General features: G+C 68.9%; 93 protein-coding genes and 1 pseudogene (1 of these 94 running past the window's edge). 39 read left to right on the plus strand and 55 right to left on the minus strand.

Going from position 1 to position 104,166, the window contains the following annotated elements; genetic code table 11:
- Positions 1 to 150, minus strand: partial view of a UDP-N-acetylglucosamine 1-carboxyvinyltransferase gene (murA, locus tag AB0F43_RS29070; protein ID WP_360483675.1) — the beginning only. 1,137 nt of this gene lie to the left of the window's left edge; 150 of the gene's 1,287 nt are visible here — the first part of the coding sequence; the start codon lies at positions 148 to 150; its stop codon lies off the left edge, out of view.
- 50 nt (positions 151 to 200) lie between these two features.
- Between murA and AB0F43_RS29075 the strand changes: the two genes are divergently transcribed.
- On the plus strand, positions 201 to 785 hold the full coding sequence (locus AB0F43_RS29075) for a cob(I)yrinic acid a,c-diamide adenosyltransferase (protein WP_360483678.1): 585 nt from the start codon (positions 201 to 203) through the stop codon (positions 783 to 785).
- 85 nt (positions 786 to 870) lie between these two features.
- Here AB0F43_RS29075 and sppA read toward each other — a convergent pair whose 3' ends face one another.
- Positions 871 to 2,523 carry a signal peptide peptidase SppA gene (gene sppA / locus AB0F43_RS29080; RefSeq protein ID WP_360483681.1) on the minus strand — a complete coding sequence of 551 codons (1,653 nt, stop codon included), beginning with the start codon at positions 2,521 to 2,523 and terminating at the stop codon, positions 871 to 873.
- A gap of 207 nt (positions 2,524 to 2,730) precedes the next feature.
- Between sppA and AB0F43_RS29085 the strand changes: the two genes are divergently transcribed.
- Positions 2,731 to 5,865 carry a BTAD domain-containing putative transcriptional regulator gene (locus AB0F43_RS29085; protein WP_360483684.1) on the plus strand — a complete coding sequence of 1,045 codons (3,135 nt, stop codon included), beginning with the start codon at positions 2,731 to 2,733 and terminating at the stop codon, positions 5,863 to 5,865.
- Here the strand turns inward: AB0F43_RS29085 and AB0F43_RS29090 are convergent.
- The 6 genes from AB0F43_RS29090 to AB0F43_RS29115 all read right to left on the minus strand — a co-directional run bounded on the left by AB0F43_RS29090 (position 5,835) and on the right by AB0F43_RS29115 (position 10,430).
- Positions 5,835 to 6,362 (minus strand): hypothetical protein, encoded by a 528-nt coding sequence (locus tag AB0F43_RS29090; protein ID WP_360483687.1) that lies wholly within the window; start codon positions 6,360 to 6,362, stop codon positions 5,835 to 5,837. The two genes, AB0F43_RS29085 and AB0F43_RS29090, sit on opposite strands and share 31 nt — an antisense overlap.
- Positions 6,363 to 6,421: 59 nt before the next feature.
- A complete protein-coding gene (locus AB0F43_RS29095) occupies positions 6,422 to 7,171 on the minus strand; it encodes an ABC transporter permease (RefSeq protein WP_360483690.1) in 750 nt (249 codons plus the stop codon).
- Positions 7,168 to 8,109, minus strand: a complete 942-nt coding sequence (locus AB0F43_RS29100) for an ATP-binding cassette domain-containing protein (RefSeq protein WP_360483692.1) — start codon at positions 8,107 to 8,109, stop codon at positions 7,168 to 7,170. Before AB0F43_RS29100 ends, AB0F43_RS29095 begins: the two co-directional genes overlap by 4 nt.
- Before the next feature lie 101 nt (positions 8,110 to 8,210).
- On the minus strand, positions 8,211 to 9,347 hold the full coding sequence (locus tag AB0F43_RS29105; protein ID WP_360483695.1) for a CU044_5270 family protein: 1,137 nt from the start codon (positions 9,345 to 9,347) through the stop codon (positions 8,211 to 8,213).
- On the minus strand, positions 9,344 to 9,976 hold the full coding sequence (locus AB0F43_RS29110; RefSeq protein WP_360483698.1) for an RNA polymerase sigma factor: 633 nt from the start codon (positions 9,974 to 9,976) through the stop codon (positions 9,344 to 9,346). Before AB0F43_RS29110 ends, AB0F43_RS29105 begins: the two co-directional genes overlap by 4 nt.
- Positions 9,977 to 10,100: 124 nt before the next feature.
- On the minus strand, positions 10,101 to 10,430 hold the full coding sequence (locus AB0F43_RS29115) for a hypothetical protein (protein WP_360483701.1): 330 nt from the start codon (positions 10,428 to 10,430) through the stop codon (positions 10,101 to 10,103).
- 135 nt (positions 10,431 to 10,565) lie between these two features.
- Here AB0F43_RS29115 and AB0F43_RS29120 point away from each other — a divergent pair, with 135 nt between their 5' ends.
- The 3 genes from AB0F43_RS29120 to AB0F43_RS29130 all read left to right on the plus strand — a co-directional run bounded on the left by AB0F43_RS29120 (position 10,566) and on the right by AB0F43_RS29130 (position 13,852).
- On the plus strand, positions 10,566 to 10,907 hold the full coding sequence (locus AB0F43_RS29120; RefSeq protein WP_360483704.1) for an STAS domain-containing protein: 342 nt from the start codon (positions 10,566 to 10,568) through the stop codon (positions 10,905 to 10,907).
- Positions 10,908 to 10,982: 75 nt separating this feature from the next.
- A complete protein-coding gene (locus AB0F43_RS29125) occupies positions 10,983 to 12,962 on the plus strand; it encodes a protein meaA (protein ID WP_360483707.1) in 1,980 nt (659 codons plus the stop codon).
- Positions 12,963 to 13,021: 59 nt separating this feature from the next.
- Positions 13,022 to 13,852, plus strand: a complete 831-nt coding sequence (locus AB0F43_RS29130) for an aldo/keto reductase (protein WP_360483710.1) — start codon at positions 13,022 to 13,024, stop codon at positions 13,850 to 13,852.
- Positions 13,853 to 13,864: 12 nt separating this feature from the next.
- On the opposite strand, the gene AB0F43_RS29135 is transcribed toward AB0F43_RS29130, so the two are convergent.
- The 5 genes from AB0F43_RS29135 to AB0F43_RS29155 form a co-directional block, all read right to left on the minus strand.
- Positions 13,865 to 14,353: a pyridoxamine 5'-phosphate oxidase family protein gene (locus tag AB0F43_RS29135; protein ID WP_360483713.1), complete on the minus strand. Its 489-nt coding sequence runs from the start codon at positions 14,351 to 14,353 to the stop codon at positions 13,865 to 13,867.
- Positions 14,354 to 14,543: 190 nt separating this feature from the next.
- Complete coding sequence (locus AB0F43_RS29140; RefSeq protein WP_360483716.1) at positions 14,544 to 15,269, minus strand: isocitrate lyase/phosphoenolpyruvate mutase family protein; 726 nt, start codon at positions 15,267 to 15,269, stop codon at positions 14,544 to 14,546.
- 7 nt (positions 15,270 to 15,276) lie between these two features.
- Positions 15,277 to 15,741: a carboxymuconolactone decarboxylase family protein gene (locus AB0F43_RS29145; RefSeq protein WP_360483719.1), complete on the minus strand. Its 465-nt coding sequence runs from the start codon at positions 15,739 to 15,741 to the stop codon at positions 15,277 to 15,279.
- Positions 15,742 to 15,836: 95 nt separating this feature from the next.
- Positions 15,837 to 16,298 carry a DUF5994 family protein gene (locus AB0F43_RS29150; protein WP_360483722.1) on the minus strand — a complete coding sequence of 154 codons (462 nt, stop codon included), beginning with the start codon at positions 16,296 to 16,298 and terminating at the stop codon, positions 15,837 to 15,839.
- Positions 16,299 to 16,634: 336 nt separating this feature from the next.
- Positions 16,635 to 17,717, minus strand: a complete 1,083-nt coding sequence (locus tag AB0F43_RS29155; protein ID WP_360483725.1) for an acyl-CoA desaturase — start codon at positions 17,715 to 17,717, stop codon at positions 16,635 to 16,637.
- Positions 17,718 to 17,985: 268 nt separating this feature from the next.
- On the opposite strand from AB0F43_RS29155, the gene AB0F43_RS29160 reads away from it, so the two are divergent.
- Together AB0F43_RS29160 and AB0F43_RS29165 are read left to right on the plus strand one after the other, a co-directional pair.
- Entirely contained in the window at positions 17,986 to 18,597 is a 612-nt protein-coding gene (locus AB0F43_RS29160; RefSeq protein WP_360483728.1) for a hypothetical protein, read from the plus strand.
- 371 nt (positions 18,598 to 18,968) lie between these two features.
- A complete protein-coding gene (locus tag AB0F43_RS29165; RefSeq protein WP_360483731.1) occupies positions 18,969 to 20,363 on the plus strand; it encodes a PLP-dependent aminotransferase family protein in 1,395 nt (464 codons plus the stop codon).
- On the opposite strand, the gene mmuM is transcribed toward AB0F43_RS29165, so the two are convergent.
- The 6 genes from mmuM to AB0F43_RS29195 all read right to left on the minus strand — a co-directional run bounded on the left by mmuM (position 20,352) and on the right by AB0F43_RS29195 (position 26,503).
- Positions 20,352 to 21,227 carry a homocysteine S-methyltransferase gene (mmuM, locus tag AB0F43_RS29170; RefSeq protein WP_360483734.1) on the minus strand — a complete coding sequence of 292 codons (876 nt, stop codon included), beginning with the start codon at positions 21,225 to 21,227 and terminating at the stop codon, positions 20,352 to 20,354. The two genes, AB0F43_RS29165 and mmuM, sit on opposite strands and share 12 nt — an antisense overlap.
- Positions 21,217 to 22,143 carry an FAD-dependent oxidoreductase gene (locus AB0F43_RS29175; RefSeq protein WP_360483737.1) on the minus strand — a complete coding sequence of 309 codons (927 nt, stop codon included), beginning with the start codon at positions 22,141 to 22,143 and terminating at the stop codon, positions 21,217 to 21,219. The genes mmuM and AB0F43_RS29175 overlap by 11 nt, the downstream gene beginning before the upstream one ends.
- A gap of 42 nt (positions 22,144 to 22,185) precedes the next feature.
- Positions 22,186 to 23,268, minus strand: a complete 1,083-nt coding sequence (locus AB0F43_RS29180) for an esterase-like activity of phytase family protein (protein ID WP_360483740.1) — start codon at positions 23,266 to 23,268, stop codon at positions 22,186 to 22,188.
- A 71-nt stretch (positions 23,269 to 23,339) separates the two neighbouring features.
- Complete coding sequence (locus tag AB0F43_RS29185) at positions 23,340 to 24,662, minus strand: enolase C-terminal domain-like protein (protein ID WP_360483743.1); 1,323 nt, start codon at positions 24,660 to 24,662, stop codon at positions 23,340 to 23,342.
- Positions 24,659 to 25,573, minus strand: coding sequence for a 5-dehydro-4-deoxyglucarate dehydratase (gene kdgD, locus AB0F43_RS29190; protein ID WP_360483746.1), 915 nt, complete (start codon positions 25,571 to 25,573; stop codon positions 24,659 to 24,661). The genes AB0F43_RS29185 and kdgD overlap by 4 nt, the downstream gene beginning before the upstream one ends.
- A gap of 51 nt (positions 25,574 to 25,624) precedes the next feature.
- Positions 25,625 to 26,503: a LysR family transcriptional regulator gene (locus AB0F43_RS29195; RefSeq protein ID WP_360483749.1), complete on the minus strand. Its 879-nt coding sequence runs from the start codon at positions 26,501 to 26,503 to the stop codon at positions 25,625 to 25,627.
- A 116-nt stretch (positions 26,504 to 26,619) separates the two neighbouring features.
- On the opposite strand from AB0F43_RS29195, the gene AB0F43_RS29200 reads away from it, so the two are divergent.
- Genes AB0F43_RS29200 through AB0F43_RS29215 form a run of 4 tightly spaced genes read left to right on the plus strand, consistent with a single transcriptional unit; the run spans position 26,620 to position 30,874 of the window.
- On the plus strand, positions 26,620 to 27,630 hold the full coding sequence (locus AB0F43_RS29200) for a tripartite tricarboxylate transporter substrate binding protein (RefSeq protein ID WP_360483752.1): 1,011 nt from the start codon (positions 26,620 to 26,622) through the stop codon (positions 27,628 to 27,630).
- Entirely contained in the window at positions 27,631 to 28,128 is a 498-nt protein-coding gene (locus AB0F43_RS29205; RefSeq protein ID WP_360483755.1) for a tripartite tricarboxylate transporter TctB family protein, read from the plus strand.
- The gene (locus AB0F43_RS29210; RefSeq protein WP_360483758.1) at positions 28,128 to 29,630 is read left to right on the plus strand and encodes a tripartite tricarboxylate transporter permease; all 1,503 of its coding nucleotides are present in this window, start codon (positions 28,128 to 28,130) and stop codon (positions 29,628 to 29,630) included. Before AB0F43_RS29205 ends, AB0F43_RS29210 begins: the two co-directional genes overlap by 1 nt.
- Entirely contained in the window at positions 29,627 to 30,874 is a 1,248-nt protein-coding gene (locus AB0F43_RS29215) for a glucarate dehydratase family protein (protein WP_360483761.1), read from the plus strand. Before AB0F43_RS29210 ends, AB0F43_RS29215 begins: the two co-directional genes overlap by 4 nt.
- Here the strand turns inward: AB0F43_RS29215 and AB0F43_RS29220 are convergent.
- Both AB0F43_RS29220 and AB0F43_RS29225 read right to left on the minus strand, forming a co-directional pair.
- The gene (locus tag AB0F43_RS29220) at positions 30,849 to 31,604 is read right to left on the minus strand and encodes a FadR/GntR family transcriptional regulator (RefSeq protein ID WP_360483764.1); all 756 of its coding nucleotides are present in this window, start codon (positions 31,602 to 31,604) and stop codon (positions 30,849 to 30,851) included. The two genes, AB0F43_RS29215 and AB0F43_RS29220, sit on opposite strands and share 26 nt — an antisense overlap.
- The gene (locus AB0F43_RS29225) at positions 31,568 to 32,695 is read right to left on the minus strand and encodes a mandelate racemase/muconate lactonizing enzyme family protein (RefSeq protein WP_360483767.1); all 1,128 of its coding nucleotides are present in this window, start codon (positions 32,693 to 32,695) and stop codon (positions 31,568 to 31,570) included. The genes AB0F43_RS29220 and AB0F43_RS29225 overlap by 37 nt, the downstream gene beginning before the upstream one ends.
- A gap of 202 nt (positions 32,696 to 32,897) precedes the next feature.
- Between AB0F43_RS29225 and glsA the strand changes: the two genes are divergently transcribed.
- A complete protein-coding gene (glsA, locus tag AB0F43_RS29230; protein ID WP_360483770.1) occupies positions 32,898 to 34,301 on the plus strand; it encodes a glutaminase A in 1,404 nt (467 codons plus the stop codon).
- Positions 34,302 to 34,366: 65 nt separating this feature from the next.
- Here the strand turns inward: glsA and glmS are convergent, their stop codons facing one another.
- The 3 genes from glmS to nucS all read right to left on the minus strand — a co-directional run bounded on the left by glmS (position 34,367) and on the right by nucS (position 37,439).
- Complete coding sequence (glmS, locus tag AB0F43_RS29235) at positions 34,367 to 36,187, minus strand: glutamine--fructose-6-phosphate transaminase (isomerizing) (protein WP_360483773.1); 1,821 nt, start codon at positions 36,185 to 36,187, stop codon at positions 34,367 to 34,369.
- A gap of 68 nt (positions 36,188 to 36,255) precedes the next feature.
- Positions 36,256 to 36,534 (minus strand): hypothetical protein, encoded by a 279-nt coding sequence (locus AB0F43_RS29240; RefSeq protein ID WP_132315215.1) that lies wholly within the window; start codon positions 36,532 to 36,534, stop codon positions 36,256 to 36,258.
- A 245-nt stretch (positions 36,535 to 36,779) separates the two neighbouring features.
- Positions 36,780 to 37,439: an endonuclease NucS gene (gene nucS / locus AB0F43_RS29245; protein ID WP_360483776.1), complete on the minus strand. Its 660-nt coding sequence runs from the start codon at positions 37,437 to 37,439 to the stop codon at positions 36,780 to 36,782.
- 72 nt (positions 37,440 to 37,511) lie between these two features.
- On the opposite strand from nucS, the gene AB0F43_RS29250 reads away from it, so the two are divergent.
- The 3 genes from AB0F43_RS29250 (at position 37,512) to AB0F43_RS29260 (ending at position 40,573) form a co-directional block, all read left to right on the plus strand.
- Positions 37,512 to 37,835, plus strand: coding sequence for a hypothetical protein (locus AB0F43_RS29250; protein WP_360483779.1), 324 nt, complete (start codon positions 37,512 to 37,514; stop codon positions 37,833 to 37,835).
- On the plus strand, positions 37,832 to 38,713 hold the full coding sequence (locus AB0F43_RS29255; RefSeq protein ID WP_360483782.1) for a class I SAM-dependent methyltransferase: 882 nt from the start codon (positions 37,832 to 37,834) through the stop codon (positions 38,711 to 38,713). The genes AB0F43_RS29250 and AB0F43_RS29255 overlap by 4 nt, the downstream gene beginning before the upstream one ends.
- 84 nt (positions 38,714 to 38,797) lie before the next feature.
- Entirely contained in the window at positions 38,798 to 40,573 is a 1,776-nt protein-coding gene (locus AB0F43_RS29260) for a 3-hydroxybutyryl-CoA dehydrogenase (protein WP_360483784.1), read from the plus strand.
- Positions 40,574 to 40,614: 41 nt separating this feature from the next.
- Here the strand turns inward: AB0F43_RS29260 and AB0F43_RS29265 are convergent, their stop codons facing one another.
- On the minus strand, positions 40,615 to 42,117 hold the full coding sequence (locus AB0F43_RS29265; protein WP_360483787.1) for an Nramp family divalent metal transporter: 1,503 nt from the start codon (positions 42,115 to 42,117) through the stop codon (positions 40,615 to 40,617).
- A gap of 102 nt (positions 42,118 to 42,219) precedes the next feature.
- On the opposite strand from AB0F43_RS29265, the gene AB0F43_RS29270 reads away from it, so the two are divergent.
- Positions 42,220 to 43,215, plus strand: a complete 996-nt coding sequence (locus AB0F43_RS29270) for a hypothetical protein (RefSeq protein WP_360483790.1) — start codon at positions 42,220 to 42,222, stop codon at positions 43,213 to 43,215.
- Here the strand turns inward: AB0F43_RS29270 and AB0F43_RS29275 are convergent.
- The 4 genes from AB0F43_RS29275 to AB0F43_RS29290 all read right to left on the minus strand — a co-directional run bounded on the left by AB0F43_RS29275 (position 43,212) and on the right by AB0F43_RS29290 (position 46,900).
- Complete coding sequence (locus tag AB0F43_RS29275; RefSeq protein WP_360483793.1) at positions 43,212 to 43,979, minus strand: alpha/beta fold hydrolase; 768 nt, start codon at positions 43,977 to 43,979, stop codon at positions 43,212 to 43,214. The two genes, AB0F43_RS29270 and AB0F43_RS29275, sit on opposite strands and share 4 nt — an antisense overlap.
- 15 nt (positions 43,980 to 43,994) lie before the next feature.
- On the minus strand, positions 43,995 to 44,288 hold the full coding sequence (locus tag AB0F43_RS29280) for a hypothetical protein (protein WP_360483796.1): 294 nt from the start codon (positions 44,286 to 44,288) through the stop codon (positions 43,995 to 43,997).
- Between the two features lie 66 nt (positions 44,289 to 44,354).
- Positions 44,355 to 45,746 carry a M28 family metallopeptidase gene (locus AB0F43_RS29285; protein WP_360483799.1) on the minus strand — a complete coding sequence of 464 codons (1,392 nt, stop codon included), beginning with the start codon at positions 45,744 to 45,746 and terminating at the stop codon, positions 44,355 to 44,357.
- Between the two features lie 122 nt (positions 45,747 to 45,868).
- Positions 45,869 to 46,900, minus strand: a complete 1,032-nt coding sequence (locus AB0F43_RS29290; RefSeq protein ID WP_360483802.1) for an acyl-CoA desaturase — start codon at positions 46,898 to 46,900, stop codon at positions 45,869 to 45,871.
- Between the two features lie 188 nt (positions 46,901 to 47,088).
- Here AB0F43_RS29290 and AB0F43_RS29295 point away from each other — a divergent pair, with 188 nt between their 5' ends.
- The 5 genes from AB0F43_RS29295 to AB0F43_RS29315 all read left to right on the plus strand — a co-directional run bounded on the left by AB0F43_RS29295 (position 47,089) and on the right by AB0F43_RS29315 (position 51,465).
- Entirely contained in the window at positions 47,089 to 48,381 is a 1,293-nt protein-coding gene (locus tag AB0F43_RS29295) for a sensor histidine kinase (protein ID WP_360483805.1), read from the plus strand.
- A complete protein-coding gene (locus AB0F43_RS29300) occupies positions 48,333 to 48,980 on the plus strand; it encodes a response regulator transcription factor (RefSeq protein ID WP_360483808.1) in 648 nt (215 codons plus the stop codon). Before AB0F43_RS29295 ends, AB0F43_RS29300 begins: the two co-directional genes overlap by 49 nt.
- A gap of 34 nt (positions 48,981 to 49,014) precedes the next feature.
- Positions 49,015 to 49,494, plus strand: coding sequence for a VOC family protein (locus AB0F43_RS29305; protein WP_360483811.1), 480 nt, complete (start codon positions 49,015 to 49,017; stop codon positions 49,492 to 49,494).
- 296 nt (positions 49,495 to 49,790) lie between these two features.
- The gene (locus tag AB0F43_RS29310) at positions 49,791 to 50,756 is read left to right on the plus strand and encodes a GNAT family N-acetyltransferase (protein ID WP_360483814.1); all 966 of its coding nucleotides are present in this window, start codon (positions 49,791 to 49,793) and stop codon (positions 50,754 to 50,756) included.
- Position 50,757: 1 nt separating this feature from the next.
- Entirely contained in the window at positions 50,758 to 51,465 is a 708-nt protein-coding gene (locus tag AB0F43_RS29315; protein WP_360483817.1) for a PIG-L family deacetylase, read from the plus strand.
- 136 nt (positions 51,466 to 51,601) lie between these two features.
- Here the strand turns inward: AB0F43_RS29315 and AB0F43_RS29320 are convergent, their stop codons facing one another.
- From AB0F43_RS29320 to mce, 8 genes are all read right to left on the minus strand, one after another.
- Entirely contained in the window at positions 51,602 to 52,084 is a 483-nt protein-coding gene (locus AB0F43_RS29320; protein ID WP_360483820.1) for a hypothetical protein, read from the minus strand.
- A 38-nt stretch (positions 52,085 to 52,122) separates the two neighbouring features.
- A complete protein-coding gene (locus tag AB0F43_RS29325; RefSeq protein WP_360483823.1) occupies positions 52,123 to 52,665 on the minus strand; it encodes a helix-turn-helix transcriptional regulator in 543 nt (180 codons plus the stop codon).
- Between the two features lie 686 nt (positions 52,666 to 53,351).
- The gene (locus AB0F43_RS29330) at positions 53,352 to 54,956 is read right to left on the minus strand and encodes a DUF222 domain-containing protein (RefSeq protein ID WP_360483826.1); all 1,605 of its coding nucleotides are present in this window, start codon (positions 54,954 to 54,956) and stop codon (positions 53,352 to 53,354) included.
- Positions 54,957 to 55,863: 907 nt separating this feature from the next.
- Complete coding sequence (locus AB0F43_RS29335) at positions 55,864 to 57,222, minus strand: AI-2E family transporter (protein WP_360483829.1); 1,359 nt, start codon at positions 57,220 to 57,222, stop codon at positions 55,864 to 55,866.
- Positions 57,219 to 58,904: a transposase gene (locus AB0F43_RS29340; RefSeq protein WP_360483832.1), complete on the minus strand. Its 1,686-nt coding sequence runs from the start codon at positions 58,902 to 58,904 to the stop codon at positions 57,219 to 57,221. The genes AB0F43_RS29335 and AB0F43_RS29340 overlap by 4 nt, the downstream gene beginning before the upstream one ends.
- A gap of 104 nt (positions 58,905 to 59,008) precedes the next feature.
- Positions 59,009 to 60,340 (minus strand): crotonyl-CoA carboxylase/reductase, encoded by a 1,332-nt coding sequence (ccrA, locus tag AB0F43_RS29345; protein WP_360483835.1) that lies wholly within the window; start codon positions 60,338 to 60,340, stop codon positions 59,009 to 59,011.
- Between the two features lie 137 nt (positions 60,341 to 60,477).
- Positions 60,478 to 61,380, minus strand: coding sequence for a sensor histidine kinase (locus AB0F43_RS29350; protein WP_360483838.1), 903 nt, complete (start codon positions 61,378 to 61,380; stop codon positions 60,478 to 60,480).
- Positions 61,381 to 61,474: 94 nt separating this feature from the next.
- A complete protein-coding gene (mce, locus tag AB0F43_RS29355; RefSeq protein WP_360483841.1) occupies positions 61,475 to 61,906 on the minus strand; it encodes a methylmalonyl-CoA epimerase in 432 nt (143 codons plus the stop codon).
- Positions 61,907 to 61,971: 65 nt separating this feature from the next.
- On the opposite strand from mce, the gene AB0F43_RS29360 reads away from it, so the two are divergent.
- The 5 genes from AB0F43_RS29360 to AB0F43_RS29380 all read left to right on the plus strand — a co-directional run bounded on the left by AB0F43_RS29360 (position 61,972) and on the right by AB0F43_RS29380 (position 66,775).
- Complete coding sequence (locus tag AB0F43_RS29360) at positions 61,972 to 63,276, plus strand: AMP-binding protein (protein WP_360483844.1); 1,305 nt, start codon at positions 61,972 to 61,974, stop codon at positions 63,274 to 63,276.
- Between the two features lie 42 nt (positions 63,277 to 63,318).
- Positions 63,319 to 64,533 carry an acetyl-CoA C-acetyltransferase gene (locus AB0F43_RS29365; RefSeq protein WP_360483847.1) on the plus strand — a complete coding sequence of 405 codons (1,215 nt, stop codon included), beginning with the start codon at positions 63,319 to 63,321 and terminating at the stop codon, positions 64,531 to 64,533.
- 21 nt (positions 64,534 to 64,554) lie between these two features.
- Positions 64,555 to 65,511: a methylmalonyl Co-A mutase-associated GTPase MeaB gene (meaB, locus tag AB0F43_RS29370; RefSeq protein WP_360483850.1), complete on the plus strand. Its 957-nt coding sequence runs from the start codon at positions 64,555 to 64,557 to the stop codon at positions 65,509 to 65,511.
- A gap of 283 nt (positions 65,512 to 65,794) precedes the next feature.
- Positions 65,795 to 65,953 (plus strand): hypothetical protein, encoded by a 159-nt coding sequence (locus AB0F43_RS29375; RefSeq protein ID WP_165949072.1) that lies wholly within the window; start codon positions 65,795 to 65,797, stop codon positions 65,951 to 65,953.
- Positions 65,954 to 66,058: 105 nt separating this feature from the next.
- Complete coding sequence (locus AB0F43_RS29380; RefSeq protein ID WP_360483853.1) at positions 66,059 to 66,775, plus strand: PH domain-containing protein; 717 nt, start codon at positions 66,059 to 66,061, stop codon at positions 66,773 to 66,775.
- Here AB0F43_RS29380 and AB0F43_RS29385 read toward each other — a convergent pair.
- From AB0F43_RS29385 to AB0F43_RS29400, 4 genes are all read right to left on the minus strand, one after another.
- A complete protein-coding gene (locus tag AB0F43_RS29385; protein ID WP_360483856.1) occupies positions 66,772 to 68,007 on the minus strand; it encodes a sigma-70 family RNA polymerase sigma factor in 1,236 nt (411 codons plus the stop codon). The genes AB0F43_RS29380 and AB0F43_RS29385 overlap by 4 nt on opposite strands.
- Positions 68,008 to 68,010: 3 nt before the next feature.
- On the minus strand, positions 68,011 to 68,358 hold the full coding sequence (locus tag AB0F43_RS29390) for a YciI family protein (protein ID WP_360483859.1): 348 nt from the start codon (positions 68,356 to 68,358) through the stop codon (positions 68,011 to 68,013).
- Between the two features lie 75 nt (positions 68,359 to 68,433).
- Positions 68,434 to 69,168, minus strand: coding sequence for a maleylpyruvate isomerase family mycothiol-dependent enzyme (locus AB0F43_RS29395; RefSeq protein ID WP_360483862.1), 735 nt, complete (start codon positions 69,166 to 69,168; stop codon positions 68,434 to 68,436).
- 61 nt (positions 69,169 to 69,229) lie between these two features.
- Entirely contained in the window at positions 69,230 to 69,676 is a 447-nt protein-coding gene (locus AB0F43_RS29400; protein WP_360483865.1) for a DUF4231 domain-containing protein, read from the minus strand.
- A 41-nt stretch (positions 69,677 to 69,717) separates the two neighbouring features.
- Between AB0F43_RS29400 and AB0F43_RS29405 the strand changes: the two genes are divergently transcribed.
- The 4 genes from AB0F43_RS29405 to AB0F43_RS29420 all read left to right on the plus strand — a co-directional run bounded on the left by AB0F43_RS29405 (position 69,718) and on the right by AB0F43_RS29420 (position 74,771).
- Positions 69,718 to 70,221, plus strand: coding sequence for a MarR family transcriptional regulator (locus AB0F43_RS29405; protein ID WP_360483868.1), 504 nt, complete (start codon positions 69,718 to 69,720; stop codon positions 70,219 to 70,221).
- A 159-nt stretch (positions 70,222 to 70,380) separates the two neighbouring features.
- Positions 70,381 to 72,054 carry a methylmalonyl-CoA mutase family protein gene (locus AB0F43_RS29410; protein WP_360483871.1) on the plus strand — a complete coding sequence of 558 codons (1,674 nt, stop codon included), beginning with the start codon at positions 70,381 to 70,383 and terminating at the stop codon, positions 72,052 to 72,054.
- On the plus strand, positions 71,975 to 73,798 hold the full coding sequence (locus AB0F43_RS29415; RefSeq protein WP_360483874.1) for an NAD-binding protein: 1,824 nt from the start codon (positions 71,975 to 71,977) through the stop codon (positions 73,796 to 73,798). The genes AB0F43_RS29410 and AB0F43_RS29415 overlap by 80 nt, the downstream gene beginning before the upstream one ends.
- A gap of 25 nt (positions 73,799 to 73,823) precedes the next feature.
- On the plus strand, positions 73,824 to 74,771 hold the full coding sequence (locus AB0F43_RS29420; RefSeq protein ID WP_360483877.1) for a tetratricopeptide repeat protein: 948 nt from the start codon (positions 73,824 to 73,826) through the stop codon (positions 74,769 to 74,771).
- Here the strand turns inward: AB0F43_RS29420 and AB0F43_RS29425 are convergent.
- Entirely contained in the window at positions 74,734 to 75,951 is a 1,218-nt protein-coding gene (locus AB0F43_RS29425) for a citrate/2-methylcitrate synthase (RefSeq protein WP_360483880.1), read from the minus strand. The two genes, AB0F43_RS29420 and AB0F43_RS29425, sit on opposite strands and share 38 nt — an antisense overlap.
- Positions 75,952 to 76,035: 84 nt before the next feature.
- Here AB0F43_RS29425 and AB0F43_RS29430 point away from each other — a divergent pair, with 84 nt between their 5' ends.
- Positions 76,036 to 77,175: a citrate/2-methylcitrate synthase gene (locus AB0F43_RS29430; protein ID WP_360483883.1), complete on the plus strand. Its 1,140-nt coding sequence runs from the start codon at positions 76,036 to 76,038 to the stop codon at positions 77,173 to 77,175.
- A 41-nt stretch (positions 77,176 to 77,216) separates the two neighbouring features.
- Here the strand turns inward: AB0F43_RS29430 and AB0F43_RS29435 are convergent, their stop codons facing one another.
- Positions 77,217 to 78,659 (minus strand): NAD(P)/FAD-dependent oxidoreductase, encoded by a 1,443-nt coding sequence (locus AB0F43_RS29435; RefSeq protein WP_360483886.1) that lies wholly within the window; start codon positions 78,657 to 78,659, stop codon positions 77,217 to 77,219.
- Between the two features lie 216 nt (positions 78,660 to 78,875).
- On the opposite strand from AB0F43_RS29435, the gene AB0F43_RS29440 reads away from it, so the two are divergent.
- From AB0F43_RS29440 to AB0F43_RS29455, 4 genes are all read left to right on the plus strand, one after another.
- A complete protein-coding gene (locus tag AB0F43_RS29440; RefSeq protein WP_360483889.1) occupies positions 78,876 to 79,247 on the plus strand; it encodes a YciI family protein in 372 nt (123 codons plus the stop codon).
- A gap of 84 nt (positions 79,248 to 79,331) precedes the next feature.
- Positions 79,332 to 80,531, plus strand: a complete 1,200-nt coding sequence (locus AB0F43_RS29445; protein ID WP_360483892.1) for a sigma-70 family RNA polymerase sigma factor — start codon at positions 79,332 to 79,334, stop codon at positions 80,529 to 80,531.
- Between the two features lie 40 nt (positions 80,532 to 80,571).
- Positions 80,572 to 80,955, plus strand: a complete 384-nt coding sequence (locus tag AB0F43_RS29450; protein ID WP_360483895.1) for a DUF4870 domain-containing protein — start codon at positions 80,572 to 80,574, stop codon at positions 80,953 to 80,955.
- A 41-nt stretch (positions 80,956 to 80,996) separates the two neighbouring features.
- A complete protein-coding gene (locus tag AB0F43_RS29455) occupies positions 80,997 to 81,827 on the plus strand; it encodes a phosphotransferase (protein WP_360483897.1) in 831 nt (276 codons plus the stop codon).
- Here AB0F43_RS29455 and AB0F43_RS29460 read toward each other — a convergent pair.
- From AB0F43_RS29460 to AB0F43_RS29495, 8 genes and pseudogenes are all read right to left on the minus strand, one after another.
- Positions 81,820 to 82,710 (minus strand): GNAT family N-acetyltransferase, encoded by an 891-nt coding sequence (locus AB0F43_RS29460; protein WP_360483900.1) that lies wholly within the window; start codon positions 82,708 to 82,710, stop codon positions 81,820 to 81,822. The two genes, AB0F43_RS29455 and AB0F43_RS29460, sit on opposite strands and share 8 nt — an antisense overlap.
- 10 nt (positions 82,711 to 82,720) lie before the next feature.
- The gene (glgB, locus tag AB0F43_RS29465) at positions 82,721 to 84,961 is read right to left on the minus strand and encodes a 1,4-alpha-glucan branching protein GlgB (RefSeq protein ID WP_360483903.1); all 2,241 of its coding nucleotides are present in this window, start codon (positions 84,959 to 84,961) and stop codon (positions 82,721 to 82,723) included.
- Positions 84,962 to 85,082: 121 nt separating this feature from the next.
- The gene (locus AB0F43_RS29470; RefSeq protein ID WP_360483906.1) at positions 85,083 to 86,495 is read right to left on the minus strand and encodes an aminoglycoside phosphotransferase; all 1,413 of its coding nucleotides are present in this window, start codon (positions 86,493 to 86,495) and stop codon (positions 85,083 to 85,085) included.
- The gene (gene treS / locus AB0F43_RS29475) at positions 86,496 to 88,196 is read right to left on the minus strand and encodes a maltose alpha-D-glucosyltransferase (RefSeq protein ID WP_360483949.1); all 1,701 of its coding nucleotides are present in this window, start codon (positions 88,194 to 88,196) and stop codon (positions 86,496 to 86,498) included.
- A 314-nt stretch (positions 88,197 to 88,510) separates the two neighbouring features.
- Complete coding sequence (locus tag AB0F43_RS29480) at positions 88,511 to 88,900, minus strand: type II toxin-antitoxin system HicA family toxin (protein WP_360483908.1); 390 nt, start codon at positions 88,898 to 88,900, stop codon at positions 88,511 to 88,513.
- Entirely contained in the window at positions 88,900 to 89,109 is a 210-nt protein-coding gene (locus AB0F43_RS29485; protein ID WP_360483911.1) for a hypothetical protein, read from the minus strand. The genes AB0F43_RS29480 and AB0F43_RS29485 overlap by 1 nt, the downstream gene beginning before the upstream one ends.
- A 25-nt stretch (positions 89,110 to 89,134) precedes the next feature.
- Positions 89,135 to 89,314: pseudogene (gene rplD / locus AB0F43_RS29490) on the minus strand (50S ribosomal protein L4); the annotation flags it as partial.
- Between the two features lie 490 nt (positions 89,315 to 89,804).
- Positions 89,805 to 90,893, minus strand: coding sequence for an OmpA family protein (locus AB0F43_RS29495; protein WP_360483914.1), 1,089 nt, complete (start codon positions 90,891 to 90,893; stop codon positions 89,805 to 89,807).
- Between the two features lie 261 nt (positions 90,894 to 91,154).
- Between AB0F43_RS29495 and AB0F43_RS29500 the strand changes: the two genes are divergently transcribed.
- Positions 91,155 to 91,721, plus strand: a complete 567-nt coding sequence (locus AB0F43_RS29500; protein ID WP_360483917.1) for a winged helix-turn-helix domain-containing protein — start codon at positions 91,155 to 91,157, stop codon at positions 91,719 to 91,721.
- Positions 91,722 to 91,786: 65 nt separating this feature from the next.
- Here the strand turns inward: AB0F43_RS29500 and AB0F43_RS29505 are convergent, their stop codons facing one another.
- Positions 91,787 to 96,145, minus strand: coding sequence for a S8 family serine peptidase (locus tag AB0F43_RS29505; protein ID WP_360483920.1), 4,359 nt, complete (start codon positions 96,143 to 96,145; stop codon positions 91,787 to 91,789).
- Between the two features lie 358 nt (positions 96,146 to 96,503).
- On the opposite strand from AB0F43_RS29505, the gene AB0F43_RS29510 reads away from it, so the two are divergent.
- Both AB0F43_RS29510 and AB0F43_RS29515 read left to right on the plus strand, forming a co-directional pair.
- A complete protein-coding gene (locus AB0F43_RS29510; RefSeq protein WP_360483923.1) occupies positions 96,504 to 97,118 on the plus strand; it encodes a winged helix-turn-helix domain-containing protein in 615 nt (204 codons plus the stop codon).
- 11 nt (positions 97,119 to 97,129) lie between these two features.
- On the plus strand, positions 97,130 to 98,287 hold the full coding sequence (locus tag AB0F43_RS29515) for a threonine synthase (protein ID WP_360483925.1): 1,158 nt from the start codon (positions 97,130 to 97,132) through the stop codon (positions 98,285 to 98,287).
- On the opposite strand, the gene AB0F43_RS29520 is transcribed toward AB0F43_RS29515, so the two are convergent.
- Positions 98,259 to 98,669, minus strand: coding sequence for a hypothetical protein (locus tag AB0F43_RS29520; protein ID WP_360483927.1), 411 nt, complete (start codon positions 98,667 to 98,669; stop codon positions 98,259 to 98,261). The genes AB0F43_RS29515 and AB0F43_RS29520 overlap by 29 nt on opposite strands.
- Positions 98,670 to 98,703: 34 nt before the next feature.
- Positions 98,704 to 100,692, minus strand: coding sequence for an alpha-1,4-glucan--maltose-1-phosphate maltosyltransferase (locus AB0F43_RS29525; RefSeq protein WP_360483930.1), 1,989 nt, complete (start codon positions 100,690 to 100,692; stop codon positions 98,704 to 98,706).
- 241 nt (positions 100,693 to 100,933) lie between these two features.
- On the opposite strand from AB0F43_RS29525, the gene glgP reads away from it, so the two are divergent.
- Complete coding sequence (glgP, locus tag AB0F43_RS29530; RefSeq protein WP_360483933.1) at positions 100,934 to 103,531, plus strand: alpha-glucan family phosphorylase; 2,598 nt, start codon at positions 100,934 to 100,936, stop codon at positions 103,529 to 103,531.
- A 45-nt stretch (positions 103,532 to 103,576) separates the two neighbouring features.
- On the opposite strand, the gene AB0F43_RS29535 is transcribed toward glgP, so the two are convergent.
- Positions 103,577 to 103,795: a hypothetical protein gene (locus tag AB0F43_RS29535; protein ID WP_360483936.1), complete on the minus strand. Its 219-nt coding sequence runs from the start codon at positions 103,793 to 103,795 to the stop codon at positions 103,577 to 103,579.
- Positions 103,796 to 104,166: the final 371 nt, after the last annotated feature.

Raw genomic sequence — 104,166 nt, forward strand, 5'->3', positions numbered from 1 at the left:
GACGTCGAGGATGCTCGGTACCTGCCGCAGCAGCGTCGTACCTTCCGCCAGCAGCGCCGCCGCCATCAGCTTGAGCACGCTGTTCTTCGCACCCGCAACTTCCACGACTCCCTCGAGCCGTGCCTCACCCGCGATCCGAAACCGTTCCACCCGCCGACTGTAGCGTTTAACGCTCCTCGGCTTTGCGTAGAGTCCTTGCCATGGCTGTGAACTTGACGCGGATCTACACACGGACCGGTGACGCCGGCGAGACCCGCCTGGGCGACAACTCGACGACTTCGAAGACCGATCCGCGGCTGGCGGCGTACGGCGAGGTGGACGAGGCGAACTCCGCGATCGGAGTGGCCATCGCCGCCGGGCACCTGAACAGCACGCTGGTCGTGCTGCTGACCAGGATCCAGAACGATCTGTTCGACGTCGGCGCCGACCTGTGCAACCCGATCACGCCGAATCCGGAGTACCCGCCGCTGCGGATCACCCAGGACTACATCGACCGGCTCGAGGGCTGGTGCGACGACTACAACAGCCGGCTGACCAAACTCCGCTCGTTCATCCTGCCCGGCGGCACCGAGGGCGCCGCCTACCTCAATGTCGCCCGCACCGTCGTCCGCCGGGCCGAACGCGCCGGCTGGGCCGCTGTCGAGGCTCACGGCCCGTCGGTCAACCTGCTCGCCATCACCTACCTCAACCGCCTGTCCGACCTGCTGTTCATCCTCGGCCGCGTCGCCAACCTCTCCTCCGGCGGCGACGTCCTCTGGGTCCCAGGCGGCGAACGCACACCGTGACCGCCCGGTGGCTCCGGCCGGATTCCGCCGAGTACGAGGCGGTTCGCCGGCCGGCCATGCCCCGGTACGGCGACATCCGCCCTGGTCAGACCAGCTGCCAGTTGAGCGGCATCCGCAACAACCCCTCCGGCGGCAGGCCCAGAGCGCTGTAGAGGCCGGTGGTCAGGCCGTCGAGCGTCAAGGCTTGCGCCCGGACAGCCAGGTCGTCGGTCGTCGTCGGTGCGCGCAGCTGGTCCAGCAGGTTGCGGTGGGGGACGGTGGCCAGGGCGATGTTGTCGCGGTCCAGACCAGCCCGGTTGCAGGCGATCGTCAGCGCGTGCTGGAAGCCGCCCAGCTCGTCCACCAGCTTGCGGGCGTGTGCGTCAGCACCCGTCCAGACCCGGCCGCGGGCGAGACTCTCCAGCTGCCCCTCGGGCAGGCCACGGTCCTGGGCCGCCTTGGCCACGAAGTCCTTGTAGATGCGGTCGAGGGTCTCCTCCAGCCGCGCCCACTGCTCGTCGGTGAACTCCTCCTGCGGGGAGTACATCCGCGCGTTCTCGCCCTCCGACACGGCCTGCTGCGAGATCCCGATCCGGCCGAGTGCGTCCCGTACGACGCCCTTGCCGGACAGTACGCCGATCGACCCGGTGATGGTCCCGGGTTGCGCGACGATCACATCGGCCGGCATGGCGACGAAGTACCCGCCGGACGCCGCCACACTGCCCATCGACACGACCACCGGACGCCCGGTGGACCGCACACGCAGGACCTCGTTCCGGATCGCGTCCGAGGCGACGTACGAGCCGCCCGGGCTGTCCACCCGCAGTACGACAGCCTTCACCTTGTCGTCGTCGGCCACAGCACGCAGCGCAGCGCCGACTGTGTCAGAGCCCGAGCCGGAACCACCGAGCGGGCTGCTGGAGTTGCGGCCCACGTTGATCGCGCCGGAAACCCGGACGACGGCCACCACTGGCTTCTGTGGCCACGGCAGCTGTTTGCGCAGGTCCTGCAGCGTCCGCGGTCCACGGCGGATGTACCGCTCGGCCAGGAGCCGTGTCGGCTCGCCGAGCGCCTTGCGCAGCTCGTCGTACACGTCGGAGCGGTAGCCGAGCCGGTCGACCAGCCCTACTTCGAGTCCGGTCTTCGCGGGCAGCGGTGCGCTGTCCACGAGCTCTCGCACTCGCGCGGTATCCAGCCGGCGTCGTACGGCGATGCCCTCGACGATCTGCTCGTACGCCGACTCGGCCAGCCGCGAGGCCATCTCCCGGGCCGGCCCGGTCATCTCCTTCTCGGTGAAGGTGTCCGCCGCGGTCTTGTACTCGCGGCGCTTGCCGAACTGCGGGATCACGCCGGCCTTGTCGAGCGCGCCGCGGACGAAGACGGCCTGGACCGAGATACCGGTGATCGCGAGCTCGCCGGACGGCTGCACCCAGATCTCGTCGAACGCGGTGGCAAGGTAGTACGGCACGGTCCCGTGACCGGTCTCGCCGAACGACTCGGTCCAGGCGACCGCGGTCTTGCCCGACGTACGGAAGTCCGCGACGGCCTCCCGCAGGTCCTGCACCTGGGCCAGCGACAACCGCTGACCGCCCAGGTGGGCGACCAGGCCGACGACACTGTCGTCGCGCGCGCCCTTCCGCAGGGCCGCCACCAGCTCGCGCAGCGTCGGCACGTGCCGCGCCCGGAACGCCGCCACCGGTGAAGCGGGCGGTGTCTCGAGGACACCGCGGGTCAGATCCAGCTCGAGCAGAATCCCCATACAACGACCCTAGACGCCACGAACAAGAAAACGCCCCCGCCCGGCAGAGCCGAGCGGCGACTGGTGGCGGTGATGTCCCACCCGCCGGGACCGCACTTGCCGGGGCATTGCGCCAAGCACACACAGTGACGAGGTGATGCCAATTGGTACAAACGGAGGCGCTGTCAGGCCGACTTCGGCGGCCCGTCGCCGTGGGAGAATCTGCCGGTGCAGATCGGGATGCTCGGATCATTCGAAGTTCGCACGGACGACGGCATCCTGGCCGACGTGCCGGGCGCCCGGTTGCGCGCGTTGCTGGTCGCTCTGGCCCTTGAACCAGGCCGCGTCGTGTCGAAGGCGACGCTGATCGACTGGATCTGGGGTGAGAACCCGCCCGCCGACGCGACGAATGCCCTCCAGCGCCTGGCCTCGCGACTGCGGAAGGCGCTGCCCGGAGGTGTGGTCGAAGGACAGACGGGCGGCTACCGGTTGACGGTGGAGCCGGATGCTGTCGACGCCCTGCGGTTCGAGCGCCTCGTCGGTCAGGCCCGTGATGAGGAGGATTCACGACGGGTACGGCTGCTGCGCGATGCCCTCGCCCTGTGGCGGGGTGCGGCGCTGCAGGATGTCGGTTTGGAGGACAGCGCGGCGTTCGACGCGGCGGTGACCCGGCTCGAGCGGCTGCATCTGGCGGCGATGGAGGATCGGTTCGATGCGGAGGTCAGGCTCGGCCACGGTGCGGAGCTGGTCGCGGAGCTGACCGACGCGGTGACCGCGCACCCGCTGCGGGAGCGGCTGGTCGCAGCGCAGATGCGGGCCCTGGTGGCAGCCGGCCGCGATTCCGAGGCGCTGCTCACCTACGAACGTACGAGGGAGGCCCTGGCCGAGGCGCTGGGCGTCGACCCCTCGCCGGAGTTGTCGGCCCTGCATGTCGCGCTGCTACGGGGGGAGCTGGGACGGCGGGACGAGAACCGGAAGACCAACGTGCGGGCCGAGCTCACGAGCTTCGTCGGGAGGGACGCCGATGTGGCCGTGGTCCGCGAACTCGTCGCGGAGCATCGGCTGACCACGTTGATCGGGCCGGGCGGCTCAGGCAAGACCAGACTGGCCACCGAAACCGCGCGCACGATGATCGGCGACCTGCCGGACGGAGCCTGGTTGGTGGAGCTCGCCCCCACTGGCCCTGACGGGGATGTCGCCAAGGCGACGCTCACCGGGCTCGGCCTCCGGGACGCTCTGCTCGGCTCCGCACCGGACGCGGACCCGACGGACGGGCTCATTGCCGCGATCCGTGAGCGGGAGGCGCTGCTGATCCTGGACAACTGTGAGCACGTGATCGAGGAGGCGGCGAAGTTCGCCGATCGAGTGCTCGGGGAGTGCCGGCGGCTGCGGATCCTGGCGACGAGCAGGGAACCGCTCGGCATCACCGGTGAGGCGCTGTGGCTGGTCGACCCGCTGGCCTTGCCGGCTGACGCCGGGGCCGGTGAGATCGAATCCTCGCCGGCCGTCCGGTTGCTGCGGGACCGGGCGGGCGCAGTGCGCAAGGATCTCGGGGTCGACGACCACACCTTGTCGACGATGGCGCGCATCTGCCGGGCGCTGGACGGGATGCCGCTGGCGATCGAACTCGCCGCGGCCAGGTTGCGCACCATGTCCATCGATCAGCTCGCCAACCGGCTCGATGACCGGTTCCGCCTCCTGACCAGCGGCAGCCGCACCGCGCTGCCGCGGCACAAGACGCTGCGCGCGGTGGTCGATTGGAGCTGGGAGCTGCTCACCGATGCCGAGCGGATGGTTCTGCGCCGGCTCTCGGTGTTCTCGGGCGGGGCGAGCCTGGAGGCGGCGGAGCGGGTCTGTGTCGGTGATGCGGTCGAGGAGGACGACGTACTGGAGTTGCTCACCTCGCTGGCCGAGAAGTCGCTGCTGGTCACCGAGGGGGGCAGCGTCCCGCGCTATCGGATGCTCACCACGATCAGGGAGTACGCCGCGGATCGGCTCGCCGAAGCGGGCGAGTCGGACCTCGCTCGCCAGGCGCATCTCCACTACTTCACCGAGCTCGCCGAGACCGCGGAGCCACATCTGCGCCGCGCCGAGCAACTGGAATGGCTCGCCACGCTGGAGGCCGACCACCACAACATCGACGCCGCGATGCGAGGAGCGATCGCGGCCGGTGACGCACAGGCGGCGATGCGGCTCGCGGCCGCCGCCGGTTGGTACTGGTGGCTCGGCGGGCGCCGGGCCGAGGGCCTGGAGCTGCTGATCGCTGCCGCCGACCTCCCCGGCGAGGTGACCGATGACGTCCGGGCCATGACGTACGGGCTGGTGGTGCTCTACGTGACCTCGGGGCGGGGTGACGAACAACTCGGCGCGGAGTGGATCCACAAGGCGTATCGGTTCAGCCAGCAAAGTCAGCACGACAACCCGCTGCTGGAATTCGTGGTCCCGCTGGAACGCCTTCTGCAGGCACCCGAGGAGGCAGTGACCGCGTTCGAGTCGTTGCTGGACAGCGTCGACCCCTGGGTACGCGCCATGGCGCGGTGGCAGGCCGGCAAGCTGCGAACCATCTTCGGCCAGGGCGGCCGGGAGGTGGAGGCGGATCTGGAGTTGGCGCTCGCGGAGTTCCGGACACTCGGCGAACGGTTCGGGATTTTCCTGGCCCTGTCCGAGTTGGCGGGCCAACTTGCCCAACGAGGCGAACTCGGCGGTGCCTGCGAGTACTACGAACAGGCGATCACAGTCCTCACCGAGCTCGGCGCCGTCGAGGATGTCATCGAAGTGCGGACCCAGCAGGCCCTGCTGTATTGGCTCAACGGCGATCGCGATGCCAGCGCTGCCGCCATCGCTGACGCCGAGCGGAGCGCCGACGGTGTCACCTGGCCGTACGCTCTGGTCGACCTGGCGCTCGCCAAGGCGGAGCTTGCTCGCTTGGGCGGTGATCCCGAGGAGGCCCGCCGTCAACTCGGCCTCGCGACCACGCTGCTGGGCGATGCCGCGGAGTACGCGCACATCCGGGCAGAGATCCATGACCTGCTCGGCTACCTGGCCGACGATCCCCGGGAGTCCCGTACCCATCGCGTGGCTGCCTGGCAGGCGGTGTCCAAGGCCGGAACCGCAACCATGATCGCCCGAGTGCTCGTTGGGGTCGCGGACCTGGCCGTTCGCCTCGACCAGTACGAAGAGGCAGCGCGGCTGCTCGCGGCCAGAGACGGCGTACTCGGCCGGCCGGATCGCTCGCACCCGGATGCGGGCAGGATCGAGCAGGACGTGCGACGTCACCTCGGCGAGGAACGCTTCGCCGAGGTGACGCAGGAGGGTAGGCAATCGGACTGGTCTCAGCTGGTCGAGGTCACCCTCGCTTCCTGACGGTCAGCCTGCTGCGGCCGGCCCAGGTGCCCACCGACCTGGCCGATCGAGACCTGGCCGCGCGCGCCGTCGATGTCGGCGCGCCCGGCGAGGTGGCCGATCGCGACCTGGCCAGCCGAGATGTTCGCCTGCAGGGCGTCGATGCGATCCAGCGCGACCCGGCCCGAGGCCAGGTGCAGCTCACACTCGCCGAGGGAACCGTCAGTGCGAACCTCCGAGTGCGCCAGGTACGCGACCAGGCTGGAGCCGGTGGGCAGGTCGATCGTGATGGCGACCGACCCGTTCTTGCCGCCGGGGACAGTCGTCTTGACGGAGAGTTGACCCCCGGCGAAACCGACCTTGGTCTTGTCCGCCACCCTGACGTCCGACCGGCCCGCCGCGTTGACGGGTTCGACCAGCACCACGGTGTCGGTCCGCTCGCTCGCGATGACCCGCACCCGGGCACCGGCGACCTGCACGGTGGCGGCGATGGGCCCTGGCGTGACGAATGTAGGCATCACAACTCTCCTCGTACGTCGTCGTTGGATCGGCTGGTGGGCTCAACCCTCGTGGTAGGTCAGGCTCGCTTCTTGAAGGTGGACGACGCCCACAGGTAGCCGACCAGGGCGATCCCGATGCACCAGGCGAGCGCGGCGATCAGGTCGCCGGTGTGCGGTGAGCCGTTGAGGAACCCGCGGACGGTTTCGATGATCGGCGTGAAGGGCTGGTACTCCGCGAACTGCCGCAGGCCCGGCCCCATCGTCTCGGCCGGCACGATCGCGCTGCTGAAGAACGGCAGCATGACCAGCGGCACGGCGGCCATACCCGCCGTCTCCGGAGACTTCGCCGCCAGTCCCAAAGCGACCGTGAGCCAGCCGGCGGCGAACCCGAGCAGTACGACGATGCCGGCCACGCCGAGCCAGTCGAGGAGACTCGCCGACGGGCTGAATCCGAGCAGGAAGGCCACTCCGACCAGGGCCGCGATGGCGATCAGGTTGGTCAGCACACTGGCGACGACGTGACCGGTCAGCACCGCACCACGGGAGACGTCCATGACCTTGAACCGGTTGATGATGCCCTTCGTCATGTCGGCGTTCACCGACGTGGCGGTGCCGCCCAGCCCGTAACAGATGGCCAGCAGGATCAGTCCCGGCGTCGCGTAGTCGATGTAGTCGACGCCGACGTCGAAAGCGTCGCCGAACATGTACACGAACATCAGCATGATGATGATCGGCATCAGGACCGCGTTGAACACCGAGGTGGGATTCCGGGCGATGTGCTTGAAGTCGCGCCGCAACATGACGAGCGAGTCCGATGTGGTGCTCATTTCGCGACAACCTCCGTGGTGTGGCCCGTCAGGGCGAGGAAAACGTCATCGAGGTCCGGGGTGTGGACGGAGAACTCCTCGGCACTGATGGAGTACTCGTCGAGCCGGTCCAGCAGCGCCCGCAGCGATTTCGTCCCGGCGTCGCTGGGCACTCGCAGGGCCAGTGCCTCGTCGTCCCGGGTGGAGTCGGGGAACAGCCGCGCGGCCGCGTCGAGTTCGGCGACGGTGGTGAACCGGAGCCGGACGTGAGTTCCGGGGAGCCGGCGCTTGAGCTCGTCGGGACTTCCCTGGGCGACCAGGCGGCCTTGATCGAGTACGGCGATCCGGTCGGCGAGCTGATCGGCTTCCTCGAGGTACTGGGTGGTGAGGAAGATCGTCACCCCGTCGGCCACCAGCTCACCGATGATCGACCACATCGTGCGACGGCTGCGCGGGTCCAGTCCGGTCGTCGGCTCGTCCAGGAAGATGATCCGCGGGTTGCCGACGAGCGTCATCGCCAGGTCCAGCTTCCGGCGCATACCCCCGGAATAGGTCGAGGCGGGCTTCTGCGCCGACTCCACCAGGTCGAACCGTTCGAGCAGCTCGGTGACGATCCGCCGGCCGTTGCCGGAGGCCGCCCGATTCAGGTCGACCATCAGCTGCAGGTTCTCCTGCCCGGTCAGCAGCTCGTCCACCGCCGCGAACTGACCGGTGACCCCGATCGCCGCGCGGACCGCCTTGGCTTCGGTCTCCGCATCATGGCCGGCCACGCGGACCGTGCCGCTATCGGCCTTGATCAACGTGGTCAACACATTGACCGTCGTCGTCTTGCCCGCCCCGTTCGGGCCGAGCAGCGAGAAGACCGTGCCCGCGGCAACATCGAGGTCGATGCCGTCGAGAACGACCTTGTCCTTGTACGCCTTCCGCAGCCCTGAGGCCGCGATCGCTGAGCTAGTCATGTGAAGACCATCGGCGCCTGCCCCGCCACCCCCCTGACACGGCCCTGACACCACAGCTGACATGACCTGACCGGCGGCTCGCCGAGCCTCGGCCGATGGGATCAGCGGATGACCGGTGACGGCGGACTGGGGTTCTCGTCGGTCCAGCCGGACTCGAGGACGACGATGGTGCCGGGCTTCCCACCGCCGTACGACGAGCTCAGCAGGCGGCCAGTCGCCGGGTCGATGATGTAGCGGGCGCCGCTGCGGAACAGGAACGTCTTGTCGCCGCTCGGCATCTTCGGGTCCACGTCGATGGTGATCTCGGTGCCGACGCGGCCGATCGGGTCCTCGACGCCGGTGCGGATCTCGGTGCCGGGCAGGGCAGCGAGGACTCGGAGCGCCGCGCCGCGAAGCTTCGGTGGTGACGGCATCTCGAACAGCAGCCGGCCGGCCGCGGCGAAGACGACGTAGTTCCGCAGGTCCGCGGTCGCCCCGGGAGCGGCGCCGCGAGCGAGGACGGCGCGCAGCTTGACGGGGTCGGTCGGGAGGGCGGCGATCTGCTGCGCGGTCAGCGGCTTGTCGCCGGTCAGGTAGTAGCCGGGCGGGGCCTTGTCGAAGGCCATCTTGTCCACCACCGGCTCGCTCGGAGCGATGGTGATCGGGTCTTCCTCGTAGCCCAGCTGCCACGATCGTGGTGAGCCCTGCGCTCGCCACTTGGCAGTGTCGGTAGGCGTGGCGGGGCGGTAACCGAGGTTCACCCAGCCGAACCACGACTTGACCCACGGCTTCATCGGCATCCAGCTCTCGCTGATCGACCGCCGCTCCAGCGTGTACTTCGGGCTCCCCACCCGCGTCATCGCGCTCAGCTGCAAACTCCGCACCCGGAAGAACTTCCCCGAGACCTTCTCATCGGTCTCCTGCTGCACAGCCGCCGCAATCAACGCCTGGCTCGCGGTCGCGAGCCTCGGCGCGCCAGGTGTGATCGTCGCGGGTGCCGCCTCAGGTCCGGAGCCGTCGGTTCCGCGGAGGAGTGGCACGCTCAGCGCGACAACCGTCACGGCAGCGGTGGCCGCGGTCAGCGCGACACCGATGCGGCCCGACCGGGCGGCACTCCACCATCGTTCCCGCCAACTGGCGCCGTTGTCCGCCTCGTGGATCAACGCCTGCAGTTGCCGCCGCGCGGCGGCAGTCGCCTCGGTGGACGGCTCCCCCTGCTCGGGGAACGCCTTGCGAATCGCGTCCAGTTCGTTCGTCACTCCTCACCTCCGAGCGGCCCGAGCGACCCGAGGGAGTCCCGGAGGACGCGGCGGGCTCTGGACAGGCGGGAGCAGACCGTGCCGTACGCGATGCCGAGGGCTGCCGCGACTTCGTCGTACGTGAGTTGGCCGAGGGCGACCAGGAGCAACACCTCGCGGTCCTTGGCTGAGACCTTGGCGAGGGCGGCGGCGAGTTCGCGGCCGGTGCCTTGGGCGGTGACCTGGGCGGCGATCCGGTCCTCGTGTCCACCGGACTCCGTCGGCGGCGGGAGTTTCGCGATCGCCCGCCAGGCGCGCACCTCGTCGCGGCGGTGCCGGCGGATCAGGTTCGTCGCGATGCCGTACAGCCACGCGCGCACGACCCCGTTCCGCCGGTCGAACCGGTCCCGCTGCCGGAACGCGATCAGGAACGTCTCCGCCGCCAGGTCGTCCGCGATGTCGGTCCCGAGCCGCCGGGCGACGTACGCGTGCACCTGCGCGAAGTACCGGTCGAAGATCAGCGTGAACCGGTCCGGCTCCCGCACCGACGCCTCCAGCACCCGGCCGTCCTCGTCGGCCTCCGCGGGTACGGCGGCAGCCGGCAGCCGGCCGGGGAAGGCAAGGGTCGCCAAGGCCAGGTCGGACGTCATCGAACTCCTCACGTCTGGTGTGCCGGTCGGCTCACCTTCTTCTTGTCCGATGTCGCCCCACCCCTTCTCGCGCGTCGATCCACTGGGTGATGGACGCGCGAGAACGCGCTGCGGAGGACAGGAGTCAGGAAGCGTCGAGGAGTCCGCGGGCCGCGGCCTCGTCCTGCGGCCAGACGTACACCGTCCAGCCGTCCTTGGTCCGGGCCGCGGTCGCCTTGATACCGAAGTCCTTCAGCATCGACACCTTCACCCGGGCCTCGTTGTAGGTGTGGACCGTCCGGATGTCGATGAGGAGTCCGAACGAGTCCCGGTCCGCCGGGCGCAGGTCGACCCGCCGAACCAGCGAGCCGCCCTTCGCCTTCGAGAAAGCCCAGCGGCAGAGCAGGACCATCAGCCCGGCCAGCGCGATGGCGACCACCGGGAAGAGGAAATACTGCTCGGCGAACACGGACATATTGTCTCGCGAAAATAAAAGTCGTGAGGTCTTGGCAACCTTCCGGGTCCCCAGGGAGTCTTTACCAACACAGCAGGCACATGCTGCAGTGCGGCCGATGGCTCGGGGGCCGCCGGGAGAGCGGAGGGCACGGACATGCTCGCACCGACCCACGACGACACAACAGCACAGACGACACCACAAAACGTCGTACATCTGACCGGAATCCTGGACGTTCGCTCGGTGGGCGACGTCCGTCAAACTCTCAACCAGATGATCGACACCTCGGTCGGCGACGTGATCGTCGACCTGGAGGAAGTCGACGCGGTCGACGCGACCGGCCTCGGTCTCCTGGTCGCCACGCATCGCCGTACCCAACTGCTGGGCCGTCAGCTGGTGCTGTGGCACCCGATGCCGTCGGTGGTCCGCATCCTCGCGGTCACCCGCCTGCACCGGATCCTGAACGTCGAACGCACGCCCATGCCGATCAGCGCCTGACTGTGATGTAAGCCCCTGGTGACACCGGTCACGAGGTGCGGACTCACCAGGGAGCGCGGTCCTACTCTCGGGTACATGGCGACCGAGAAGGATCGACCGTGGGTGATGCGGACGTACGCGGGCCACTCGTCCGCGGCGGAGTCGAACGCGTTGTTCCGGCGGAACCTGGCCAAGGGCCAGACCGGGCTGTCGGTCGCGTTCGACCTGCCGACGCAGACCGGGTACGACGCGGATCACCCGCTGGCGAAGGGGGAGGTCGGGAAGGTCGGCGTACCGATCGCTCATCTCGGTGACGTACGGGCGCTGTTCGACCAGATCCCGCTCGCGCAGATGAACACGTCGATGACGATCAACGCGACCGCGATGTGGTTGCTCGCGCTCTACCAGGTCGCCGCGCAGGAGCAGGGCGCGCTGCCCGACGAGCTCACCGGTACGACGCAGAACGACATCGTCAAGGAGTACCTGTCGCGCGGCACGTACGCGTTCCCGCCGGACGCGTCGCTGCGGCTGACCACCGACCTGATCGCCTACACCGTGTCCAACGTGCCGAAGTGGAACCCGATCAACATCTGCAGCTACCACCTGCAGGAGGCCGGTGCCACCCCGGTCCAGGAGCTCGCCTTCGCGCTGTCGACGGCGATCGCCGTACTCGATCGGGTCCGGGACGGCGGCCAGGTGCCGCCGGAGCGGTTCGGCGAGGTGGTGCAGCGGATCTCGTTCTTCGTGAACGCCGGGGTGCGGTTCATCGAGGAGACCTGCAAGATGCGTGCGTTCGTGCGCCTGTGGGACGAGCTGACCCTGAACCGGTACGGCGTGACCGACGCGAAGGCTCGCCGGTTGCGGTACGGCGTCCAGGTCAACTCGCTCGGCCTGACCGAGGCGCAGCCGGAGAACAACGTCCAGCGGATCGTGCTCGAGATGCTCGGCGTCACCTTGTCCAAGAATGCCCGGGCCCGCGCGGTCCAGTTGCCGGCGTGGAACGAGGCCCTCGGGCTGCCGCGGCCGTGGGATCAGCAGTGGTCGCTGCGCATGCAGCAGGTGTTGGCTTACGAGTCGGATCTGCTCGAGTACGACGACATCTTCGACGGATCGCACGTCATCGAGGCGAAGGTGAACGAGCTGGTCGCCGGTGCACGCGAGGAGATCGATCGAGTCCAGGCGATGGGCGGCGCGGTCGCGGCCGTCGAGAGCGGTTACCTGAAGCAAGCGCTGGTCGCGGCACACGCCGAACGCCGGCAGCGGATCGAGTCCGGTGAGCAGATCGTCGTCGGCGTCAACAAGTTCGAGAACACTGAACCGTCGCCGCTGACCGCCGACCTCGACACCGCGATCCAGACGGTGGACCCGGCCGCCGAGAGTGCCGCGCTCGAGTCGCTGCGGAGGTGGCGCGCCGAGCGGGACGAGAAGGGGGTCGAGACCGCGCTCGCCAAGTTGCGCGAGGCGGCCAAGGGCACCGACAACCTGATGCCGGTCACCCTCGAGTGCGCCCGCGCGGGCGTGACGACGGGGGAGTGGGCCGGCGTGCTGCGGGAGATGTTCGGCGAGTACCGCGCGCCGACCGGGGTCTCCGGATCGGTCGGCGTCTCCGCCGGCGGCGAGGCGATCGCCGCCGTCCGCGAGAAGGTCGCGGCCACTTCCGAGGAGCTCGGCGGACGGCTCCGGTTGCTGGTCGGCAAGCCCGGACTCGACGGTCACAGCAACGGTGCCGAGCAGGTCGCCGTACGCGCGCGTGACGTCGGCTTCGAGGTGATCTACCAGGGCATCCGGCTGACGCCCGAACAGATCGTCGCCGCCGCCGTTGCCGAGGACGTCCACTGCGTCGGCCTGTCGATCCTGTCCGGATCGCACATGGAACTCGTCCCGCAGGTCGTCACCGGTCTGCGCGAAGCCGGCCTCGAAGACGTCCCGGTCGTCGTCGGCGGCATCGTCCCCGACGCCGACGCCCGCGCACTCCTCACCGCGGGCGTCGCAGCCGTCTACACCCCCAAGGACTACGACCTGACCGGCATGATGTCCAACGTCGTCGACGTAATCCGCCGAGCGAACAAGCTCTGAGCACCTACCCACGTAGGCAACGGCGGGGGACCGCCGATCTGACGTGGTAGAAGGGGTGCATGACAGCGAACAACGCTCAGGCGACCCGGACACTTCTGAACGGTGCGGAGATCCCGGTGGTGGGCCTGGGGGTCTGGCAGGTGCCCGACGGCCGTGAGTGCGAGCGGGCTGTCTCCTCGGCCCTCGAGAGTGGATATCGGCTGATCGACACGGCCCAGGCATACCGGAACGAATCGAGTGTGGGGCGGGCCATCCGGAGCAGCGGCATTCCGCGCGAGGAGATCTTCCTCACCACGAAGTTCTACCCGGGAAGCCGGGATCCATTGGTCGAGGTGGAGAGAAGTCTGGAGCGGCTCGGAACCGGCTACGTCGACTTGTACCTGATCCACTGGCCGAAGGGAGGGCCGACCTGGGCCTGGTCAGGCATGGAGAGGGCCAGTGAGGCAGGCCTGGCGAGGGGGATAGGAATCTCGAACTTCAGCGCCGCGGAACTCCAGGAGCTCCTGAAGGTGAGCCAGATCCCGCCGACGGTCAACCAGATCCAGTTCAGCCCGTTCGAGTACCGCCGGTCCCTGGTCGAAGCCTGTGCGGACGCGGGTGTGGTCGCCCAGGCCTACAGCCCGCTGGGAACCGGACGGCACCTCGGGGATCCGGTCGTCGAGCGGATCGCCTCGGCCACCGGACGCACGCCCGCCCAGGTCCTGATCAGGTGGGCGATCCAGAAGGGGTTGTCGGTCATCCCCAAGTCGACGCACTCCGAACGCATCGTGGAGAACTTCGACGTGTTCGACTTCGAACTCGACGAGGACTCCGTTTCCGCGCTCGACTCGCTCGACACCACCGACCAGACCCCGGACGCACTGGCCCGGACCCAGAAGTGGTGGTCCTGACCCCCGGGGGTCTCAGCCGGCTGCCTTCTCCTGGAGGAGGTCTTCGACGGCCTTCGGGAGGGTGGTTTCGAAGTCGAGGAGCTTGGCCCAGGTGGGGGTGACGGTGATGAGCACCATCTCGTCGTAGAGCGCCTTGACGCCGGCTTCCCACCCGGGGTATTGCTCGTCGGTCATCACCTTGTGGCCGGCCGTGAGGTAGCCGTCCGGCACGCCCTGGACGAGTTCGACTTCGGCCGTGCCGCGGATCAGCAGCACCTTCGGGGGGAACGCGCCGGTGTCGATGGTGAGCGCCACCTTCGGGTTCTTGCGCAGTGCCGCGACCTTCGCCGACTTCGGCACGGTGGCCATCACGATCCGCTCACCCTCGATCCAGAACCCGATCGGAATCACCCGCGGGTCGCCGTCCAGGCCGTCGTAGGCGAACCGGGCCGGCTCGGGGCCGTTGAGCAGCTGCTGGGCGTACGGCTTGGCCAGGGTCTCGGCGATCTCGTGCTTGTCCATGGCTCGCATCCTTCCATCGGGAGGTTGTTCTCACCCAGGGGACGAAGCCGGCGAGCCGTCCTCGACATCGATGGGCCGGCGAATCCACTGATCGCCGTCACCGGTCTGCTGACTCAGGGGTTTGTGGTGACGGCCTGAAGTGACCTCGAGCTGATCGGTGGGGCCGTCCTGGGGGCGGCCCCACCCGGTTTCAGCCGAGCGTCGGCAGGAGCTCGCGGAGGCTGGTCATCAGGTGCTTGTGCACGCTGGTGCCGTACGAGATCCGGATGGCGCCGGCCGCGGCCAGCTCAGCCGGCGTCGGCCCACCCGGAGCCGCGTGGGCGTTGACGGGACCGCCGATCCCGGCGATCAACTCCGGCAGGACGTCCAGCGGGGCGAGGATCGGGTAGGTGCAGTCAACGCCGGCCCGGCGGTACTCCCGGCCCCTTCGCACCGCGTCAGCGACATCACCGGCTCCGCCGACGACGAAGTTGTCGATGCGGGCGTTGATGACCAGGTCCGCACCCGCGGTCGCCCGGACCTCGGCCAGGTAGTCCGCCTGCTTCGCCGGGTCGGTCAGCACGTCGTCGACCGAATCCTCCAGGTTGCAGCCCACCGCTCCCGTCTCGAGCAGTCGCTCGGCGAACTCCTTGGCCGGCAGGCGATAGCCCGCTTCCATGTCCGCCGTCACGGGTACGTCGACCGCGCGAGCGATCCGCGCCACCGCGGTGAACATCTCGTCCGCCGGCGTCAGCTGCCCGTCGTCGTACCCGAGGACGCGAGCGACCGCGCCACTGCTCGTCGCGACCGCGGGGAAACCGGCCTCGGCCACGAGCCGGGCGCTGACCGGATCCCAGGCGTTCGGCAGGACCAGCGGCGTACCGCCGTGATGCATCGCGCGGAACAGCTCGGCCTTTGTTGCTGCCGTGGATGTCATGGTGGGCTCAGCTCGGCTTGTAGTGGCCGGGCTCCATCCGCCCGGTGACGCCGATCCGGGTCCACGCATTGATCGTGATGATCAATGCGATCAACTGTGCAAGCTCCTTGTCGTCGAAGACGTTGGCCGCGACGTCGTACACCTCGTCGGGCACGTGATCAACGCTGATCAACGTGATCGCCTCGGTCAGCTCCAGCGCGGCCTGCTCCTGCTCGGAGTAGAAGTTGCGCGATTCCCGCCAGACCGGCAGCAGGCTGATCCGCTGCTGGTCGTCACCGATGTGCAGCAGGTCGAGCGAGTGCATGTCCGTGCAGTAGGCGCAGCCGTTCAACTGGGAGGCGCGGATCCGGACCAGGTGTGCGAGCCTGGGGTCGAGCCCGGTGTCGGACACCGCGTCCAGCGCGATCATCGCCTGGTAGAAGTCGGGAACCAGATTGGCGAGCTTGACCCGCCGCGTCGTCGTTGTGCTCATACCCCCACGCTATGCGGGCATCGGCCCAGGCGGATGGTCCACTTCCATGGCAGATACAGGGGCCAATTCAGGTGCGGACCCGCACCTTGCGGCCGTCAGTTGAGGGTGCGACCCTTGACCACACTCGCGACGAGGTCCTCGGCGCGGATGTGGTTTCCACTCGTGGCGGCGAGCGTCATCGCCGTATCGGCCGTGTCCGCTGCGGTGTCCGCAGGGATGATCGCCAGGTCGACGCGAGCGCCGGCCCTGCCGGACAGCGCGGTGAGCAGGCCCGCCGGCTGGCTGGCGAAGTAGCCCACCTGCACCATTCGCCCGTCGACGGCCAGGCGGCGCGGGTGGCTGTCCCAGTCGTTGCCGTGGAGCATCACCCGGGTGATCGGCCCATGTACGGCGTTCATGGCCAGGACCAGGCCGGGAATCTCGGCGGTGGGATCGGTCGAGCGCGGCCACCAGCCACCGTCGAGAAGTGCGGACGCGTCGGGCTGGAGCCGCAATCGTGGCGTCGACGGCTCGGTCGCGGGCGTGACTGTTGTGCCGTCGTCGGCGGTGAGACTCACGAGAGCCCCCTCAGTGCTGACGACGGCGCAGGACGCGGCGCAACATCCCGAGCCCGGTCGCTTTGAGCCCGGCACGTGGCGCCCGGCGCGGTAGCGGTTTCGAGAGCTCGTCCACGGCCGACGGCGGCGTGGCCGGGGTCGGAGATTCGGGCGTGGTCGAGCTGGAGTGACGTCCGGACATGGGGTCCCCTACGGCAGGGCCGGGGTGGCCGGCACCGAGAAGGGTGCCGTCGATTCCGGAACTGCCCCCACAGTACGCCTGTCTGGACCAGAAAGCGCCCGCTAGCCGGGATCGACGCGGCGAGCGCCTCACCATCACCAGCTGATCAGCCATCCTCATGAGGTCTGCGCCGCTGTCGCAGCCGTCGCGGCCGGGAGGGTGGTCGCTTGGCGAAGGCGGTCACCGACGGCGTGCATGTGGCGTAACCCCTGGGCATAGGAGTCGATGATCCCGGTGGACAGGTACGGAACCCCGATGTGCTGGCAGTGGGCACGGACGGCGCCTTGTGCGTGGCGCAGATTGGCGCGGGGCATGTTCGGGAACAAGTGGTGCTCGATCTGGTAGTTCAGGCCGCCCATCAGCCAGTCAGTGACCAGGTTGCCGTTGACGTTCCGGGACGTGCGGACCTGCTTCTCGAGGTGACCCCACTGGGTGCCGGCCGCGGGCATCTCCATGCCCTTGTGGTTCGGGGCGAACACACTGCCGAGATGAAGCCCGAACAGGGCGTGGTGAAGCAGGGCGAAGGCGATGGCTTTCGGCGGCGACATGATGAGCAGTAGTCCACCGAAGTACGCAGTCAGATGGACGGCGATCAGGCCGAGTTCGACCGCGGCGGTACGACGCGGCCGGCGGCCGAGCAGGTAGGCGATGCTGGAGATCTTCAGGCTGATCCCTTCGAGGGTCAGCAGTGGGAAGAAGATCCGCGCCTGGTTGCGGCTGAGCCAGCCGTGCAGGCCGGTGCGGCCTTCGGCCTGGTCGAGCGTCCAGACCAGTACGCCTGCCGCGACGTCCGGATCCTTGTCTGTGTGGTTCGGGTTGGCATGGTGCCGGTTGTGCTTGTCGTTCCACCAGCCGTAGCTCATCCCGAGCAACAAGTTGGCGTGCAGTCGGCCGATGGCGTCGTGGAGACGGCGGGAGCGCCCGATCTGCTGGTGGCCTGCATCGTGGCCGAAGAAGGCCGCCCGGGTGGTGAAGATCGCGGCCGGTACGGCGAGCAGCAGCACGAGCCAGGAGTTGCCGAGCAGGAGCAGTCCGGCGGCGACCGCGGCCAGGCAGAGCAGGTTGACGACGATCGAGACAAGGTAGCGGCCGGTACGGCGTTCCAGCAGGCCGGAGGTCTTGATCTCGCGCAGGAGCGGAGCGAAGTCGCTGCCTCGGGGTTTGGTGGTGCGGCGCACCAGGGCAGTGGTCGGTGCCATCGGGGTCCTCGAATCGTGATGGCCGGCTTGGCCGCCGGCGCTTGGATGGCATCGCTGCGCGGGTCCAGGCGCTGGTCACGATGACGGCAAATCAGTGTCTATAGGCTGAAACACCGCCCGATCGAAAAAATATTCCCCACGCGACCCGCCAGTGGAAGCGGGACTGATCGCGCTGCGTGGCGGCTCGGGCACCTGAAATCCTTGTGGCGTTGTGCAACTTCGCGCCACGTGGGCGCATCTAACAGGTGTCTCAAAGGGGGGACAAATTGTGAAGTTGATCCACGCCATCCGAAAGCCGATTCACCGACCGATCCGCACTGCTTTTGCCATCCTGGCCGTCGCTGCGGTCCCGGCGGGCGCCGTCGCCGTGCCGGCGCTGGCCGGGCCGTCCAAGGCAGTCGTCACGACAGCCGCCACCAGCACCTGCCCCACCGGCTGGGGATCGTTGCCCGAATCAAGCAACCTCCGCGGTGCCGGCCACCTGACGAACGTTTGGACCGGTCAGCATGCCTGTTTCGACCGCATCGTGTTCGACGTCAAGGGGAAGCCGTCCTGGTTCCTCGTGCGCTACGTTCCGAACGTCTACACCGTGGGAGAAGGCAGGCTCGTGCCGCTGCGCGGAGGCGCCAAGCTGGAGATCATCCTCTCGGTGCCGTCGTACGACAACGACTACCGCAGCACCTACAACCCGGCGAACCACAACGAACTGACCAACGTGCGCGGCTACCGGACCTTCCGGCAGGTCGCGGATGCCGGCAGTTTCGAAGGTGAGACCACGATCGGGCTCGGCGTCCGTGCCCGGCTGCCGTTCCGGGTCTTCACCCTCGCCGGTCAAGGCTCCACCAGTCGCATCGTGGTGGACGTCGCCCACCGCTGGTAATGCTCGAGTTACTGGACCTGCTGCCGTTGTGCAGCAGGTCCAGGCTCATGCCGATTCGGCCGGAAATACTACTGGAATCACCAGCCGAAGAGATAACTTCCGTCCCCGGCGGTGCATCAAACAAGTATCCTGAGGGGGCCGCCGTGAAATCCTTTCGCATCATCCGTTCCGGCAATATTCGCCGATCGATCCGTGCCACCTGCTCGCAGTCGCCGCCGTACCGGTGGGAGCGGTCGCTGGCCCGGCGATCGTCAGCCTCGACGCTGCGCCGGCAGGCATGTTCCTGTCGTGCTCAGCTCCTGTGCACGCGGCTTCCGGTTCGCGGCTCGGACTGGTAACGACCGACGCCGGGTCACATAAGCTCCACTTCCATGGAGGATTCAGCGCCTGATGCTGCCGGAGCTGACCTGCATCTGGATCTGGCGGCGACGCGCGGGCGGAACGACCTGGTCCGGGCGTTGCACGACTCGATCCGGAGCGGGCGACTGCCGGCCGGGACCCGGCTGCCGTCGTCGCGGTCGCTCGCGAAGGATCTCGGCATCGCCCGCAACACGGTCGCCGACGCGTACGGGCAGCTGGTCGCCGAGGGCTGGCTGACCGCTCGCCAGGGCTCCGGCACGGTCGTGGCCAACCGCGCCGGCCCGCCGCCGGACGCCGTACCGTCGCTGTCCGCTTCGTTGTCGAAGGCAAAGAGCTACCGGTACGACCTGACGCCCGGTGCGCCCGATCTGTCCACGTTCCCGCGGAGTGAGTGGCTCGCCGCCGCGCGCAAGGCGTTGCCCTCGGCACCCAACGAGGCCTTCGGGTACGGCGATCCGCGCGGCCGGATCGAGTTGCGCCGCATGCTCGCGGGCTACCTCGCCCGGGCCCGCGGAGTCCGAGCCGATCCGGAGCGGATCCTGATCTGCTCGGGCTATGTGCAGGCGTTGAGCCTGCTCAGCGAGGTGCTGAAGTCGCAGGGCGGCACGACGGTGTCGGTCGAGGAGTTCGGGTACACGTTGCACCTGGACGTGGTCCGGTCGCGGGGTCTCGAGCCGGTGCCGGTCCCGGTCGATGAGTTGGGCGCCTGTGTCTCCGGCCTGTCCGGTCAGGGTGCCTTGCTCACTCCCGCGCACCAGATGCCGACGGGCGTCCCGCTAGCGCCTGAGCGTCGTACGGCGGCTGTCGAGTGGGCGCGGGAAGCCGGAGCGGTGCTGATCGAGGACGACTACGACGGTGAGTTCCGGTACGACCGTCAAGCGGTGGGTGCCCTGCAGGCGCTGGATCCCGAGCGGGTCGTCTACACCGGCACCGCGAGCAAGAGCCTCGCGCCCGGGCTTCGGCTGGCCTGGATGGTGTTGCCGCAGCGGCTGATCGAGCCGGTGGTCGCCGCCAAGCGGACCGCGGACTACCAGACCGCGACGCTGGACCAGCTGACCCTCGCGGAGTTCATTGCCTCAGGCCACTACGACCGCCAGGTACGGCGATCCCGCCTGCACTACCGGCGACGCCGCGACCGCCTGGTCCAGCTCCTCGCCGTCCGCGCGCCCGAAGTCAAGGTCGCCGGCATCTCCGCCGGCCTGCATGTCCTCCTCGACGTCCCCGGCGACGCCGAGGACATCGTCGCCCGCGCCGCCCGGCAAGGCCTCGGCCTCACCACCCTGAGTAACTACCACTTCAACCCCACCCCAGCCACCCGCCAGGCAGTCATCGTCGGCTACGGCACCCCACCCGACCACGCCTACCCCGGTGCCCTGGACCTGTTATGCCAGGTGTTAGGTGTCTAGCGTCTGAGCCAGCGCACGGATGTCGGCCGGGCCGACTCGGCAGCAGCCGCCGATGTATGTCGCACCGGCCGTCAGCCACCCGGGCGCGAGGCCTGCACTGCCGGACGCGTCCCCGGTCCATCGGCGGCCGCCTGCGTCCCAGGACTCGCCACTGTTGGGGTAGGCAACAGCCGGCTTTCCGGTGACAGCGACGGCCGTCTCGACCGCCGGCTGTACGTCGTCCGGCGCGCAGCAGTTGATGCCTACAGCAACCACCTGCTCGATGCCGGCGACGGCGAAGGCGTCGGTCAACGGCTGACCGGCCCGGGTCCGGGATCCCACGATCGAGTACGAGAACCAGGCGGGGAAGTCCAGCTCGGCCAGCAATTCGACGAGCACCGTCGCCTCGTCGACGTCCGGGATGGTCTCGACGGCGAGCAGGTCAGGGCCGGCCTCGATCAGCAGCTCCATCCGAGGGCCGTGGAAATCACGCAGGGCCGCGGCGCTCACGCCGTACCTGCCGCGATACTCCGAGCCGTCCGCGAGCACGGCGCCGTACGGCCCCACCGAAGCAGCCACCAGCCGCCTTTCGCCGGGCAACGAGTCCCGGACCTCGCGGGCGATCCGGACACTGTCGCCGATCAAGCGCTCAGCCTCGTCCCGCGCGACCCCGAAGCGCTCGAAACCTGCCACGCTCGCTTGATAGCTGGCCGTCGTGGCCACCATCGCACCGGCTTCGTAGTACGCGCGGTGGACCGCGGCAATCTCTGCAGGTGCGTCCCGCAGCAGGCGCGCTGACCACAGCGCGTCGGACAGGTCGTGGCCCCGGTCCTCCAGTGCGTTCGACATCCCGCCGTCGAGGATGATCGGCCGATCAGATTCCATGGATCAGCTCTAAGACCTCATTGGCACAGCCCCAGGACAGCGTCACGCCGGAGCCGCCGTGGCCGTAGCAGTGGATGACGGGCTCGCCCGTGGTGGTGCGGACGAGCTCGCAGCGGATGGCCGGGCGGGCCGGACGGAGCCCGACACGATGGCGCAGGATCTTCGCCTTGCGGAGCTGGGGAACCAGTTCCGCGGCGTGGGTGAGGATCTGGTCCGCGGCCGCCGGGTCGACGGCGAGGTTCCAGCTGCCGGGCTCGCTGGTGCCGCCGACAACGACATCCTTCTCGCGCGGGATGACGTAGGTGAGGTCGCCGGGCGCACGATCGGCGATCAGCCAGTCGGTCAGCCCGCACTGCTCGACCGTCATCACCTGGCCGCGGACCGGGGTGACGGTCGGGTCGGAGGCGGTCAGGCGGGCCCCGAGGCCGGTGCAGTTGACGACCACGTCGGCCGAGGTGGGCAGCGCCGACAGCGCCGCGCGGGTCAACGTCCCGCCGGCCTGCTCGAGGCGCTTGACCAGCGACTGAAGGTAGGCCGGCATCTCGATCACCGGTGCGGTGAACGACCACCCGTCCTCGAACCCGGCCGGCGGCGACGCGACCCTGGTCAGATCAGGGAGTACGTCGGCCCAGCGCGGATCCGGCGTACGGTGCACCAGGAACTCGCGCCCGTGCCGCATCCGCACGGACGGCTCGAGCTCGGCCAGCTTGGCGAACTCCTCGTACGACGCCCTGGACCAGGCCGCGACGCGGTCCCCGGGCGCGGACAGGTACGGGTACCAGATCGCGGCCGCCACCGCCGAGGTCGTCTCCAGTGGCAGGTCGCGGGCCAGCACGGCCACGTCGTAGCCACCCTCGGCCAGCCGCACCGCACAGCTCAGCCCGATCACGCCCGCACCGACCACGATCACGCGCATTCACACATTGTGACGTGCCCGGCGGTCTCACGCCACGTGGCGTCAGTGCAGGTCGACCGCCAACGAGTAGAAGCGGGTGATCTGGCTGGTGCCGTTGTTGTCGTCCGAGAGCAGGTAGAGCTGCCGCCGACCGCCCGGCAGGTAGCCGCCCAGAGTAAGGGCTTCCACGTTGTCCAGCAGCGGATTCGGCTGCGGCTGCTTGGCGACGGCGCCCGACGGCGGGCAGTTCACCAGGTCGAACAGCAGCTTCTTCTGCAGGAACACCGTCTCCGGCGCCTCGGCCAGTGACGCCTGCGCGGTCACGTCGACGGCGCGTCGCAGCGACACCGTGAACACGCGGATCGTGTTACCCACGCCGGGTACGAAGGTGCGCTCCATCGATACCAGCTCGTCCCGGTCCACCGCCGCCAGCTCGACCAGCGACAACCCCGGGTCAGTCTTGTAGGCATACTGTGCGACCGGTTGGTAGTCGTGGCCCGGCTGGCCGGCGTACCGGATGATGCGGTTCCGCGAGCGTCCGTCCGCGTCGGTGCCGTCGGGCGCGAGCGGGCCTTCCATCCCGGCGTACAGCGACCGCCCGTCCAAGCCGGCCGCGAGCGATTCGAAGGTCGCGTTGGTCGCCGCCTCGCCGGCGGGCGCGACCTGGAAGCGCGCGGGCACCGGCAGCGAGCCGAGCTGCAGCCCGTCCGACAACCGGAAGCGGCGGATTGACGGCTCCCGCTCGGACGTCGCGAGGATCGTCCGCTCACCGCGCTCGACGACCAGTCCCTCACCGTCGAAGTCAGCGCCCGTGTACGGCGTACCGTCCGGACGCCGCAGGATCGTCATCCCGTTCACACTGATCGTCGGCTTGCTGCTGATCTTCAGGTCGAAGACCCGCGCCGGCGTCGTCCCGACGTTGTCGACCAATGCCACCGCGCTGTTGCGGCCGGTCACGTCCAGCGCCGACAACCCGGCCACTCGCTGGCCGTCGAAGTCTGTCTTGTCCAGCGCGTCACTGAACCCGAGGAACCGGGCATCCGGCGAGCAGGTGCCGCCACCGGGATTCGGGGTGGCCGAAGCGGTCAACGTGGTGGTGAGGGCGGTCAGGACAACAGCAGCGGCGAGTGGCTTCTGCCAGCGCATGGGCGTTCCTCCGGCGAGGTCTGGACGTCTGCAACCGATCGAAACCTACCCCGGGCAACACACGGTGAACATCACCGGACCAGGCAGGGGCGTTTCGGGTCGAAGGTCCAGTTCTTGATCAGGCACTGCATCGCCACTGCGTCGTCGCGTGCACCGAGGCCGTGCGTCAGGTAGAGCTCGTGCGCGGCCTGGAGGGCATCGCGATCCAGTGTGACTCCCAACCCAGGAGCAGTTGGTACGGCGATCGCGCCGTCGACGATCCGCAGCGGCTCCTTGGTCAGTGCCTGGCCGTCCTGCCAGATCCAGTGCGTGTCCAGCGCGGTGATCTCACCCGGCGCGGCCGCGCCGACGTGGGTGAACATCGCCAGCGAGATGTCGAAGTGGTTGTTCGAGTGCGATCCCCAGGTCAGCCCGAAGTCGTTGCACAACTGAGCCACCCGCACCGACCCGGCCATCGTCCAGAAGTGCGGATCCGCGAGCGGGATGTCCACCGCGCCGGCGCGGACCGCGTGCGCCAGTTCGCGCCAATCGGTCGCGATCATGTTGGTCGCCGTACGCAGGCCCGTCGCGCGCCGGAACTCCGCCATCGTCTCCCGGCCGGAGAACCCCGGCTCGGCGCCACAGGGATCCTCGACATACGCGAGTACGTCGTCCAGCCCCGAACACAACGCGATCGCCTCGCGCACCGGCCAGGCGCCGTTGGGGTCGACCGTGATCCGCGCCGACGGGAAGCGCTTCGCCAGCGCGGTCACCGCCTCGATCTCGGCTGCGCCGTCGAACACGCCCCCCTTGAGCTTGAAGTCGGCGAAGCCGTACCGCTCCTGTGCCGCCTCCGCGAGCGCCACCACCGCAGCCGGCGTCAACGCCGACTGCCGTCGCAACGCCGACCAGCGATCACCGAACCCGTCACCGGTCAGGTAGGGCAGGTCCGTGCTCGCGGGATCGCCGACATAGAACAGATAGCCGAGCACCGGCACACGCTCGCGCTGCTGCCCGTCGCCCAACAGCTCGGCCACCGGTACGCCGAGATGCTGCCCGAGCAGATCGAGGAGCGCGGACTCCAGCCCCGTCACCGCGTGCACCGTCGTACGCAGGTCGAACGTCTGCAGGCCACGCCCGCCCGCATCGCGGTCGGCGAAGGTCCGCCCCACCACGCGCAGCAGTTGCCGATAACGGGAGATCTCCTTGCCCACCAGGAGCTCCGCCGCCTCGGAGATCGTCGACGCGATGCTCCCGCCCCCCGGAACCTCGCCGAGACCCGTGTGACCGGAGCTGTCGGTCACGATGACGACGTTCCGGGTGAAGAACGGCCCGTGCGCGCCGCTCAGGTTGAGCAGCATGCTGTCGTACCCGGCGACGGGCACGACCTCGACGGACGTGATGGTGGGTGTCACCTGATCTTGCCGATCAGGTCGGTGAGCTCGGCCAGTTCGTCGGCGGTCAGGTTCTGCAGCGGTGGGCGGACCGGGCCGGCGGAGCGGCCGATCGCGGTGACGCCGGCCTTGACGATCGAGACGGCGTACCCCTTCGTCCGGTCCCGGATGTCCAGGTAGGGCAGGATGAACTCGTTCAGCTTGCGGTACACGGTGGCGCGGTCCTGGGCCAGCACGTCGGCGTAGAAGCCGAGGGCGAACTCGGGGACGAAGTTGAAGATCGCCGACGAGTAGGTGCTGACGCCGAGTTGCAGCAGCGGCAGCGCGAAGGTCTCCGCGGTCGGCAGTCCGCCGATGTAGGTGAGCCGGTCGCCGACGCGGGCGTAGGTGCGGGTCATCAGCTCGATGTTCCCGACGCCGTCCTTGAGGCAGACCAGGTTCTCGTTGCGCTCGGCAAGTTCCGCGACCGAGACATCGGTCAGGATCGCGTTGGCCCGGCTGTAGACGGTGACGCCGAGCGACGTACTGCGGCAGACGGCGGACACGTGCTCGATCAAACCACGCTGACCCGCTTCGGTCAGGTACGGCGGAAGCAGCAGCACACCGTCCGCGCCGGCGGCCTCGGCGGCCTGGGCCTGGGCGATCGCGGTTGCCGTACCCCCGGTGGCGGGTGCGATCACCGGGACCTTGCCGTTGACCTCGGACACCGCCGTACGGACGACCGTGTCGATCTCGGCCGAGGTCAGCGAGAAGCCCTCCCCGGTGCCGCCCGCGGCGAACAGGCCGGCCACGTCGTACTGGCTGAGCCAGGACAGGTGCTCGCGGTAACCGGCTTCGTTGAAGCTCAGGTCGTCGTGGAAGTGCGTGACCGGGAACGACAGCAGTCCGGTCTTGAGCTGAGCGGCGAGTTCGGCAGGGGAGTAGTGGGTCACGCCGTCACAGTAGAAACGCTTTCCGATGCCTGTCCAAGATCATTTTTGGATCTATTCATGCTCTGAGAGCATCGTGAGGACTCGGTGCAGGACCGGGTTGGTTGCCTCGCGGTTCCAGATCGCGTGCAGTTCGACCGGCTCACCCGGTACGCCGACCTCGCAGTACGTCACGCCCTCGACGCCGAGGCTGCGCGCCGACGCGGGGACCAGAGCGACCCCGCGACCGGCCGCGACCAGCAGGATCACGGTGAGGATCTGCTGGACCCGCTGCTCGATCCGCGGATGGGAGTCGGTGAGGAACCGGACCGTCAGCTCGTGGAAGTAGCGGGCCTGGGTCGGCGAGTAGCTGATCACCTGCTCACCGGCGAAGTCGGCCGGGGTCAGCGGCCGGCCGAGCAGCGCGAGCCGATGGTTGCTCGGGACAACGGCGCGCAGCGCCTCCCGGAACACGATCCGGGAGTCCAGCAGCCGGGAGTCGAAGGGCGGCCGGCCCAGTCCCAGGTCCAGCTCACCCCGCAGCAGACCGTCGACCTGCGCCGGCGTGACGCGCTCCTGCAGGATCACGTCCACGTCCGGCAACTCCTCGGAGATCCGCCGGAGCAGCGGGCCGAGCGTGCGGATCGCCGAGGTCGCGGTGAAGCCGAGCCGTAGCGTCCCGGCGGCGCCCCGGTCGACCCGGCGGGCCAGGTCGCCGGCGGTCTCGACGAGCGCGAGCAGGCGGCGGGCCTCGGCCAGGAAGGCCCGGCCGGCCTCGGTCAGCACCACCCGGCGGTTGTCCCGCTCGAGCAGCCGGACGCCGACGGCCCGCTCCAGCTTCTGGACCTGCCGGCTCAGCGGGGGCTGGGTCATGTTGAGTCGCTCGGCGGCGCGGCCGAAGTGCAGTTCCTCGGCGACGGCCACGAAGGCACTCAGTTGGTCGAGCGAGAACATGATTCCCGAAAGGTATCACTCGATGCCTTATCGGCCTTGGACACGCATTATCGGGCCTCCCTACGCTCACGCAATCGGCCCCGCCTAATACTCTCCGCGAAGGAGGAGGATCTCCGATGATGTCCACCCAGTTGAGCCGCCGCGCACTGGTGAGCGCGGCCGCCGGCCTGACGGCATCCGTCGTACTGACCGCCTGTGGCGGGGTGAAGACCACCTCCACCGGCGGAGAGGGCGACTATCCGACCGGCAACATCCAGATGAGTGTCGGCGCTTCGCCCGGTGGCAGCACAGACCTGATCACCCGGGCCATCGCGGAGGGGCTCGGCAAGGAGATGGGCGTTTCGGTGCCGGTGGTGAACAAGCCCGGTGCGAACGGTGCGCTGAACGCCAAGGAACTGCAGTCGGCCAAGCCGGACGGGTACAAGATCGCCGTCCAGAACGCCTCGCTGTTCACCATCACCCCGCTCGCGGTGTCCGCGAACGAGGCGGTGAAGCTCGACGACTTCGACCTGATCGGCGGCATCTCCCAGGACGACTACGTCCTGATCGCACCGGTCGGCTCCGGTCACACGTCGATCGCCGACCTGAAGAAGTCCGGCAAGAACATCAAGTACGGCACCACCGGTGTCGGCACCGGCGCGCAACTGGCCTCGGCACTGACCTTCAAGCAGGCCGGCATCCCGTCCACCGACGTACCGTTCGACGGCGGTGCGCCGGCGCTGACCGCGCTGCTCGGCAGTCAGGTCGACGTGGCAACGATCCAGGTCGGGGACAGCATCGAGCAGATCAAGGCCAAGAAGGTCGTCCCGCTGGCGGTGTTCTCTGACGCGCGGATCAAGTTCCTGCCCGACGTCCCGACCGCGAAGGAGCAGGGGTACGACGTCGTCGTCTCGCAGTACCGCTTCCTGACCGCGCCGAAGGGTACGCCGGAGGACGTGAAGACGAAGCTGGCCGACGCGGCGAACAAGACCTACGCGACCGAGGCGTACAAGAAGTTCAACGACGGCCACTGCCTGACCCCGATCGAGGTGTCGCCGGACGAGGTGCGCAAGATCCTCGACGATTACGCGACGAAGTACAAGGCACAGCTCGACCAGTACGGCATCTCGCTGGCAGGCAAGAAGTAGATGGCCGAGGTCATCGACGAAGAGGCCTTGCGAGCGGAACTTGCTGAGGACCGGCCGCCGCATGCCGGGCCGTGGTCCCAGCTGGGCGCGGCCGTCGTCACCGGGCTGATCGGCGTGGCGGGCGTGATCGGTTCGCTGACACTCGGCCTCGGCCGGCTGACAGCGCCCGGGCCTGGGTTGTGGCCGTTCGTCGTCAGCGCGCTGATCGCCGTACTGTCGGTGGTGCTGGCACTCGTCGGCCGGGGCGGGACGGACACCGAGAAGTTCTCCCGGTCGAGTGTTTTGACGGCGATCGCCGTACTGACGCTGGTGCTGTTCGCCTTCGCGCTGCCGTTGATCGGGTTCGAGATCCCCTCGCTGTTGCTGACGTTCGTGTGGTTGCGGTTCCTCGGCAGGCAGCGGTGGTTCCCGTCGGTCGCCATCAGCGTGGGCACGGTTGCCGGGTTCTACGTCCTGTTCGTGCTGCTGTTGCAGATTCCGCTGCCAAGGTTGATCTGATGGATGGCCTCACCCCGGTGATCGACGGCTTCGGCGTCGTCCTCGAGCCGGCCAACCTGCTCTACTGTCTCGCCGGTGTGGTCATCGGCATGCTGATCGGTGTCCTGCCCGGTCTCGGCCCGGCCGCCACCATCGCGATCCTGCTGCCGATCACGTACGGCGTCGAGCCGGTGTCCGCGATCATCATGCTGGCCGGCATCTTCTACGGCGCGCAGTACGGCGGCACCATCACCTCCGTGCTGCTCCGGCTGCCCGGCGAGGCCTCGTCGGTGGTCACCGTGTTCGACGGTTTCGCGCTGGCCAAACAGGGCAAGGCCGGTACGGCGCTCGGCATCGCCGCGATCGGGTCGTTCTTCGGCGGCACGGTCTCCATCATCGGCCTCACCCTGCTCGCCCCGCTGGTCGCCGAGGTCGCGCTGGACTTCGGCCCGCCGGAGTACGCCGCGTTGTCGCTGTTCGGCGTCCTGCTGGTCGCGACGGTGGGCAACGGCGGCCGGCTGAAGTCGGTCATCGCGGCCGGACTCGGGTTGCTGCTGGCAACGGTCGGCCGGGACACCTTCACCGGAGCGAGCCGCTTCACGTTCGACAGCCTGAACCTTGCCGACGGCATCGACTTCGTGCCGATCGCGATGGGGCTGTTCGGGCTCGGTGAGATCCTCTACAACCTGGAGGAGCGGCACCACAAGGTGCAGGCGCCGGCCAAGGTCGCGAACGTGTGGCCGTCGCGGCAGGATCTGCGCCAGTCGCGGGGCGCGATCGGCCGCGGTTCGGTGATCGGGTTCGTTCTCGGCGTGCTGCCGGGTGGCGGGGCGACGCTGTCGTCACTGGTCGCCTACGCGGTCGAGAAGCGGCGGGCCAAGCAGCCGGAGCGGTTCGGACGGGGTGCGATCGAGGGTGTCGCGGCGCCGGAGACCGCGAACAACGCGGCGGCGACGTCGTCGTTCATCCCGTTGCTGACGTTGGGCATCCCGGCCAACGCGACCATGGCGCTGATGTTCGGCGCACTGCTGATCCAGGGCATTCCGCCGGGGCCGCAACTCGTGTCGGAACACCCGGACCTGTTCTGGGGTGTGGTGAACTCGATGTACATCGGCAACATCCTGTTGCTGATCATGAGCATCCCGATGGTCGGCCTGTTCGTCCGGATCCTGCGGGTGCGGCCGGCGATCCTGGCGCCGATCACGGTGCTGATCACGCTGCTGGGTGTCTACACGGTGGCCAACCAGGTCTTCGACATCTTCCTGGTGATCGTGTTCGGCGTGCTCGGCTACCTGATGAAGAAGTTCGGGTTCGAGCCCGGGCCGCTGGTGCTGGCGTTCGTGCTCGGCAGCGTGATGGAGATCGCGGTCCGGCAGTCGCTGCTGATCTTCGGCGGCAACCCGGCCGGTTTCTTCACCCGGCCCATCTCGGGCACGGTGCTGTTCGCGCTGATCGTCGTACTCGCATTCCCCGCGGTGCGCCACCTGGTCCGGCGCAAGTCCCGGCAGAAGGAGCTGGTGTGACCAGGATTTCCAGGGTTGAGCTGACGCCGGTTGCGTTCGCGGATCCGCCGCTGCTCAACGTGGTCGGAGTGCACGAGCCGTTCGCGCTGCGCACGATCGTCCAGGTGCACACCGATGACGGATGTGTGGGGCTGGGGGAGACGTACGCCGATGACGCGCATCTGGCCCGTCTCGGCGCGGTGGCCGACGTACTGCTTGGGTTGGATGTCTTCGATCTCAACGGACTGCGGCGCCTGGTGGTCGAGGTGCTGTCCGGTGGAGGTACGACGGTCGGCGGGATGCTGAACCTGCAGGACCCGGCCGACGTCGTGCTGTCGCCGTTCGAGGTCGCCCTGCTGGACATCCAAGGCAAGCAGCTCGGCCGGCCGGTGGTGGACCTGCTGGGTGGTGCGGTGCGGGAGTCGGTGCCGTTCAGTGCTTACCTGTTCTACAAGTGGGCGGCACATCCGGCTGGTGACGCGGATGCGTGGGGTGCGGCTCTTGATCCGGCTGGAATTGTTGATCAAGCCCGATCAATGGTTGACCAGTATGGATTCACCGCGATCAAGCTGAAGGGTGGCGTGTTCGAGCCGGCCCAGGAGGTCGAAGCGGTGCGGGCGCTCGCGGCGGCCTTCCCGGACCACAAGCTGCGGATCGATCCGAACTGCGCGTGGACGGTCGAGACCTCGGTGCGAGTCGCCAAGGAGCTCACCGGCGTGATCGAGTACCTGGAGGATCCGACCCCCGGGATCCCCGGTATGGCCGCGGTCGCCGCGCAGACCGACATCCCGTTGGCGACCAACATGTGTGTGATCGCCTTCAACCACCTGAAGCCGTCGGTGCTCGCGGACGCCGTACAGGTGGTGCTGTCGGATCACCACTACTGGGGCGGGCTGCGGCGGTCGCAGCTGCTGGCCGGGATCTGCGACACGTTCGGGATGGGGTTGTCGATGCACAGCAACTCGCATCTCGGCATCAGCCTGGCCGCGATGACACACCTCGCCGCGGCGACGCCGAACCTGACCTACGCGTGCGACACGCACTACCCGTGGAAAACCGAGGACCTGATCAAACCTGGTGTGTTGTCGTTCGTCGACGGCAGCGTCCGGGTGCCCGACGGTCCCGGACTGGGTGTCGAGCTGGACCTCGATGAGCTCGGGCGGTTGCACGAGCAGTACCTGTCCTGCGGGATCCGCAAGCGCGACGACACGTCGTACATGCGGACCGTGCGGCCAGACTTCAGTCCGAATACCGCTCGCTGGTGAGGCGGTGGCGGGTGTTCGACAAGTGCACCCGCGCCGCCGCTCGCGCCGCGTCAGGGTCGGACCGGGTGATCGCGGCGTAGATGTTCTCGTGCTCGAGCACGACGCGGGTCAGGTGGGTCGCGTCGGACATCTCGTACGCCGGATCGAGGCGGGTGCGCGGCAGCATGATCATCATCGGCCCGAGGGAGTCGATCAGCTCGGTGTAGAAGCGGTTCCCGGACGCGGCCGCGACCTTCAGGTGGAACGCGAAGTCCGCCTCGACCGACCGGCTCGGGTCGTCCCCGATCCGCCGGAAGTCGTCCAGCGCCCGCTCGATCGCCTTCAGTTGGTGGTCGGTACGCCGTACCGCCGCCAGCCCGGCCGCTTCACTCTCGACCCCGATCCGGAAGTCGAGCAACTCCACCACATCCCGATGCGAGCGCACCTCGCGGAGGCCGGAGGCCCGTTCCGGCACCTCGAGCACGAACGACCCGCGCCCCTGGAACGTCTCCACCAGCCCCGCGGCCTGCAACCGCGAAATCGCCTCCCGTACCACCGTCCGGCTGACCCCGAACTCCGCCACCAAGGTGCTCTCGGTGGGCAGCCTGTCTCCCGGAGCCAGCTCGCCACTGAGCATCCGCCCCTTCAACCGCTCGACCAGCTCGTGCGCGAGTCCGCGCGCGGCGCCGCGGTCCAGCCCGTCCGGCGCGGCGCTCATCGGGTGCCGAACTCGCAGGAGTCGACCGTCCACGCCGCGCACTGCTCGCTCGTGGTGAAGCCGAGACCGGGACGGTCCGGGACCAGCATGCGGCCGTCCAGCGTCTCCAGACGCTCGTTGAACAAGGGATTCAGCCACTCGAAGTGCTCGACCCACGGCTCGCGCGGGTACGCCGCCGCCAGGTGGAGATGGATCTCCATCGCGAAGTGCGGAGCCAGCTGAAGGCCGTTGTGGTCGGCCAGCGCGGCCAGACGGAGGAAGGGGGTGATACCGCCGATGCGCGGGGCGTCGGGCTGGATGATGTCGGCGGCGCGGGCGTCGATCAGCCGGACGTGCTCGGTGACGCTGGACAGCATCTCTCCGGTCGCGATCGGGGTGTCCAGTGCGGCGGCCAGTTGCGCGTGTCCTTCGGCGTCGTACGCGTCGAGCGGCTCCTCGATCCAGACCAGGCCGAACTCCTCCAGCACGCGCCCGAACCGTAGCGCCGTCGGCCGGTCCCACTGCTGGTTGGCATCGACCATCAGCGGTACGTCGTCGCCGAGGTGCTCGCGGACGGCGCGGACCCGGTCCAGGTCGATCCGGGTGTCCGGCTGGCCGACCTTGATCTTGATCCCGCCGATCCCGTCCGCGAGCGACTTCGACGCGCGCTCCTTGACCTCCTCGATCGGCGCGTGCAGGAACCCGCCCGAGGTGTTGTACGCGCGCACCGAGTCGCGATGCGCGCCGAGCAGCTTCGCCAGCGGCAGACCGGCCCGCTTGGCCTTCAGGTCCCACAACGCGATGTCGATCGCCGCGATCGCCTGTGTCGCCACCCCCGACCGCCCGACCGAGGCGCCGGCCCACAACAGCTTGTCGTACACCTTCGGGATATCCGAAGGATCCGCGCCGATCAGCCCGGCCGCGACCTCCTTGGCATGCGCGTACTGCGCCGGCCCACCGGCCCGCTTGGAGTAGCTGAACCCGATGCCGTGCTGATCCTGCGCGGTCGCGATCTCCGCGAACAGGAACACGATCTCGGTCATCGGCTTCTGCCGGCCGGTCAGCACCTTGGCATCGCTGATCGGCTGGTCGAGCGGGAGGACGACGGACGAGAGACGGACGTGGCGGATCTGATCACTCGGCATCCAGTCATCATACAAGTCAGCAACGTGTCTGACGACTGTTGATCGGCCCGCGACCACCCCCGGCCAACGCGCGTTTGATCCGGCCGTAACACGCCGGATTCGGCCCGGAAACACGAACCGGAAAGGCTGCTGTTCCGCCCGACAGCGTCGTCGCGTGCGCGCTCGTGACGAGGACTTGTCTTCTGGGGAAGGGGCATCAGCGATGGATGTGTCGGAGTTGGCGCACCGCCGGCTGTTCGAATCGCTCGACAAGGACGCTGACGGCCACCTCTGGACCTGGGAGCTGCTCAGCCCGCTGGGACGTGCCGGGATCCAGCCGGGCGACCCGAGGGTCCGGGCGGCGCTCGCGGACCTGCGCGGTCCCGACGGCCGCCCACCGGGGATCGACACGCAGCCGGTGCAGATCGACTACCAGCGGTTCGTCCAGATCGCGCAGCACGGCGACGGCGTGGTGCAGCGGGCCCTGGCGGGCGACCTGGCGGTGTCGCCGTCGGAGTTCGCCGAGCTCAGCCGGGGCATCGAGCGGATCTACGCGGACGTGCTGCCGAACCAGGATGGCCAGGTCGCCCAGTACATCCCGACGCTGAAGAACGCCGATCCGGAGCGGTTCGGCATCGCGATCTGCACGGCGGACGGCCAGGTGTTCGAGGTAGGTGACACCCAGCTCGAGTTCAGCGTGCAGTCGACCTCGAAGCCGTTCAGCTATGCGATGGCACTGGAGGAGCTCGGCGCGGACGAAGTGCACGAGTGGGTCGGCCAGGAGCAGAGTGGCGGTACCTTCAACGACTACAAGCTCTCCCTGGACGCGCAGCGCAGGCCGCTCAACCCGATGATCAACGCCGGAGCCATCGCGACTCTCGCGCTGGTCGACTCCGACCGAGACGATTCCACCCGGATGGGCACGGTCAAACGGACCTGGACCGCGATGATGGGCGGCCGGCCGCCGGGCTCCGACGTCGAGACCTTCCTGGCCGAGCGGGCCACCGGCAACGGGAACCGTGGGCTGGCAAGCCTGATGGCCGCCGAGAATCGGCTCAAGGCTCCGACTCCCGAGCAGGCGGCGGAGTTCTACTTCCAGGTCTGCTCGCTCGGCGTTGACGCGTCGCGGCTGGCCGCCGCGGGTGCCACGCTGGCCAATGGCGGAGTCGCGCCGTACTCGGGTGAGCGGGTGTTCTCGCAGGAAACCACCGGGCGCGTGTTGTCCGTGATGGGGCACAGCGGGATGTACAACGACTCCGGCAAGTTCGCAGACGTGGTCGGGCTGCCCGCCAAGAGCGGTGTCTCCGGCAACGTGATGATGGTGGTGCCGGAGAAGCGGATGGCCGTCGTGGTCTTCTCGCCCCGGCTCGACGAGGCCGGCAACTCGGTGCGCGGCGTCGAGGTCTGCCGCCGGCTGGTGAACGACTTCGGCCTGCACCCGTACAAGGGACTGGGCGCGGAACGCGCCCGGCAGAAGGACGCAAACCGGCCGGCGGTGGCGTTCCGGTTCGCTTTCGAGGGCACCCGCGGCGGGCGGAGCGGCGGGGCGGCCAGTGCAGGCAACGACGGTGCCCGGGTGGCTGCTGTGAAAGCCGACCGCAAGCCGTCCCACGGCCAGCAGATCTGACAGCCGGTTCTGAAACGCCGCAGCCCCCGCCAAGTGGAGCGGGGGCTGCCGACGTCAGTGGATGGTCACTCGACCGTGACGGACTTCGCCAGGTTGCGTGGCTTGTCGACGTCGTGGCCGAGGGCAACGGCCGCGTAGTACGCGATGATCTGCAGCGGGATGGTGAGCAGGATCGGGTCGAGTTCCGGCTCGTTCTTCGGTACGACGATCTTCGCAGCCACCCCGTCCGGCACGTCCACGCCCGGGTGCGTGACGACGTACAGCGGACCGGAGCGGGCGCCGATCTCGTGCAGCGCGCCGATGTTGCGGTCGAGCAGCTCGTCGTCCGGCACGATCGCGACACTCGGCACGTCCGGCGAGATGAGCGCCAGCGGGCCGTGCTTCAGCTCCGAGGTCTGGTACGCCTCGGCGTGCCGGTAGGAGATCTCCTTCAGCTTCTGCGCGCCCTCGCGGGCGACCGGGTAGCCGCGGGTCCGGCCGACGAAGAACAGGCTCTCGTGCTGTGCCAGCCGATCGGCGATCTTGGCCAGCTCCTCCTCCTGGGCGACGATCGCGGCGATCTGCGACGGGATCTTCTTCAGGCCCTCGATCAGCCGGCGGCCGTCGGCGGGGGAGACGTCGCGGATCCGGCCGAGGTGGATGCCGAGCATCGCGAACGCGACCGCCATGTTGGTCAGCGCCTTGGTCGAGGCGACCGAGACCTCCGGGCCGGCGTGCAGGTAGACACCGCCGTCGACCTCCCGGGCGATGCTGGAGCCGACCGCGTTGACCAGGCCGATCACCCGGCCGCCCTTGCGCTTCAGCTCCTGGACGGCGACCAGGGTGTCGAGCGTCTCACCGGACTGGCTGACCGCGATGTACAGGGTGTCCCGCTCGACCACCGGGTTGCGGTAGCGGAACTCCGAGGCCGGCTCGGCGTCGGCGGGGATCCGGGCCACCTCCTCGATGAACTGCGCGCCCATCTGGCCGGCGTAGTACGCCGAACCACAGCCGAGGATCTTGACCCGCTTGATCTCCCGGGCCTCCCGCGCGTCCATGTTCAGGCCGCCCAGGTGGACGGTGTGGAAGCGCTCGTCCAGCCGGCCGCGGATGGCGCGCTGGACGGCCTCCGGCTGCTCGTGGATCTCCTTCATCATGAAGTGCTCGTGCAGGCCGCGCTCGTACTCGTCGGCGGTCCACTCGACCATGCTCGCGGTCTTGGTGGTGGACCGGGCGTCCTGGGTGAAGGTGCGGTAGCCGTCCGCGCGGACGGTGGCCAGTTCGCCGTCGTCCAGATAGACGACCTGGCGGGTGTAGCGGATCAGCGCGGCCGCGTCGGAGGCGACATGCATCTCGCCGTCGCCGATGCCGAGGATCAGCGGGCTGCCGTTGCGGGCGACCACGATCCGGTCCGGGAAGTCCAGGTCGATCACGGCGATGCCGTAGGTGCCCTCGATCCGGCGCAGGCTGGCCAGCACCTTGTCCTCGAGCGTGTCGCCCTCGGCCTGCTCGATCAGGTGCGCGAGCACCTCGGTGTCGGTCTCGGAGCGCAGCTTGACGCCGGCGTCCTCCAGTTGGGCGCGCAGTGCGGCGGCGTTGTCGAAGATGCCGTTGTGCACGACCGCGATCCGCTCGTTGCCGCTCACGTGCGGGTGGGCGTTGTCCTTGCTCGGGCCGCCGTGCGTCGCCCACCGGGTGTGGCCGATACCGAGCTTGCCGCCGAACCGCTTGGGTAGCGACGCCTCCAGCTCGCGGACCCGGCCGGCGTCCTTGTGCACCTTCAGCTCACTGGACCCCAGTACGGCGACACCCGCCGAGTCGTAGCCGCGGTATTCCAGCCGCGCCAGTCCGTCCACCAGGATGGGCGCGGCCGGCTTGGTGCCGACGTACCCGACGATTCCGCACATGTGTTCATGCCTTTCGGAGGTTGTCGTGGAGAGGGCCCGCCGCTCGGCGGGCTCACGTGTACTCGCTGTCAGCCGTAGACGATCCGTCGCAGCTGCCGGGCGGAGAGTTCGGGTGAGCGGACCGGCCAGTGCCGGAGCTCGGTGCCGAGCCGGGCGAAGATCTCGTCGTTGCGAGCACCGTAGGTCTGCAGCTCACGGTGCCGGCGCCGGACGTACTCCTCGGTCGTCTCGGTGAAGTAGGCCAGGACGTCGGCGACCACCCGCCGCGCGTCGTCCGGCGGGAGGCCGGTGGTCCGGCTGATCTGTTCGGCGAGTTCGTCCACCGGACCCGCCGCCGCCTCACTGATCACTCGTCAACTGTGCAGTGTTTCCCGGGCCAACGCAAAGCATCTGCCCGAAATCGGGCAAATTCCCCTGTATCGACAGGAGGCGGCCAGACCGGTGTCGGGCGTGGACCTTACTCCTGCCACCCAACGTGAGGGAAATCCCCACACCGAGTGCTGTGGTCTTGCCGGTGCCGACGGCCACGAGGCCGGCGATGATCGCCAGGAGACCGACCGAGTAGAGCAACCCCAGCCCGGTCGGCTCCTGGTCAGAAGAGGCGCAGTACGTCGGACTCCATGCCGCGCAGGGTGTCGTAGTCGACGGTCAGGCACTCCAGGCCGCGGTCGGTGGCCAGGACCTTCGCCTGCGGCTTGATCAGCTGGGCGGCGAAGATACCGCGGACCGGGGCCAGCATCGGGTCGCGGTTGAGCAGCTCGACGTACCGGGTCAGCTGCTCGACGCCGTCGATCTCGCCGCGGCGCTTGATCTCGACCGCGACGTGCTTGCCGTCCGCGTCGCGGCAGAGCAGGTCGACCGGGCCGATCGCGGTCGGGTACTCGCGCCGGACCAGCGTCCAGCCCTCGCCGAAGGTGTGGACGTGCTCGGCCAGCAGCTCCTGCAGGTGCGCCTCGACGCCGTCCTTGATCAGGCCGGGGTCGGTGCCCAGCTCGTACGCCGTGTCGCTGTGCACCTCCTCGATGGTGATCCGGAGCTCCTCACCCGCCTTGTTGGTGACACTCCAGACCCCCTCCTCCTCGCTCAGCCTGCACGGCGGCGACATCCAGTTGAGCGGCTTGTACGAGCCGCCGTCGGCGTGGATCAGCACGGACCCGTCCGCCTTCACCATCAGCAACCGCGGCGCCATCGGCAAATGAGCCGTCAACCGACCGGAGTAATCCACAGAACAGGTAGCAATCACCAAGCGCACGAGAAAGCACCGTAGTCGACAATTGGGGCGGAACCCATCCCGGCCGGCCGGGTGGGGTGGCAGGCTGGGGGGATGATGCCGAAGGTCAGCGAGCAGGCGGTGGCGGAGTACGACGCGGTCGCGGCCGGACTGGAGTCGGCCGGAGTGGTCCGGGGCAGCATGTTCGGCATGCCGTGTCTCAAGATCGGGCGCAAGGTGGTCGCCGGGATGTACGGCGACGCGATGACGTTCAAGCTGCCTCCGACGCCGCGGGCGAAGGCGCTCAGCCTGCCGGGGGCGGAGCCGTTCGACCCCGGCATGGGCCGCCCGATGAAGGAGTGGGTGCTGATCCCGCTGAGTCAGGCCGCGGTCTGGCCGGAGTTCGCCGCCGAGGCGCTGGAGTACGTGCGCGGATGAACCTCATGTGTCCCGCGCGGATTCTGCTGCTCCCAGGCGACCTGGTGGAGGCAGCGGTCGGGGAGCGGGTCGCTCAGGTGTACGCGGGCCCCTTCGAGGCGGCCGCCGGGACGCGGCTGGCGGATCGGCTCGGCGTGCGGCTGACCGTCGTACCGGAGCTGGTACGGCGTCCCGACGACGAGCTGCGGGCGATCGCGGACCTGCACCGGGGCGAGACCGTGGTCGTGCTCGGCGTCGATCTCGGGCTCCGGCTGCCCGCGATCGTCGAGCACACCGGCGACGGGTGGACGCGGGTGCCGAGTGACAACGAGCTGACGCTGGCGACGTACGAGCAGGCCGCTGAGCGCTTCCGGGAGTCGATCCCCGAGGAGCCCAACCTGCTGCTGATCGATCCACTCGCGGCGACGCTCCGCCCCAGGGCCTACGTGCTGGAGCTCGGCAGCGGGACCGGCCGCGACGCGATCGAGCTGGAGCGGCGGGGTTTCGTGGTACGGCGTACCGACGCGGCGCAGGCGTTCGTCGAGATGATGCGTGCCGACGGGTACGACGCCGACCGGCTGAACGCGATCACGGACGACTTCGGCGGCCCGTACGACGCGGTGTTCGCCGACGCGGTGTTCCTGCATTTCGACCGCGCACAGCTCGCCGAGGTGCTCCGGAAGGCGCCGCGGGCCGCACCGGTGCTCGCCTTCACCACCCGCGAGGGCAAGGGCGAGGAGTGGTCCAACCGCAACCTCGATCTGCCCCGCCACTTCGTCCTGTGGCAGGAGGATCCCCTGCGCGACCTGCTCACGGCCACCGGCTGGACTGTCGAGCACCTCACCCGCGGTGAGACGCGGATCGGACTCTGGTTCCACGTCCTGGCAAGACGCACCTGACCGGGGCCGAGGACGTGTGAGGTTGGCCTCCTGGGTGACTCAGCTCATGGGCGGACCAGTGGCGGGACTGGCATAGTTCGGAGCATGGCTCGGGAACTGAAGACGGTGGGTGTGGTCGGTCTGGGCACGATGGGCGCCGGGATCGCGGAGGTGTTCGCGCGCAACGGGCTGACCGTGATCGGCGTCGAGCGCGACGAGGCGGCGGCCGAGCGCGGCCGTGGGCACATCCAGCACTCGACCGACCGGGCGGTGAAGCGCGGCAAGTTGTCGGCCGAGGAGCAGCAGGCGCTGTTCGACCGGGTCACCTTCGCCACCTCGATGGACGCCCTGGCCGACTGCGACCTGGTCGTCGAGGCCGTGATCGAGCGGCTCGAGCTGAAGCGGGAGATCTTCGCCGCGCTGGACAAGGTCGTCCGCGAGGACGCGATCCTGGCCACCAACACCTCGTCGTTGTCGGTCACCGAGATCTCCGTCGCCACCGAGCGCCCGCGCCGCGTCGTCGGCATGCACTTCTTCAACCCGGCGCCGGTGCAGGAGTTCGTCGAGGTGATCAAGACCGTCGTCACCGAGCCCGACGTGGTCGAGGACGTGCTCGCGCTGGCCCGCCGGCTGGACAAGGTCCCGGTGGTCGCGGCCGACCGGGCCGGCTTCATCGCCAACGCCCTGCTCTTCGGCTACCTGAACCACGCGGTCTCGATGGTCGAGTCGCGCTACGCCACCCGCGAGGACGTCGACGCGGCGATGCGGCTCGGCTGCGGCTACCCGATGGGCCCGCTGGCGCTGCTGGACCTGATCGGTCTGGACACGGCGTACGAGATCCTCGACACGATGTACAAGCAGGGCCGCAACCGGCTGCACGCGCCGGCCCCGATCCTCAAGCAGATGGTCACCGCCGGCCTGCTCGGCCGCAAGACCGGCCGCGGCTTCTACACCTACGAGGCGCCGGACTCCCCGGTCGTGGTGGACGACGAGCACACGCCGCACCCCAACGGTGACGAGATCTCGGTCCGCCCGATCCGCCAGGTCGGCGTGGTCGGCTCCGGCACGATGGCGGTCGGCATCATCGAGGTGTGCGCCAAGGCCGGGTACGACGTCCTCTACGTTGCCCGCGGCACCGAAAAGGTCGACCGGGTCCGGGCGGCGCTGGAACGTTCGCTGGAGAAGGGCGTCCAGCGCGGCAAGCTGTCGGCGGAGGAGCGCGACGCGGCGCTGCGCCGGATCGTCGGTACGGCGAAACTCGACGACCTGGCGAATGTCGACCTGGTGGTCGAGGCCGTGGTCGAGGAGCTGAGCGTCAAGCAGGCGCTGTTCGAGACGTTCGACGAGATCTGCAAGCCGGGCGCGATCCTGGCCACGACCACGTCGTCGCTGCCGGTCATCGACCTGGCGATGGCGACCAAGCGACCGGCTGACGTGGTCGGTCTGCACTTCTTCAACCCGGCCCCGGTGATGAAGCTGGTCGAGGTCGTGAGCACGGTCAGCACGTCCGCCGAGGTGGCCGACTCGGTCGCGGCGCTGGCCGTTGCCGCCGGCAAGCACCCGGTGCTGTGCGGTGACCGGGCCGGGTTCATCGTGAACGCGTTGCTGTTCCCGTACCTGAACGACGCGGTCCGGATGCTCGAGGCACACTACTCAGGAGTCGACGACATCGACGCGGCGATGAAGCTCGGCTGCCGTCTGCCGATGGGCCCGTTCGAGCTCCTCGACGTGGTCGGCCTGGACGTCTCACTGGCCATCCAGCGCACGTTGTACCTGGAGTTCCGCGAGCCCGGCTTCGCCCCGGCGCCGCTGCTCGAGCACCTGGTCACCGCGGGCTACCTCGGCCGCAAGACCGGCCGAGGCTTCCGCGACTACAGCTGACGCCTAGGCCGTGTCTGACGGTCCCTCGCCTACTGCGCGGCCTAGAAGGTCACCAGCGGGTCTCCGACGAAGTCGGCGATGAAGTTGACGAAGAAGAACCCGAAGAACAGGAAGTTCAGCACCAGCATCAGGTAGTGCCACGGGCGCGGCCGGGCCGGCGCGGGCAGCTTGCTGTTCAGGTACATCAGCAGGAACGGGTAGATCAGCGCGCCCAGGTTGGACATGTTCGCCGACCACTGGATCAGGCCGACCGGCAGCGCCAGGTGGATGATGATCGAGATCACCACCAGCAGCAGGATCATGAACGGGTAGTAGAACTTCCGCGGATCACCCTCGATCCGCGCCCGCAGCTTCGAACTGCTTGCGTGTGAGGCGTCCGTGGTGACTCGGACCATCGCCTCGAAGATGCCGAGCTGGGTGCTGAACAGGATCAAGACTCCCATCAGCAGGGCGAGGTAGAACACGAAGCTGCCGTACTCACCCTCCAGCACATCGGCGACGAACGTCGGCACGTTGGCCGTCGTGGGGTTCTCGCCGCTGATCTCGACGGCCCGGGTCATCAGGATCGTCGGCAGCAGCATGCCCAGCATCGCCCCGATGAAGAAGACCCCCCACATATCGGTCAGCAGCAGCCGGTACCAGCGCCGCCACAGACCGCGATTCTTCTCGTCGTCCGGGAACGTGACACCGCTGGCGAGCACCTGCTTGCGCTCGCCCCGCATGCCGGACAGGTAGCCGGCCCGGTGGCCCATGCCGTAACCCTTGTCCCGGTAGTGTCCGAGCACGTACCAGTTCAGGCCCGAGGCGAGCGCGGTGAAGCCGGCCAGCGCGCCGAGTTGGGTCGCCGAGATTCCGTCCGGCGGCGCGGCCGGGGTGAAGAACCCGCTGATGCCGTCCCACCAGATCCGGCCGGGGACGATGGCGATGTCGATGATCAGCAGGACGACGAGGATGGTGACGACCATCGCCCAGTTCGCGAGCTCCAGCGCGCGGCTGATCCGCCGTGCCGCCGCGGTGATGGCGAACACCAGGACGAGCAGCAGGATCGCGTAGATCCGGGGCTCCTCGGCACCGGACCGGGCGATCTCGCCGTGCACCAGGGCATACACCCCTTGGCCGGCCGATGCCGCCCAGCCGCCGGCGATGAACGCGAAGATGACCAGGAACACCGACGCGGGCACCCAGAAGAACCAGCCCGGCGGGACCCGGCCCCACCCGACCACGGGCACCTCGCCGGTGGCCACGACGTACCGGGCGCACTCGACGTTGTAGAACGTTTGCAGCACGGCGGACACGGTGATGATCCAGCCGACGCCGACGAAGCCGTACTGGCCGACGTTCAACGGGCCGAGCAGCCACTCGCCGCTGCCGATGGAGATCCCGAGCGCGATCAGGCTCGGGCCGATGGCGAACTGGATCAGCTCCCGTGGACCGAGGCGGCTGACCTTGAAGACTTCTTCCGGTGTCGGCAGGTCCTGGACCGCGAGATCAGGACGGCTGACGCCGAGTGGGTAGTGCTGCTCTGACTGAGCGATGTCGGCCATGTCCTTCTCCTCTGGCCATCGGACGGGTGCACACGTCCTGTTATGACCTGATGGTCACGCGCACTCCCACAGTTGGCAAGCCTGCCCGCCTAGGCTGGGTGGGTGGACAGAGACGTACCGCTTCCGCGGTCGCTGCAGGCCGATGCCGAGGGTCAGTGGGTACGCCGCTGGACCGGGCAGGACTGGTTCGCCGAGGCCGACGCCTGGGTACGGGAGCGGTTGGCCGCCGCGGGCGCTGTGGTCTGCGGCGCTCCGGTGCCGTACAAGATCCGCTTCTGGGCGGCTGTCTGGTGCTACCCGACCGATCACGGGCTGTTCTGGTTCAAGGAGAACAACCCCGGCCAGGCGTTCGAGGCCGCGCTCGTCGCCGCGATGGCGGAGGCGCTGGCGCAGCACGTGGTCGCGCCGCTCGCGATCGACCCGGAGCGCGGCTGGCTCCTGACCGCCGATCAGGGCCGCACCCTCGACGAGCAGGACGGCACCGACTGGCACCGGCTCGTCATCGAGTACGCCGCTTTCCAGCGCGACACCATCCCGTTCGAGAGCACGCTGCTCGCCAGCGGGCTGACGTCACTCGCACCGTCTCGGCTGGCCGATGCCGTGCAGCCTGTTGCCGATTGGTTCTCCGGCCTGGCGGACGACCACCCGCTCCACCCCGATCCGTCGACGCTTACCGGCGTACGACGAGCCGCGGAAAACCTGTCCGCGGTGCAGCGGCTGCTGCCGGGCGCCATACCGATGGCTCTTGATCAGAACGACCTGCATGCGCGGAACGTCTTCAGGCCCGACCCGGCCGGTCCCTTCAGGTTCTTTGACTTCGGTGACGCGGTGTGGGGTCATCCGTTCGCGACGCTGGCCAGCGTGCGTGAGGACGTCGACGACGAGGTCGTGACGGCGTACCTGGAGATGTGGTCGGACCTGGCGCCACTCGACGTACTGCGCAGGGAGCTGGAGATCGCCGAGCCCCTGCATGTGGTCCACCGGATGGTGTCCTGGCACCGGCTGCTGGAGCACGCGGACGAGATCGAGGGCGCGGCGTGGATCGTCCATGTCGAGCACTGGCTCAACGAGCTCGTCCGGGTTTACGGCTCCGCCTAGGGAAGGAACGGAGTCAGTACGGCGAGGAAGTCGTCGAGGCGTTCGGCGTGGACCCAGTGGCCGGCTTCGGGGACTTCGGCGTACTGGACGTGGGGGAAGTACGACGCGATCGTCGCGCGGTGGTCCTGCTGGACGTAGTCGGACTTGCCGCCGTAGATGAAGAGCGTCGGGCCGTCGTAGCTCGAGCCCTCGGCCTCCGACGGCCAGCCGGAGATGGCTGGAAGCGCGGCCTCGATGACTGGGAGGTTCGGGCGCCAGCGGGCGCCTTGGTCGTCGAGGATCAGGTTCTGTAGCAGGAACGCGCGCGTGCCGGGGGACTGGACGGCCTCGGCCAGTTGGGCGTCGACGTCGGCCCGGCGCTGGACTCCGGCCAGGTCCGCGGTACGCATCGCGCGGGCGTACTCGACGAACGCTGGGGGATAGGCGACCGGCGCGGCGTCGACGACGATCAGTCGCTCGACGACCTCGGCGTACCGCAGTGCCGTCAGCATCGCGGTCTTGCCGCCCATCGAGTGCCCGACCAGGGCGACCGGTCCGACCCCGAGGGACTCGATCGTCTCCCGGACGTCGTCGGCCATCTCCGGGTAGCTCATCGTGTCGGTGTGCGGCGACGAGCCATGGTTGCGCAGGTCGAAGGCGAACACGCGATGCTCACCGGACAACCGCCGGGCCGCGGTCATCCAGTTCCGCCCGGAGCCGAACAGGCCGTGCATGACCACGACCGGCGTACCAGTTTCGCCGTACGACGTGACCGGAAGCTTCATCAAGGACCCTTGGGGTTAGCGGCGGCGTTGCCAGCAGGCGGAATGCCAGTGGCGTCGCTCGTCGAGGGACTGGGCGCCGCCGATCGCGGCGAGCAGGCTGGGGTTCTCCGGCCAGACCACGACGTGCGGCGTGGCAGGCGGGATGAGCTGGTCGCACCCCGGGCAGCGGTACGCCTTGCTCGACGCGGACCCGGACACGCGGCGGACGATCCACTCCCCGTCGGACCGCTCCTCGCGCGCCTGGGTACCGCCGAGCAGCGGCCGGTCATTGACCGGCCGCTGCCATTTCGAAGGCTTCCGGCGCGACATAGCCCTTAAAGGCTAGCCGTATGAGCCATGTCACCCCGGGCCAGCCAGGTCACCCCCGCGGGCGGCTCAGCCGCGGGCGACGGCGTACGCCGCGGTGCCGATCAGCTCCATCGAGACCTGGAGACGCTCCAGGCTGACGTTCTTCGCGATGGTGTCCTCGGGCGAGTGGTAAGGCGGCTCCAGGAAGGCGGGCGAGATCTCACCCCGCCAGGAGAAGTTGGCCGAGGCGATGCCGACCTCCTGGAACGATTGGTGGTCCGAGGCGCCGCGCTGGACCGGACCGACCATCTGCGGGTCGTACCCGAGCCGCAATCCGGCCGCCCGGACCGCGTCCGTCGCCGTGTTCGCGAGACCGGTGAAGGACAGCAGCCAGTAGGTGATCGCCGGGTCCCAGCTGGTCGCGACCATGTCGTTCTGGAACACGGCCTTGTGCCGGTCCCGCTGGTCCTGCGCGAGTTGCGCCACGTGGTAGCGCGACCCGATCAGGCCCTGCTCCTCCGAACCCCACAGCGCGAACCGCAGCGTCGCCGCGGTCGGGATCCGGCTGAACACCCGGGCCAGCTCCATCGTGAGCACGGTCCCGGATCCGTCGTCGTTCGCGCCCGGCGCACCGATGACCGAGTCGTAGTGACCGCTGATCACCACGATCGGCGAGTTCGCGCCACCCTTGCCGCGCCGCTCGCCGATCACGTTGTTCGAGATCAGCCCGCGGTGGGCCGTGGTGCTGATCCGCAGCGGCAGCGATTTCACCACCGCGAGCGCCTCGCGAATCAGCCGCTTCTGCACCTGAGCCACCCCGATCACCGGGATCGGCGCGTTGGTCAGCCCGCTCGGCTGGAACGCCGACGCCCGGCGCGGGAACACCAGGTCGGCGGGCAACAGGATGACTCCGACGGCTCCCCGCGCCGCGGCCTCCGCGACCAGGGCCGGGCGCGCGGCCGAGGTGTCATCGGCGATCACGATCGAGCCGGCCACGTCGGCCGGCCAGACCGGAGCCGTCGCCGGGCCGACGTCCCGGACCGGCCCTTCGACGGTGACGTCCAGCTTGCCGCCGGGTGCGGCACCCGCCTGCCAGCACAGGTCGTTCGGCAGGATGTCGCGCACGTCCTCGATCTGGGCGGTGAACTTGTCCGCGACCGGGAACGGCTCCAGCCGCGTGTCGTAGCCGTACTTGTCGAGTTGGCCGGCGATGTAGTCGGCGGCGCGCTTCTCGCTCTGGGTGCCACCGATCCGCGGCCCGATGGTCTCCGACAGCACCTGCAGGTGGCGCAGTGCCCGTTCCGACGACAGGCCGGACACGATCTGGCGGTCGTACCTGTCCAGCGTCGGGCGGTTCACCGCTCCGGGCCGCAGGTCGTCCGCGGCCCAGGCGGGGGCCGCGGGCAGAGCCGTGGCGGCGGTCACTCCGGCGACGGCGCCGAGCAGGCCACGACGACTCAAACCAGACTTTTCGGTCATGCAGTTCTCCTCACAAAGGGCGACCCCGAGAGCTGGACCGTAACCGATCCGCCACTCGGGGCGCCGCACTTCGTGAAGTTTTTTCCGGAGCAGTAGGGGAACCCCGCATGCGCCGTACCGGACTACTGCTGGGCGCGGAGCTCGCTGCCGACCTCGTGCATGTGCTTCAGGCCCATCCGGTACGACTCGAGCAGGCCGGTGCTCAGGTAGGACACGCCGATCCGTTCGCAGTACGCCCGGACGATCGGCTGCGCGAATCGCAGGTTGGCCCGCGGCATGCTCGGGAAGAGATGGTGCTCGATCTGGTAGTTGAGCCCGCCCATCATCCAGTCGGTGACCAGGCCGCCGTTCACGTTGCGCGAGGTGAGCACCTGCTTCTCCAGGTGACCCCAGTTGGTGGTGTCGTCGGGCATCTCCATGCCCTTGTGGTTCGGCGCGAACACGCTGCCGAGGTGCAGGCCGAAGAGCATGTGGTGGATCAGCGCGAACAGCACCGCCTGGCCCGGTGACATGATCAGGAACAGCGCGCCGAAGTACAGCACCAGGTGGGCGGCCATCAGGCCGAGCTCCGACCGGGCCTCGCGGCGCGGACGGCCGAGCAGGTAACGAATGCTCGAGACCTTGAGGTTGAAGCCCTCCAAGGTGAGCAGCGGGAAGAAGATCTTCGCCTGATGGCGGGACAGCCAGCCATGCAGCCCGGTGCGGCCCTCGGCCTGCTCGAGCGTCCAGACCAGCACGCCCTCGCCGACGTCCGGGTCCTTGTCGGTGTGGTTCGGGTTCGCGTGGTGGCGGTTGTGCTTGTCGTTCCACCAGCCGTAGCTCATCCCGCACAGCAGGTTGCCGTGCAGCATGCCGATCAGGTCGTGCAGCTTGCGGGAGCCCGCGATCTGCTGGTGGCCGGCGTCGTGACCGAAGAAGGCCGCCCGGGTGGTCAGGACGGCCAGCGGGATCGCGAGGAACAGCACCCACCACGAACTGCCCAGGATCGCCACTCCGGCCCAGGTCGCGGCCATCAAGGCGACGTTGATCCCGATCGCCATCGTGTAGGCCGCGGTCCGCCGTTCGAGTAGTCCGGCTGCCTTGATCTCGCGCAGCAGCGGCGCGAACTCGCTGCCTTTGGTGACAGTAGGGGGTGAAACCAGTGGCTGAGCCATTCAGGTCCTCGTCTCAGAGCGGTGGGGGCCTAGGCGTACAGCCACGGCCAGCGTACGGCATCTAGCCTCGTCGCCCTAACGGCCGAAAACATGAGTGCTATTACCCGAACTCGTGGGGGAGACAGTGCCCCGGCGAGAGTGGAGCTAACACCACTGAGACCGGACTCACGCTCGGTCATGATGGAGCCATGACGATCACCACTGCGGCACCGGCGATGCGATACCCCAGGCTGGCGCAGCCGTGGATCGCGCTGTTCCTGGCGATCCTGGCCGAGATCGGCATCGCGTTCTTCGTGCTCAACGTGGTGGCCGTCCCGCTGATCGCGGTCTGGGTCGGCATCCCGATGCTGCTCGCGTTCGTCCCGGCCACCCGCTGGTTCGCGAACTGCCACCGGACCATGCTGGCCGGCTTCACCGGCGAGGCGATCCCGCGCCCGTACCGGAAGCCGCCGGTGCCCGGCATCCTGATGTGGCTGCGGACCACGCTGACCGACCCGGCCACCTGGCGGGACATCGTCTGGCTGATCGTGAACGCGACCATCGGGTTCACCCTGAACATCCTGTCCGCCGTACTGTTCCTGGCCACGCTGTTCTACCTGGTCTACCCGCTGCTCGTCCGGGTCACGCCCGAAGGAGTCTTCACCGAACCCTTCGGCGGGCTGTTCACGGTCAACTTCTGGACCAGCTTCCTGCTGCTGCCGGTCGCCCTGATCGCGTTCATGATCTGGCACGCGGCCGGTGAGCGGCTGCTGAAGGCGAACGCGTTCGTGGCCCGCTCGCTGCTAGGCCCGACCGAGAGCGCCAAGCTGGCGCTGCGGGTCCGTGAGCTGGCCGAGTCGCGCGCAGAGACCGTCGACACCCAGGCGGCCGAGCTGCGCCGGATCGAGCGCGACCTGCACGACGGCGCCCAGGCGCGGCTGGCCGCGCTCAGCATGAACCTGGGCATGGCCGAGGAGATGGTGAACCGCGACCCGGCCCAGGCCGCGGCCCTGCTGACCGAGGCACGTCAGTCGGCCAGTACGGCGCTGTCGGAGCTGCGCGACCTGGTTCGGGGCATCCACCCGCCGGTGCTCGCCGACCGCGGACTCGAGGGCGCGGTCAAGGCGCTCGCCCTGTCCTGCCCGTTCAAGGTCGACGTCACCTTCGACGTGCCTGGTCGACCAGCGGCGCCGGTCGAGTCGGCGGCGTACTTCGCGGTGGCCGAGGCGCTCGCGAACGCGGTGAAGTACTCCGGGGCGACCACCGCCTGGGTCCAGATCACCCACGAGCAGGAGAAGCTGCACATGATCGTCGGTGACGACGGCGTGGGAGGTGCGGAGGTCAAGCCCGGTGGCGGTCTGTACGGTATCGAGCGGCGGCTGGCCGCCTTCGACGGTACGTTGACCGTGGTCAGCCCGACCGGCGGGCCGACCACCGTGATCATGGAGCTGCCTTGCGAGTCCTCATCGCTGAAGACCACGCCCTCCTCCGGGACGGCTTGATCCGCCTGCTGGAGGCGCACGACTTCGAGGTCGTCGAGGCGGTCGACAACGGTCCCCGGCTGGTGCCCGCCCTGGTCGACCACCGGCCGGATGTGGCCGTGGTCGACGTACGGCTGCCACCGACCTTCACCGACGAGGGCCTGAAGGCCGCCATCGAGGCCCGCCGCCAGGTGCCCGGCCTGCCGATCCTGGTGCTGTCGCAGTACGTCGAGCAGCTGTACGCCCGGGAGCTCCTGACCGGCGGCGGAGGTGCGGTCGGCTACCTGCTGAAGGACCGGGTCTCCAATGTCGCGGAGTTCCTGGACTCGGTCCGGCGGGTGGCCGGCGGCGGGACCGCGATGGATCCCGACGTGATCGGTCAGCTGCTGGCCCGCAACACCCGGGACGAGCCGATCGGCCGGCTGACGCCGCGGGAGGCCGAGGTGCTCGGCCTGATGGCCGAAGGCCGCTCGAACGCCGCCATCGCGAGCGCTCTGTTCGTCACCGAGAAGGCGGTCAGCAAGCACACCAACAACATCTTCGCCAAGCTCGACCTGCCACCGTCGGAGGACGACAACCGCCGGGTGATGGCTGTCCTGACCTATCTCTCCTCCCGCTGATCCCCTACCTTCGGGGTAGGGGGAGGAGCACAGCATGCCGAGCTTCGCGGGAATCGATCATCTGAGCCTGTCGGTCACCCAGCTCGACCGGAGTGAGCGCTTCTACACCGACGTGCTCGGGCTGATGCCGCTGCTGGACTTCGGAACCGCGCGCACGCTGATCGACCGGCCGAGCGGATTCATCCTGGCGCTGGTCAAGCACGAGGCGGGTACGACGGAACCGTTCACCGAGCTCACCACCGGGCTCGACCACATCGGGCTGACCGCGGCCAGCCGGGGCGAGTTGGTCGAGTGGGAGCGCCGGTTCGACGCGTACGGCGTGCCGTACACGCCGATCCGCGACATGGAGTTCGGGTCCCACCTGAACTTCCGCGACCCGGACAACATCGCCCTCGAGTTCAGCGTCTCCAACGAGGTGATGGCCGGCTGGCTCGAGGAACTGCGAACCCGGGAAATGAGCCAGGCGGAAATCAAGTCCCGCGTGGAGGAGTACTTCGCCTCCTTGCAGGCCTGACACTCCCGCCGCGCGCTCGCCCCGCTCCGCCTCCGTCACCCCCGCCCGAGTAGCCGGTAATCCATTGACCTTCTCCTGAATGTCTCGGTAAGTTTTCTACTCAGTCCTGCGTTCTGGGTGGTGGTGGCGATGGCGGTCCGGACCGGCGCTCGTACCTGGTTCGAACCGGCCTTCGGCACGTACGCCGGCCAGGCGGTGCCTGGTGTCCAGCTCCATGTTGCGTCCCTCGTGCTGTTGCCTTCAGCAACGTTGGACTCGGCGCGCCCCGGCGGACTGCGCTCCGGAGGGACGCTGTCATGATCCGATCCTTCGAGGTTGGCGACGGACCGGCGCTTGCCGCGGCGTGGACCGCGGCGGCGCCGGCGGATCCGATCGGTTATCAGCGCTTCCGCGATCTCTTCCTGCTCGACCGGAACTTCGACCCCGCCGGCCTCAAGGTCGCCGTTCAGGACGACCAGGTAGTCGGTGCGGCGTACGCCGTACGACGTCTGGTCGCAGCCTCAGGTGACGACCTCGAGCTGTCAACGGGATGGATTCCGTTCTTCTTCGTGCATCCGGATCGTCGTGGTCGCGGACTGGGCCGCGCGTTGCTCACCGCGGCGCTCGACTGGCTCCGTTCGGCGGGGAGGGCTTTCGCCTTCTTCTCGTCGTACACGCCGAACTACTTCCTGCCCGGCCTCGACGCGGCCCGCTACCCCAACGCACACCGGCTGCTCTCGGCGCTCGGTTTCGAGCGGCAGTACGACGCGGTCGCGATGGATCGGAGCCTGGTCGGGTACGAGATCCCGGCCGACGTCCGGTCACTGGTTGCCGAGTTGAAGGCCGGCGGGTACAGCTTCGGGACACCGACCGGCGACGAGCTGACGTCGCTGATCGCGATCGCGCACTCCGAGTTCAACCCGGACTGGGCGCGGGCGATCCGCGAGGCCGTCGTGGCGGGGATGCCGCTGGAGCGGATCGTGCTGGCGCGTGATCCTGGCGGCCGCGTGCTGGGGTGGGCGATGCACGGCACGTACGAGGGCGTGATCGACCGGTTCGGGCCGTTCGGCGTACTGCCGGCATCGCGAGGCACCGGGCTCGGCAGGGTGCTCCTGCACCTGACCCTGGAGCGGATGGCCGGGCTCGGCGCGCACAGTGCGTGGTTCCTCTGGACCGGCGAACAGTCCGCCGCCGGCCAGCTCTATCTCAAGTCCGGCTTCACCATCACCCGCACGTTCACCATCCTCCGGGCGCCACTGGTCCGGGCCAACGGGAAGGACTGACTTGACCAGAACAGTGCTCGCCATCGGGGCGCACATCGGCGACATGGACCTGACCGCCGGACCCACGTTGGCCAAACTGGTGCTCGAAGGCGCCAACGCCACCATCATCGCCTTGACGCCGGGCGAACGCGGCCACCCGCGGTTGGCGCCGTCGGAGTACAAGAAGCAGAAGATCGCCGAGGGCGAGGCGTTCGCCACCGCGATCGGCGCCGACTTCATCGTCCTCGACCACAGCGACGGCTTCCTCCCCGACACCGACGACGTCGCCGTCGAACTGGCCGGCATCATCCGGGAGAAACAACCCGACACCCTGATCACCCACTGGAAGCACAGCATCCACCGCGACCACGAACACGCGGCCCGCCTGTCCGAACGCGCTCGCTTCCTGGCCGGCCTCCCCACCGAGGGCATCGAGAAGCTCGACGACCACCCCCGCCACTCGGTCCGCACCTTCCTGCACACCGAGAACTGGGAAGACATGGAAGGCTTCCAGCCGTCTCTCTACGTCCCCATCCCCGACGAAGCCTTCTACCGCTGGGTCTCCGCCATCCGCCACCAGGCCTTCGCCCGCGGCGAAACCTACGGCTTCCGCTACATCGACTACTACACAGCCCTCATGACCACCCGAGGCTGCCTAGCCGGCTACCCCCGAGCCTGCGCCTTCCAAACAGCAGCAACCCCCGAGGTCACCAAGCTGGCCGGCCCCTGACCCCTGTACGTGCCTCGCGGGTCGTAGCCGGGAAGCAGCCTCGGTCAGGCGGCGTGCAGGGTCTCCTCGAATTCGGTCACGAGGCCTTCGCCGGGGAAGCGGTCCCGCAGTTCGCGGTCGAGTTCCCCGGCGACCATCAAGAGGTGGATTTGCTCTGGCGGCCGTGCTTTGAGTCCGGTTTTGCCGAGTTCCACGGCCTGTTCCAGGTCGCCTTCCTCCGCCACGATGCCAGGGTGATGCGGCACTCTGACACCCGCATCGGGCTTAGCTCGGTGCCGTCCGGGGACGTGTTGTCGCGGATGACGGTGGTGGCGTACTGCGTTGCGAGTTCGTCGTCACCGGCAATGCGGTGCACGTCCATCGCGTAGTAGTCCCACTTGGCCGGGTCAACCTTGAAGTGGTTCTCCGGGCGGTCCGGGTAGGGCAGTCGGTCAAGCATCTCTTTGCCCGAGGCAAGTAGGGTCGTCAGGCCGGCTTCACCGAGGCGGGCTTTCGCCTTCGCTTCCTGAGCAATCAGCTGGACGTGGACTCTGGACGACTGCGCGACCGCCCGACCGCGTTGCGCCGCCTCTACGGCCTGCCGGAACCGACCTTGGGTGAGTGCGAACCAGGCCGTCATCTCGTGGCCCCATCCGGCGATCTCGGGGTGCCCGGCCTCTAGGCCGAGCTGCAGTGCCGCCGTCCGGTGGACTCGGCCGCCGACCGCATGCCGAGGTCATACTCGACGCACCCAGCGAGCAGGGCGAGCCAGCCCTCAGCCACCAGGAGTTCCTGATGGCCCTTGAGGCCGACCGGACGCCGCAACAGTCCACCGACGTGTTGTAGCCAGTCGTGGGCCTCCCGCCGCAGGTCCAGGGCGTCGCGGTAGTTGTACTGGCAGCACAGTTCCTCAATGGTCGACTGCAGGGCCTCCAGCGTCTGGGAGGTCGTGTCGCTCGCCTGCATCCGCTGGACCAGTTCGGCGGTCTGCCACGGGATGCGGTCCAGCTTTGCAGCGACATCCTCGCGGGCCGCCGAGATCAACTCGCCCTTCGCCCGCAGCGCCTCATCACAGCGCCGGGCGAGATCGACGGTCGGTGCCTTGCGGCCGTTCTCGATATTCGACAGGTACGACCGGCTGTAGTGCGTGGCCCGGGAGAGGTCGGCCAGAGACCAACCCCGATGCTCCCGATACTCCTGGAGACGCCGTCCAAAGCTCACCCGCCCAGTGTCCTATGCCGCTGTATGCCTGAAGCACCCATGCGGGTGACTGCGCCCGGCCGTTGGCGTGCGTCGTACGGGCCTCGCAGGCGGCGTCGATGTAGTTGCACCGGCTGATCTCTGTCGGCACCGCCTCGTCGAGTTTCTTGAGTGTGACGGGCGCTCTTGTTCGAAACGCTGCGCTACGGCGAGAGGTAGGGGCCTCTCGTTCCAGATCAAGACCATGCCCCGCGACTGACCCGGTAGTCGCGCTGAGGACCCATCGACCCTTACCGGTCGAGGTGTAGAGCGTCGCAAGATGCTCGCGTTCAGTTCGCGGGCCCACTGCAGGCTGTGGTTCAACACCGGCTCTTGCTCGGTGGGCGTGGTGGCGATGGTCGCCGCGAAGACGTTGGATCCGCGGACGATCTCGCTCTTAGCGGTTGGCTTGCTCGTGCCGGCCAGCTCGGCGGTCAGTTGCGAGCGGTCCGGCTCGATCAGCTGGGGAACGAGAATGCGCTGGCCTCCACTTCGTCGGCCGTCGCGACGACCAGGTCGAGAGTCAGCCGATCGCTGGCCACGTCCTGCAGATAGCCAGCCAGCGTCCCACACCACCGAGGCTTCAACGCCCGTTATCGCGCGCACTCCTAAGCCGCCAGCGCCCTTGGGCTAGGGGGATACGGTCCTCCGATCCCAGCCCACGCTGATCAAGGTGGGCAGTCGGGGTGAGAGCCCGCTCGGGTGGTGCCGGTGGGGGTGACGTGGAAGGTGAAGCCGTGCGGGGTGGTCCACTCGAGTGTTGTGGGGGTCAGGCGTTGGACGTGCCAGCCGTGGCCGTGGGTTTTGACCCTGTGGGCGAAGCGGCGCAGGGGTGCGAGGTTCTGAGTGTTGGTTTGGCCCGGTGGGCCGAGGGGGTCGTAGGGCTGGATGTGGTCGAGGTCCATGGTTCGGTGGGTTTCGCGGGTGCCGTAGGGGAAGAGCTCGACCGGGTGGGTGAGCTTGACGCGTTCGCGGATGCGATCGGGGATCTCGTAGGCGTCGACGCTGACGGCATCGTTGAGGTCGATGACCGGCTTGACGACGTACGGGCTGTGCCCGATCAACTCGGTCAGCTGATCGGCGAGCATCGGTCCGATGCCTTCGACTCGGAGGATTCCGTTGCCGGAGGCAAGCGTGTGGTCGGTGAGATGCACGTAGAGCTCGGTCTTGCCCGGACGCAACCTTCCTCCGGGACGGCCGGTGCCGTCGCGGGCGGCCTGGGTGGCCCTGGTAGTCCGGGTGGTGTGGGCGTCTTGCTTGATCTGCGCGAGTCTGGCGTTCAGGGCTCGTTCCGCGTCCGGGGCGAGGGCGTCGCCTGATTCGGGATCGACGTACGGGTCGGGCCAGATGGTCTCGACCGGCTCGCTCTGCGGCGCGTCGAGAGGATCCGGAAGGTCTGTGCTGCTCGGGTGAGGAGCGTCTCGGTCAGCCTCGTCATCCACCGGTGGGCTCGGGCGACCGGCGTGGTCGCCGGTCGTCGCATCCAGTGCAGACGAGGCGTCGCGTGCCTGGAGGAGAAGCTCCTCGGTGTAGCGGGGGTCGGCGATGATGCCGATCGCTTTGGCTCGGCGCGAGCGGAGATTGGTGGTGTCGCCCAGGACCTTCAACGCATCGGCGATGCTGGCGATGGTCGCGTCGAACCGGATCACGTCACCGCTCGCGGCACGAACGTAGATGGTCTTGGTGCCGTGCTCGTCAGAACGACCGACGTACACACCTCGCTCACGGGCCTTCTGCTCCGCCTCCGCGCGAGCGGTCTCCGGATCCGCGTGGGCTTTGGCGGCCTTCACGATGTTCTCCAGCCGGTGCGGAGTCACCGTGTCGACGATCCGCGCGAGCCTCTTGTCGACCGATCTGGCAGCCGCTTCGGACAGGTCCAGGCAGGCGGTTGCGATCTTGCCGGCGCGCCACGGCGTCGCCGTACCGGCTTGGACCTTCGCCCAGATGTGCGGGAAGCGGTGTCGCAATGCCAGCGCTTGGCCGATGTACGCCGCGGCGGCTCCTGCGGAGATACCAAGCATCATGCCGAACTCAGCGGGCGCGAACTCGGCGATCTCCGGACATCCGTCGCCGCCGAGGACGACGCCGCGTTCGCGTCCCTCCCAGCCACGACGCCCCGGGCGTTGCGGGCAGAGGACGGGATGGTGGCGGTCGGCAAAGATCTGGGCATGTTCGAGGAGCCGCGCCTCGGCCCGGTTGGCCTCGGCGCGATGCTCGGCGGCGGACTCCAGCAGGTCGGCCGTCGAGAGGGTGGTCAGATCTCCTTCGAACATGCGTTCGATATTAGCTCATCCCGATGGTGGTATCCAACTTGAGTGGGGTCCAAAAGTCCTTATCCACAAGGGGAAACGTCACAACGGCATGGCGGGTCTCGACTGGTATGCAGGGACAGGTTGGCGGTTGAGGTGCTTCCTTCGGAAGCAGCCAGGGAAGGTGGAGGCGACCGATCGTGGATGGGGTGAGGCGCCAGTTTGGGCGAGTGATTCCGGGTGCGCGACTGGGGTGCGGGGAGGCGGTGCCGGGCGGGTGACGACATGAGGCGGGCAGTGAGGCGGAAGTGGCAAGGTCAGCCAGGGGTGAGGTGGGCGGTCGCGGGCCATCGGGAGCACCCTGCGGAGGTGGTGGCGTGAGGCGGGGCTGGGCGGGGCTGGGCGAGTGAGATGTGGGTGGGGACTCGGTCGGGACCGGGGTGCGGGGTGGGCGGCGGGGCAGATGTTGTGGGCGCGTGGTGCGCGTTGTTGAGGGGCGGTGTCGGGCGGGTGTGGTGGTTCCTTCGGAAGCACACCCTGCGGAGGTGGTGGCGACTGAGGCGCGCGTAGGCCCGTGTGGGAGATGAGGTGCGGGTGAGGTGGGCGATGCCGGGCGGGTGCGGTGTTTTCGGAAGCGCTTGCGAAGGTGGTGGCGACTGAGGCGCGGCTGGACGGGTGAGGCCGGCGTGGGTGAGGTCGCCGCGGTCGAATGAGGTGGGTGGGCAATGGGTCCGGTGGGTGGGACCGGCGGTGTCGCGGGTTGAGGTGCGGTGGGCGGGTTGTGGTGCGGGTGGGCGTTCGAGATGTGGTGAGCGCCTGGGCGCGGGGGTGGGAGTGGGCCGTGTCGGGCCGGTGATGACATAACGCGGGCGCAGCACCCGCGGGGGTGACTGCGCCCGTTCCTCAGCTTGCGGCGTACGCCGGGGCGGACCTAGGAGGCGTCGGCTTTGCGGACCCAGACTTCTCGGATGATGAGGAGGATGGCGGCGGCGCTGGGGATGGCGAGGAGGGCGCCGACTACGCCGAGGAGGGCGCCGCCGAGGAGGGCGGCGATCACGGTGACGGCGCCGGGGATGTCCACGGCCCGGCGCATGATGCGGGGGGCAACGACGTAGTTCTCGATCTGCTGGTAGATGACGCCGTAGGCCAGGCAGGCGACGCCGGTCCACAGGCCGTCGGTGAAGCCGATGAGGGCGACGATCACGACGCCGATCAGGCCGCCGACCATCGGGATGAAGGCGGTGAACATGACCACGATCGCCAGCGCCAGTGCGTACTCGCGCAGGCCGACGATCTGCAGGAACACGAACATGAAGAACCCGGCGCAGGCCGCGACCAGGAACTGGCCGCTGACGTAGCCGCCGACCCGGCCGAGCACCTCGTCGCCGAGGATGGCGACGCGGGTACGGCGGCTGGCCGGGACGAGACTGTACGCCGCGCGCTTCACCGACGGCAGGGACGCGAGGAAGTAGAGCGTCAGGATCAGGATGGTGAAGCCGGAGAACAGGGCGTTCGCGACCACCTTGCCGACACCGAGGATGCCGCCGAACGCGCGCTGCGCCAGCGCCGGGTCCTGGATGTAGTCCTGGGCCTTCTGGATGAACTGGTAGCGGTCGTTGAGCTCGTTGAGGGTCTTCGACTTGGTCAGCAGGTCGAGCCACTCGGGCGCGTTCGTGATCAGGCTGTCGATCTGGTCGGTGACGACCGGGACGATCGCGAAGCCGACGCCGGCCACGGCGAGGATCATCAGCAGGAAGACCACACCGACGGACAGGCCGCGCTTCAGGCCGCGGCGCATGAACCACTCGACCAGCGGGTTCAGGCCGACCGCGATGAACATCGACACCAGCAGCAGGATGAGGACGGAGCGGGCCTGGCCGAGGGCGTTCCACAACCCCCAGGCGACCAGTACGCCGAGGGCCGCGAAGAAGCCGAACATGAACGGATTCGACCGCCGCAGCGGCGGACCCGGCGCGCCCATGCCGACATCGGGATGGCGCTCGTCGATCAGCAGTTCGCTGGCCAGGTTCTCGTCCGAGGAGTCGGCGGCAGCCTTGGCCGCGTCCTTGTCCTCCGCCGTGGCGGTGGCCTCCGACTCGGCCTCGGACTCGTCGGCGTCCTCCGCGGACTCCGCCGCGTCGCCAGCGGCCTTCTCGGCGTCGTCGGCGGACTGCTCCGCCTTGTCCGCGGCCGCTTCTGCCTCGGCAGCGGCGGCCTTGGCCTCGCGGGCAGCTTCCGCGAGGTCCTGCTCGGGCGTCGCTGTGGAGTTGTCGTCGCCGGATGGCGTCACATCTTGTCCTTCGGGGATCGCGAGCCGGAGACGGTCTCGTCGGTCTTCTCGTCGTCGGCGGGCTCCGCGTCGGCCTTGTCGGCCACCGCGTCCGGAACCGCCTGCACCCGAGTCTCCTCGTCGGCGAGGTCACTCAGCCGGAACTCGTCGATCTTGGTCGAGTCGGCCGGCTCCTCGTCGCCGGCCTTCGCGGGCCCGCCGGCGGACTTGCGGGCGGTCTTGCCGGTGGTTTTGCCGGTGGTTTTGCCGGCCGGCTCGTCGGCAACCTTGGTGTCCACCCGCAGCCCGCTGTCGATCCGCGTCTCGTCCACCCGCGCGTCCCCCGCGCCGGCACCCACGAACGGGCTCGCCCCGGTGAAGGGACCGTCCTCCTCGTCGTCCGGTGTTTCATCGGACGGCTTCGGAGCGAACGGGCTCTGGGTAGCGGCGGAGTCCTCCCGCGGGGCGAACGGGCTGGTCGGCGCGTCGGCCTCGGCCGGGGGCACGTTGTCCCGCGGCGCGAAGGGGCTGCCGGCCGGTGCCACGGTCTCGGCCGGCGGTGCGAAGGCAGCCGGGGCAGCGGACTCGGCGGGCTCCGCAGCGGGAGAGGTCTGTGGGCGGGCGAACGGGCTCACGTACGCCGGTGCCGCGGTCTCGGAGTCGAGCTCGGCGGCCTGGCGGGCGATGTTGCTGGCGATCTCGTTCAGGCCGGCGATCTGGCTGAGGATGCCGTCGCGGCGCTTGGCCAGCCGCTCGGTCTCCCGGGCGACGATGGTGCGGGACCGCTCGGCCTCGTCGGCGGCGTTGGCCAGCTCGGCCTCGGCGCGAGTGCGCGCGGTGGTGAGCAGCTGCTCGGCCTCGCGGCGGGCCCGGGACAGGGTCCGCTCGGCCGACTCCTCGGCCTCGGCGCGGATCTTGCGGGCCTGCTCGGTGGCCTCCGCGACTCGCCGCTCCGAGGCCTCGGCGGCCTCGCGCATCTGGGTGGTCAGGCTCTCGGTGTCGGCCGCGATCTGCTGGTGCTTGTCGGCCAGTTCCTTGGCTTGCTGCTCGCGCTCGTCGGCCAGCCGGGCCCGCAGGGCGGCGGACTCGCGCTGGATCGCGGTGCGGATCTTCTCCGCCTCGTGCAGGGCGCCGTTCTTCAGCGTGCTGGCCTGCGACTCGGCGGTCAACATCAGCTGCTCGGCCTTGCGCCGCGCGGTCTGAAGCACCTCGGAGGCCTCGGTCTCGGCGGTACGGCGAAGCTCCGCCGCGTCACCCTCGGCCGTCCGGCGCATGCTGTCCGCCTCGTTCAGCGCGACGGTGCGGATGTCCTCGGCCTCACGCTCGCCGGTCGCCCGGGCGGACGCCGCCTCCTTGGCCGCGGCGGCCCGCAGCTCCTCGGCCTCACGACGGGCTTCCTGGAGCGCCTCGGAGGCCTGGTCCTGCGCCAGCCGGAGGATCTGCGCCGCCCGGTCGCCGAGACCGGCGTACGACGGGTTGGCGCTGGCCTCGAGCTGGCGCCGGGTCTCCTCGACCTGGCGCTGCAGCGGGGCCACGCTGGCCTGCAGCTGATCGGCCCGGTTGCGGGCTTCGACGAGTTGCATTTCCAGGGCACGGACGTAGTCGTCCACCGCCTGCTTGTCGTACCCACGACGACTGACCGGGAAGCCCCCGGCCGCGGTCGCCGTGCGGTCGAAGAACGGCAGGCTCGACTCGTCAGGCATTCCCGAGATTCCCTTCTGGCGGCTCAGCGTGAATCCCCCACCTTAAGCCTGTCAGACCCGGGCGTGACCAGCCAATCGGCCCCTGTGGACAAACGCCGCGGCAACTACCTGTTGCGGAAGCGATTGATGGCGGTTTCGTGCTGCTCGCGCAGTGCGACGTTCTTCACCCCAAGACCCTCGGTCGGAGCGAGGGTGAGTACGCCGACCTTGCCCTGGTGCAGGTTGCGGTGCACGTCGTACGCCGCCTGCGCCGTCTCCTCCAGCGGGTACACCTTGCTGACCGTCGGGTGGACCATGCCCTTGGCAATCAACCGGTTGGCCTCCCAGGCCTCGCGGTAGTTGGCGAAATGGGAGCCGATGATCCGTTTCAGGTTCATCCACAGGTAGCGGTTGTCGTACTCGTGCATGAATCCCGATGTCGACGCACACGTCACGATCGTGCCGCCGCGACGGGCGACGTACACCGAAGCGCCGAACGTCTCCCGCCCCGGGTGCTCGAACACGATGTCCGGGTCGTCGCCGCCGGTCAGCTCGCGGATCCGGGCGCCGAACCGCTTCCACTCCTTCGGATCCTGGGTGTTCTCGTCCGACCAGAACCTGTACCCCTCGGCCGACCGGTCGATGATCAGCGAGGCGCCCATGGCGCGGCAGAGCTCCGCCTTCTCCGGCGATGACACCACGCACACCGGGATCGCGCCGCCGTTCAGCGCGAACTGGGTCGCATAGGAACCAAGGCCGCCGGACGCGCCCCAGATCAGTACGACGTCGCCCTGCTTCATGTCGGCGCCGTTGGCCGAGACCAGTTGCCGGTACGCCGTACTGTTCACCAACCCCGGCGACGCTGCCTCCTCCCAGGTGAGGTGGTCCGGCTTGGGCATCAGCTGGTTCGACTTCACCAGCGCGATCTCGGCCAGCCCGCCGAAGTTCGTCTCGAAACCCCAGATCCGCTGCTCGGAGTCCAGCATCGTGTCGTTGTGCCCGTCCGGGGACTCCAGCTCGACCGACAGGCAGTGCGCGACCACCTCGTCGCCGGGCTTCCAGGCGTTCACGCCGGGACCGGTCCGCAGGACGACGCCGGCCAGGTCGGAGCCGACCACGTGGTACGGCAGGTCGTGGCGGGCGGTCAGCGGCGACAGCTTCCCGTACCGCTTGAGGAACGAGAACGTCGACACCGGTTCGAAGATCGAGGTCCAGACGGTGTTGTAGTTGATCGCGCTCGCCATCACCGCGACCAGCGCCTCGCCGGGCCCGAGCTCAGGGGTCGGGATGTCGTCGAGATGGAGGCTCTTGCGTGGATCCTTCTCCTTGGTCTCCAGACCCTCGAACATGCTCGTCTCGTCGGCATGCACGGTGATTCCGCGGTAGTGGTCCGGTACGTCGAGCGCACCGACGGCCGCGGTGTCACCGGACAGAATCGCTTCGAGGATCTGCAACACGAAAGTACCTCCTGCAGCGGCGGTCTGGGTGAGCGGAACTTACCGCTGAGTATGCCCGTCTGGCTGTGCCTTGTGACACAGCGCAGGACAGGTGAGACGACCGTCACTTTTTCAGTCCACCGTTGTCAGTGGTCTTATCAGCGCAGGCGAGTGTGCAGCCGCACCTGGGTGAAGTCGTCACCCGACCGGAGCTGCACCAGATCGCACAGTTGGTTCGCCAGCCAGACACCCCGGCCGCCGAGTCCGTCGAGCGGCGGCAGCACCCGGCCGACCAGCAGGTCGTCGATGCGGCCGCGGTCCGCCACGTCGCAGATCAGCGACCCGTCCGCGATCCACACCGACAGCGTCCCGCGCCCGCCGCCGAACCGGATGCTGTTCGTGCAGATCTCGTGCAACGCGAGCGCCAGGTCGTCCAGCCGGTCCCGCGAGACCCCGTGCGACGACGCCTGCGCGTTGACCCATCGCCGTACCTGCCCGAGATCGGCCAGCCCGAACTCCCAGCGCTCGGCCCGATCCGGTACGTCGGTCAGCGCCGTGCGGAACGTCTTCTCCGCCAGGGCTTCCGCGCCCGAGTGGGTAGCGGTCGGATCGATTCCGACGGAGGCCTCGTAGGGGCACAGCAGCCGGAAGCCGGTGTCGTTGGCGAAGGCGATGTCGAGCAGTGCCTCGTGCAGGACGGCCTCGTCGTACTCGGCCGCGTTCCGCCCCGTGTAGGCAGGCTCGTCGAGGCCGCGCACCGGGCGACCGGAGTTCCGCTCGAGCGCGTCGCGCCACAGCGGGATGAGACGCGCGGGGTTGCGGCCGGCCGAGGTCATGTCGATGAAGCTGACCTGCTCGCCCTCGGGCCCGAGCGCCTTGCGGAGGAGAGCGATCCGGGCGGGCGGCAGGGCAGCCACGATCGCCTCACCCGTTGCCAGGCCGTCGCGGACGAAAGGTGTCGCGAGTCGCACGAACTCCCCGTCCGAGGTGTAGACGAAGGCGTCGTGCTGGAACCCCGTCGGCACACCGTCCAGAGAGTCGGTGGCGCTGTCCGTCAGCACCCGGACAGCGTAGACCGGTCAAGGCCACTCAGCAGTGTGTCGGCGCGCGCCGTCACCCGGTGTGGGAGAGCGGTGACAGTGAGGTTTCCTCAGCTCAGGCGGGCTCGACCAGCTCGATCAGAACGCCGCCCGCCGACTTCGGGTGGATGAAGTTGACCCGGGATCCGGCCGTGCCGCGCTTCGGCTCGTCGTACAGCAGCCGTGCGCCGCGCTCGCGCAGTGTGGCGGACACGGTGTCCAGGTCGCGCACCCGGTAGGCGAGCTGCTGGATGCCCGGACCGCGCTGGTCCAGGAACTTCGCGATCGGGGACTGCTCCGACAGCGGCGCCAGCAACTGGATCGACGAACCCGAGTCACCCACCGACAACATCGCCTCGCGGACGCCCTGCTCCTCGTTGATCTCCTCGTGCGCGACAGTCATCCCGAACACGTCGGCGTAGTACCGCACGGCCTCGTCGAAGTCGGCCACCGCGATACCCACGTGGTCGATCGCTTCGAACAGGGTCTTGGTGGTGAGGTGATCCATACGGCCAGCGTGGACCAGCCGCCCGGCCGAATCCAATCGAAAGTGGCCGATGCGACACTGAACGTGTGCCGGGCGATGTGCTGATCGGACTCGGCCGGCTACTGGCGGCCGTGCAGCCCTGGCGTGCGCCTGAAGCTTTCGGCCGCCACGGCCTGACGCTGGCCACCCTTCTGACCCTTGCCGTACGCAACCATCCCGGCGACGTCGCGCTGATCGACGACGACGGTCCGGTCACGTACGCCGACCTCGACCGGCTGACCCACGAACACATCGACGGCGAACGGATCGCGGTCCGCGAACCCAACGGGCGGAAGTTCGTGGCCGCCGTGGTGTCCGGACTGCGAGCCAATGCGGACGTCGTCCTGGTCGATCCCCGCGGACCGTCCGTCGAGGTGGGGACGGACCGGGCCGGGAAGCGGGGCCAGGTGGTGGTGATGACATCGGGCAGCACGGGTACGCCGAAGGTCGTCGAGCGGAAGGTGAGCGTGGGGCAGGCCGTGCCGATCGGGACGCTGGTCCGGCGACTGCCCTTGCGGCGTGGGGTTCCGCTGGTGATCACTCAGCCGTTCTTCCACGGGTTCGGGGTGGGTTTCCTCGCGTTGGGGCTGGCCTTCGGCATGCCGGTCGTCGTACGGCGGCAGTTCGACGCGGATGAGGTGGCGGGCTTCTTGCGCGACGACCCCGGCGCCGTGCTGACCGGCGTACCTCCTGTGCTGGCGAAGGTTGCCCGGACCGGAGTCATGGTTCCGTTGGCAGCCGTGGTGAGCGGTGCCGGGCCGTTGCATCCGGCGGTGGCGGATCGCTTGACGAAAGCCTTCGGGCCGGGGCTGTTCAACCTCTACGGTTCGAGCGAGCTGGGCTGGTCGACGCTCGCGACTCCGGCCGATCTGCGCGAGGCGCCGGGGACGATCGGCCGGCCGGCGGCCGGCGTACGCGTGGAGGTCCTGCGCGACGACGGCCGGCCGGTGCGGGTCGGGGAGGTCGGTCAGCTGTGGGTCGGTGGACGAATGGCCGGTCGAATGGCCGCCTCCGGGGACCTCGGGCATCGCGACTCGGCCGGCCGGCTCTTCGTGGACGGCCGGGCCGACGACCTGGTCGTGACCGGCGGGGAGAACGTATTCCCCAGCGAAGTGGAGAACGTGCTGCTCGGTCACCCCGCGGTCGCCGAGGTGCGCGTGTTCGCCGTACCGGACGAGGAGTACGGCGCTCAATTGCGGGCCCACGTGGTCCGGCGGGACTCGGTGGCGGACGTCGAGCTGCTCGCGTACGCACAGAAGCGGCTGGCTCCGCCGAAGGTGCCGCGGCGGATCGCCTTCGTGCGCAGCCTGCCGGTCACGTCGACGGGTAAAGCGGCCGGACGTGTGACCTGATCGACAGCGGCGTACCAGTGCCGTCGCAGGTATCGTGACAATATGTCTGACGCCACTCGCAGCTCGCAGAACCAAACCGTCATAGTCGCCGGCGCGCGCACCCCGATCGGGCGGCTGCTGGGTGGCCTCAAAGGCTTCACCGGCGCCGAGCTCGGCGGGTTCGCGATCAAGGGCGCACTGGAGAAGGCCGGGGTCGCACCGGACCAGGTCGAGTACGTGATCATGGGCCAGGTGCTGCAGGCCGGCGGCGGCCAGATCACCGCCCGCCAGGCCGCGGCCAAGGCCGGCATCCCGATGACCATCCCGGCCATCACCATCAACAAGGTCTGCCTGTCCGGCCTGAACGCGATCGCGCTCGCCGACCAGCTGATCCGCGCCGGTGAGTACGAGGTCGTGGTGGCCGGCGGGATGGAGTCGATGACGAACGCGCCGCACCTGCTGCCGAAGTCCCGCGAGGGCTTCAAGTACGGCGATGTGCCGCTGGTCGACTCGATGGCGTTCGACGGCTTGTGGGACGCGTTCACCGACCAGGCGATGGGTGCGCTCACCGACCAGGCGAACAACGAGGGCCTGAAGCTGAGCCGCGAGGAGCAGGACGAGTTCAGCGCCCGCTCGCACCAGCAGGCCGCCGCGGCCTGGAAGAACGGTGTGTTCACCGACGAGGTGGTGCCGGTCGAGGTCCCGCAGCGCAAGGGCGACCCGATCGTGGTCGACAGCGACGAGGGTGTCCGCAGTGACACCTCGGTCGAGTCGCTGGCCAAGCTGCGGCCGGCCTTCGGCAAGGACGGCACCATCACCGCCGGGTCGGCCTCGCAGATCTCCGACGGCGGTTGCGCCGTGGTCGTGATGAGCAAGGCGAAGGCCGAGGAGCTCGGCCTGAGCTGGATCGCCGAGATCGGCGCGCACGGCTCGGTCGCGGGTCCGGACTCGACCCTGCAGAGCCAGCCGGCGAAGGCGATCGTCAAGGCCTGCCAGAAGGAAGGCATCGAGCCGGGCGCGCTGGACCTGGTCGAGATCAACGAGGCGTTCGCGGCGGTCGGCATCGCGTCGGCGCGCGAATTGCAGGTCGACCTCGACAAGGTCAACGTGAACGGCGGTGCTATCGCCCTCGGCCACCCGATCGGCATGTCGGGTGCCCGGCTGGTGCTGCACCTGGCGCTGGAGCTCAAGCGGCGTGGTGGTGGCACCGGAGCCGCGGCCCTGTGCGGCGGTGGCGGCCAGGGTGACGCCCTGATCGTTCGCGTGCCCCAGAGCTGACCCAGAGCTGACACAGAGCTGATGCCACGACGTACCGCTCCTGTCGGTGAATTGGTCGAGCGGGCCCGCGAGGGTGACGCGCGGGCCGTCGCCCGGCTGATCTCACTGGTCGAGGACGAGTCGCCGTTGCTGCGTGAGGTGATGGCGGCCCTGTCGCCCTACGCCGGGAACGCGCACATCGTCGGGATCACGGGCTCGCCGGGTGTCGGCAAGTCCACGTCGACGTCGGCGCTGGTGTCGGCGTACCGCGAGACGGGGAAGCGGGTCGGCGTACTCGCGGTCGACCCGTCGTCGCCGTTCTCCGGCGGTGCGTTGCTGGGGGACCGGGTGCGGATGCAGGATCACGCCACGGACGCCGGGGTGTTCATCCGGTCGATGGCGTCCCGTGGACACCTGGGCGGGCTGGCCTGGACGACGCCCCAGGCGTTGCGGGTGCTGGACGCGGCCGGGTTCGACGTCGTCCTGGTGGAGACCGTCGGGGTCGGTCAGTCCGAGGTGGAGATCGCCGGGATGGCCGACACGACCCTCGTGCTGCTGGCGCCGGGGATGGGTGACGGGATCCAGGCGGCGAAGGCCGGCATCCTCGAGGTCGGTGACATCTACGTTGTGAACAAGGCCGATCGGGACGGCGTGCAGAACGTCACCCGCGACCTGCGCGCGATGCTCGCCCTGGCCGAACGGCCTGCGGGCGCGTGGTCGCCGCCGATCCTGAAGACTGTTGCCTCGCGCAACGAAGGGATCGCCGAGGTGGTCTCGGCGATCGAGGACCGGCTGGCCTGGATGGCGGCGAACGGGGTCCTGGACGAGCGGCGCCGCGGCCGGGCGCGGGACGAGATCGAGGCGATCGCGATGACCGCGCTGCGGTCCCGGTTCGCGCATCTGCACGGCGATGCCCGGCTCGACGTCCTGGCAGCCAAGGTGGCCGAGGGGAACACCGATCCCTACACAGCCGCCGACGAGCTCATTGCGGCCCTCTAGTGCAACACTCCACCACTTTCTGTCACATTGTGTCGCCGGCAATGGCTACACTGAGACCAGTTCCGGAATCGGGCAAAATCCGCACGTTTTCCGCGCGACGGTGCGATCCCCGTCTCACGGCGGCGCGCCGGTGGCTGCCATGCCCCCAAATCCGTTACAGAATGGACCTTGTAGCTGGTGAGCATTGTGCGGTGGGCTGTGTTCAGTCAGTGACAATTGGTGACGGTCCGTGATACAAACACAAACACAGTCGACCGAGTGGTTGCGAACGAGGAGTGGTGACATGCCGAAGAAGCTGTTGATCTGGTCGGTCATCGCCTTTGCCGGCTTCTATCTGTTCACTCAGCCGGCGAACGCGGCCGACGCGGTGGGAGGCGCGTTCTCAGCCGTCGGCGACGCGTTCGGGAGCGTGATCACGTTCCTGACCGCGCTGTTCAACTGATCTGCTGTCCGAGTGTCCCGCTACGAGCGATCGTGCGGGACACTTGGCTGTACGAAGCGATTGGGGCCGGGTGGCCGACAGCGGGGATAGCAGGGGAGTGAGCGGATGGCCGGAATAGGCCTGTTCCGGATCTTCGACCCGAAGGTCCGGCGCCATCTGATCTCGGACGAGGGCGAAGTCGTCATCGACGAGGTCAGGCAGCACTGGGTGGTGTTCACGGTGCCGATGCTCGAGGTCGTGCTGGCGACCGCCCTGCTGGTGGCGCTGGTGACCGACTCGATCGGTGGCACGCAGGTGCTGCTGGCGATCGTGCTGATCCTCCTGATGCATGCCTTCTGGCAGTTCCTCACCCACCACCGGGACCGGTTCGTGGTCACCAACATGCGGGTGATGCGGATCCGTGGCGTCTTCTCCCAGACGGTCGCGACCACCCCGATCGCGCGAGTCCTGGACATCACCCTGCAGAAGCCGATCGTCGGGCGGATCTTCGGCTACGGCCACTTCGTCTTCGAGTCCGCGGCGCAGGACCAGGGCTTCCGCGAGATCAGGTGGGTCAGCCGCCCGGACGACCGGGATCTGACCATCCAGCGGGTCATCCAGCGCACCGGTCTGCGCGCGTCGGCAAGCGTCGACGTGGTGCAGGGCGACGACGACTCCGACGACGACGGTACCGGCCCGATCGGGATGGACTCCGCACAGGAGGTCACCACCACGGTGGCGCCTGCGCCCGCCGCGCACCAGGCGCGCCCGGTGGCCGGCTCCGGCACCAAGTCCATCTTCAACAGCGAACGCGGCAACTGGACCGACGACGATCGCGACTAGGGCGTATCCCGGGCGGCCTCGAGGAAGGCCAGCCGGCGGCGTTCCCGGTAGGTGCGCTCCGAGTCGTTCGCGCCGGACGCGATGGCCTCGGCCAGTTCCTCGGCGGCTTCGGCGTACCGGGCCTGCCGGGCCAGCAGTTCGCCGCGCACCGCATGCCAGCGAGGACTACGCGGTACGCCGTCCAGCAGCGCGAACGCCGAGGTGACGTCGCCCGCTTCGGCGGCCGCGACGACCTGGCCCAGTTGTGCGGCCGGGCTGGGCGCGACCTCGTTGAGCAGCTCGTACAGGCGAAGGATCTCGCGCCAGTCGGTCGCGGTGTAGCTCGGGACGCGGGCGTGCTCGGCCGCGATCGCGGCCTGCAGCTGGTAGGCGTCGGCTTGCCGGTTCGAGCGCTGGAGCGAGTCGTTGAGCACGGCCACTCCGCGGGCGATCAGGCCGGCATCCCAGCGCGTCCGGTCCTGCTGGTCGAGTGTGACGACCTCGCCCTGCTCGTCGAGCCGAGCCGGGCGGCGGGCCTCGGTGAGGAGCAGCAAGGCCAGGACCGCCATCGGCATCGGCTGATCCGGCAGCAAACCGTGGAGAAGCTCGGCGAGCCGAATCGCCTCGGCGCAGACGTCCACGTCGTACGCGGTCTCGCCCTCGATCGGCGCGTGGCCGGCGGTGTAGAGGCTGTGGATCACCGCGCAGACCGCCGGGAGGCGATTAGGCAGCTCGTCGGCCGGCGGCACCCGGTACGGGATCCGGGCGGCGGCGATCTTCTGCCGTGCACGGGTCAGCCGCTTGTTCGTCGCGACCTCGGTGGTCAGCAGTACACCGGCGATCTGCGCGGGCGACAGACCGCAGAGTGTGCGCAAGGCCAGGGCGACCCGGGTCGGTGGCGACAGGGTCGGATGGCAGCAGGTGAAGATCAACCGGAGCAGATCGTCCTGCAGCACGCTGTCCGGCACGTCTCCGTCCGGCTGACTGAGCTCCATCAGCTCCAGCCCGTCTCGCTCCTTGCCGGGGCGTGCGCGCTCGCGGCGGATGATGTCGATCGCCTTCCGCCGGGCGGTCACGGTCAGCCAGGCGCGCGGCTCTGGCGGTACGCCGGTCACCGGCCAGGCGCCGAGAGCCGCCAGGGACGCCTCCTGGACGGCATCCTCGGCGAGCTGGACGTCGCCGACCGTCCGGATCAGGGTCGCGAGGATGCGCGTGCCCTCGATCCGGATGGTCTCGGCGAGCTCGTCGTACATGTACTACTTGGCCAGGATGACCGGCCGGACCTCGACGGCGCCGTTCCAGGCCGCCGGGATCTTCGTGGCGACCGCGACCGCCTCTTCCAGGTCCGCGGCCTCGATCAGGTAGTAGCCGGTCAGCGCTTCCTTGGTCTCGGCGTACGGCCCGTCGGTCGTGACCACCGGGCCACCGCGGGCCCCCTCGACCCGGACGACCGTCGCCGTCGCGGTCGGGTGCAAGACCGCGCTGGCCTTGATCTGCTCCTCGTGGTCCACGCCGAACTGGCGGTACTCGGCGAGCTCCGCCGCCTGTTCGGGCGCCCACCAGTCCACGTCGGCGGTGTAGGTCAGTGCAAGGTACTGCGCCATCGAAAGCCTCCTTCAACAGGACCACTCTGGTCCTTCACCAAGGGAACGAACAGCCACCCTTGATCAGGACATCGCTCAGGTGGTGCATTCCGCGATCCTGGCCCGGAACTCCCGTACGACGTCCGCGTCGCCGGCGGACCGGATCGCAGCCGTGTCGACCCGGCCCCACAACCACAGGAACACGGCATCCGCCGACCCGAAGATCTCGGCGGCCACGTCACCCTCGGAGCCCGGACTCACCGCGACACCGGTCGCATCGGCGCGGACGGTCCAGGCGCGTCCCTCGACGGTGATCCGCACTGTCGCGTCGACAGGGTGCTCGGTGTCGCCCTCCTCCCACCAGGGGCCGCCGAGGTTGGGGAAGAGCAGTTCGTCGATGCCGTCGAGCGCGAGATCGGGATCGATCGGAGTGACCACGTCATGAGCCTGCTCGACATCGATCCGGTGCACGACGCTCTCGAGCGCCATCCGCCGGTACCAGAAACCGGAGGTCCTGTCGTCCGGGCTGAACGTCCACGTCTCCAGCTCGGTCCCGGCCGTCTCCAGCGCGTCCACGATCGCCACCCGCGCTTCGTCGTACAGCTCGAGCGCGTCCCGACCGCCGAAGTCCGGCGGCCACGGGTCCGGCAACGCACCGAGCCGCAACACCTCGACCTTGTGCAGATACACCGTCGCCACGTGCCGCACCACCGACTCCACCGTCCACCCTGGACAGCTCGGCACCGCGGCATCCAGCCCCATCCGCGCAACCTCCCCGAGCCGCGCCGACTCGGTCCGCAACTGCTCGAGATAGAACCCGCCCAGTGTCATACGGCCGAGCATGCCAGCCGCACCGGACAGTTTTTCAGATCCTGCGGCCCTTCACCGCGGATCAGATGCTGCGGGCCTTCACCGCGGCCTCCCAGTCGGTGGTCTCGGCCTGGCTGATCTCGACGACGCGCTCCGCGAGAAGCCGGACCGGGTCCTCGGCGTCCGCGTAGCGCCCGGCGCGCTGCGCGTACAGCCAGGCCTCGTTCCGCAACTGTTCGGCGGTCCGGGTGTACATCGGATAGGAGTCCTTGAACCCGAACAGCGTCCGGATCCCCTCGGCCAGGGCGATCACGCCGCCGAGGGCGGGCGCGAGCCAGGTGGGGGCGCCGATGGCGACCGAGATCGCGATGACGAGTGCCGCGATGAGCTGGACGGTGCCCAGCAGCCGGTAGTAGATGCGTGACCGGTTCGCCTGGGTGCGGTACCAGCGGAACCTGATCGCGATCAGTTCCTCGGCCGGCGAGTCCGTGCCGAGTGTGGGGAAGTCGGAGTCCCTGAGAGTCGCCACGGTCAGCCACGATAAGGGCTGTGGCGGATAATCTTCCGGACATGGCGAGGAAGAGGGCGTTGCCGTTCGATCCGATCGACGAGGCGTCGCGGCAGTGGGGGCGGCGGTGGGGAGCGGTCGAGCAGATGCGGGCCGTCACCTCGCTGATGCGGGCCCAGCAGATCGTCATCGGTGAGCTCGACGACATCCTGAAGAAGCACGGCCTGACGTTCGCGCGGTTCGAGGCGCTGGTGCTGCTGACGTTCTCGCGGCGCGGGTCGTTGCCGCTGGGCAAGATGGGGGAGCGGTTGCAGGTGCACCCGACCTCGGTGACGTCGATCGTACGGCGGCTGGAGGCGGCCGGCCTGGTGACCCGGACGCCGCACCCGGACGACGGCCGGGCCGTCCTCTGCGAGATCACCCCCGAGGGCCGCGAGCTGGTCGAACGCGCCACCGCCGATCTCGTCGCCGCCGACTTCGCCCTGTCCGGTCTGACCGACGACCAGCTCAAGATGCTCTGGTCCGTCCTCGAACCCCTCCGCCACAACGCCGGCGATTTCACCTAGACCCGGATCTCCAGGCCATCACAATGCGCTGCCCTGAGCGTCTCCCCGCGTCGGCCCGCCGCCGGCGCGTGATGGTGATGGCCTGGCGGTTCGTCCCCGGCGGTTGGAAATAGTTGGACGTCCTAGTATTTTGGGAGCAGTCCCGAGGAGGTCTGACTGATGGATGCCGACGAGATCGCCGCCGGCCGGAGCCGGTGGCAGCAGCGGTACGACGCGGCGCGTAAGCGGGAGGCGGATTTCACCACGCTCTCCGGCACCGAGGTCGCGCCCGTCTACGGTCCACCCGAGGGGGTCGACGACCCGCGGATGGAGCGGATCGGCTGGCCGGGCGAGTTCCCGTTCACCCGCGGCCTGTACCCGACCGGGTACCGCGGCCGCACCTGGACGATCCGCCAGTTCGCCGGCTTCGGCAACGCCGAGCAGACCAACGAGCGGTACAAGATGATCCTGAACGGCGGTGGCGGCGGCCTGTCGGTCGCGTTCGACATGCCGACGTTGATGGGCCGTGACTCCGACGACCCGAAGTCGCTCGGCGAGGTCGGCCACTGCGGGGTCGCGATCGACTCCGCCACCGACATGGACCGGCTGTTCAAGGACATCCCGCTGCAGGACGTGACGACGTCGATGACGATCTCCGGTCCCGCCGTACCGGCGTTCGTGATGTACCTGGTCGCGGCCGAGCGGCAGGGTGCCGACATCACCCGGCTCAACGGGACGCTGCAGACCGACATCTTCAAGGAGTACATCGCGCAGAAGGAGTGGCTGTTCCCGCCGGAGCCGCACCTGCGCCTGATCGGTGACCTGATGGAGTACTGCGCCGCGACCATCCCGGCGTACAAGCCGCTGAGTGTCTCCGGCTACCACATCCGCGAGGCCGGTTCGACGGCCGCGCAGGAGCTCGCGTACACGCTGGCCGACGGGTTCGGGTACGTCGAGCTGGGCCTGTCGCGAGGACTCGACGTCGACGTGTTCGCACCCGGTCTGTCGTTCTTCTTCGACAGCCACCTGGACTTCTTCGAGGAGATCGCGAAGTTCCGGGCGGCGCGGCGGATCTGGGCCCGCTGGCTGCGTGACGTGTACGGGGCCAAGACCGACAAGGCGCAGTCGTTGCGCTTCCACACCCAGACCGCAGGCGTCTCGCTGACCGCCCAGCAGCCGTACAACAACGTCGTACGCACGGCTGTCGAGGCGCTGGCCGCCGTCCTCGGGGGGACGAACTCGCTGCACACCAACGCACTCGACGAGACGCTCGCGCTGCCGAGCGAGGAGTCGGCCGAGATCGCGTTGCGGACCCAGTCGGTGCTGATGGAAGAGATCGGGGTCACCAACGTCGCCGACCCGCTCGGCGGGTCCTGGTACGTCGAGGCACTCACCGACAAGCTCGACGCGGAGGCCGAGGAGATCTTCGCCCGGATCAAGGAGATGAGCCCGGACGGCTCGATGACCGGCGGCATCCTGCGCGGGATCGAGGACGGCTGGTTCATGGCCGAGATCGCCGACGCCGCGTTCGAGTACCAGCAGAAGCTGGAGAAGGGTGAGAAGAAGATCGTCGGGGTGAACACCCTGACCGACACGGTCTCCGGTGAGCTGTCCATCCTCCGGGTCAGCCACGAGGTCGAGATCGAGCAGTGCCGGGTGCTCGCGGAGCGCCGGACGCACCGCGACGAGGACCGGGTCCGTCGTACGCTATCCGCTCTGGTCGAGGCGGCCAGAGGGACCGGGAACCTCATCGAACCCATGCTGGAGGCGGCGCGTGCGGAGGCCACGATGGGGGAAATCTGTCACGTTCTTCGGGAGCTCTGGGGCGAGTACCGAGAGCCCGCCCGCTTCTGAGGACGGGCCGGCAGACAGTCAACCGGCACCGTCCGGCGACACCGCGCTCGGTCCGGCCGACGGGCGCGGTGTGGTCGTCTGTGGCTCAGACCGCACGATGCTGCGGGTCGTCACCGAACTGGTCAGCTCGGGCGAGCAGGTCACCGCGATCGTCAACCCCGCGTCCCGGCACTTCGAACGGATCGGCGAGCTCGGCGCGAACGTGCTGGGCGTCCGGGTCGTCAGTGAGGCGCTGCTGCGGCGCGCGGGTGTCGCCGATGCGAAGGACGGGAACCCGTCGTCCGCGCGTGCCCTGGTGCTGCTGGACAACGACGACGTCCGCAACGTCCACACCGCGCTGACCGCGCGGGACATGGATCCGGACCTGCGCATCGTCGTACAGATGGTCAACCCGCGGCTGGGCGCGCAGTTGCACAGCCTGCTGGGCGACTGTGTGGTGATCTCGGGTCCGTCGCTGGCCGCGCCGGCGTTCGTGTCGGACGCGCTGGAGGACGACGAGCTGACCTGGCTCGATCTCGGCGGCCGCCGGCTGGTCGCCGGTCAGGCCGATCTGATCCGCGAGCCGCATCTCGCCGTACTGGCCGACACCACCTCGTCGGCGACGCCGGAGCTGCTGCCGATCGTGAGCTCCGATCCGACCGGTGACATCGTGCTCGGCACCGGTGTGCGCAGCGTCTGGCGGACCAAGGACGTACGGCGAGCCGGCTGGCTGATGGCGATGCGCGACGTCTTCGATCGCCGGGTACGGCGGATCGCCGCGGTCATGCTGTTCCTCGTAGTCAGCGGGACGGTGCTGACGCACTACATCGCGCACCCGAACATCGACTGGTGGCGCGCGCTCTACCTGGCCGCCGGTGCGGTCACGTCGGCCGGCATCGAGGACGACACGTTCTCCGAAGCGGAGCCCTGGGCCAAGGTGGCCGCGGTGCTGGTACAGCTGACCGGCATCGTGCTGATGGCCCTGCTCACCGCGGTGGTCGTCGACTCGCTGATCGGTGCCCGGTTGTCGCGGGTGATCGGCGGCGTCCGCGGCCGGCCGCGGAACCATGTCGTCGTCTGCGGTCTCGGCACGGTCGGTGCGCGCGTGCTGGAGATCCTGGCCGAGCGTGGCGTCGCGGTGGTCGGGGTCGAGCACGACGAGGACGCGCCCGGTGTACAGACGGCGCACCGGTTGCGGGTCCCGGTGGTGATCGGGGACAGCAGCAACGAGGAGACGTTGCGATCGGCCGGTGTCCAGAGGTGTCAGTCAGTGCTCGCGATCACCAACGGCGACATCACCAACCTGGAATCCGCGATGGTCGTCCGCGAGCTGAACCCCGAGGCGCGGATCACGATGCGGATGTTCGACCACGACCTGGCCCAGCGGGTCGAGCGGCGGCTCGGGCTCGGGCACAGCCGGTCGGTGTCGATGCTGGTCGCTCCGGCGATCGCGGCGGCGGTGGCGAACCGGCGCAGCCAGGTGACCGTGCCGGCCGGTCGTCGCGTCCTGCTGCTCACCGAGGTCACCGTCGAGCCGGGCTCGGTCGCGGGCGGTCTGCGGCTGGGCGAGCTGGACGAGGCCGGTGGTCTGCGGGTCCTCGCTTGCCAGGACGGGACCACCTGGGACTGGTCCCCGGCGTACGACAAGGTGCTCCAGCCAGGTGACCGGATCGCTGTCGCCGGCACCCGCAGCGGCCTGGCCCGTCTGCTCTTGGCCACCCGGGCACACCACCCTGAAGCCGCGTCGGGGAGGATGGACCCGTGAACGTGAACGGAATGCGAGGGCAGTCGTGAGTCAGTCGAACTTCTCCCGTCCTGGGGCGATCGATCTGTCGTCTCTGCGCAAGCCAGGCGCACCGGCCGGCGCCGCGCCGGGCCAGGGTGCTGCCGCGCCCGCGGCCGGCGGTGGCGCGTCGGGGTCGTATGTGCTGAACGTGAGCGAGCCGACCTTCCAGGCCGATGTGATCGAGCGGTCGCTGCAGGTGCCGGTGGTGGTCGAGTTCTGGTCGCCACGGTCGCAGGCCTCGACCGCGCTCAGCCCGGTGCTGGCCAAGCTGTCGACCGAGTACGCCGGCAAGTTCCTGCTGGCCCGGATCGACATCGACGCGAACCCGCAGCTGGCCCAGGCGGTCGGCGTCCAGTCGGTTCCGCTGGTGATCGCCGTACTGCGGGGTCAGGTGGTCCCGCTGTTCCAGGGCGCGCTGAGTGAGCCGGAGGCGCGGCAGTACCTCGACCAGCTGCTCACGGTGGCGGTCGCGAACGGCATCACCGGGCGGGCCGAGCCGGTCGGTCCCGCGGCCGCGTCGGAGGAGGCTGCCGAGCCCACGCCGGACCCGCGCTACGAGAAGGCGGAGAACGCGGTCGGCGCCGGTGACCTGGACGGCGCGATCGCGGCGTACGAGGAACTGCTGAAGGAAACCCCGAACGACGCCGAGGCGAAGTCCGGCCTGGCCCGGGTCCAGCTGGTCAAGCGCACCCAGGACGTCCCCGCGGACATCCGTACGCGCGCGGCCGAGAACCCTGATGACGTCGAGGCGCAGAAGCTGGTCGCCGACGTCGACCTGATGGGCGGCCACGTCGAGGACGCCTTCAACCGGCTGATCAACACCATCCAGGTGACCTCGGGCGACGAGCGCAACGCTCTCCGGCTGCACCTGCTGGAGCTGTTCGAGGTCGTCGGCACCGACGACGAGCGCGTGGTCAAGGCCCGCCGGCGGTTGATGGCCGCGCTGTTCTGACCTTCGGCTCGACCGGACCCCCTCGGCCGGTGTAGATCCCCAAGGCACGGAAGCGCAGAGCCGGCGCCGCGTACTCCTCCAGCGCGTGCGCGGTCCATCCGATGATTCGCGCGAGCGCGAACAACGCGTCGCCGGCATCTGCGCGGAACTCGAAGGCGTGCATCATCGCGGCGACGGCCAGATCGCTGTTCGGGAACGACGGCATCCGCGCGGCCAGCACCTGAACCGTCTCGACGACGGGGTGGTCGCCCAGCAGCTCCAGCAAGACCTCGGCGCGCGGGTCCCGCTCGCGATAGATCCGATGCCCGAACCCTGGCACCGGTTCACCTGACCGCAGCTGATCCGACAGCGCCTGCAGCGGATCCCGCTGTGCTCGCTGCAGGAATTCGTACGCCAGGGTCGGCGCGGCGCCGTGGTACTGGCCATCCAACGCGCCCAGCCCGGCCGACACGACGGCGTACAGATTGGCTCGGGCGCTGGCGGCCACCCGTGCCGCGATCGTCGACACCGCCAAGCCATGGTCGGCGAGCATGATCAGTGCGGCTTCCAGCAGCTCGGGTCGCGGTGGGTGGGGCGACAGCTTCGGCCAGAGTTGCTTGCCCAATGACTGTGGTGTGTCTGACGTGCGCGGCGGTCCGGGAAGAGACGCGGCGAGTACGCCGATCAGCTTTTCCGCTGCCGCGACCACTGAACGGGGCATGAGGTCGAACCGCATCGGGTCGGCAGCCCCGAGCACGGTGACTGCCACCCGAAGCCTGTCGGTCAGGCGGGCCGAATCCGGCAGCACGCTCATCGCGGACCTGGCGAGCTGCACCGAGTCACCCGGCGCCGGGAACGGCTGGCGCTTGGTCAGGTCGCCGGTCCACAGCAGATGCGCGACCGACTCCAGGGGCCACTCGGTTGCGAGCTCCCGGACCGAGTGACCGCGGTAGTAAAGCTCGTCGTCCTGCAGGAGGGTGAGCTCGGACTCGATCTGCTCGACCACCCCGGAATGCTCCACGGACTTGCTCGCCAACCGCTCGACGTCCGCCGCGGCGAACAGGCTGCCGCGCCGGCCTCGAGCCCGGACGCTCGTCAGCAGCCCCCGGCTCACGTACGCGTAGATCGTCTCCGGCTTCACCTTGAGCTGGCGGGCGACCTCCGCCGTGGTCAGGTAATTCTCGTCACCTTGCTGGCTCATCCAGCGCTCCTCCGAGCGTCTGTGGGTCTTCATGTTGACTGGATCAATATTGACAATAGTTGATTGCCTGTCAACTCTGAAGATATGTCAACAACAATCAATGTCCCGGGTGGTCTGCGCAACGTCGTCGTCACCGAGACGACCCTGGGCGACGTCCGTGGTGACGAAGGGTTCTACCACTACCGCCAGTACTCGGCGATCGATCTCGCCAAGTCGAAGACGCTGGAAGACGTCTGGTTCCTGATGTTCGAGGGCCACCTCCCGACCGCGGACGAGCGCGACCGCCTCATCGCCGAGTTGGCGCCCTTGCGCGTGCTGCCGGACGAGGTCCGCGCGGTCCTGCCCGCGATCGCGACCGCTGGTCCTTCGTTCAATCCGCTGGCCGGTCTCCGTACCGCCTTGTCGCTGCTGGCCGCCGTACGGAAGCTGCCGCCGCTCTGGGACGCGGACCCAGCACGCCGGAAGGCGGACGCGATGCTGGTGTGTGCGGTGACGCCGACGATCCTGGCGGCGCTGTACCGCTTGCGCGAGGGACAGGAGCCGCTCGAGCCTCGCGCAGACCTCACTGCGGCGGCCAACTGGCTCTACCTGGTGACCGGCGCCGAGCCGGACGCCGCGCAGGTCGCTGCCATCGAGCACTACCTCGTTGCCACGGTGGATCACGGGTTCAACGCGTCCACGTTCACCGCGCGGGTGATCGCGTCGACGGGTGCTGACGTCGTGTCCGCAATCGCCGGTGCGATCGGAGCCTTCTCGGGACCGCTGCACGGTGGCGCGCCGGACCGGGCGTTGGCCAGCCTGGACGAGATCGGCACGCCGGACCGGATCGACGAGTGGGTGCGGGAGAAGGTGTCGGCGGGGGACCGGATCATGGGCTTCGGCCACGCCGTCTACCGGACCGAGGACCCGCGGTCACTGATGCTGCGCGACATCGCCCGCGGCCTGGGCGGGGACCTGGTGGACTTCGCGACCACGGTCGAGCAGCGCATCGTCGACGTACTCGCCGAGCTGAAGCCGGGTCGCAACCTCTACGCCAACGTCGAGTTCTACGCCGGCGTGGTGATGGAGCTCTGCGGCCTGCCGCGCCCGATGTTCACCCCAACCTTCGCCGTCAGCCGCGTCATCGGCTGGTCCGCCAACATCCTGGAGCAGTCCACCGACCCCAAGATCATCCGCCCCATCGCAACCTACGTCGGTCCGCAACCCCCTGCGCCCGTTCCCTGAAGCTCTGCTGTGCGGCCGCCCTCTCGGGCGGCCTCGCAGGCTCAAGCAGCGGGCTTGAACTGCATGGAGTCGTCGGTCACCGGGCCGAAGCGCAGGAGGACGAGGTCCCGGGGGTAGTTCTGCCGCAGCCGCCAGGGGCCGTGGGTGCCCTGGCGGGGCAGGATCGACGCGGCTCGCTGGATGTAGCCGGAGGACAGGTCGACGACGGGGCGGTGTGGGGCGTCGTACTCGGACGGGTCGATCTCGGGCACACAGATGCTGGTGCCGGTCGCCGTGAGGTGGTTGAGCAGGCGGCAGACGTACTGCGAGGTCAGGTCCGAGCGGAGCGTCCATGAGTTGTTGGTGTAGCCGATGCACCAGGCGAGATTCGGTACGTCGCTCAGCATCATCCCCTTGTAGATGAAGGCGTCGTGCGGGTCCACCGCCCGCCCGTCGACCGTCAGCTGGATGTTGCCGAGCGCAGCCATGCGCAGTCCGGTCGCGGTGACGATCAGGTCGGCCTCCAGTTCCCGTCCGGAGCGCAGCCGCAGACCGGACCGCGTGAAGGTCTCGATCTCGTCCGTGACCACAGTGGCCGAGCCATCGCGCAGTACTTTGAACAGGTCGGCGTCCGGCACCAGACAGAGCCGCTGGTCCCACGGCTTGTAGCGCGGGGTGAAGTGCGGGTCGGCCGGGATCGAGTCCGGCAACTGCTTGGCCACTGTGCTGTTCAGGAACCACGCGGCATGAGCCGGCCACCTCCGGAACGCGCTGTAGACCGCCGTACTGAAGAGAACGTTCTTCCCCCGGATCACCCGGTGTGCGAGTTTCTCAGGCAGTACGGCGCGCAGCCGGTCGGAGAACGCGTCGTGAGCCGGTCTGGACGCGACATAGCTCGGCGAGCGCTGCAGCATCGTCACGTGCGCCGCCGTACGAGCCATAGCCGGCACGAGTGTCACAGCCGTCGCGCCACTGCCGATCACCACTACCCGCTCACCGGTGTAGTCCAGGTCCTCCGGCCAATGCTGCGGATGAACCACGCGCCCCTGGAACTCACTCTGGCCCGGGAAGTCGACGACGTAGCCCGAGTCGTAGTCGTAGTACCCGCTGCACACATACAGGAACGAGCACGTGTACGACGCCTGGGTGGTCTCCACGGTCCACCGCGCATCCGTCGACGACCACGACGCCCGTATGACGCGCTGCCCGAACCGGATGTGCTTGTCGATCCCGTAGGTTGACGCGGTCTCGTGGAGGTACTCCAGGATCGCCGGACCGTCCGCGATCGCCTTCGCGGCCGTCCACGGATGGAACGGGAAGCCGAGCGTGAACATGTCGGAGTCGGACCGGATGCCGGGGTAGCGGAACAGGTCCCAGGTGCCGCCGATGCTCATCCGCGCTTCCAGCACGGCGTAGGTGCGGTCCGGGCACTGCGTCTGGAGCCGGTAGGCGGCGCCGATCCCGGACAGGCCGGCGCCGACGACGAGGACGTCCAGGTGCTCCACGAAGGCCTCCGGGTTCCTGACAAATGCCGGGAGAGTGCATGTTGAGTTCCTGGTCAACACTACGTGGCGTGGGCACGATGGTGCTGTTCGTATCCGCCGCGTCACCGGAGGTGAGCCGGGACATGACTGGGAAATTCGTTGCCGGTGCTGTCGATTCCGCCGGCTGCCGATCGTCAGCAAGATGTTCAGTACAAGCCCGAGGCAAGGGAGCCGGAGATGGCGCAGTACATGTTCCTGTTGTTCGACAGCGAAGAGTGGTACGACAACGTCACGCCGGAGGAGTGGCAGCAGGCGATGAAACTGCACGGCGCGTTCATGGAGGCCGTGGAGAAGGCCGGGGCGCGGGTCCTCGGTGGGGAGGCGCTGGAGCGGTCGAGCACCGCGAGCACGGTCCGGCAGCGCGAGGGTGCCGACCCCTTGGTGACGGACGGGCCGTTCATCGAGACCAAGGAGGCCCTCGGCGGCTTCTACGTGATCGAAGCGCGCGACCTGGACCAGGCGCTCGAGCTCGCCAAGCTGTGCCCGGCGGGGAACGTCGAAGTCCGCCCGGTGATGGACACCTCCGCGGACTCCCAGCCCCCGGCCTGACCGATGTCGCAGCAGCCGGGTACTCCGACGGACCTCCCGCCGTCGGCGTGCCCGCCTGCGGTTTCGGCGGTCGAAGTGGCCCGCGTGGTGGACCGGACACACCGGGAGAGCTGGTCGACGGTGCTGGCGTCGGTGGTGCGGCTGACGCGGGATCTGGATCTGGCCGAGGACTGTACGCAGGACGCCTTCGTCCAGGCGTTACGGACCTGGCCGGACGGGCTTCCGTCGAACCCGGGCGGCTGGCTGACCACGGTCGCGCGGCGGCTCGCACTCGATCGGATGCGGCGGGAGACGACCCTGCGGCGGAAGCTTCCGTTGCTGGTGGAGGATCCGGTCGCACCGGGCGAGGTGGAGCACCCGACGGATCCGCTGCGTCTGGTGTTCACCTGCTGCCACCCGGCGCTGGGCCGGGACTCGCAAGTGGCGTTGACGTTGCGGCTGATCTGCGGTCTGACGACCCGGGAGGTGGCGGCCGGACTGCTGATCAGTGAGCCGACGGCGGCGGCCCGGATCACCCGGGCGAAGAAGAAGATCGCGGCGGCCTCGATCCCGTACCGGATCCCGGCCGATGACGAGTTGCCGGCCCGGCTGGACGCCGTCCTGACGGTCGTGCACCTCGTCTACACGGCAGGACATGTGGCGGCCGGGTCGGAGCTGACCCGTACGGACCTGACCAGGCGGGCGGTCGAGTTGGCGCGGTTGCTCGTGCGGTTGATGCCGGACGAGGCGGAGCCGCAGGCCTTGCTGGGGTTGCTGTTGATGACGGAAGCGCGTGGCGACGCGCGCGTGAGCGAGGACGGGGAGTTGGTGCTGCTGGCGGATCAGGACCGGTCACGGTGGAGCATCCGGCTGCTGGCGGAAGGGGTGTCGCGAGCGACGGCCGCACTCGAGCGGGGCCAGGGGAGGTTCGCGCTGCAGGCGGCCGTGGCGGGGTTGCACGTGACCGCGCCGTCGTGGGAGCAGACCGACTGGGGTCAGGTCGTGAGGATGTACGACGCGATGATGGTCAGCTGGCCGACACCGATCGTCGCGCTCAACCGAGCCGCCGCGCGAAGCCTCGTCCCAGGTGCCGACCTCGAGACCGTCCTCGCCGAACTGGATGCCCTGAGCAACGAGCCGGCCCTCAAGGCGTACGCCTACCTCCCGGCGGCCCGCGCCGACGTACTCGCCCGCCTCGGCCGCGTCGCCGAAGCGGCCGACGCCTACCGCCTGGCCATCATCCTCACCCCCAACGAAACCGAACGCCGCTTCCTAACCCATCGCCTGGCCGGCCTCCCCGGCTGAGCTCGGTGACGACGGGTGCTGAGCGTGCTTGACTAAATGTATGAGTGCGCCTGGTGTGGGGCCGCCGTTGCCGGCCTCGGAGGAGCGGACGTGGGGGATGGTGGCTCACGTCGGGGTGTTGGTCGCGGCCTGGTTCGCGATGGGGTTCCTGTGTCCGCTGGTGATCTGGCTGGTGTACCGGGACCGATCGGAGTTCGTCCGGCGGCACGCGTTGGAGTCGCTGAACTTCCAGCTGTCGTTGCTCATCTACACCGCGGTCGCGGTGGTGCTGATCCTGATCACGTTCGGCCTGGGCGTGCTGATCATCATCCCGCTGGTGGTGATCGGGGCGATCGCGGCGCTGGTCGTCATCATCCTGGCCACGATGGCGGCCTCCAGCGGTCACGAGTACCGCTACCCGTTCACCATCCGCCTGGTCCGTTAACTCGGTGGCCAGGCCCGGCCCGATTTGGCAGAGTGTCGCGGGTGGAGCTGATCGGCCAGGGAATGGAAGGTGCCGTCTACGATCTCGGTGACGGCCGGGTGCGCAAGACCTGGTTCGGTCGGCGGCCGGACGACGTACGCCCGTTGAAGGCTTTCCTGGACGAGCTGCCGCCGCTGCCGTTTCGTACGCCGCGGATCCGCGAGATCAGCGCGGATGCCGACGGGCTGGCGGTCAGTGTCGAGGACCTGCTGACCGGCACCGCCCTGCCGGACGCCGAGGTCACCGAGGAGCAGGCGCTCGATGCGTTCGTCGCCGTGGTCGAGGCGCTGGGCACGACCGTGCCCGGTCCGGCCAGCAAGGCGCTCCCCGTGCTCAACCAGCCGTTCTGGCGCGACGATCTGTCCTGGGGTCAGGCGCTGGCAGCCCTGGTACGACGCCGCGCCGCCGAATCCCACCACCATCTGAAACGCGACGTCGCCGACTTCGACGACCTGCTCGACAACCTGATCGCCCGACTGGCGACGATCGAGCCGGACCGGCTGAGCGTCGTACACGGAGACGTCTGTCCGCCCAACCTGCTGATGGACGGCTCGCGGACTGCCGCCCTGCTCGACTGGGGGTTCTACTCGACGGCTGGTGACAACACCTTCGACGCCGCGCTGGCTGCCGGGTTCTTCGACATGTACGGCCCGGACGCGCAGAGGCTCGACAATCTGCTGCTCGACCGGTTCGAGCGGCTCGGCCACGACCGGCAGCGGATGTACCTGTACCGCGCTGCGTACGCCATCACCACCGCGACCATCTACGACGCCGACGCGGGCGACGGCCACTACCTCTGGTGCGTCGGCAGCCTGAACCGACTGCCTAGATGATCGGCTCCCCGTCGCGCAGATTGTGCAAGCGCGGCGGCTCCGCGAGGATCAGCGGGAGCCGGCGGGCGTTCAGCGGCGAGACCAGCCCGGCCAGCTCGTCAGGCGCGTGCCACGCCACGCTGCGGATCTCGAAGCCGTCGGGATGCAGGGTGTCCAAGAGCGAGGGATCGTGGACCCCGCCGTCGTACAGGATCTCGACCGCGTCTCCCCAGCCCTCCCAGCGCGGCAGCCAGTCGATCGCGAGGACGCCGATCAGCGGCAGAGCGACACCGATCTCCTCGCGCATCTCACGCGACGCCGCGGTCGCGGGATCCTCGTCCGGCTCGACCACACCGCCCGGCAGCTCCAGATCCTTCTTGTAGCTGACCTGGCACAGCAGCACCCGCCCGGTCGTGTCCCGCACCACCACATGCGCGATGACGCGCTTCTTCGGCAGCGTGGAGTCCATCAGGGCCGTCCAGCCCGTCAAGGTGTCCGGGCGCGGGTCGTCCTTGCGCATCCCGTACACGGCCACGTCCCGGCGTTCGTCCGCCACCAGAGCCGCACCACGGAGCACGCCTTCGCGCCGGAAACCGGACCGGATCGCGACCCGCGCCGAGGCGTGGAGCTCCGGATCGACCTCGACCTGCAGCCGCTCCAGTCCGAGCTCGTCGAAGGCATACTCGGTCAGCAGCCGCAGGGCCCGTTGCGCGATCTCGGGGCCGCCGTCCATCGCCCACGTCACCACCGCGGCGCCCTGCGTGGTCCGTCGTACCTCGACGGTGCCCACCGGGCCGCCATGCTCGCCCTCGCTGTGTTCGACCTCGAAGGCGATCACCTGACGATCGGCCCGCGACTGTCGCAGCGTCAACTCACCATCGGTCAGCGAAGATACGGCGGTCACCCTGCGAACGCTACCCGGTGTGGCGCAGGTACAGCGTGGCCAGGGGTGGGACGCTGAGCTCGGTGCTGGTCTCCATCCCGTGCCAGCTCGGGCCGTCGGCCTCGACACTGCCGAAGTTGCCGACCCCCGAGCCGCCGTACGCGGCCGCGTCGGTGTTGACCGCCTCCTGCCACTGACCGCCGTACGGGAGGCCGAGGCGGTAGCCGTGGTGCGGGATGGCGGAGAAGTTGGAGATGCAGGCGATCGCCGGCTCGCCGTCGTCGCCGTACCGGACGAAGGAGAAGACGTTGTTGCCGGCGTCGTTGGCGTCGATCCAGGTGAACCTGTCCGGCGCGTGGTCGGTCCGCCACAACGCCGTGTTGCCGCGGTAGACGCCGTTCAGATCGCGCACCAGTTGCTGCAGGCCGCGGTGATCGGCGTGGTCCAGCAGCCACCAGTCGAGCTCGCCCTTCTCGGACCACTCCGACTCCTGGCCGAACTCGCAGCCCATGAACAGCAGCTGCTTGCCCGGGTGCGCCCACATCATCGCCAGGTACGCGCGCAGGTTCGCCAGCTGCTGCCACCGGTCACCCGGCATCTTCCGCAGCAGCGAACCCTTGCCGTGGACAACTTCGTCGTGGGACAGCGGGAGGACGAAGTTCTCCGAGTAGGCGTACATCATCGAGAACGTCAGCTCGTGGTGGTGGTACTGCCGGTGCACCGGCTCGTGCGCCAGGTAGCGCAGCGAGTCGTTCATCCAGCCCATGTTCCACTTGAACCCGAAACCGAGCCCGCCCAGGTGCGTGGCCCGGGTGACGCCCGGCCACGAGGTGGACTCCTCGGCGACGGTGATGACACCGGGCACCCGCTTGTAGAGGGTCGCGTTCATCTCCTGCAGGAACGACACCGCCTCGAGGTTCTCCCGGCCGCCGTACTGGTTCGGCACCCACTGGCCCTCGGAGCGGGAGTAGTCGAGGTAGAGCATCGAGGCGACCGCGTCCACCCGGAGGCCGTCGATGTGGAACTCCTCGGCCCAGTAGAGCGCGTTCGCGACCAGGAAGTTGCGCACCTGCGGCCGGCCGAAGTCGAACACCAGCGTGCCCCAGTCGGGCTGCTCGCCGCGGCGCGGATCCGGGTGCTCGTACAGCGGCGTACCGTCGAACCGGGCCAGCGCCCAGGCGTCCTTCGGGAAGTGCGCCGGCACCCAGTCGACGATGACGCCGATCCCGGCCTGGTGCAGCTTGTCGACCAGGAAGCGGAAGTCGTCCGGGTCGCCGAAGCGCGAGGTCGGCGCGAAGTACGACGTCACCTGGTAGCCCCACGAGCCACCGAACGGGTGCTCCATCACCGGCATGAACTCGACGTGGGTGAAGCCCATCTCGTTGACATAGGCAACGAGCTCGTCGGCCAGCTCGCGGTACGACTTGTCCTTGCGCCAGGAGCCGAGATGCACCTCGTAGACACTCATCGGCTCGGCGTAGGCCTGTGACGCCGCGCGCCGCTCGATCCAGGCGGCGTCGTTCCACTCGTACGACGACTCGTGCACGACGGAAGCGTTCGCCGGGGGAGTCTCGGCCAGGTTCGCCATCGGGTCGGCCTTCTGCCGCCAGACCCCGTCGCGACCACAGATGTCGAACTTGTACCGCGTGCCCGGGCCGACGCCGGGCACGAACAGCTCCCACACCCCGGACCCGCCGAGTGAGCGCATCGGATGCGCCCGGCCGTCCCAGAAGTTGAAGTCCGCGGTGAGGCGGATGCCCTGCGCGTTGGGCGCCCAGACGGCGAACGACGTACCCGTGACGGTTCCGGCCGGGCCGTCGTACCGGCGGACGTGCGCGCCGAGCACGGTCCACAGTTGCTCGTGGCGACCCTCGCCGATCAGGTGCAGGTCGACCTCGCCGAGCGACGGGAGATAGCGATAGGGGTCGTCGAGCTCGATCGCGGGACCGTCGGTGTAGCACACCTCGAGGCGGTAGTCGGGCACCTTGTCGATGTCGAGTACGCCGACCCACACGCCCTCGAACTCGTGCCGCAGGTCGAGCCGCTGGTCGTCGTACAGCACGGTGACGGACTGGGCGAACGGACGCAGCACCCGGACGGTGACACCGCTCTCGCCGAGATGCGGCCCGAGCACCTGGTGCGGATCGTGAAACGTCCCGCCGACCAGCCGCTCCAGCACGGTCCGATCAACTGGGACCGCTGTCACCACAGGTTCTTCGGTCGCTACCACTGGCGTCTCGAAAGCTTCGGTGCCGTGTTCGCTCGATCCCATGGACTCCATCCTGCCCGATCATTCGGCCATCTACCGAACCCCCGTACCCGTCGATGCCGGACGTACACAAAGTCAGGCCGCGAGCACCGCGCGACGGACTACCTGGCGCAGATCCGGGGTGTCACTGTTCGGACAACGCGGCGGCCGCGGCCAAGGGGATCGGCAGCCAGGACGGGCGGTTGCGGGCCTCGTAGAGCGTTTCGTAGATCACCTTGTCGGCCAGGAACGCGCTCAGCAGCACCCCTTGGTGCCGCGGATCCGTGCCCGCCACCTCGGCGTACCCGTCGCAGAAGGCCTGCTGGTTCCGGCTCGCCCACTCGGCCGCCCGGTACGCGATCTGCTGGTCGCCCCGGTGGTCGGCCAGCAGCGACCGGGCCGCGTAGTCGAACGACCGCAGCATCCCGGCGATGTCCTTCACCGGGGTGTCCAGCGCGCGCCGCTCGATCAGCGACTTGGCCGGCTCGCCCTCGAAGTCGATCAGCTTCCAGCCGTCGATCGTCCGCAGCACCTGACCGAGGTGGAAGTCACCGTGGATCCGCTGCACCGTCACCGGCTGGTCGTACGCCGCCAGCGCGTCGAACCACCGGGCCAGACCGTCCTTGTGCGGTGCCAGCTCCGGGATCACCGACGCGGCCGCGTCCAGCCGGCGACGCATCGCAGCGGCGTGCGCGACCAGCTTGGCCGGCTCCCAGATGTCGGTGCCGAGCGCCTTGGCCAGCTCGGAGTGGACCTGCGCGGTGCTCGCGCCGAGCCGGTGCGACTCGGCCGCGAAGTCGCCGCCGACCTCCTCGGCGTGCAGGTCCGCCTCGGCGTACAGGTCCCGCACCGACGACGTCGCGAACGACCACCCGTCGGTGGCGTTCTTCTGGAACGCCGTCATCATCGCCAGCTCACCGGTGTCGGTCCCGCCGCCGGCGCGCGGCCAGGTGCCCCGCGCGTGCCCGAGCACCTCGGGCACCAGTTCGGACCCCGCCTCGGTGAGCGCCGACTCGATCTCGACCCCGGGATTGCTGCCGGGCTCGAGCCGGCGGAACACCTTCAGCAGTGCCACGTCGCCGAACACCAGCGACGTGTTGCTCTGCTCGACGGTCAGCACGAGCGACTGCGCGTCCTCCGGCACGACGGTCGCGTGCTCCGGAGCGTGGACGGGATGGAACTCCAGCCCCTCCAGCTGCCGGCCGTGCGTCAACCCGTCCAGCCAGTACGGCGTCGCTTCCTTGTCGTGCAAGGCGTCGTACACCCAGACCTGGGTGTCGGCCAGGTCCTGCTCCTCCCACTCGCCGACCAGCGCATGGCCGAGGTGTTCGACCGGTTCGCGGCGGTAGCTGAGCGGCAGTTGGTACACCCGGATCGGGAACTCCGACCCGGGCGGACCGGAACAGTAGACGAACCCGATCCGGACCGCGGGCCAGGCGTCCTCGGCGGACAGCCACACCGAGGTGGCCATCGCGTCGACATGGACGTCGTGTCCCTTCTCACCGAACCACCTCTGGCCCGCGCAGAAGGACTGGACCTGGTCCAGATGGGAAGTCACTTAAACGCTCTCCTCATGGTCAGCCGGCTTGTTCACCGGCAGCCGGAACCAGTAGAAACCGTGTGCGCCGAGCGTCAAAAGGTAGGGCAACTCCCCGATGGTGGGAAAGTGCACCCCGCCGAGCAGCTCGATCGGCTCCACGCCCTGCCACTGGCGCAGGTCCAGCTCGATCGGCTGCGGGAACCGGGACAGGTTGTTCACGCACAGCACCACGTCGTCACCGAACTCGCGGACGTACGACAGCACGCTGGGGTTGGAGCCCCCCAGGTCTGTGAAAGTACCCATGCCGAAACATGGGTGCTGCTTGCGGGTCTGGATCATCCGCCGGGTCCAGTGCAGCAGCGACGAGGCGTTCTCCATCTCGGCCTCGACGTTGACCGCCTGGTAACCGTAGACCGGGTCCATGATGACCGGCAGGCTGAGCTTGCCCGGGGTGGCGGTGGAGAACGACGCGTTGCGGTCCGGCGACCACTGCATCGGGGTCCGGACACCGTCGCGGTCGCCGAGCCAGATGTTGTCGCCCATCCCGATCTCGTCGCCGTAGTACAGGATCGGCGAACCCGGCAGGCTGAGCAGCAGCGCGGTGAACAACTCCATCTTGTTGGTGTCGTTGTCCAGCAGCGGGGCCAGCCGCCGGCGGATGCCGATGTTGGCCTTCATCCGCGGGTCCTGGGCGTACTCCGACCACATGTAGTCGCGGTCCTCGTCGGTGACCATCTCGAGCGTCAGCTCGTCGTGGTTGCGCAGGAAGATGCCCCACTGGCAGGTGTCGGGGATCTCCGGCGTCTGGGCCAGGATCTCCGAGATCGGGAACCGCGACTCGCGCCGTACCCCCATGAAGATGCGCGGCATCACCGGGAAGTGGAACGCCATCTGGCACTCGTCACCCCCGGAGGAGCGGTCGCCGAAGTACTCCACCACGTCGGCCGGCCACTGGTTCGCCTCACAGAGCAGGACGCGGTCGCTGTAGTTCGCGTCCACCTCCTTGCGGACCCGCTTGAGGAACTCGTGGGTCCGCGGCAGGTTCTCGCAGTTGGTGCCCTCGGACTCGAACAGGTACGGCACCGCGTCCAGCCGGAACCCGTCCACGCCGAGGTCGAGCCAGAACTTCAGCGCCTCGATCATCGCGTCGCCGACGGCCGGGTTCTCGAAGTTCAGGTCCGGCTGGTTGGAGTAGAACCGGTGCCAGAAGTACTGACCGCGGACCGGGTCCCAGGTCCAGTTCGACGCTTCGGTGTCGACGAAGATGATGCGCGCGTCGGAGTACTTGTCGTCGGTGTCGGACCACACGTAGAAGTCGCCGTACGGGCCGTCCGGGTCGCTGCGGGACGCCTGGAACCAGGGGTGCTGGTCGGAGGTGTGGTTCATCACGAAGTCGACGATGATCCGGATCCCGCGCGTGTGCGCGGCCTCCATGAACGCGGCGAAATCGGCGATCGTGCCGACCTCGGGCATCACGCCGGTGTAGTCGGAGATGTCGTAGCCGCCGTCGCGCAACGGCGACGGATAGAACGGCGGTAACCACAGACAGTCCACCCCGAGCCACTCGAGATAGTCGAGTTTCTCGGTCAGGCCCTGCAGGTCGCCGATGCCGTCGGCGTTCGAGTCCTTGAAGGACCGCACGAGGACCTCGTAGAAGACGGCCCGCTTGAACCACAGCGGGTCACTCTTCGTCAGTCCGTGGTGCTGCTCCGGCAGCATGTCGGTCACGCTCACCTCCATCGGGTGTCTCCAAACCTAGCGGTACTGCGGCCTGCCGCCACGGATCGTGGCGGCAGTGCGGGTGGACTTCCCCGGGCATGCTCTGGTTCCCATACCCCGTCGCGGGGTTGCTAAAAGGGGACCGCACACGTTTCCGGTATCTCGTCCGGTGATGTGGTGACGCCGGGGGAGGGCGGGTCCGGCCAGGCGTTGCGCTCAGTCTGACGGTCGTTTGCCAGTACAGGCAAATAGGGGCCTCATCGCCCTATCTGGAACTGGTTCCGGGGGGTCCGGGCAGTGCCCCCGGACCCGCCTCAGCGGCGCGGTCCGCGCTCTTCCCGATGCTTGAAGGGTGACACGACTCCGCGCCGTCCACCGGATCGCCCGCGTGTGCCCGGGGCTCCCGTCGCACCCCGCGCGTCGGCGACGCCCTCGTTGACCTGCTCCGGGGTCAACTCGAGCTTCTTGCCCGCCTTGCCGGTGCCGAACAGGTCATCCGGGCTGACGCCCGCCTGGCTGGCGATGTTGCGCATGGTCCCGGCGGCGATGTCCTTGCTCCCGTGGTCCGGGACGGCGATCGTCTTGCCGTTGCCCTTGAAGATCCGGTGGCTGCCCTTGCCCCGGCCCGGCACCTCGTCGAAGCCCATGTCGTTGAGGTCCTTCGCGACCTGACGGAACGGCTTCGGTTTCCAGCCCGACGGCATCAGCCGACCTCGACGGTCACGGTCAGCTGGTCCGGGACGCCGACAGCCTCGGCGAGCACGACGAGGGCTTCGCGGAGGTCCTCGATCGCCGCCTCGCGGGTCTCGCCCTGGCCGTTGGCGAACGCGTCCGGGGTCAGGGCAGCCTGGGCGGCCCACATGCCGTCCTCGTCCTGCTCGACGGTGTAGGGAACGGTGACTTGGTGTCTCACGGTCACATTCTCCTTGACGAAGGAGTCAGTCGCGGGGGTCCGTCGACTTGCGCGGGCGGCGGGTGTACTTGGTGAACCCGGCGCGTTCGGCGTCGGCCTCGGAGCGGAACCAGACCTCGGGTTTGGTCCGGCCGTAGTACGGCGAGTCGGGTGTGTGGAACAGCATCGAATGGGCGTTGCCCTTGATGGTGAACCCGTCCGGCGGACCCTGGTGCGGTACCGCGTCGGCGGAGCCCTCCCCGTAGCGTCCGGGCGGTAAGTCGGCCGGCGTCTGCGGCTCGGTCGCATCGGTGTCGTCATCGAAGAGTGTCGGTTCCGCAATGCGCTCGGCATCCATGCGCCGGCTGAAGGCCGGTGCCGCTTCCACCGGCTCCGGTTCAGGCGCCGCGGGTACGTCGGCAGCCGGTGCGTGGACCGCTCCGACGGATGCTCCGACGAGGACCTCTTCCTTCTCCTCCGCCTCCACCGGTTCGTCGACGACAGCCGGTGCGAGCTGCTGTTCACGTCGTACCAGCAGGAACCAGGTGATGGCCGCACCGAGCAGGAAGGCGAGCAAGGACCACAGCCAGTTGTGGCGCAGCAGCCAGCCCATCAGCGCGCCCCCCTCACGACCAGGCGGTGCAGCAGCCAAGCGGCCGCGCTGCCGAGGACGAACGCGGCCAGCAGCAGGATCCAGGTCTGTGCGATCAGCCAACTCATGGGTTCCCTTGCAGTACTCGGAGCTCGACCCGGCGGTTGGCGATCCGCCCGTCCGGGGTGCTGTTGGAAGCGACCGGGAAGGCCTCGCCGTACCCGTGCGCGAGAAGGCGGCCCTCGGCGACCCCGAGCCGCACCAGCGTCGCTTTCACCGCGGCCGCCCGCCGCTCGGACAGCGGCAGACTGCTGGCCGCGGAGCCGAGGTCGTCGGTGTGACCCGCGACCTCGACGCGAGTGGACGGACACGATTTCAGCAGGGCCGCGGCCTTGACGACCGACGGCTTGGTCTCGTCGTTCACGATCGACGTACCGGACAGGAAGATGATCGAGTGCTGCCGGCTGAACTCCGACAGCCGGCTCTGGAACGTCCGGCACGCCTCGCTGCGCTCAGACCGGGGCGGCGCCGGGGTCCGCAACTGGTCCGCGATCACCGCACCCGGGACCGCCTTGGCCGCCGCTCGTGCGACGGTGGCCTTGGTCGCCTGGTCCGGCACCTTCCCGGTCAGCGTGATCGTCGTGCCGTCGTACCGGACCGAGGCGTCCCCGGTCCCGATCGCGAGGGCGTGGATCAGCGCCGACACCGTGGTCGCGTCGGCCAGGCCGGTCGCAGGGTCGATCGTGATCCGGTCGTCGAACTCACGGTCCTCGCCGAGCACCTTGTCGACCTGGGCCGCGATCGCGTCCTTCACGGTCTTGTCCTTGACCGCGGCCTGCACCCGGATCGAGTTGCTGGTCCGGCCGACCTCGAACGGTGCCACCGCGGGTTCTTCGGCGGGCGCTTCGGTCGGCGGGGGAGTCGGGGGGCCGTTCTCGACCCGGACCGCCCGGACGCCTTCGACGCCGCCGACCACGTCCTCGACCAGGCCGGGATCGACACCGTCCGGTACGGCGACTGTCGCATCCCGACCGTCCACGTCGACCTCGGCGCGGTTGATCCCGCGGGCCTGCAGTGCCGCGAGTGATCGGTCCCGGAGGTCGTCCTCGGTGGTGCCTGCCTTGGCCGGAATGAGCACAGCGGTCAGCAGCACGGGTACGGCGAGGGCCGCGAGCAGCCAGACGACGACCGGCCGCCGAACGAGTCCGGGCACTGTTCCTCCGTCGGATGCGGTCAAGAGTGACCGTGCGCGAGGACATTACTCCGCCGTGCGCTCAGTCCGCACACCGGTCCCGGGGAGCGCGCTGATGATCACGGGCTCATTTTTATTCGGGTTTCTTCTTTTCTTAACCTGGGCCTGTGTCCTGTCTCGGACAGGTCGCATATGTGCCAGCTCCGCGTGCGGGGAATCCCTTGACTTACTTCGCGTCGTAAAAGCTACTTGTGCCTGGCGGTTGACCAGGAGGGGACGCGGATGGAGCGGTCGTCGGACTCGTCGTTGATCATCGGAGTGGCCACGTCCACGGCTGAGCGGGTGCAACTCGTCCGGCTGCTGGGCGAAGCCGAGGCACTGCTGCTGGTGTCCAGCGCGGACCAGGCGCGCGCGTTCCTCGAACTCACCGCGACGACGCCCGCGGGTCCCGTCGTACTGGCGCCGACTGTGCTGCCGGGTGGCGAGCAGGCCGCGGATGCACCCGCTGCGGTTGCCCAGATCGAGGCAGTACCGCGGCCGGCCGCCGTGCCGGCGCCGGACACGGAACTGTTCCTGGACGTGGACCGGCGAGTGGTGCGGTGGAAGGACCGTGAGGTGCCGCTGACCCGGCTGGAGCACGACTTCCTGCACTGCCTGGTCAAGGAACCCGGCCGCGTCTGGACCTACCAGCGCCTGCACCACGCCGTCTGGGGCAACGAACACCTCGGCCACGGCTCGCACATCCACTCGGTGGTCAAACGCCTCCGCCAAAAACTCGCCCACCTCGGCGCCACCGTCACCATCCACGCCGTCCGCGGCGTCGGCTTCCACCTCCTCCCGACGACCTGACCTCGGGTCGGAAAGGGACCGGCCCCCGCCCAGGTGGGCGAGGGCCGGTCTGAACTACTGGGGTGCTACCGGATGGACTTCAGGGCGAAGTCTTCGGTGACCGGTTCGCCGGCGACCAATCGCGTCTGGCGGGTCTGGGGTTTGTAGCCGTCCTTGGCGGCGATCAGGGTGAGGGGGTTGTTGCGACGGTCCAGCCAGTAGGCGTACTTGCCGTCGTCATCGGTGATGAAGGTGTAGGACTGGGCCCACGAGTCGACCTGGACGATCGCGCCCGGGAGCGGAGCAGTGACACCGGTCGAGCTGACGCCCGTGACGGTGCCCTGCAGCTTGCTCCAGGTGGTCGGCGGGGTGACGTTCATCGTCACGGCCACCGGAGCGACCTGGTACGGCGTGTTCTCGCCGATCGTGACCGACCCGCTGTAGGTGCCGGGCTGGTCGACGCTCGCGGTGAGCGTGACCTTGACCGTCGTCGACGCGCCCGGGGCCAGGGTGGCCTCGGTCTTGTCGATGGACAGCCAGCTCACATCCGCGGACGACTCGGCGCAGTCCTCGAGACCCGGCAGGGCCTCGCTGTCCACCGTCGCGGTGAAGCCACCGGAGGAACCGCCGACCTTGTAGAAGCCGCAGGCCGCACCACCGCGGTACCGCGGCAGGTTGGCGTTCGGCAGCGCCGACCAGGAGTCGGCGGCCGGGTCGTAGGCCATGCCGGCGTTGGTGACCGCACCGGCCTGGACTCCGCCGACGACCAGCAGCTTGCCACCGGCGACGGCGTACGACGCCGCCCAGTGGTCCGCCGGAGCCTCGGCGACCGCGGCCCAGGCGTTGGTGCCCGGGTCGAAGACGTACGCCGACTTCAGCGAGTTGGTGCCGTCGTTACCGCCGGCGCAGTACAGCTTGCCGTCGATGGCGCCGCAGGACGCGAACGCGACCGACTTCGGGTAGTTCGGCAGCGTCTCCCAGCTGTTCGCCGTCGCGTCGTAGCGGACGACGGTGTTGCTCATCGGGAGGCAGCTGGCGGTGGTGCAGCCACCGACGGCGTACAGCTTCCCGTCGACGACGGCCTGACCGGCCGCGGCGCGCGGAGCCGGGTTGGCGGCGACCGAGGTCCAGGCGTTGGTGGCCGGGTCGTACGACCAGGTCGCCGCGTCCGGACCGGAGGGACCCCAGCCGGAGCTGGCGATGATCTTGCCGCCCACGACGCCGACGGTGATGGCGTTGCGAGCACCCGGCAGCGGGGCGATGGCGGTCCAGGACAGTGTGGCCGGGTCGTACTTGTAGCTGTTCGCGGTCGACGCACTACCGTTGCCACCGGCAATCGAGTAGATCTTGCCGTCGACGTTGACCACCCGGTTGTCCATCACGGTGGCCGGGTAGTCGGCGATGTCGGCCCACGGCGCCGCGAGCGGCTTCGCGGAGGCCGGCGTACCGGCCATCTTGCCCGACAGTTTGCTCTCGAACGAGGTCGGGACCTCGAGCCGCTGCAGCGGGGCACCGGTGCTGTTCAGCACCTCGTTCTTGCTGGTGGTGGTGCCGTTCGCGTTCTGCAGCACGAAGCCGCCGTCGCGCTCACCGAACTTCACCTCGACCGGTGCACCACCAGTGTTGGTCACGGTGAACGACTTGGTCACCTTGCCGGTGGGCAGCTTCAGGTTGCCGGTGATGCTGCCCGGGGTGATGGCCAGCTTGCCGGCGGCCAGTGAGTAGTCGGCCGGAGTGGTCCAGTCGGCCTCCACGTTCACGCTCTGGCTCGAGCTGACGTAGTTGCCGGCCTTCGCGGTGAAGCCCTGCGCCCCGGACTGCGACGAGTACAGCCAGTAGAAGCCGTCGCTCAGGCCGGTGTCCTCCGGCGTCGCCACGGTGGTGCCGGTCTCCGCGGCGTTGCCGTCACGGGTGACGACCGCACCGTTCACGAAGCCGTTCGTGTTGGCGTCCTTGACGTGGCCGACGACGAGGCCGCCGCCGGTCGGCTCACAGGTGATCTGGCTGCCGACCAGCACGTTGTCGACCTGCCACCACCACTCGTACGAGGCGTTGTAGTAGTGGAAACGGACCTGCACGGCGGACTTGCCGGCCGCCTGCGGGATCGCGATCTCCTTGACCCCGCGGACGTCCGCGGCCTGGGTCAAAACGTTGCTCCAGGTCGTCCCGCCGTCGATCGACAGGTCGACGTCGGCCTTCTCGCCGCCGAGCCAGTTGAGGTCCTGGTTGAACCGGATCACCGGAGCGGTGACCGCGGTCAAATCCACCACCGGGCTCACCAGCGAGGTGTCCTGCGAACCGCCACCGCCGTACTCGTCGCTGTCGATGATGGCGAACTTGCCGCTGCCGCCGGACAGGTTGCCCCGGTTGCCCGGGTCGTCGAACTTCCAGACCTGGCCGTTGCCCTTGTTGTCGACGACGGTCCAGCCGTCCGGCGCGACGCCGGAGTCGAACGTCTGGTAGACGCCGTCGGAGCCGTACCGGTAACCGGCAGCCGTGCTGCAGGCGTCGGCGCGGACCGGGACCTCGACGTTCTTGGTCAGATTGCCGGTGCCGACCGCGATCGGCTGGCTGACCGTCTGGTAGCCCGGGTACTGCGACTCGATCTTCAGTGTGTACGACGCGCTCGACGGCACCTGGAGGCTGAAGCGGCCGTTGCTCGGGGTCGTGTAGTCGAACACGCCGCCCGGACCCTCGACGCTCACCTTCGCGTACAGCGGCCAGCCGTGGCCCGAGCCGTCCGAGATGGTGCCGCCGACGTTCACCTGCGGAGCGCTCGCGAGCGCGTAGTTCTTCGTCGTGGTCGCGCCGGTGGTGATGGTCGCGGTGTCGGTCTGGGTCTTGTACCCGAACGACGCCACGGTCAGGTCGTAGGTGCCGGCCGGCAGGACCGACGAGAAGGCGCCGGTGCTGGTGGTGGTGAGAACGCGGTCGGGCTGGCCGGCCGCCTTCACCGTGACGCTCGCGCCGGCCAGCGGGGTACCGCCGGTCGCCGCGGTGACCGTACCGGCCAGGGTGCCGGTGTCGCCGATCGGAGCGGCGTTCAGCAGAGCCAGCGCGTCCAGACGGCCCTGGCCGTAGACGTTGTTGTTCTCCGTCGTGCCACCGCACTGGCTGTCGGCCTTGTCGATCGCCGTACCGTTCAGCAGCGCACGGGTCGCGTCGACGTCACCCTTCAGCGCCGGGGAGGCCGCCCACAGCAGCGCGACCGCGCCCGCGAGGTGCGGGGTGGCCATCGACGTGCCGTTGAAGCTGCCGTAGCTGCTGCCGGGCAGGCTGGACCGGACGTTGACGCCCGGGGCCGAGATGTTCGGCTTGATCGTGCCGTTCTGGCCGACACCGCGGCCGGAGAACGACGCGATGTTGTTGCTGATGTCGTAGGCGCCGACCGAGTAGTTGCTGGTCAGGGAGCCGGGCGACCCGCTGCTCTGGCAGCCGCGGGTGCCGCTGTTGCCGTTCGCCCAGGCGCCGAAGATGCCGGAGCCCTTCCAGGCGTTGGTGATGTCCTCCATGAACGGGTCGTTCGACGGCAGGGTCGAACCCCAGGAGTTGTTGATGATGTTCGGTCGCTTGCTCGCGTCCGGGTTCTGGCCGTTCAGGTCGGTCGGCTCGAGCATCCACTGACCCGACTCGATCAGCGCCGCGTCGCTCGGGCAGCAGCCGTTCGCGGCGATCCACTTGACCGCCGGCGCGACACCGATCTGGTTGCCGGCGCCGTCGTCGCCGGCCATGGTGCCCATCGTGTGGGTGCCGTGACCGTTGCCGTCGGAAGGTGCGTTCGGCGAGGTGCCGGCCGCGTCGAACCAGTTGTAGTTGTGGTTGAAGGTGCCGTCACCGTTGTTGCCGCGGTACTGCTTCACCAGCGCCGGGTGGTCGTACTGCACCCCGGTGTCGATGTTGGCGATGACGATGCCCGCGCCCTTGTCGCCGTACTGCGACCAGACGTCGTCGGCGTTGATGTTGGCGATACCCCACTCGAGCGCGTTGATCTCGTTGGCCCGCTCGACCGGGGTGACCTTCGGCACCTCGACCACGGTCGGGTTGTACAGACCCTCGACCTCGCTGTGGGCGGCCAGGTTCTGGGCCAGCTCGAGCGTGCCGCTGCTGATGCGGATCGCGTTCGTGCCCCAGAAGGCCTTGTACTTCACGTTCTGCGCGTCCAGTTCGGCGCGGACCTTCGCCTGGCTCTCCGCGGCGGTCTTCTTCAGCGCCGCGGCGACGGCGGTGCCGCGCTCGTTCCAGTCGGTGATCCTGCTCGCGGCGGTCAGGTCGGCCGTGGCGCCGAACCGGACCCAGTAGTCGGTCGCCGACTTGGCGTCCTTGCCGTCGAGTTTCTCGAGCAGTTCCGGCTTGATCTTGCCCGCCGGCGGTGTGGCGCCGGGTTTGGTGGGTGGTGCGGCCTGGGCCTGGCCGGCGGCGGCCATCCCGGTAGCGACGACTGCCACCGTCGCCAGGGCGCCCACCAGAGATCTGGCGAGTCCCCTTCGTCGTAGATGTGACATCTCTGCAGCCCCTCACTGGTAACGACCCCGAGTTGACTCCCCCGAGTCATCTGGTGCAGAGGTGCAGGCGGGTTGGCGGTGCCGGTCATCAGGCGGATGGACCGGTACGGCGAACGCTGCGTGCCCCCCAGGTCGCGGCCTGTGACACCGCGAGCCTAACGTGGACCTTATGTGTCAGAACAACGTGGTAACAAGCACACTTCGTGAGCAAGATGTGACTAGGCGTGCACAGATCCAAGCAAAGTGGTCAAAGGTTGGCAGTTCGTTGACGATCCAAGGCAGAGGTTGACATCGTGATCAGATGGTCACCGCCCGTGTACCCGCCCCTGCGGACGTCGATCTGAACCCGAACGATCCCACCGGCCGCAAGCCGTACCCGCTGCTCATCGCGGTCGCGGCCTCCCCGGAGGAACGGGTCCGGCTCGCCGAGCTCGTCGACGACGTCGCGCCGCTCCTCCTCGTTTCCAGTCTCGACGAGCTCCGCAAACTGCTCGTCCCGGCCCAGCAACCACCGCCGGCCCCGGAACGGCCCGAGCCGCCGGACCCCCCGGAGGTCGACTCCAGCTTCGCGAAGACGTCGGTGGGTGAGCCCGATGCCGACGTACTGACCATTGATCGACTCCGGTCGGTCGCCCGGTGGCGCGGTCACGAGGTGCAGCTCACCGAGCTCGAGCACGACTTGCTCACCCGGCTGATGACGGCGCCGCTGCGGGTCTGGACGTACGACGCTCTGCATCAGACCGTCTGGCGCAACCGGCACCTGCGTGGCACCGCCGACATCCACTCGGTGGTCAAACGACTCCGCCGCAAACTCGACGAGCTCGGCACCACCGTCACCATCGACGCCGTCCGCGGCACCGGATTCCGCCTCACCGATCACCAGCGCCCGACCGTCACCAAGCTGCGCGCGGGGTAGTTTCGGGAGCTGTGACGTTCTCAGCGCTGAGCCATCTCGAGTGTCCCAAGTGCGGCCGGACGCACGACGCCGATCAGGTGATCGGGTTGTGCCCGTGCGGATCACCTTTGCTGGCGCGGTACGACGTACCCGCGGTGAGGCTGACCAAGGACGAACTGGCCGCGCGGCCGCCGGACCTGTGGCGGTACCACGAGCTGTTGCCGGTGCGTGATCCGGCGAATGTGGTGACGCTGGGGGAGGGGATGACACCGCTGCTGCCGTTGCCGCGATACGGCCGGGAGGTCGGGGTCGAACGGCTGCTGATGAAGGACGAAGGGCTGATTCCCACCGGCACGTTCAAGGCGCGAGGTGCGGCGGTCGGCGTGTCCCGCGCGTACGAGGTCGGCGTACGGAAGATCGCCATGCCGACCAACGGGAACGCCGGCTCGTCCTGGGCCGCGTACGCCGCTCGCGCGGGGATGACGGCGTTGATCGCGATGCCGATGGCGGCACCCGAGATCTGCCGGCGCGAGGTGAAGGTGGTGGGGGCGCAGCTGCACCTGGTCGATGGCCTGATCGGTGACGCGGCGGCCTTCATCCGGGAGCAGGACGGGTACTTCGACGTCTCGACGCTGAAGGAGCCGTACCGGATCGAGGGCAAGAAGACGATGGGCCTGGAGATCGCCGAGCAACTCGGCTGGCGGCTGCCCGACGTGATCCTCTACCCGACCGGCGGCGGGGTCGGCATCATCGGGATCTGGAAGGCACTGGTCGAGCTCCGGGAGCTCGGCTGGATCGACGGCCCGCTGCCGCGGCTCGTCGCCGTACAGTCGACCGGCTGCGCACCGATCGTCCAGGCATGGGAGAACGGCCTGCCCGAGAGCGAACCCTGGCCGGAGGCCCGGACAGTTGCCTTCGGCATCACAGTGCCCAAGGCGCTCGGCGATTTCCTCGTCCTGCAAGCGATCGCCGACACCGGCGGCTGCGCCGTCGCCGTCGACGACGAAGCCATCCTGGCCGAACAACACCGCCTCGCCGAACTCGAAGGCGCCTTCATCTGCCCCGAAGGCGCCGCCACCTTCGCCGCCGTCCGCCACCTCCGCAAGTCAGGCTGGATCCACGCCGGTGAACAAGTCGTCGCCCTGAACACGGGCACGGGAATCAAGTACCCGGAGACTGTTCCTCTTTGACCTCGGTCTCCCGCGTCGGCCGGCGTTGCTGTCTGCTCATCAGGACCAGACCGGCGACCACACCGAGCGGAAACCAGAAGGCGAAGCCCGGTGAGGCGCTGGACCACTCACCGCCAGGCAGCATGAAGATCACCGCGAACGCCATCAGGGCGGCGGATGGAAAAAAGAGCCGTTCGGCGAGGTCTCGGGGGCTGTACCACTGCCACAGCAGTCCCGCCGCGAGCCCTGCCAGTGCCAGCCCGCCCGACCAGAGCCGCTCCGTTTGGCCGATCACCCGCGCTGACTCGGGCACGAACATGCCGATCAGTGAACCGACGGCGATCGGCAGGATCCATCCCGTCCGCCGCCGTGCCTGCGCCGGCACCCGCTCGAGAACTGACATCTTCGCCCCCACTCTGTTGGTGGGGCCGATCATCTCAGGCTTGGCCGCGGCGGACGGCGAGGATGTGGGCGGGTTCGCCGTTGGGGTCGAGCCTGACGTAGTTCTGCTGGCCCCAGCGCCAGGTGGCTCCGCTGATCTCGTCGTACACGGTGAAGGTGTCCTCGGGGCGCATGCCGAGCGCGGCCATGTCGAGGTGGACCATCGACTCGCGGACCGAGTGCGGGTCGGTGTTCACCACCACGATGACGGTGTCACTGTGCCCGTCCGGCGCGGTGGTCCGCTTCGAGTAGCACATGATCGCGTCGTCCTCGACCGTGTGCAGCGACAGGTTGCGCAACTGCTGCAGGGCCGGGTGCCGGCGGCGGATGTTGTTCAGCAGGGTCAGGTACGGCGCCAGCGTCCGGCCCTCGGCGGCAGCGGCATCCCAGTCCCGCGGCCGGAACTGGAACTTCTCGGTGTCGAGGTACTCCTCCGACCCCGGCCGCAGCGCGACGTGCTCGAACAGCTCGAACCCGGCGTACACACCCCAGGTCGGTGACGAGGTCGACGCGATCGCGGCCCGGATCTTGAACGCGCCCGGCCCGCCGTACTGCAGGTAGGCGGTCAGGATGTCCGGCGTGTTGACGAAGAAGTTCGGCCGCAGGAAGTGCGCGGTCTCCTTGGTCAGCTCCTGCAGGTACTCCTCCAGCTCCCACTTCTCGTTGCGCCAGGTGAAGTACGTGTAGGACTGGTGGAACCCGACCTTGGCCAGCTCGTGCATCATCGGCCGCCGGGTGAACGCCTCGGACAGGAACACCACGTCCGGGTCGGTCTTGCGGATCTCGCCGAGCAGGTACTCCCAGAAGTTGACCGGCTTGGTGTGCGGGTTGTCGACCCGGAACACGGTCACCCCGTGCGAGATCCACAGCCGGACGATCCGCAGCACCTCGGCGTAGATGCCTTCGGGGTCGTTGTCGAAGTTGATCGGGTAGATGTCCTGGTACTTCTTCGGCGGGTTCTCGGCGTACGCGATCGAGCCGTCCGCCCGGACGCTGAACCACTTCGGGTGCTCGGTCACCCACGGGTGGTCCGGCGACGCCTGCAGGGCCAGGTCGATGGCGACCTCGAGACCGAGTTCGCGGGCCCGGCCGACGAAGTAGTCGAAGTCCTCGAAGGTGCCCAGCTCGGGGTGGATCGCGTCGTGCCCGCCGTCCTCCGAGCCGATCGCCCACGGCGAGCCGGGGTCACCGGGCTTCGGGTCGAGGGTGTTGTTCGGGCCCTTGCGGAAGGAGTGGCCGATCGGGTGGATCGGCGGCACGTAGAGGATGTCGAAGCCCATCCCCGCGACCGCCTCCAGCCGCTCGGCCGCCGTACGGAAGGTCCCGGACGTCCACTGCCCGGTCGCCTCGTCGTACTTCGCACCCTCCGACCGCGGGAAGAACTCGTACCAGCTGCCGTACAGCGCCCGCTCCCGGTCGACCCACACCGGGTACGTCTCGGACGAGGTGATCAGCTCGCGCACCGGGTACCGCCCGAGCGCGGCCCGGACCTGCGGCGAGATGCCCGCGGCCAGCCGCGCCTCCGGCGGCAGCGCGCCGTTCGCGAGCGCCTGCGCGGCGTCGCTCAGCGTGGCCCGGTCAGCCCGTACGGCGGGGGGCACACCGGCGGCCGCGCGGTCGAAGAACGCGGCGCCCTCGGCGAACATCAGGTCGACGTCGATGCCAGCCGGGATCTTGATCTCGGCGTTGTGCCGCCAGGTCCCGTACGGGTCGCTCCAGCCCTCGACCGCGAATGTCCACGCGCCCTGCTCCTGCAGCGTCACGTCGACCGTCCACCGGTCCGTGCCCTGACCGACCGGTGTCATCAGCATCCGTCTGGTCTGGCCGTTCGGCGAGGTCAGCACGACGTTCGCGTTCACCGCGTCATGGCCCTCACGGAAGACCGTGGCCGCGATGGTGAACGTCTCGCCGACGGAGGCCTTGGCCGGATACGCTCCGGCGTCGACGGTCGGGGTGACGTCGGTGATCGGGATGCGCCCAGTCATGGCGTAGACGAACCTTCGCTTTCCGATTGCGGATCCGGTCGGGTGGGGACGTACCTGGAACTACAGCACTGACGTTAGCGGTTCCCACGGTCTCCACGTGACATGCAGGGGTCACGGTTCGGTCCACACCATGGAACGTTGGTGACCAGCCACTGAAAAGGCTCTGCAAAATCTTGCTCGTGTTGCAAGATCGATGCATCCCGAACGTGCCGTGCTGGCTTTTGGCTTGTACGGTGTCCCGGTGCGAGCGATACGACGATTCTCCGTCCGCCCTGTCCTGCCCGAGCAGCTGACCGGGCTGGGCACCCTGGTGAACAACCTCCGCTGGGCCTGGCACCCGGAGACGCAGGACGTCTTCGAGGCGGTCGACCCGCAACTGTGGCGGAGCACCGGCGGTGACCCGGTCAAGCTTCTCGGTGAGGTCCCGGCGGCCCGGCTCGACGAGCTGGCCAACGACCAAGCCTTCCTACGCCGGCTGGAGCTGGCTGTAGCCGACCTGAACGGCTACGTGACCGACGACCGGTGGTTCCAGACCGAAGCCGGCTCCCCGGTCAGCTCGGTGGCCTACTTCTCCCCCGAGTTCGGCATCACCCACGTGCTGCCGCAGTACTCCGGCGGTCTCGGCATCCTGGCCGGTGACCACCTCAAGGCGGCCAGCGACCTCGCCGTGCCACTGATCGGTGTCGGCCTGCTCTACCGGCACGGGTACTTCGCCCAGTCGCTGAACCGCGAGGGCTGGCAGCAGGAGCGATACCCGCTGGTGGACCCGGACGGGCTGCCGATCAGCCTGCTCCGCGACGGTGACGCACCGGCGACCGTCACGCTGACCCTGCCCGGCAACCGGCAGTTGCACGCCCAGATCTGGGTCGCCCAGGTCGGCCGGGTGCCGCTGCTGATGCTCGACTCCGACATGGAGGAGAACGAGCCGGCCGAGCGCGAGGTGACCGACCGGCTGTACGGCGGTACGACGGAGCACCGGCTGCTGCAGGAGCTCCTGCTCGGCGTCGGCGGTGTCCGCGCGGTCCGCGAGTACTGCCGGATCACCGGCCACCCGGCCCCGGAGGTGTTCCACACCAACGAGGGTCACGCCGGCTTCCTCGGCATCGAGCGGATTCGCGAGCTGGCCGCCGACCAGGGCCTCGACTTCGACACCGCGCTCGAGGTGGCCCGCGGCGGGACCGTGTTCACCACCCACACCCCGGTGCCGGCCGGTATCGACCGGTTCCCGGTCGAGCTGATCCAGCAGCACTTCTCGCCGGACGCGTTCGGCGAGGGTGTCCCGGTCGACCGGATCCTGGAGCTCGGCGCCGAGGACTTCGAGGGCGGCGACCCCGGCGTCTTCAACATGGCGATCATGGGCCTGCGGCTGGCGCAGCGGGCCAATGGTGTGTCCAAGCTGCACGGCGTGGTCAGCCGGGGGATGTTCTCCGGGCTGTGGCCGAGCTTCGACGCGACCGACGTACCGATCACCTCGATCACCAACGGTGTGCACGCGCCGACCTGGGTGGCCCGGGAGCTCAACGGCCTGACCTTCGCGACCACCGACACCGCCGAGACCGACGGGATCTTCGCCGGGCTGGACGACACCACCGACGCGCAGATCTGGGAGACCAAGCGGATCCTGCGGCAGCGGTTCATCGACGACACCCGGGCCCGGGTCCGGCAGTCCTGGCTGAACCGTGGCGCCAGCGAGGCCGAGCTCGGCTGGGTCGACTCGATCCTCGACCCCGACGTGCTGACCGTCGGCTTCGCCCGGCGTGTTCCGTCGTACAAGCGGCTGACGCTGATGCTGCGCGACCCGGCCCGGCTGAAGGCGCTGCTGCTGCACCCCCAGCGGCCGATCCAGATCGTCATCGCGGGCAAGGCGCACCCGGCCGACGAGGGCGGCAAGAAGCTGATCCAGGAGATGGTCCGGTTCGCCGACGACCCGGAGGTGCGGCACCGGATCGTGTTCGTGCCCGACTACGACATCGCGCTGGCCCAGCCGATGTACCCGGGTTGCGACGTCTGGCTGAACAACCCGCTGCGCCCGTACGAGGCATGCGGCACGTCCGGCATGAAGGCGGCGCTGAACGGCGCGCTCAACCTGTCCATCCGCGACGGCTGGTGGGACGAGTGGTACGACGACGAGTTCGGCTGGGCGATCCCGTCTGCGGAGGGGATCGAGGACACCGACCGCCGCGACGACCTCGAGGCGCACGCGCTATACGACCTGATCGAGAAGCAGGTCGCGCCGCGGTTCTACGACGGTGAGGTGCCGGGTCGCTGGATCGAGATGCTGCGGCACACGATCAAGGAGCTCGGCCCGAAGGTGCTGGCCACCCGGATGGTCCGCGACTACGTCGAGCGGCTGTACGTCCCGTCCGCGCAGTCCTCGCGCCAGCTCAACGCGACGTACGACGGCGCGCGCGACCTGGCCGCGTGGAAGAAGAAGGTCCGGGCGGCCTGGCCGCAGATCCGGGTCGACCACGTGGAGCTCCAGGGCCTGGGCGACGTACCGCAGCTCGGGACCAACGTCGGCATCCGTGCCTTCGCCGCGCTCGGCGACCTGTCCCCGGCGGACATCGACGTCGAGGTGCTGCACGGCCGGGTCGACTCCAACGACGAGATCACGGACCCGGTCCGCGCGTCGCTGTCGCTGGCGGAGACGTACGACGGCAACCGGCACCGGTACGAGGGTGAGCTGAAGCTGGACCGGACCGGCCCGTTCGGCTACACGGTCCGCGTCGTGCCGAAGCACTCGGGTCTGGCCAGCCCCGCCGAGCTCGGCCTGGCCGCGGGCCCCTCCGACCCGGAGGACCCGTCCACTCCGGATCTGCCGGTCGGCTCCGAATTCTGACCGCGTAGATGGCCCCGCCTGCCTCACCAGGCGGGGCCCTTCGCGTTAGTTGCTCCTCTTCTTGCGCAGCAGTCCCCACGGTCTGAACACCGACAGGACCACGGCGAACATCAGCAGCGCCGGCGAGACGATCGGCGGGTAGATCATGTCGCCGATGGGTACGGCGAGGTCGCCCGCCTCGGCCCGGTCGGCGATCTCGGCCACACCCGGTCGCAGCGACACGAGCACCAGCGTGCTCAGCAGCAGGTTGAGGCCGAGCTTCACGACCACCCACCAGTACTTCGTCAGCCCGTCGTCGGCTGGGCGGAGGGTCTCGACGTACTGCGAGCGGTGTAGTTAAAGGGCTTTCAGGTGGTACGCCGGGTGTCGTCGGGGGACTGTGGTGTCGCCGGTGGTTGGGCGGCTGTGGTGTCTACGGCTCGGGTGGGGCGGGTGTGGTGCCCGCCGGATGTGGGCGGTTGTGGGGCGGGTGTGGTGGCTGCCGGGGAAGGGCGGGTGTGGTGTCGCGGCTCCGGGCTGCGTGAGTGTGCTGGTCGTGGCGGTGTGCGTCAAGGACGCCTTCGGCGTCCCTGCGGGATCTTCGACCCTTGACCCACACCGGCTCGATCGCGACCGTCCTGGAGCCAGGGGCGAAG

The sequence above is a fragment of the Kribbella sp. NPDC023972 genome (assembly GCF_040639075.1).
In the GTDB taxonomy this organism is placed as follows: Bacteria; Actinomycetota; Actinomycetes; order Propionibacteriales; family Kribbellaceae; genus Kribbella.

Coding starts and splice junctions, on each gene's coding strand:
- AB0F43_RS29265 (WP_360483787.1), bottom strand. CDS start 42,117: ATGGCCGACATCGCTCAGTCAGAGCAGCACTACCCACTCGGCGTCAGC.
- AB0F43_RS29130 (WP_360483710.1), top strand. CDS start 13,022: ATGACAGCGAACAACGCTCAGGCGACCCGGACACTTCTGAACGGTGCG.
- AB0F43_RS29500 (WP_360483917.1), top strand. CDS start 91,155: ATGGAGCGGTCGTCGGACTCGTCGTTGATCATCGGAGTGGCCACGTCC.
- AB0F43_RS29100 (WP_360483692.1), bottom strand. CDS start 8,109: ATGACTAGCTCAGCGATCGCGGCCTCAGGGCTGCGGAAGGCGTACAAG.
- AB0F43_RS29125 (WP_360483707.1), top strand. CDS start 10,983: ATGGCGACCGAGAAGGATCGACCGTGGGTGATGCGGACGTACGCGGGC.
- AB0F43_RS29195 (WP_360483749.1), bottom strand. CDS start 26,503: ATGTTCTCGCTCGACCAACTGAGTGCCTTCGTGGCCGTCGCCGAGGAA.
- treS (WP_360483949.1), bottom strand. CDS start 88,196: ATGCTGCCGGAGCAGCACCACGGACTGACGAAGAGTGACCCGCTGTGG.
- AB0F43_RS29200 (WP_360483752.1), top strand. CDS start 26,620: ATGATGTCCACCCAGTTGAGCCGCCGCGCACTGGTGAGCGCGGCCGCC.
- glmS (WP_360483773.1), bottom strand. CDS start 36,187: ATGTGCGGAATCGTCGGGTACGTCGGCACCAAGCCGGCCGCGCCCATC.
- AB0F43_RS29510 (WP_360483923.1), top strand. CDS start 96,504: ATGGTCACCGCCCGTGTACCCGCCCCTGCGGACGTCGATCTGAACCCG.
- AB0F43_RS29450 (WP_360483895.1), top strand. CDS start 80,572: ATGAGTGCGCCTGGTGTGGGGCCGCCGTTGCCGGCCTCGGAGGAGCGG.
- glsA (WP_360483770.1), top strand. CDS start 32,898: ATGGATGTGTCGGAGTTGGCGCACCGCCGGCTGTTCGAATCGCTCGAC.
- AB0F43_RS29115 (WP_360483701.1), bottom strand. CDS start 10,430: ATGTCCGTGTTCGCCGAGCAGTATTTCCTCTTCCCGGTGGTCGCCATC.
- AB0F43_RS29210 (WP_360483758.1), top strand. CDS start 28,128: ATGGATGGCCTCACCCCGGTGATCGACGGCTTCGGCGTCGTCCTCGAG.
- AB0F43_RS29135 (WP_360483713.1), bottom strand. CDS start 14,353: ATGGACAAGCACGAGATCGCCGAGACCCTGGCCAAGCCGTACGCCCAG.
- AB0F43_RS29305 (WP_360483811.1), top strand. CDS start 49,015: ATGCCGAGCTTCGCGGGAATCGATCATCTGAGCCTGTCGGTCACCCAG.
- glgB (WP_360483903.1), bottom strand. CDS start 84,961: ATGGGATCGAGCGAACACGGCACCGAAGCTTTCGAGACGCCAGTGGTA.
- mmuM (WP_360483734.1), bottom strand. CDS start 21,227: ATGGAATCTGATCGGCCGATCATCCTCGACGGCGGGATGTCGAACGCA.
- AB0F43_RS29390 (WP_360483859.1), bottom strand. CDS start 68,358: ATGGCGCAGTACCTTGCACTGACCTACACCGCCGACGTGGACTGGTGG.
- AB0F43_RS29255 (WP_360483782.1), top strand. CDS start 37,832: ATGAACCTCATGTGTCCCGCGCGGATTCTGCTGCTCCCAGGCGACCTG.
- AB0F43_RS29365 (WP_360483847.1), top strand. CDS start 63,319: ATGTCTGACGCCACTCGCAGCTCGCAGAACCAAACCGTCATAGTCGCC.
- AB0F43_RS29320 (WP_360483820.1), bottom strand. CDS start 52,084: ATGACGGCCTGGTTCGCACTCACCCAAGGTCGGTTCCGGCAGGCCGTA.
- AB0F43_RS29395 (WP_360483862.1), bottom strand. CDS start 69,168: ATGACACTGGGCGGGTTCTATCTCGAGCAGTTGCGGACCGAGTCGGCG.
- AB0F43_RS29405 (WP_360483868.1), top strand. CDS start 69,718: ATGGCGAGGAAGAGGGCGTTGCCGTTCGATCCGATCGACGAGGCGTCG.
- AB0F43_RS29165 (WP_360483731.1), top strand. CDS start 18,969: ATGGAGGATTCAGCGCCTGATGCTGCCGGAGCTGACCTGCATCTGGAT.
- AB0F43_RS29090 (WP_360483687.1), bottom strand. CDS start 6,362: ATGCCTACATTCGTCACGCCAGGGCCCATCGCCGCCACCGTGCAGGTC.
- AB0F43_RS29075 (WP_360483678.1), top strand. CDS start 201: ATGGCTGTGAACTTGACGCGGATCTACACACGGACCGGTGACGCCGGC.
- AB0F43_RS29180 (WP_360483740.1), bottom strand. CDS start 23,268: ATGCGCTGGCAGAAGCCACTCGCCGCTGCTGTTGTCCTGACCGCCCTC.
- AB0F43_RS29120 (WP_360483704.1), top strand. CDS start 10,566: ATGCTCGCACCGACCCACGACGACACAACAGCACAGACGACACCACAA.
- AB0F43_RS29375 (WP_165949072.1), top strand. CDS start 65,795: ATGCCGAAGAAGCTGTTGATCTGGTCGGTCATCGCCTTTGCCGGCTTC.
- AB0F43_RS29295 (WP_360483805.1), top strand. CDS start 47,089: ATGACGATCACCACTGCGGCACCGGCGATGCGATACCCCAGGCTGGCG.
- mce (WP_360483841.1), bottom strand. CDS start 61,906: ATGGATCACCTCACCACCAAGACCCTGTTCGAAGCGATCGACCACGTG.
- AB0F43_RS29225 (WP_360483767.1), bottom strand. CDS start 32,695: ATGCCGAGTGATCAGATCCGCCACGTCCGTCTCTCGTCCGTCGTCCTC.
- AB0F43_RS29275 (WP_360483793.1), bottom strand. CDS start 43,979: ATGAAGCTTCCGGTCACGTCGTACGGCGAAACTGGTACGCCGGTCGTG.
- AB0F43_RS29175 (WP_360483737.1), bottom strand. CDS start 22,143: ATGCGCGTGATCGTGGTCGGTGCGGGCGTGATCGGGCTGAGCTGTGCG.
- AB0F43_RS29310 (WP_360483814.1), top strand. CDS start 49,791: ATGATCCGATCCTTCGAGGTTGGCGACGGACCGGCGCTTGCCGCGGCG.
- AB0F43_RS29145 (WP_360483719.1), bottom strand. CDS start 15,741: ATGAGCACAACGACGACGCGGCGGGTCAAGCTCGCCAATCTGGTTCCC.
- AB0F43_RS29480 (WP_360483908.1), bottom strand. CDS start 88,900: ATGCCGTCGGGCTGGAAACCGAAGCCGTTCCGTCAGGTCGCGAAGGAC.
- AB0F43_RS29095 (WP_360483690.1), bottom strand. CDS start 7,171: ATGAGCACCACATCGGACTCGCTCGTCATGTTGCGGCGCGACTTCAAG.
- AB0F43_RS29440 (WP_360483889.1), top strand. CDS start 78,876: ATGGCGCAGTACATGTTCCTGTTGTTCGACAGCGAAGAGTGGTACGAC.
- AB0F43_RS29410 (WP_360483871.1), top strand. CDS start 70,381: ATGGATGCCGACGAGATCGCCGCCGGCCGGAGCCGGTGGCAGCAGCGG.
- AB0F43_RS29280 (WP_360483796.1), bottom strand. CDS start 44,288: ATGTCGCGCCGGAAGCCTTCGAAATGGCAGCGGCCGGTCAATGACCGG.
- AB0F43_RS29520 (WP_360483927.1), bottom strand. CDS start 98,669: ATGTCAGTTCTCGAGCGGGTGCCGGCGCAGGCACGGCGGCGGACGGGA.
- AB0F43_RS29290 (WP_360483802.1), bottom strand. CDS start 46,900: ATGGCTCAGCCACTGGTTTCACCCCCTACTGTCACCAAAGGCAGCGAG.
- sppA (WP_360483681.1), bottom strand. CDS start 2,523: ATGGGGATTCTGCTCGAGCTGGATCTGACCCGCGGTGTCCTCGAGACA.
- AB0F43_RS29110 (WP_360483698.1), bottom strand. CDS start 9,976: ATGACGTCCGACCTGGCCTTGGCGACCCTTGCCTTCCCCGGCCGGCTG.
- AB0F43_RS29250 (WP_360483779.1), top strand. CDS start 37,512: ATGATGCCGAAGGTCAGCGAGCAGGCGGTGGCGGAGTACGACGCGGTC.
- meaB (WP_360483850.1), top strand. CDS start 64,555: ATGCCACGACGTACCGCTCCTGTCGGTGAATTGGTCGAGCGGGCCCGC.
- AB0F43_RS29205 (WP_360483755.1), top strand. CDS start 27,631: ATGGCCGAGGTCATCGACGAAGAGGCCTTGCGAGCGGAACTTGCTGAG.
- AB0F43_RS29525 (WP_360483930.1), bottom strand. CDS start 100,692: ATGACTGGGCGCATCCCGATCACCGACGTCACCCCGACCGTCGACGCC.
- AB0F43_RS29285 (WP_360483799.1), bottom strand. CDS start 45,746: ATGACCGAAAAGTCTGGTTTGAGTCGTCGTGGCCTGCTCGGCGCCGTC.
- AB0F43_RS29330 (WP_360483826.1), bottom strand. CDS start 54,956: ATGTTCGAAGGAGATCTGACCACCCTCTCGACGGCCGACCTGCTGGAG.
- AB0F43_RS29380 (WP_360483853.1), top strand. CDS start 66,059: ATGGCCGGAATAGGCCTGTTCCGGATCTTCGACCCGAAGGTCCGGCGC.
- AB0F43_RS29155 (WP_360483725.1), bottom strand. CDS start 17,717: ATGGCACCGACCACTGCCCTGGTGCGCCGCACCACCAAACCCCGAGGC.
- AB0F43_RS29260 (WP_360483784.1), top strand. CDS start 38,798: ATGGCTCGGGAACTGAAGACGGTGGGTGTGGTCGGTCTGGGCACGATG.
- AB0F43_RS29385 (WP_360483856.1), bottom strand. CDS start 68,007: ATGTACGACGAGCTCGCCGAGACCATCCGGATCGAGGGCACGCGCATC.
- AB0F43_RS29140 (WP_360483716.1), bottom strand. CDS start 15,269: ATGACATCCACGGCAGCAACAAAGGCCGAGCTGTTCCGCGCGATGCAT.
- AB0F43_RS29430 (WP_360483883.1), top strand. CDS start 76,036: ATGTCAACAACAATCAATGTCCCGGGTGGTCTGCGCAACGTCGTCGTC.
- AB0F43_RS29425 (WP_360483880.1), bottom strand. CDS start 75,951: ATGAGCCAGCAAGGTGACGAGAATTACCTGACCACGGCGGAGGTCGCC.
- AB0F43_RS29340 (WP_360483832.1), bottom strand. CDS start 58,904: ATGCCTGACGAGTCGAGCCTGCCGTTCTTCGACCGCACGGCGACCGCG.